Consider the following 98,289-nt stretch of genomic DNA (forward strand, 5'->3'; position numbering starts at 1 on the left):
TTTCGCTCGAAACGGCCCGATCGTTTGAAAATTTTGGTCTTTGACGGAACGGGCATGTGGCTCATGACGAAATGGCTCGAACTTGAGGGCGGACGTTTCGCCTGGCCGCCGATCCGCGAGGGCAAAATGATGTTGTCGGCGACGCAACTGGCCATGCTTCTGGACGGGCTGAGCGAGTGGCTCAAGATCGCGCCGCGGCCGGCGGCGCGGCCGATCAAAACCGCTTGAAACACCCTGTTTTGCTAGCGTTTCGAGGCGATTGGCGTTAGCTTGTCCTTATGGCGCTTCGACCGGAAACACTTCCCCGCGATCCTGATCGACTGATCGAGATGCTGCTCGCCAGCGAAGGGAAAAACGAAGCCTTGCAGGCGACGATCCGCACCCTGAAGGAAATGATTTTCGGGTCGCGGTCGGAAAAGCTCACGGTCGTCGTCCCCGAACAAATGGCGCTCAGTCTCGGCGAGGCGCAGGCTGCGCCTCCGGAGCCGGCGAATGACGAGCGCCTGAACGAGGCGGGCGCGCCCGCCGGGGCGCAAAAGAGGCGCAAGCGCAACATTGGCGCCTTGCCGCCGCACCTGCCGCGCCATGTGGTGGTGATCGAGCCGGACTCGATGGACTGCCCGTGCTGCGCCGGGAAGTTGCATCGCATCGGCGAGGCGGTCAGCGAAGCGCTCGACCGGATTGCGCCGGTGGTCCGGGTGGTGCGCACGATCCGCCCGAAATACGCCTGCCGGGCCTGCGAGGAGGTCATCGTTCAGGCCAAGGCGCCGGCGCGTCTCATCGAGGGCGGCATGGTCACGACCGCCTTCGTCAGCCATATCGCCGTGGCGAAATACGGCTGGTATTCGACGCTCTATCGCCAGATGCAGATCCTCGCCGGCTACGGCGTCGAGGTTGACCGGCAAACGCTGTCGCGCTGGCTCAAGGAAGCGGCGCGGATGCTGAAGAGCCTTTACGAACGCCAGTTGGCCGCCATGCATCTGCATGCGCATCTGTTCTGCGACGAGACGCGGATGCCGGTGCTCGATCCGGGAAAGGGCCGCGCCAAGACCTGCCAGCTGTGGGCGCATGCGACTGACGACCGGCCCTGGCGGGGGCCGGCCCCGCCGGCGGTCGCCTATGTGTTCGCCGACGGGCGCGGCAAGAAAGAAATTGCGGCGCAGCTCGCGACCTTCTCGGGAACGCTTCAGGTCGATGGCTATAGCGCCTACAAGGCGCTCCTCAAGGACGAGCGGGCGGCGGGCGCGATCCAGCTGGCGTTTTGCCTGACCCACGCGCGACGCAAATTTGTCGCCGTGTTCAAGTCGACAAAATCGCCGTTCGCGCAGGAAGTGGTCGAGCGCATCGCGGCGATTTACGCGATCGAGAAGACGATCCGCGGCCTCGACGCCGAACAGCGCCGCGCCGTGCGGCAGGCCGAAACCAAGCCTTTGATGGCGGCTTTGAAAGCTCGGCTGGATGAGACGCGGGATGGGCTTTCGATCCAGTCGACGCTGACGGAGGCGATCAATTACACGCTCAACCATTGGGCTGGCTTGATCCTGTTCCTCGACGACGGCCGCCTTGAGCCCGACACCAATATCGTCGAGCGTTCGATCAGACCGATTGGCATCGGGCGCCGCAACTCATTATTCTGCGGCGACGAAGGCGGGGGTGAAACCTGGGCCATTCTTTCGTCGCTCATTAACACGGCGAAACTCAACGAGATTGATCCGGAAACCTATCTGACCGACGTGCTTGAGCGCATTGTCTCGGGTCGAACGAAAAACAATCAGTTGGACGAATTGCTGGTCTGGAATTGGAAAGCGGCGCGCAGGGCTGAAACCATGAAGGCGGCGGCGTGAGCGAGACGCTTTTCACCTATGACGAAGCAGACGTGATCCTGCGTGGCGACGGTCACAGCGATTTTGTCGGCATCAACGCCATCGACGGCCTGATCGCCGCAGTCGCGGCTGGGCCGGCCTTTATTCCAACCCATGAATGGCTGCCGCAAGTCTTTGGCAAACGAATGCCGATGAAAGAGCCGGGGACGCCCGAGCATCGCCTCGTTCAGACCATCCTGCATCGTCACGACGAGGTTGTTGAAATCCTCGCCCATCGGCCTGAGGCCTATCTTCCACTGCTCATGAACGCCGAGGGCTGCGCCGTCATGACTGACTGGTCGATCGGCTTCTTGCTCGGCGTCGGCATGCGCTCCAACGCATGGCGGTCGCTGATGATCTCTGACTTCGGGATGACCCTGGCTCCAATCCTGTCCGTCAATCCAATGGGACGCGACCTGCTACTCGGCGTCTCGGAGGCGGAAATCGAACGGATTGCAGCGACGGCTCACGAAACCATCGCCGGCGCCGTCGTCGCCTTATGCCGACATTGCGCAGGCGGACGATCCGCCAGCCGACGCCTTGCCAAACTGCGAGGTGGCCGTCGGCGCTGACGGTCTGAAAATGGGTGACCGGTCGAGCCGCACCGCTAACGGAACTTCGACACCAGGATCATTGCGAGCAGGCCGGGGCCGGCAAAGCCGCGCGCGATCGGATGCGAGGGCGCCGGCGGTTCAGTGATCGCCTCGCAATCCCGGCAGGTGAACTTTTCGCGCACATGCTCGATGATTCTCCAGCGCCGCGGCTCGCTTTCCAGCGTCCGGGTCACGATCTCGCCCAGCTTGCGCAGCCGGGGGCCGCCGCATTTGCCGCACGCGCAGGGCGCCGCCTCGACAATCCGTTCGACTGGCAGATCGTCCGGCAGTTTGCGCGGTCCGCGCGGCGCCCGCCTGTGCTTGTCCTTCGTCGTTTCCGGCGCGACGATTTCCGCCTTGGTTTGTTCGGCGCCTTGGGTCTCCTCCAAATCCTCGATCGCCAGTTCGAGCTGTTCGATCAACTGCTTGCCGCGCTCCGAGGATTGTCCGAACTGTTCGCGCCGGGCCTTGGCGAGCAAAAACTTCAGGCGCTCGATCTCCAGCCTGGTGATCTTGGCTTCGCTCTGCGCGGCGAGATTTTCCGCCTCCTTCTGCGCCAGCTGTTCGCGCTGCGCGAGGATCATCGCGTGGGCGGCGGCGAGGTCGGAAGGAAGCGGATCGGAGGCGTCTTTCACGCTCGGAATTGAACCATATCTGTCCGCCGAAATCGTCCCAAAACAGCGGGCCGAGTCTGCCCGAGTCAATCGGCCGCAGATCACCCCGCCGCCTCCGGACGCCAGGTTTTCTGTGGCATGCGCCAGTCAATTCCAGAAAGAAGATAGGACAGTTGCGCCGCCGAGATCGTCACGACGCCATCGGCCATGGACGGCCACAGGAAACGCCCGCGTTCAAGCCTTTTTGTGAACAGGCATGCGCCCTGGCCATCGTGCCAGATCACCTTCAAAAGATCGCCGCGGCGACCGCGAAAACAGAATAAATTGCCGTTATGAGGATTGCGCTTCAGCGTTTCCTGCACCTGCAAAGCCAGAGAGTTGAAGCCTTTGCGCATGTCGGTGTGGCCGGTCGCCAGCCAGACGCGGACGTCGCTCGACAGCCCGATCATCTCGTTTCCATGACGTTCACGATCCGCCTCAGGGCGGCGGGATCAATGTCGGGCGCGACAACGAGCCGAACGCCACTCGGAAGAATGATCTCGACCGTTCTCGGCGACCCGCTCGACTTGGGGGCATCCTCAACGCAGACGCGAACCATCTGCGGCGGCTCAATGGCGGGCCGTGGCGGCTGGACGCCCAACTCGCGCCGCCAGGTGAACAATTGCCCGGGCGAAATCCCGTGGCGTCGCGCCGTGGCCGAAACCAGGCGAGGACCCGCCTGGCTTTCGGTGACGATCCGCAGTTTCTCCTCGTCCGACCAACGGCGCCGACGCCCCGTCTCCACGATCTCCAGCTTTTCGACACTGTGCGTATGACTATGCATACGTATAGTGTCTTACCGAGCCGCTCGCGAAATCACAGGCGGTCCAACCCGGACGCGTACTCCATGGTCAAGAGCGCGCCCTGTCGTTCGGCGCCTATCCGACCCGTACGCGCGGTGGCGTGGCGGGGCGGCAGCCGCGAGGCTGCCTGCGCTGCCTGCGCTCCCGATTGGCGCGGAATGGGCGCGCAAAAAAGCCGGCGGGTTGCGCCGGCCTCGCCATGTCTCGGGCCTCTTCAGCCTTCGAGCTCGGAATCCCAATACAAAAAATCGTGCCAGGTCTTGTGCAGCTCGCTGTTGGCCTGGGGCAGGCGGCGGGCGATCATGTCGAGCTGGAACGGGCTCGGCTCGAACGGGGCCCTCCGCAGCTTCAAACCCGCCTGGCGCGCCGTCATGTCGGCCTTGAGCAGATTGTCCCGCTGGCAGCAGGTGACGATGTTGGTCCAGCTCGTCTGCCCGCCTTTTGAGCGCGGAGTCACGTGATCGAACGTCAGGTCCTTCGCCAGCCCCTTCTGTCCGCAATATTGGCAGGTGAATTCGTCGCGCAGGAACACGTGGTAGCGGGTGAAGGCGATGCTCTTGCGCCGATGATAGTTCTTCAGCGCCACCACCGAGGGCACTTCATAGGACTTGTCGGCGGAATGCACGCGAACGTCGTCGTAATGGGCGATCGGGTAAACCCGGCCCTTGAGCAGCGCGACCAGCGCGTCCTGCCAGCTCCAGATCGACAGCGGCGCCCAGCTCACCGGCTGCATGTCGGCGTTGAGGACCAGCGTGCGGAGATTGGCTACGTTCATCGCGCCCTCCCAATCCCGGAAAGCGCGGACAGCTCGGCTGTTGGCGGCGTTTCCGCATCGATCCCAGGGGAAGAATGCAGAAACCCGATGCTCATTCCGCCCTCGGAGTCCGATGAGGGAGCGTGTGCGGAGTCAGCGGCGCGAGGGACGGGGCGACGGGGGTCGCGTCCCTAAAACTTTCGCACATGGGCATGTCATTAAACATGATGCGCCGCCTCAGTATACCGAACCGGGACAAGAGTCCACCGGCCGATTCCCTGCGGCAATAGTCTACAAGGCCGATGACGCCTTTGTGAAGACCAGGTTAAGATTTTGTTGATTTAGCGCATTGCGACTGATCCGCGCACGGCCCGATCCCCAAAACCGGGGCCATGCGTCTGCGCGCGTCAGCGCGTCGGGATCGGCGCCCCGCTGCGGTAGTCGTAGAAACCGCGTTGCGTCTTGCGGCCGAGCCAGCCGGCCTCGACATATTTGACCAGCAAAGGGCAGGGGCGGTATTTGGAATCCGCCAGCCCCTCATGCAGCACCTGCATGATCGACAGGCAGGTGTCCAGGCCGATGAAATCGGCCAGTTGCAGCGGTCCCATCGGGTGGTTGGCGCCGAGCCGCATGGCGGTGTCGATGGCGTCCACCGAGCCAACGCCCTCGTAAAGCGTGTAGATCGCCTCGTTGATCATCGGCAGCAGGATGCGGTTGACGATGAAGGCCGGGAAATCCTCCGAGACCGTGACGGTCTTGTGCAGCTTCTCGATGAAAACCTTGGCCGCCGCAAAGGTCTCGTCGTCGGTCGCTATGCCCCGGATCAGCTCGACCAGCTGCATGCGCGGCACCGGATTCATGAAGTGAATGCCGATGAACCGACCGGGACGGTCGGTGCTCGCCGCGAGGCGGGTGATGGAAATCGACGAGGTGTTGGTGGCGACCACGGCTTCGGGCTTCAGATGACCGCGAAGGTTGGTGAAAACGGCGCGCTTGACCTCCTCGTTCTCGGAGGCCGCCTCCATGACGAGGTCGGCGTCGCCAAGGGCGGCGAAATCGGCCGCCGGCTTGATCAGCGCCAGCGCCGCGTCCTTTTCCGCCACGGTCATGCCGCCGCGCTCGACCGCGCGGCCCAGATTGGCGCCGATCCGGGCGATCCCGGCTTCGATGCGCTCGGGGGATATGTCGTTGAGGAGAACTTCAAAACCTGCGGAGGCGCTGACCTGGGCGATGCCGCAGCCCATCTGTCCCGCGCCGACGACGCCGATCTTGCGAATTTCGAAGCTCATTGTTCATTCCCGAGGGGTGAAACCGGCGGCGATCATAGGGCTTAATCGTCGCCAGTCCATAGGTCTAGAGCATGATCCCAGAAAGTCGAATGGTCATGATCCCGCCAGCCGGCCGCCTCAGCGGCCGATCTTGGTCAGTTCGTCCTTGAGCTCGGGCAGGGCCGTGTAAAGGTCCGCCACAAGGCCGTAATCCGCCACCTGGAAGATCGGGGCTTCCTCGTCCTTGTTGATCGCCACGATCACCTTGGAATCCTTCATGCCCGCCAGATGCTGGATGGCGCCGGAAATGCCGCAGGCGATGTAAAGCTCGGGCGCGACCACCTTGCCGGTCTGACCGACCTGCCAGTCGTTGGGCGCATAGCCCGCGTCCACCGCGGCGCGCGAGGCGCCCATGGCCGCGCCGAGCTTGTCGGCGACCGGCTCGATGTAGGTCTTGAAGTTTTCCGCATTGGCCATGGCGCGGCCGCCGGAAATGATGATTTTTGCGGACGTCAGCTCCGGACGGTCGGACACGGCCAGCGCCTCGCTCTTGAAGCTCGACAAGCCGGAATCCGCCGGCGGCGTCACCGCCTCGATCGGCGCCGAACCGCCTTCGCCGGTCGCGGCGAAAGTGGAGGTGCGCACAGTGATCACCTTTTTCGCGTCGGTCGCCTGAACGGTCTGGATGGCGTTGCCGGCGTAGATCGGACGCTCGAACGTGTCGGGCGAGACGACTTTCGAGATTTCCGACACCTGCGCCACGTCGAGCAGCGCGGCGACGCGCGGCAGGACGTTCTTGCCGTTGGAGCTGGCCGGGGCGACGATGGCGTCATAGCCGCCGGCGAGCGACACGATCAAATCGGCCGTGACTTCGGCGATCTGGTGCTTGAACGCGTCGCCGGACGCCGTGAGCACCTTTTCCACGCCCGCGAGTTTTGAGGCCGCCTGCGCGGCCGCGTCCGAGCCGCAGGCGACGAGGATGTGGACCGGGCCGCCGAGGGCGGCGGCGGCGGTCAGAGCCTTGGCGGTGGCGTCGTTCAGCTTGCCGCCATGCACTTCAGCAAGGAGAAGAGTCGTCATCAGATCACCCCGGCTTCGTCTTTGAGTTTGCTCACCAGTTCGGCCACCGAGGCCACTTTCACGCCCGCCTTGCGGGTCGGCGGTTCGGTGGTCTTCAACACCTTCAGGCGCGGCGTCGTGTCCACGCCATAGTCGGCGGGGGTCTTTTCGGCGATGGGTTTTTTCTTCGCCTTCATGATGTTGGGCAGCGAGGCGTAGCGCGGCTCGTTGAGGCGCAGGTCGGTGGTCACCACCGCCGGGGTCTTCAGCGTCACGGTTTGCAGGCCGCCGTCGACTTCGCGGGTCACGTCAACCGTGCCGTCCGCGACTTCCACCTTGGAGGCGAAGGTGCCCTGGCCCCAGCCGAGCAGCGCGGCGAGCATCTGTCCGGTCTGGTTCGAGTCGTCGTCTATCGCCTGCTTTCCCAAAATGATCAGGCCGGGCTGTTCTTCCTGCGCCACGGCTTTCAGAATTTTGGCGACGGCGAGCGGCTCCACCGTCTCGTCGGTCTTGACCAGAATGCCGCGATCCGCGCCCATGGCGAGGCCGGTGCGCAGGGTTTCGGTGGCCTGTTGCGGGCCGATGGAGACGACCACGACTTCCGTCGCCTTGCCGGCTTCCTTCAGGCGCAGCGCTTCTTCCACGGCGATTTCGTCGAAGGGATTCATCGACATCTTCACATTGGCGAGCTCGACGCCCGAGCCGTCCGCCTTGACGCGGATCTTCACGTTGTAATCGACGACCCGCTTCACGGGCACGAGAAGTTTCATCGCTTTCAGCCTCCCAATGGGAATTGGTTTAGGTATGATCTAATTGTCCGTCATGTTCTGTTAGTCGGGCGGGAAAACTTAGTCAATTGCGGCGCGGGGTGGAAAAAAGTCCGGATCCGCCGGTTCCGGCGTCCGCGCGGAAATCGACTGACAAATCGGGGCCTTCGCAGCCCCTCGCGCCCTCTCGGCAAAATCGCGCAGCCGTCTTGCGGAAAAACCGGATCACGTGTTGGTGCCGGGGCGCCAGAGCGGATCGGTGCGGCGTGGATGGCCGGGACGACGCCCGGACATGACGACACGGAGTTGCATGGCCGGCGAGATGCTCTCGTAGCTGTAGAATGTTTCAATTGGGGCGAATCAGTCGCTCCAGATAGTCCAGCTCTTCCTGGGCGCGGCTGGGGTCCGAGAGCCGCTTGCGCAACTCGTCGAGAATCCTGCGGGCTTTTTGAGCGGCCGTGGCCTTGACGCCGTCGCTGCGCTGGGCGTTGTCGAACGGACCTTCGCCGTTCTTGTCGCGGCCGCCGCGCTTCTCGCCGCCGGCCTCCTGGCCCTCGCCGTCCTTGCCCTTGGCCATTTCGCCGGCGCTCTTGCCCATCTGGTCGAGCGCGCTCTGCTGGTCGGCCATGGCCTGCCCCTCGTCGCCCTGCTTTAACGCGTTTTCCGCGCCCTTCATCGACTCCTCGGCCTGTTTCAGGCCTTCCGCCGCCTTCTCGTCCATGGCGGGCGCGTTTTTTCTGAGCGCGTCGAGTTTTTCGCGCAGCTTGCCCTGGCGCTGCTCCAGCGAGCCCTCGCCGGGCTTGTCGCCTTTCCCCTTGCCGGCTTTCTGGCCCTCGCCCTGCTGCTGCTCGCGGCCCTGCATCCCCGGCGCGCCTTTGCCGCGCTCCTGTTCGGCGGTTTCGTCGCGCAATTGCTGCTGCTCGCGCATCATCTTGTCGAGCTCGCGCCGCGACTGGCGGTCGCGCGATTTTTGCGACGGTCCCCCCTGCGCGTTCTGCAGGTTTTCCAGCATGGATTGCATCTGGTCGAGCAGGGCCTGGGCGGTCTCCATGTCGCCGTCCTCCATGGCCTTTTTCATCTGCTCCAATAGCTTTTGAAAATCCTCGGGCGAGACGGCCTTGCCCTCGCCGGTCTGGCTCTCGCCCTGCCGTTGCTGGCCCTTTTTCGCCATTTCCTGGAGAAAATTCTCCATGGCCTTCTGCATGTCCTTGGTCAGGCGGTCGATGTCCTCTTTCGAGGCGCCGGTCTTCAGCGCCTCGCGCAGCGCCTTTTCCGCCGCGCGCAGGTCGCGCTCGGCCTGGGACATGTCGCCTTCCTCGATCTGCAGCGCCATGGCCCAGAGATAGTCGGCGACCCCGCGCAGATCGTCGTCGTTCTGGGCGTGGCGCAGGGCGAGAATGGCGTGGCGCAGGCCGAGATGGACGGAAAATTTCGGCGTGAACAGCTCGGGCGCGATGTCCAGCGCCTCCAATGCGGAGTTCACCTGGCCCCGGCGCTCCGCGTCGAGCGCGAGAATGCGCCGCTGCTCCACCAGCGCCAGCGCCAGCGGGTCCTTGAAAATTTTCTGCGGCAGGGCAAAAGGCCCGATGCGCGCCTCGCCCTCTTGCCCGGCCTCGTCGCGGACGCTCAGGCTCAACTGCACGGGACGGCCGGCGTAGGGGCTGTCGCTCCAGTCCAGCGTGGCGCGGGCCTCGCCGAGCCCGCCCGGCGCGGCGGGCAGGTCCAGCGGCGCCTCGGGCGGCGCGAACAGCGCGTGGCCGCTGTCCTCGACCGATTTTGCCGCGATTTTCGCGTCGCGGGCGCCGTAATCGTCCTCGATGCGATAGGAGAGCGTGAACGAGCCGCGCGCATTGGTTTTTGGCTCACCGACCAGCGCGATTTTCGGAGGCTGGTCGGGCTCGGCGTGGAGGGCAAAATTTCCGCGGGCTGCGCCGGAAAGGCCCAAGCGGGCGTCGCCGCGCAGGACAAAATGCTTTTCGCCGCCTTTTTCCTTTTCGGGCGCGGGCGCCAGGCCTTCGGAGACGTTGAGGCCGAGCGCGGCGATATTGCCGGCCCGCGCCACGACGAGCGAGCCGACCGGCGCGGAGATGCTCTGTTCCTCGTTCTGGTTGAGGGTGAGGACGAGGGGCGGCTTGCCGGTGTAGCGCGGCGGGTCGATCCAGACATCGACGCGGGTCGAATCCCCGGGCGCGAGGGCGCGCCAATCAAAAGCGGCGGCGAGGCGGATGTATTTTTCGGGGCCGGCGACAAAAGCGGTCGCGCACAGGGCCAGGATCGCCAGCGCGCCCCAGGCGCGCGGGTCCTGTGCGGCGAGGCGGGGCGATGGCAGGGGCGCGCGCAGTTTTTTGACGTTTTTGCGCATGCGCCGCAGATGCGCGGCCCACAGCAGGCTTGTGGGTTCCTGATCCGGATTGGCGAGCGCGTCGGCGAGCGCGGCGGCGGGATTGTCCTCGCGGCCCTGGTCGAGTTTGCCGCGCGCCTGCGCCCGGCCGGTCCAGCGCAAGCGGCGCAGGCGCGACAGCGCCAGCAGCAGCAGGACGCCCAGCGCGACGCCGCCGGCGATCCGCCCGGCCGGCGGCGCGGCGAGCCAAATCCCTGTCCAGGACAGGGCGGCGAAACCGATCAGCAGCGCCAGCGCCGGCGCGAGGAGCAGGATGAGCTGTTCGAGGAACAGGGCGAATTGCGTGAGGAGGGTGAGCAGGCCAAGCCGCGTTCTTGCGGCGCGCAACTCTTCCATTCTGTCTCCGTTGCTGGCCCGGTCGACCGCAAAAACCTTGGACCGCCCTTGTCCCTGGAGACGCGCCTTTCAGGCGCTTCTCGGGATGAGGGCTAACTCCAGCGGGCTTTTGGCGGGCTGCTGGCTTGGATCATAGCAACCAGTTGGGAACGCGGTCGAGTCCGATCAAGTCCTCGTAGCGCAGGCGCGGGCGGATCACGGCGTGTTGGTCGCCATCGACCAAAACTTCCGGGATCAGCAGCCGGCTGTTGTAGGTGCAGGCCTGCGCCGCGCCATAGGCGCCCGCCGACATGACCGCGAGGAGGTCGCCCGGCTTCGGCTCGGGCAGCGTGCGGTCCTTGGCGAGGTAATCGCCGGTCTCGCAGACCGGGCCGACCAGATCAGCCTTGATGTTCGTCGCTTCGGGCGCGGGCTGCGCCACCGGGAAAATGTCGTGATGCGCCTCGTAGAGCGTGGGGCGCACCAGATCGTTCATCGCCGCGTCGACAATGATGAAATTTTTCCCCGCGCCGCGCTTTACATAAATCACCTTGGTGACCAGCACCCCGGCGTTGCCGACGATCAGCCGCCCCGGCTCGAACACGGTTTTGACGCCCAGCGGTTTGATGTGGCGGCGCACGATCGCCGCGTAACGCTCGGGATGATAGGTTTGCGCGCTCGCCTCTTCCTGCTCGGAATAGGGGATGCCGAGGCCGCCGCCGAGATCGACGTGATGGATCGCGTGGCCGCGCCGGCGCAATTCGCCGACAAACCCGGCCAGCAGGGCAAAGGCGTTGTCGAACGGGGTCAAATCCGTGATCTGCGAGCCGATGTGCATGTCCACGCCGGCGATTTTCACGCCGGGGAGTTTCGCGGCCCGGTCGTAAACGTCGGCGGCGACCGATATCGGCACGCCGAACTTGTTTTCCGATTTTCCCGTCGAAATTTTCGCGTGGGTTTTGGCGTCCACGTCGGGATTGACGCGGATGGAAATGGGCGCGGTTTGCCCGCGCGAACAAGCGATCTGGGAAATGCGCTCCAGTTCCGGCTCGGATTCGACGTTGAAGCAGAAAATGCCCAGGTCGAGAGCCAGCGCGATCTCGCGGTCGGTCTTGCCCACGCCGGAAAAGGTGATTCTTTCGCCCGCGACGCCAGCCGCGCGGGCGCGTAAAAGTTCGCCTTCGGAGACGACGTCCATCCCTGAGCCCATTCCCGCCAGCAGTTTTAAAATCGCCTGGTTGGAATTGGCCTTCATCGCATAGCAGACGAGGGCGTCGAGGTCGGCCACGGCCTTGGAAAAAACGCTAAAATGCCGACGGATGGTGGCGGCGCTGTAGAGATAGAACGGGGTTTCGACCTCCCGCGCCAGATCGGGCAGGGCATGGCCTTCGGCGTGCAGCACGCCGTTCTCGTAAGCGAAATGACGCATGGTTTTACAGCAGGAAGTCGAAAGGCGTGGGTTGCTTGCTCGCGCCGGCTTTCAGCGCGGGATCGCTGACGCCGTGCGGCAGTTTCTGCGGCGAATTCGCCGGCAGGGCGGCGGTGGAGGGCGCCTCGGGATAGCCTTTTCGCCCGCAGCCTTCGAGCGCGAGCGCGCCAGCGAGCAGGGAAGCGGCTGTGAGCAGGCGAAGCAGTCGAGCCAAGGTCCAAACCTTTCCAATTGCGCGAACTATAGGCGCGATAAAGTCGCGCCTCCAAACTATTTCTTGGCGAGCTTCTGTTTCCAGCCGCGCGCCTGCTCCAGCACGTTTTGCGGCGCCGTGCCGCCATAGGACAGGCGGCTGCGCACCGATTTCTCTACACCAAGCACGTCAAAAATCTCTGACGTTATGGCGGGCTCGACGCCCTGCATTTCGCTGAGCGTCAGCTCTTCCAGCTCCTTGCCCGTGTCGCTGGCCAGCGCCACGATGCGGCCGGTGACGTGATGGGCTTGGCGGAACGGCAGATTGAGCGCGCGCACCAGCCAGTCCGCCAAATCCGTTGCGGTGGAATAGCCGGAGCCCGCCGCCGCCTTCATTTTTTCAAGCTTTGGCGTCAGGTCGCGGACCATGCCGGCCATGGCGGCGATGCACAGCGACAGGCTTTGGAGGGAGTCGAAACAGCCTTCCTTGTCCTCCTGCATGTCCTTGGAATAGGCGAGCGGCAGGCCCTTCATCACGATGAGAAGGCCGGCGAGGTCGCCGATGACGCGGCCCGATTTGCCGCGCACCAGTTCGGCGGCGTCGGGATTGCGCTTTTGCGGCATGATCGACGAGCCCGTCGTGAACTTGTCGGACAGCGCGATGAAACCGAACTGCGGCGTGGTCCACAGCACGATTTCCTCGGCGAAACGGGACAGGTGCGTGGCGGCGATGGCGGCGGCCGACAGGGTTTCCAGGACGAAATCGCGGTCGGAGACGCTGTCGAGCGAATTGGCGGTGGGGCGGTCGAAGCCCAGCGTTTTTGCCGTGGCGAAACGGTCGATGGGGAAGCTGGTGCCGGCGAGCGCCGCCGCGCCGAGCGGGCATTCGTTCAGCCGTTTCCGCGCGTCGTTGAAGCGACCCCGGTCGCGGGAAATCATCTCGACATAGGCGAGCAGGTGATGGCCGAACGTCACGGGTTGCGCGGATTGCAGGTGGGTGAAACCGGGCATGACCGCTTCGGCGTAGGTTTCCGCCTTGTCGGCCAGCGCCGCTTGCAGGTCGGCGAGCTGGGCGTCGAGGTCGTCGATGGTGTCGCGCACCCAGAGCTTGAAGTCGACGGCGACCTGATCGTTGCGCGAGCGCGCCGTGTGCAGGCGACCGGCGGCGGGACCGATCTTTTCGGCGAGCCGCGATTCGACATTCATGTGAATGTCTTCGAGGGCGCGGGAGAAGGTGAAATTTCCGCTCTCGATTTCGGCGGCGACCTCGTCTAGACCCTTGGAAATCGCTTCGGCGTCGGCGGCGCTGACGATGCCCTGTTTCGCCAGCATGGCGACATGGGCCTTCGAGCCGGCGATGTCCTGTTTCGCCAAGCGATAGTCGAAACCGATGGAGGCGTTGATCTCTTCCATGATGGCGTCGGGACCGCTGGCGAACCGGCCGCCCCACATCTGATTGCTCATGACTTTCTCCAGAAGACCGTAGCCGAGGCCCTCATGACTGACCCTGACGAACCGCAAGAGCCGGTGCGCGCCACGCCCGAACAGATGCGCCAGATCGCGCGAAAACTGATCCTGCCGCACGCGATCTTCGTCCCCGCGGCCCTGGCCGCGTGTGTTTGGTTCGTCCTATACGTGTTGGGCGGGGAGGGCAAGAAAGCGGCGGCGGCGCAATGCGAGGCGTCGCGGGCCGTGGCCGAGCGGATCGCGCCATTTGCTAAGGGGGATTTTGCGGCTCTGGCGGTGCGGTCCGATCCCAAGCCGATGCCGGAGCTGTCGTTTGCCGGGCCGCAGGGGCCGACCACGCTGGCAAGTTTTCGCGGCAAGCCGATTCTGCTGAACGCTTGGGCGACGTGGTGCGTGCCGTGTCGCGAGGAAATGCCGGCGCTGGATCGCCTGCAGGGGGCGGTTGAGGGCGTGACCGTGGTGGCGCTCAATGTCGATACGGCGAAGAAGGAGCGGGCCAGGGCGTTTTTCGGCGAGATCGGCGTGAAGAATTTGGGATTTTATCAGGACGCGGATGGCGCGAGTTTCGAGGCGCTGCGCCGGGCGGGCAAGGTTTTGGGGCTGCCGACCACGTTTGTTGTTGGACCCGATGGGTGCGAGATCGCCGCGCTGGCGGGGCCGGCGAAATGGGATGGGGATGAGGCGAAGGCGCTGGTGGGCGTGCTGAAATAAGTGTAGCCCGAGGTTGAAATCGTAGCGCCCCGCGTCAAAATCGTCATTGCGAGCGAAGCGAAGCAATCCAGAAATCTATCCGTCTGACGATCCGTGGACATGATCTGCGCCGGGGCCTTCATCGGCGCCTGGATTGCTTCGCTTCGCTCGCAATGACGGTGGAAAGGCCAGAGGCCCTCATGCTCATCGCTCGCCCGACATGGCAAGGCGGGCTGGCGCAAGTGGGAGGCGCCCACGCGGAGTTCAGACGGGCGCGACCATATATTTTGCTGTCGAGCCATAGGACGCGAGTTTTTCCGCGAGATCGGGGTTTTGGACGGCGGAAAAACCGAATCGGGACCATAGGCGGTCCGTCCCGTAGACCGAGATCAGCGCCAGGTTTTTCAGGTTTTCTTGCGTCGCAATGGTCCGGAGTTGTGCGGCGAGCGTCGCGCTCGCCGACTGGCCTCTGCCGCTTGGCCGTATCGCGGCGTCGTGGAGATAGAGGCAATTCGCCGCCGCGGGAAGGGCGTTCAGAAACGCATCCAACGGCGGAACCGAATTCAGCAGCCAGGGATGCGAGATCGCGTAGCCGGCCGCGCCGCCGTCGCTGTGAAGGATGAGGCAGCCTTTTGGGAAAAGGCTGAATTTTTCGCGAAAAACTTCCGGGCGCTCCGGCAGTGAGGTGTGAATTTCCGTCGCGATTTCATGGACTGTTTGAAGGTCCTCGGCGGCCATGGGCCGCCAAAAAGCTTTGTTTTGATGCACGATCATCAGAAAATTTGAGACAAGTTCAGCCGCTCCACGTCAAAACGCACGGACGCGGAGCCTCGAAAAACAAGGGAAAAATCGCGCCGATCGCGGGGCCCCTCATCCGTCTCGCGCTCCGCGCGAGCCACCTTCTCCCGCAAGGGGAGAAGGGGAGCGCGTGACCATTGTCGGCGCAACTGCAACGCTTTTTTCGCCGCGTCGCCTCGATTTACGCCTGCGCGGCGTCCTTCACCGGCACGCCGGCCGTCTTGAAGGCGCTGACCAGCTCGCCCGACTGGAACATTTCGCGAACGATGTCGCAGCCGCCGATGAACTCGCCCTTGATGTAGAGCTGCGGAATGGTCGGCCAATTGGAGAACGCCTTGACGCCCTCGCGGATTTCCCCGTCCTCAAGCACGTTCACGCCCTTGTAGGGCACTTCGAGGTGACCGAGAATCTTGGCGACCTGACCGGAAAAACCGCATTGCGGGAAGTTGGGCGTGCCCTTCATGAACAGCACGACATCGTTGGATTCGATGTCCTGCTTGATGCGGTCGAGAGTCTGTTGGTTCGACATGTCAAAATCCTTTCAACGGAGGTCAAGGCTCCGTCAACTCCAAAAGTAAGGTGGGCCGGCGAACCGTTCAAGCCGTTTCGGGCGGCGCGGTTTCCAGCGCCAGCGCGTGCAGCGCGCCGCCGACATTGCCTTTCAGCGCGGCATAAACCAGCTGATGCTGCTTGACGCGGCTCAGGCCGCGAAACGCTTCCGAAACCACCTGGGCGCGGTAGTGGTCGCCGTCGTTGACCAGCGCCGTAATATAGACTTCGGCGTCGGGCAGGGCTTCCTTGATCATCTGCTCGATGACGTGGGGTTCCATAGGCATGGGCGTTCCTCAGGCTTTGCCGCCGGACATATAGGCCGGCATCCAGGATTCATGGGCTTCAAGCAAGTCCCGCACCAGAACGGGTTTTTCCGCGCCGAGTTTTAGAACATCGCCGCCGGTTTCGCCAATCAGCGCCGCCGGGACGCCTGCCAGCTTGGCTTCCACGAGCACGGCATCCGCCTTGGCGGTGTGGACCGCCAGGAGATAACGGCCCTGGTCCTCGCCGAACCAATTTTTTGGCGCGTCGCCGCCGAGGGCGGAAACCGTCGCGCCGATTTTGCCGGCCATGGCGCTTTCCGCCACCGCGACCGCGAGGCCGCCATCCGAAAGATCGTGGACCGAGGACACGTCGCCGCGCGAAATGAGGTCGCGAACAAAATCGCCGTTGCGCTTTTCAGCCGAAAGGTCGACCGGCGGCGGCGCGCCCTCTTCGCGGCCCAGAATTTCGCGCAGGTAGAGGGATTGGCCGAGCCAGCCCTCGCCTTCGCCGATCAGGATCAGCTTTTCGCCGGGATTTCGAAACGCGATGCCGACCGCCTTGGTCACGTCGGCGACCAAGCCGACGCCGCCGATCGCCGGGGTCGGCAAAATCCCCTTGCCCTGCGTTTCATTGTAAAGCGACACGTTGCCGGAGACGATGGGATAGTCCAGAGCGCGACACGCTTCGCCGATGCCCTGGAGACAGCCGACGAACTGGCCCATGATTTCGGGCTTTTCCGGATTGCCGAAATTGAGATTGTCGGTGAGGGCGAGCGGCTTGCCGCCGACCGCCGTAATGTTGCGCCAGCTTTCGGCCACCGCCTGCTTGCCGCCCTCGACCGGGTCCGCGTAGCAATAGCGCGCGGTGACGTCTGTGCTGAGGGCGAGGCCCTTGGGGCCGTCGTCGATGCGCACGACCGCGGAATCGCCGCCGGGGCCGACGATGGTGTTGCCAAGAATCAAATGGTCGTATTGCTCCCAGACCCAGCGTTTTGACGCCATGTCGGGGCAGGACACCAGTTTTTTCAGCGCCTCGCCCGTGGTGAGCGGCGCGGGCAGGGCGGTGGAGTCGAGTTTTTGCGGCTTCGGCGTGGGCACGTGGGGGCGGTCGTAGAGCGGGGCCTGATCGCCGAGTTCCTTGATCGGCAGGTCGACCTTGATCTCGCCGCCATGCTTGATGACAAAGCGCAATGTGTCCGTGGTTTTGCCGATGACGGCGAAATCCAGGCCCCACTTGCGGAAAATGGCTTCCGCCTCTTCTTCCTTGTCGGGGTCGAGCACCATGAGCATGCGCTCCTGGCTTTCCGACAGCATCATTTCGTAGGCGGTCATGCCGCGCTCGCGGCAGGGGACCTTGTCGAGGTCGAGTTCGACGCCGAGATTACCCTTCGCGCCCATTTCGACCGCCGAGGAGGTCAGGCCGGCGGCGCCCATGTCCTGAATGGCGACGACGCAACCTTTGCGCATGATTTCGAGGCAAGCTTCCAGCAGCAGCTTTTCCGAGAAGGGGTCGCCGACCTGCACGGTGGGGCGCTTTTCGTCGCTGTCCGCGTCGAATTCGGCCGAGGCCATGGTGGCGCCGTGGATGCCGTCGCGTCCGGTTTTCGAGCCGAGATAGACGATGGGGCGGCCGACGCCGGTCGCGGCGGCGTAGAAAATCTCGTCGGTCTTGACGAGGCCGACCGCCATGGCGTTGACGAGGATGTTGCCGTCATAGGACGGGTGGAACTCGGTGGAGCCGCCGACGGTGGGCACGCCGAAGGAATTGCCGTAGCCGCCGATGCCGGCGACGACGCCGGACACCAGATGTCTTGTGCGCGGGTGGTCGACCGAGCCGAACCGCAACAGGTTCAGGCAGGCGATGGGGCGGGCGCCCATCGTGAACACGTCGCGTAAAATGCCGCCGACGCCCGTCGTCGCGCCCTGGTAGGGCTCGATATAGGAGGGGTGGTTGTGGCTTTCCATTTTAAAGGCCACCGCCTGGCCGTCGCCAATGTCGATGATGCCGGCGTTCTCGCCGGGGCCCTGGATCACCCAGGGCGCGCTGGTCGGCAGTTTCTTCAGGTGCAGGCGCGAGCTCTTGTAGGAGCAATGCTCGTTCCACATGGCGGAAAAGATGCCCAGCTCCGTGAAGGTGGGCTCGCGGCCGATGAGGTCGAGGATGCGCTGGTATTCGTCAGGTTTTAAGCCGTGCTGGGCGATCAGGTCCGGGGTGATGGCCGGTTCTTTAGAAGTCTGGGCGGTCAAGGGATCGGCCTCTGCATGGCGCCGGGCGCGCGAAGGGAGTTGCGCGTTTCGATAGAGCCTCGCGTCCGGATTGGCAAGAATTGAGCGCTGGGAGGACAAGGAGACGGAAGCGAATTGCGCAAGAGCATCCTGGCGGCATGGGCGACGGCTGACGGGCGCGATGGGTTCCTTTGCCCGCCTGCGAGACGGGGGGCGGGGACAGGAACGCATTGCCCATGGCTCCGTGGCAAGGACAGGACTGGGAAGCGCAATGCGATCCACTCCCCTTTGGCGATCAGCGAAAAACTTCGAAAAAACTTTGAACCCTTTTTGCGGATGCCGCGACCCATGGATGCAAGGGCCGCAAGGGGCCTTGAACCCAGGGAGCAGAACGATGACCAACACTTTTCGCGCCAGCCTGACCGCCCTCGCCGTCGCCGCCGCGCTCGCCGCCGTCCCCGCCGCGCAAGCCAAGCCCTGGCCGCCGCATCCGCATCATCACTGGGGCCCCGGCATCGGCATTGGTCTGGGTTTGGGCCTGATCGGCGCCGCCGCCGCTTCCGCCGCCTACGCCAATGACGGCTACTGCCACTTCGAGCGCCGCTACGACGAATATGGCGAGTATATCGGCCGGGTGCGTGTCTGCGAATGACCGGTTTGGGCGGCGGCGGGGCCTTGACCTTTGGCCTCCGCCGCCCGATCCTCGGAAGGGCTCAATTCCTCCAGGGGGTCATGGGCAAGCAGACGACGGAGTCAGACGATCCGCAGCTTCTGGCGCGGATCGCCCGCGGCGACAGGCTGGCGATGCAGGTTCTGTTCGCACGCCACCGCCTGCGCGTGTTCCGCTTCATCCTGCGCTTTCTGCGCGACGAAGGCCGCGCCGAGGACGCCCTCGCCGAAACTTTTGTTGACGTCTGGCGCCAGGCTGGCGCCTTCGAGGGCCGGTCCAGCGTCAGCACCTGGATTTTGTCCATCGCCCGGTTCAAGGCTTTGTCCATCGCGCGGATGCGCAAGGATGCGCCGCTGGACGACGACTTCGCCGCCGGCCTCGCCGATGAGGCCGACGACCCCGAAGTGCGGATGGCCAAGGGCGACAAGGCGGCGGTGTTGCGCGCCTGTATTCAAAAACTGTCGCCGGAGCACCGCGAGATCGTCGATCTCGTTTACTACCAGGAGCAATCCGTGGAGGAGGCCGCCGCGATCATCGGCATTCCCCCGGCCACGGTCAAAACCCGTCTCTTTTATGCGCGCCAAAAGCTCTCGGAGATTTGCAAGCGCGCCGGCGTCGATCGAGGTTGGCCATGAACGCGCAGGACAGGCAAAGGCTGGCGGAACTCGCGCCTTTTTTCGTCGCGGGGCGGCTTGACCCGCAGGAGCGCGCCGCGTTCGAGCGCGCGCTCGCCGACGATCCCGAGCTTGCCCGCAATGTCGAGGCGGCGCGGGCCGAACGCGACGAAATCGTCGCGCTCAACGAGGCGCTGCCGGCCCCGAGCGCGCGGGCCGTGCAAAAACTTTTCGAGGCGCTCGACGCCGAACCGGCGCGGACCTCGCTTTGGGCGCGGTTGGACCTTGGCGCGCGGCTCGGCGATTTCTTCAGCCCTCGCGCGCTTGGTTGGGTCGCGGCGGCCGCCTGCCTGCTGGTCGCGGTGGAGGCGGGTTTCTTGGCGCAACCCGCGCCGGGGCCGGGCGGCTATAGCACGGCTTCGCGCGAGGAAGCGGGGCTGGAGGGGCGTTTCGCCCTGGTCGCCTTCGCGCCCGAGGCGACGATGGAAAAAATCGCCGCGTTTCTGGCGCGCAACGGGGCGCAAATCGTCGGCGGGCCGCGCGCGGGGTTCTTTCAGGTCAAGCTTGGCGGCAGCGACATGAGCGAGGACGACGCCGCCAAAAAGCTGGAGGCCTTGCGCGCCTCGGGGCTGGTCACATTCGCCCAGAAAAAGGGGTGAGCCATGAAGATGTGGCGCTGGCTGCTGATTGCGCCGCTGGTTTTTGCGCTGGCGGTTCCGTCCTTCGCGCAGGAGCGGTTTTTTTCGCGTGGCGGCGGGTTTCATGGCGGCGGCGGGTTTCACCCCGGCGGCGGTTTTCACCCCGGCGGCGTCTATCGGCCCGGCGGGCGCTTTCATCCGGCCTATCCCGGGCAGGGGGCTCGCCGGCCGGGGCCGCGCTATGGCGACGGCGCGCCGCCACGCTACTGGCCGCCGCGCCCTTGGCAGCCGGGCCCTTGGCCGCCGCGTGTCTATGATCCGCCGCCGCCGCGCTATTTTCCGCCTCCGCCCCCGGCGATGGTGGAGGGCGATTTGCCGCCGCCCCGTCCTCATTTGCGCCGGCCCGTGGCGGCGCGCGAGGCGCCGCCGCCGCCTCCCAGGCTGAAAAAGCCCGTCGTCGCCGCGCCTGTGGCCAACCGCGCGCTGTTGCCGGTCGTTTCGGAGAAAAGGCTGGCGCCCGACGAAATTCTCGTCGCGTTCCAGAAGGAAGCGCCCGGGCAAGCGGAAAGATTCGCGCGCGCGGAAAAACTCGATCTTGTGGAGACGCGGTCTCTGAAATTGATCGGCGTCACCGTGTATCGTTTAAAACTGCCGCGCGGGGCGGACCTGCGCAAAACCCTGCGCCGCGCCGGACAGGACGCTCGGGTCGCCTGGGCGCAGCCGAATTATTATTATCAGTTGCAGCAGGCGGCGCCGGTCGCCGCGCCGGTCCCGGCCCAGGCCCAGGAGAAGGCGGCAGCGCCGGAAGGCTATGCCGGCGCCGCGCTGAACCTTACGGAAGCCCATAAGCTTGCGCGTGGAAAAGGCGTGGCCGTCGCGGTGATCGATTCACAGGTCGACGCCGCGCATCCCGAAATTTTTGGGGTGGCGGCGGAGAATTTCGATCCGATTGGCGGCGCGAGCGAGGCGCATGCGCATGGCACGGCCATGGCCGGGGCCATTTCCGGCCACGTCAAACTTTTGGGCGCCGCGCCGGATGCGCGGCTGCTCGCGGTGCGGGCTTTTGATCCGGTCGGCGGTTTTGCGCGCGGCGCGACCCTGCCGATTGTTGCGGGTCTCGACTGGGCGGCGGACAAGGGGGCGCGCGTGGTGAGCATGAGTTTCGCCGGGCCCGCCGATCCGCTGATGGAGCGCATGGTGGTCGCGGCGGCCGGAAAAAACATGGCGCTGATCGCGGCGGCTGGCAACGAGGGGCCGGGGGCGCCGCCGCAATATCCGGGCGCCTATGCGCCGGTGATCGCGGTCGCCGCCGTGGACGAGACCGGTAAGGTTTATCGGCAGGGCAACCGGGGGGATTACATCAAACTGGCGGCGCCGGGCGTGGACGTGCTCGCGGCGGCGCCGCACGGGGGCTACGATCTTTCCACCGGCACGTCGATCGCCTGCGCCGAGGTCAGCGGGGTGGCTGCGCTGCTGCTGGAGCGGAATCCGGGGCTTGATCTCAAGGGGTTGCGGCGGATTTTGGCCGAGAGCGCGCGGAAAGTCGCGGGCGAAAATTTCGGCGCCGCCGATGCGGCGGCGGCGCTTCAGGCGAAGTGAAGGGGCAAGTGAAGAAGGACGAACCCCTCATCCGGCGCCCTTCGGGCGCCACCTTCTCCCGCCGCAGGGCGTTCGTCAGAACGCCCGTCTAAAGACGGGCGATGGGGAGAAGGGAGGCTGCGGCTTGACCTTATTCTGTAAAGACGATGGTTTTTCGGCCGTTGATCACCACGCGGTTTTCCACGTGCAGGCGCACGGCGCGGGCGAGAACGCGGCGCTCGATGTCGCGGCCCTTGCTCACCAAATCTTCGGGGCGGTGGTGGTGCGAAATACGCTCCACGTCCTGCTCGATGATCGGGCCTTCGTCGAGTTCGGAGGTCACGTAATGCGCGCTGGCGCCGATGACCTTCACACCGCGCGCGTGCGCCTGGTGGTACGGCTTGGCGCCCTTGAAGCCGGGCAAAAAGCTGTGGTGGATGTTGATGCATTTCCCCGAGAGCTTGGCGGCGAGGCCGTCCGAGAGGATTTGCATATAGCGGGCGAGCACCACCAGTTCGGCGCCGGACTGCTGCGTGAGCGCCCAGATCTGCGCCTCCTGCTCCATCTTGGTTTCGCGCGTCACCGGCAGGTAGTGGAACGGCGCGCCGGTGAAATCGAGATGGGGAAACGTTTCGCGCGGATAGTTGCTGGCGATGCCGACGAGGTCGATCGGCAATTCGCCGATGCGCCAGCGATAGAGCAGGTCGGCGAGGCAATGGTCGAATTTCGAGACGAGAATCAGGACTTTGGCGCGCTGCGACTGGCCGCGCACCTTCCAGGTCATGTCATATTCTTCGGCGAGTTCACAGAAACTGGCCTTCCACGCCTCAATGTCGGCGTCCTCGCGCACCGGATTGAACTCGACGCGCATGAAGAACTGGTCGGTGTCTTCCTCGTCGAACTGACGGGAATCCGCGATATTAAAACCGGATTCGAAAATATGGCTGGCGACGCGGGCGATAATGCCGGGACGGTTCGGGCAGCTCAGCAGCAGATGATAAATTTCGGCGGGGGCGGCGGCGGACTTGTTCGCGAGCTTGGGTTTGGCCATGAGACAGCACGGGCGAGAGTGAAGCGTTCAAGCTCATGCTCTAGCGCCCGACAACTGTAAAGTCGAGAAAATCAGCCCCGCGTGCGACGAATTCGCGCGAAGGCGTAGGCTGGCAGCAGGATGGGCGCGCGGGTCCCGCCGCCGCGTTCCTGCTCGTCGGTCGGCAGCAGCATGATGGCGGTCGCCGCGACCACGCCGCCAAAAGTCAGGCCAAAGCTGCCGAACAGCAGCACCATGAAGAGGCCCATGGAGTCCGACTTCGAAACCATGTCCCAGATATGGCCGACATTGGAGGCGAGCACGCCGGCCGCGCAGATAAATCCGACGGCCCAGCCGAACGCCCAGTTCAAGATCATCATGCGGACCAGATGGTTCGGCTTTGTCCTGGACTGCTGCATGGCTGCGCCCTCGAAAAGGTTTGATCTAGATCAAGTCTAATCGCAAACGGGGCGGCGCGCCAGTTTTTTCGTCAGGCCTGCAAACGCAGCACCTGCGCCTGCGCGCCCAGCGCCCGGGCGGCGATCTCGACCACATGATCGTGGTGCGTGAACAGGATGGGCTGCAGGGCCGGGCTTAGATCCGCCAGGGTTTTCAAGCCGGCGGCGACGCGCGCGTCGTCGAAACTGGCGAACAGATCGTCGCCGATGAACGGCGGCGCCTCGGATTTTTTCGCGTAATCCTCCAGAAAGGCGAGGCGCAGCGCCAGATAGAGCTGGTCGCGGGCGCCCTCGCTCAGCGCGCTCAGCGGCAGGGCGGCGCCGTCGCGCCGCACCGCCAGCAGATGCAGCTTTTCGTCTTCCGCAAAATCCTGCTTGAGGTTTTCGTAGCGCCCGGAGGTCAGATGTCCAAAAATCTCGCCGGCGCGGGCGAGGAGGGGGTCCTGGCGGCTCTGGCGGTGGCGTTCGAGGCCGGCGGCGACCATCAGCGAGGCGATTTTGAGCACCGCCCAGCGCCGGGCCTCCACCGCCATCTCGGCCTTGGCGGCCTCGCGGTCGAACGCCGCCTGCTCGGCGCCCGTGCTGTCTTCGAGCGCCGCGAGGCTGGTCTGCGCCGCGCGTTTCGCCGCGAAGATTTCCTGGCCCTGAAGTTTTCGGGCTTCAAGCGCGCGGACGATGTCGCCGAGCCGGTCGTGCGCGGCTTGTGCGTTGAAATCGCGCGCCTCCTGCGCCAGTTGCGCCTCGTCGGCGCCATCGGCGACCAGCGCGAGGCGCTCGCTTTCCGACTGAATGCGCGCATGGAGCGCGCGCCGCTCGCGCAGTCGCGCGCACAAAATTTCCGCGTCGCCGGAAAGCCCAAGTCCGGCGGTATGGTCGGCGAGGCGGCTTTCCGCCTTCGCGGCCAGATCTTGCGCGGCGGCGGCGGCTTTTTCCGCCTTGGCGAGGCGCGTTTCGGCATTGGCGCGCGTCGTCGCTTTCTGCCGTTCGGCCGTCAGCCGCCGCTGCAAGGCGCCCGCCCCATCGAGCGCGGGCAGGCCGGCGAGGTCGGGCGCGCATTGCGCCAGCAGCTGGCTCACCCGTTGCGTGAAGGCGACGTGTTGCTCATGGATCGAGGTCACGCGCCGCTCGCTCTGGCTGTGATTGTCCAGCTCGCCGGGCAAGGCGCGCCACAGGGCGATGCGCGCCTGGGCTTCGTCGAACGAGGCGTCGGCGTCGACCCGCAGCCCGGCGAGGGCGGTGGAAAATTCGGCGCGCCAGACCAGTTCGTCCTGTTCAAGCCTGGCGAGGTCCTGTTCCAGCGCGGCGATCCGCGGCGGCGCGAGTTGTATTCTGGTGGCGATGGCGCGCGCCTCCTCGCTGGCGCGCGCCAGCTGTTGCACCTGCGCGGCGATGCGGCGCGCCTGCTTGCCGGGCGGCAGCGCCAGCGGCGTAAGTCCCGCTTCGGCGGACAGCGTTTTCAGCCCGGCTTCGACGCTCGTGAGCCGCGCGGCCAGCGCCTCGCGCCTGCTGGTTTGCGCCGCAAGTTTTTCGCGCGCGTCGAGCAATTGCAGCGCTTCGTCACGCCAGCGCTCCATGGCGCGCGGCGCGCCTGGCGTGACGCCGCACCCGGCCCAGGCCCTGGCCCAGGCGGCGCGCAACGCGCGCTCGTCGTCTTCGATCGTCGCCAGACGGTCCTGAGCCTGCCGCGCGGCGTCGCGCGCGGCGACGATCGTCTGGCGCTCCGTTTCCGCTTCGGCCACGCGCGCGGCGTCGCCGATCAGCGCGTCCGCCAGGGAGTCCGCCTGGCGCTGCGTCGCCGCGAACAGGGCGGCGCGCGCGCGAAAAAGCTGCTCGTCGCCGCGCGCCTGCGCCAACTCCTCCCAAAAGGTGTCGCGTTGCGCGCGCAAAGCGCGCAGATCGTCACGGCTGGCCACGGCGCCGGAGGTCTCCAGGGCGCGCAGCCGCGCCTGCGCCTGCGCTTCGGTCCTGAGCGCCTCGTCCGCCTGACGGCGGGCCTCGTCGCGCCGCCGCGCCACGGCCTCGAAATCCTGCTCCGCCTGCGCGATGGCGGCCTCGTCGGGCGCGGGGGCGCGCGCAAACAAATCGAGATCGGGCAGGGGCGGCGTCAGCCGGGCGCGGCGCTCGTCGAGCCCGCGCGCTTCGCGCGCGCAGGCTTCGTTCAGCTCCGCCAGCGCGGTTTCCTCGGCCTCCACCGCGCCAAAGGCGGCGAATTTTTCCTGCAAGGCGGCGACGTCAGGCAGATCGCCGCCCATCCGCGCCTTGAGATGCGCGAGGTCGTCCTTTTCGCGGGCGAGGTCGGCTTGCGGCTTTTGTTTCAGCGCCGCCAGTTCGCGCCCCCTGGCGACCAGTTTTTCCGCGCGCGACAGGCTTGCGGCGTCCGGCGTGGCGGCGCGCAGGGTGGTGATGTCGTCGAAGCCACAGGCGAAGGCGCGCGCCCGCAACTTGTCGGCGCTGGCGCGCAGGGCGTCTTCGCGGCGCGGCAATTGCTCCAGCCGATCCCGCTCGGCGCCGGCTTCGCCGGCCAAAGCCTCGATGTCCTCCGCGCGCGCCAGCAGGGCCGCGTCGCATTGCGCCTGCTCCAGCTCCTCGGCCGCGAGGTCGCGCGCCTCCAGCGCCGCCTCGGCCTGCGCCCGGGCGGCGTCGCGCGCGGCAAGCAGCGTCTCGAGCGTCGCCGCCCAGCTGTCGGAATAGGCGGCGAGATCGGCGAAAAGCGGGCTCTCGCTCCGCAATTGCGCGAGATTTGCCAGCAGCGGCGTGGTCTTCAGCAGGCGTTGCAGCCGGCGCTGCTCGGCGGCCTCCTCTGCGTCGCCTTGCTTGATCGCCGCCAGTTGCGCATCCGCCTCCTCGATCTGGCGGCGCAGGGTTTTGAGCGCGGTTTCGGTGAGGCGTGTCTCCTTTTCCGCCTTGCTGGCGTCGTCGAAACGCGCGAGCGCCTGGTAAAAGGAGCGGTGGCTCGCCTTGCGCTCGCCAAAAATGTCGTCGGCCTCGGCTTCAATGCCTTTTCGAAGATCGATCAGGCCGCGCAAGCCGGAGGCGGCGGCGAACAGGCTGGCGCCGATCTCGCCTTCCGCGCGCAGCATTTCGTCGCCGCCTTTGCGCAGACTTTCGGCGTCGAGGCCGAAGGCGCGATGGAAAATGTCGCGGCTGGCGGCGCCAAGGAAGGGGATGAGGCAATCGTCGGCGAGCGCGGCGCCGCCGGCGTCGAGCAGGGTGGCCTTCACCCCGCGCCGGCGAAAAAATTGCAGCATCTGGCCGTTGCGCGCCTCGACCAGCGCGCCGAGCCTGAGGTCGCCGGGGCGCAGAAACGATTTTTCCGAGCGCGGCACGCCGTAGAACAGGTCGCCGATGGCGGTGAGCGCGCTGGATTTGCCGGCCTCGTTGGGGCCATGCACAATGTGTAGGCGCGCGGCGCGGTCAAAATGCAGTTTTTCGCCGGCGAAGGGACCGTAGGCGTCGAGCGCCAGTTCCAAAATTCTCATGCGGACCGCTCCGCGCGCGCCAGCGCCAGATCGCGCGCCTCGGCGAGCACGCTGTCGAAGTCTTCGCTGGGAATTTCGCTCTTTGACGGCATTTTCTGTTCGATCGCGGCAATCGCCTCCCGCGCCTGCGCGGCGAAGGCCGGATCGGCCAAGACCTCGTCGAGCAGGGCGGCGAAATCGAGTTCGCTGTCGCGCTTCGCCCCGGCTTTCGGCGCATGGGTCTCGATCAGCAGCTTTTCCAGCGCTATGGTCTCGCCCGCATGAGCCAGGGCGTTTTCGAACTGGTCGCGCCAGCCCGAGGGATCCGCGGCAAACAGCGGGTGCAGCGCGCTCGCGCCGTGAATCCGCAGCCGCGCGGCCAGGAAACGGCCGGCGGCTCTCTCGATTTCGCCTTCCGCGCGTCGGGTGATCTCCCGCCGCAGGTCTTCCGGCGTCTCCAACGCCGAGGCGTCGACGAAAATTTCGGTGAAACGGGCGCGATCGACGAGCAACCGGCGCACCCCCTTGATCGCGCCGTCCTCGACATCGACCAGAACGGCCCCCTTTTCTCCGCATTCGCGAATGGAGCGCCCCTGAAGATTGCCGGGATAGACGACGTAAGGGTCTTCGCACACCACCTCATGGGCGTGGACGTGGCCGAGCGCCCAATAATCGTAATTTCTTGCGCGCAGGTCGTCCAAAGCGCAGGGCGCGTAAGGATCGTGGTTCGGCCGCCCGTCGAGCGAGCTGTGCAGGACGCCGATGTTGAGCCAGCCCGCCTTGGGATCGGGATAGCCCAAAACGAAATTGTCGATCTCGGCGCGCTCGCCAAAACCGCGCCCATGCAGCGCCACGCGCAGATCCTCGATCAGGAACGTTTCCGCCTTCCGGGACGGGAACTCATGCGCCAGTTCGGGCGGCGGCAGCTTTCGTGTCACCACATTGTCGGCGTCGTGGTTGCCCTTGAGCAGATAGACGCGCACTTTTTCGCGCGTCAGGCGGGCGATCTGGCGGTTGAAGAACAAGGCGGCGGTGGCGTCCTTCCCCTCGCCGTCGAAAATGTCTCCGGCAAAAATGGCGAAGGCGATCTTTTCTTCAAGCGCGCGGGTGATCAAGGTTTCGAACGCTTCGCGCGTCGCTGCGCCGAATCGCTCCGCCAGTTCACGGTCGCGCAAGCTCAAGCCTCTTAACGGGCTGCCCAGATGCAGGTCGGCGGCGTGGAGAAAGGTGAACATGAAAATCCGCGCGTGATTCGTCACCTGATCTTAAGAGCTTGGGCCTCGTGACAGAAGCTTGGGCTTGTTCTGCGGCGCGAAAATTGCAATTCAGCTTACATATTGAGGAGGCCCCATGAAGGTCGCGCTGATCCAGATGAATTCCGTCGCCGACAAGGCGGCCAATCTCGCCCAGGCGCGCGCGCTGGTCGAAGAGGCCTGCGCGCAGGAAAAACCCGATTGGGTCGGCTTGCCCGAAGTGTTCGATTTCCTCGGCGGGACGCGCGAGGAAAAACTCTCCGCCGCCGAAATTTTGCGCGATGGCCCGGCCTATGCGCTCGCCGCCGAGCTTGCCGCCAAACATGGCGTGTTCATCCACGCCGGCTCTTTCCTTGAACGGAACGGCGACAGCCTGTCGAACACGACCGTCGTGTTCGATCGGAAAGGTCGGGAGATCGCACTTTATCGAAAAATCCACATGTTCGACGTGGTGACGCCCGACGGCGCCGCCTACCGGGAGAGCGCGCTGTTCACGCCGGGGACGGACCTTGCGACCTATGACGCCGAGGGTTTGAGATTCGGTTGCGCCATCTGCTACGACCTGCGCTTCCCCGCTCTGTTCCAGGCCCTTTCCGCGCGCGGCGTCGATGTCATCGCGCTGCCCGCCGCCTTCACCTTGCTCACTGGCAAGGACCATTGGGAGGTGCTGTGCCGGGCGCGCGCGATCGAAACCCAAACCTATTTTGTCGCCCCCGCGCAGATCGGTCCGCACCGGATCAAGGACGAGATTCGCCAGACCTATGGGCATTCGCTGGTCTGCGATCCCTGGGGCCACGTGGTCGCCAAAGCCTCGGACAATCCCGGTTACGTCACCGCCCGGCTCGACCGCGCGCTGATTTCGAAAACCCGCGCCGCCAATCCGGTGGCCTCGCAGAGAAGGCCGTTCGCCTGATGGACTTTTTGCCGACCCTGACGCCCGAACAGCTCACGGCGATCAATCTGAGCCTGCGCATCGGCTTTACCGCCACTTTGTGCAGCCTGCCCTTCGCCGTTCTGGTCGCGTTCGTGCTGGCGCGGGGAAATTTCCCGGGCAAAACCCTGCTCGACGCCGTGGTGCATCTGCCGCTCGTGCTGCCGCCGGTGGTGACCGGCTTGCTCCTGTTGCTGCTGTTCGGGCGGCGCGGCCCGATCGGCGCCTTCCTCTACGAGCATTTCAACATCACCTTCGCCTTCCGCTGGACCGGGGCCGCGCTGGCCGCGGGCGTGATGGGCTTCCCGCTGATGGTGCGCGCGATCCGGCTGTCGATCGAGGCGGTCGATCCGAGGCTGGAGCAGGCCGCCGCGACCCTTGGGGCGCCGCCGCTGGCCGTATTCTTCCTCGTCACCGCGCCGCTGGCGGCGCCCGGGCTTTTGGCGGGGGCGGTGCTGGGCTTTGCCAAGGCGCTGGGCGAATTCGGCGCGACCATCACCTTCGTCTCCAACATTCCCGGGGAAACCCGCACCATTCCCGCCGAAATCTACCTGCTGACGCAAACGCCCGGCGGGGATCAGGACGCCATCGTCATGTCGGCCGTCGCCGCGGCGCTGGCCATCGGCGCGCTGGTGGTTTCCGAATTTTTGGCCAAGCGCATGAAGATCGAGACGCGGGGGCTGTCGTCATGATTTCGGTCGACGTCAAACTTTCGCGCGGCGAGTTTTCGCTGCAAACCGCCTTCGCCAGCGATTCGAAAATCACCGCTCTGTTCGGCCATTCCGGCTCCGGCAAGACCACGCTGATCGAGCTGATCTCGGGTCTGGCGCGGCCCGACGTCGGCCGTATCGAAATCGCCGGCCGCGTGCTGGTCGACACCGAAAAACGAATCTTCATTCCGGCGCGCAAGCGCGGCGTCGGCCTGGTGTTTCAGGACGCGCAGCTGTTTCCGCATCTGAGCGTCGCGCAAAACCTGCGCTTCGCCGAATTCTTCGCGCCGAAGGAGGGGCGCCGGCTGCCTTTTGCGCGCGTGGTCGAGACTTTGGGCATCGGTCATTTGATGACGCGGCGGCCGGGGCAGCTTTCCGGCGGCGAACGCCAGCGCGTCGGCGTCGCCCGCGCGCTGATGGCGGCGCCGCGCCTGCTGCTGATGGACGAGCCCTTCGCCTCCATCGACGTGGCCCGCCGCACCAAGGCGATGGAGCTGGTCGAACTGGCGCGCGACGAATTCGACACGCCGGTGGTGCTGGTGTCGCACCAGATCGAGGAGGTGATGCGCCTCGCGGGACAGGTGGTGATGATCGAGCGCGGCCGGATCGTGGAAGTCGGCGCGCCCGAGGACATTTTTGCTTCGGCGCGCGAGGAAACGCCCTCGGACCGTTTCGGCGTCGGCGTCAGCCTCGCCTGCGGCGAAGCCAGTTTTGACGCGCATTACCGATTGACCAAACTGCATCATCCCGCCGGCGACATTTTTCTGCCCGACCGCGTGCCGCCGGCGCAGCAAACCCGCGTGTTCGTCAAGGCCATCGACGTGTCGCTGGCGCACCGCCCGCCGCCGGACACCTCGATCCGCACCCTGTTGCGCGGAAAAGTCGTGAGCGTCGCCGCGACCAAGGGGCCGTTGGCCATGGTGAGCCTCGAGCTCAAAGGCGGCGAAAAGCTTTTCGCTTCGCTCACCCGCATGGCGGTGGATGAGTTGCGCATCGCGCCCGGCGGCGAGGTTTATTGTCTCGTCAAGGCGGTGGCGCTCGACGAGCGGCAGGTGGAGAGCGTTTGACTTTTGCTCGGGCCGGGGCCTAGACCCGGCCATGGCCGCGAAAAATGTTTTGGCCCGGTCCGGCGCGAAACCGCTGATCATGGGCATTGTCAACGTCACGCCGGATTCCTTTTCCGACGGCGGGCTGTTCGCCGGCGCGGATGCGGCGCTGTTGCGCGCGAAAAAAATGGTGGAGGAGGGCGCCGACCTCATCGACATCGGCGCGGAATCGACCCGCCCCGGCTTCACCCCCATTTCGGCCGAGGCGGAATGGGCGCGCCTTGAAGCGCCGCTTGCCGCCATTTTGCGCGAAAACATCGCGCCGGTTTCGGTGGACACCACCAAGGCGGAGATCGCGCGCCGCGCCGTGGCCCTGGGCGCGGCCATCATCAACGATGTCTCCGGCCTGCACGGCGATCCCGCTCTGGCGGAGGTGTCGGCTGAGAGCGGCGCCGCGCTTGTTGTCATGCACCATTGCGCCGAAGCCGATCCCGCCCGCGATATTCTGGAGGATATGCGCGCGTTTTTTGCCCGCGCGCTCGCGCGGGCTGAGCAGGCCGGGGTGAGGCGTGAAAACATCATCCTCGACCCCGGCGTCGGCTTCGGCAAAACCTTTGAACAAAACCTTGTCGCCGCGACCAGCGCGGGCGCTTTGAAGAAAATTTTTGGGCTGCCGGTGCTGGTCGGCCTCTCGCGAAAACGCTTCATTGGCGCGATCACCGGCGCGCCCGTGGAGCGCAGGCTCGCCGGCACGCTGGCCGCCGACCTCGCCGCGCTGCACGCGGGGGCCGATATTTTGCGCGTCCACGACGTCGCCGAACATGCGGATGCGATCAAGGTGTGGAGCGCCCTTGTCCGCGCGTGAATATCTCGTCGCGCTGGGGTTCGGCGCCAATCTCGGCGACTCCGCAGGCAATATTCGCCGCGCCGTGGCGTTTTTGGGCGCGCGCGGGGTGGTCTTCGAAAAGATTTCTTCACTCTATTCGACAAAACCCTGGGGGGTCGAGGATCAGCCTGATTTCGTCAACGCCTGCGCCGTGGCGCGCACGGATCTCGCGCCGCGCGCGCTGCTGGCGCTGACGCAGGAGGCGGAGCGCGCGCTTGGCCGCACGCCCGGTTTGCGCTGGGGGCCGCGCGTGATCGACATCGACATTCTTCTTTACGAAGGCATTGATTTTTCTGATGAAAAACTGGTCCTGCCGCATCCCGAAATGAGCCGCCGCGCCTTCGTCCTGCACCCTCTGGCTGAAATCGCGCCGGACCTTCGCGTAAAGGGATCGACGATTTACCAGCTTTGCCAAAAGTGTCGTTCCGAGGAAGTAAAACGGCTGACGTCTTTTTAACCGTCTTCTCAACCTGAGGTTTTAGTTCACGTTTCGTACTCTCAAGTAAAATCCATCGGATACAAGCTCTTAATTTCTTTGCTCGACATTGACTGCCGTAACGTAGGTTGCAGTCTGAAAACAAACAGCCAGGTAAGGCAATGTCGAACATCGTTATTGTCGACGACCGGAGCATCAACCGGACGATCTACGCCAAGCTCGCACAGTCGATCGGACCCGAAATCGAGGTCCGCGACTTTGGCAATCCCACCGACGCGCTCGCGTGGCTGGCGCTCAACCGCGCCGATCTGATCATCACCGACCACGATATGCCGCAGCTCGACGGCGACGAATTCATCACCCGCTTTCGCGCCATGCCGCGCGCCGAAACGGTGCCCGTGATGATGATCACGGTGAACGACCAGCGCGTGCTGCGGCTGCGCGCGCTGGAAAGCGGCGCCAATGATTTCCTCCACTCGCCGGTCGACCATTGCGAATTCGTGATGCGCGCCCGCAATCTTCTCAAACTGGCGCATGCGGTGGAGGCGCGGGCCGAGAGCGCGGAGCCGCCTCCGGAAGCGGCGCCGGTCGCGCGCCTCGACGCGCATCGGGCCAAAAGGCCCGCCGCGGCGAACTGGCGGTTCGCGCCCCGGCTGGACCTGATGACCGGACGGGTGGCGGGCGCTCAGCTGTTGCGCGACGGCCTTGCCGCCGAACTCGCCGACGCCGACGCCCTGCGCTTGCTTCTCGCTTCGGCCGCGCCCTTGCAGGCGGGGCGGCGCGGGACGATCCGGCTTTCGCTCGCCGCCCGGCTCGACGGCGACGCGCAAGAGTCCGCCGCGGTGGCGCTGGCGAAAAGGCTGGCCGAGACCGGCGTCGCGCCGCACTGGCTCGATCTGCGCTTCGACGCGGCGGAAATTTTTGTCGCCCCGCAGCGGGCGGAAGAGGAGGCGCGGGCGCTGAAAACGCTCGGCGTGGGGCTGACGCTGAACCTCGGCGCGGTCAATCTCGGCATTCTGGGACACGACATCGGCAAGACCGGCAGGCTGGCCGCGCCGATCGAGCAGTTCATCGACGCCTTGCGCCCGACCGTCGCCTTCTCCTGTCCGGTGTCGCCGTCGGAGGCGCTGAAAATCACCCGCCTGCTCGGGCGCGGCGCGCGCTTTCCTCTTGTCGCCGGCGAGGTCGCCAATGCGGCGACGCTCACGCTGCTGCGGCGGGCGGGGGTGTGCGAAGCCCAGGGCGCCTGTTTTGGCGCGCCCTTCGCAGCCCGCGATCTGTCAAACCTGTTTCCGCCGCTGGAAACCGCCGCGCTCAAACGGCTGGCCTGAGACGCGGCGATGGACATATCAAAGCCGTTCGCGCCCGCGCTGGCGCGCTTCCAGGCCCGCCCGAGCGAAGAGCGCGAGGTGATGCGCAACCGTGTGGGCCTGTCGTTCATCGCCCTTGTCGTCGCGGTCGTGGCGCAGGCCGAGGGCGAGGAGGCGCGCGCCTTCCTGCGCGCGAGCCTGCCGATCCTGCTGGCCTATCTGCTCGGCGCCGCGGCGCTCATGGCCCACATGTCCTGGCGTCCCAAGGTCAGCGCCGTGCGACTGGGTCTTGCTTTGACCATGGACGGACTGATGATCACCGCCGCCATGGTTTTGGGCGGCGGCGCGGCGGCCTGGCTGCTTCCGCTCTATTTTTGGATGATCCTCGGCGCCGGCGCGCGGCTCGGCGCGGGCTTTTTAGCCTATACGGTCGCGCTCGCCTTGTCTGGCTTCGGGGTGGTGGTGGCGACCACGCCATTCTGGCGCGACCATGCGGCGCTTTCCATGAGCCTGCTGCTGTCGCTGGTGGTCCTGCCGCTTTATGGCGCGATCCTGCTGCGCCACATCGCGGAGGCGCGGGCGCAGGCCGAGCAGGCCAATCGCGCCAAAACCCTTTTTCTGGCGAGCGTCAGCCATGAATTGCGCACGCCGCTGACCGCGATCATCGGCCTGACCGGGCTGCTCCAGCACAGCCGCCTCGACACCGAGCAGCGCGACATGACCCGCACGCTGCAAGAATCCGCGCAAACGCTGCTGCGCCAGATCGAGCATCTGCTTTCCGGCGCGCGCGAGGAAATCGGGCAGGAGGAGGGGGGCGACGAAGAGATCGTCGATTTCGTCGCGCTGCTTGTGTCGTTGCGCGCCATGCTCGCGGTGGAGGCTGAGGCCAAGGGCGTGCGGCTCGGCCTGATGATCGAGGCGGACACGCCAAGCCACATTCTCTGCGACCGCCGCCGCGTGCAGGAAATCTTTCAAAATGTGGTCGGCAACGCCGTTAAATTCACCCGCGAAGGCGCGGTGGCGGTTCGCGTCGGCGCGACGCGGCGGGAGGACGGCGTTTGGGTGAATGTCGAGGTGCGCGACACCGGCCCCGGCATTGCCGCCGAGGCGCAACAGCGGATTTTTGAACCGTTTCGCCAGGGAGACGCGTCGATCGGCGCGAAATTCGGCGGCGCCGGGCTCGGCCTTTCCATCGTCAAGCGGCGGCTCGACGCCATGGGCGGCGACATCGCGGTCGAAAGTCCCGCCGCTGGCGCGCTGTTCCGCCTGGGCTGGCCGGTGACGCCGGTCGACCCGGCCGAGGACGTCGCCGAGGCGTCGGACGCCGAGCCGGTTTGCCTCGATGTCACCGACGATTTCGACAGTCTGGCCGTTGCGGCGCGCCATGACCTCGCGGTTCTGGTCTTTCCCTTCGCCGAGGCGCGCGCCAGGACAATGGCGCGGCGGCTCGCGGCCTTGCGCCGGGCGCCGGGACAACCCATGAAAATCCTGCTGGCGGAGGACAATGCCGTCAACGGCCGGGTATTGGAGAAAATCCTCACCGAGGCGGGCCATGAGGTTCAGGTTGTGGCTGACGGCGAAGCGGCGCTGCTCGCCATGCTGCGCGAAACCTTTGAGGTCGTCGTCCTCGACGTGAACATGCCCCGGCTCGGAGGGATCGAGACGGCGCGCATCTACGCCGCCGCCCGGCCGCGCGGTCGCGCGCCTGTGCTGGCGCTGACCGCCGACGACAGCGCCGAAAGCCGAAAACTCTGCCGCGCCGCCGGCATGGTCGACTGTCTGCGCAAGCCGATCGCGCCCGAAGTTTTACGCGCGGCCATTGAGGCCGTTGCGGCGGCCAAGCCCGGCGCGCCGCGGGAAACCGCGCGCTGCGAAAAACTCGACCCCGCGACGTTGTCGGCGCTCGACCGGCTGGGCGGCGCCGATTTTGTTCGTGAATTGCTGATCCAGTTCGCCGCCGACGCCGCGCATCTGGTCGAGGACATCCACGCGAGTTTTTCGCGCGGCGACGTCGCTTCGCTCGGCCGCCAGGCCCATGCGCTGGAAAGCATGGCGGGCAACATGGGCGCCGCCGCGCTCGCCCGTCTGTGTCGCGGCTGGCGCGCCATGACCGAAAAGCGCCTCGCTTTGTCGTCGGCGCGCGAAAGCGAGCGGTTGCGGCGCAGGTGGCGCCTGACCCAGGACGCGCTGGGCCGCGCCCTGGCGCGGATGTAATGGAACCGAATCTCCCCGCCCGCGCTTTTTCGGAGGCTCAGGCAAGGGGTTCGAAAAGTGTTTCAGGCCATTCCCTATTACTGCGTGCTGGCGATCGAATCCGCGCTCAACGTGATCGGCGTGCGGCTCTACGAGGAGCCGCGCCACACCGTCATCGACCATGTGCAGGACGTGGAAATCCGCCGCTACGCCCCCCGCACCGCCGCCATGGTCGAATTTTCCTCGGGCGTGGTCGACCGCAACGACGCGTTCAGGCTGCTGTTCGGCTATATCGCCGGCGCGAACGCTGGGAGCGATCGCATCGCCATGACCGCGCCCGTCGAGCTTCAGGGCGAACGGGTCGCCATGACCGCGCCGGTGCAAATGTCGAAGGGACGGATGATGTTTTTCCTGCCCGCCGAATATGGCGTGTCCACGGCGCCGCGCCCGCGCGATCCCCGCGTGCAAATCGTCGCGGTTCCCTCGGAGGAGATCGCGGTCCTGCGCTTCACCGGGCTCGGCGGCGTTTCGCCGCTGCGCCAGAAACAGTTGCTGTCCGGGCTGATCCGGTCGCGGTGGCAGGCCGTCGGCGAGCCCTTCATGTATTATTACGATGCGCCCTTCGCCCTGCCGTTCCTGCGCAGGAACGAGGCGGCGGTGGTCGTCGAGGAGAGGAACTGACAGGATTTCCGAACGATCCGTTCGGAAATCCTGTTCCGCGCGCCCGGAGGATTTTCGCGCCTCAAGCGGCCCTGTGCATCTGCATGATCGAGATCTTCGCCGCGATCTTGCCGCGCTGCGTCGACAACAGATCGACGACATGCTCCGGGAGCGTCGCGGTCTCCAGCGCCTCGTCGTATTTGGCGAGGTTGCGCTCCTCGCCGTCGATCAGGCCGGGCAGGAGGCCTTCGCCCAGGCCGTCGAACAGCGCGCGGACGTTCGTGATCGCGTGATTCACCACGCTCATGAACGAGCGTTCCGTATCGGACGGTTCGCCCAGGCGGATCAGCACCTGGTCGATTTCCCCGGCGTTGACGTCATGCAGGGCGACCATGTCGAGAAAGAGCGGCGACAGGCCCTTGCCTTCGGCATCCACCAGCGCCTCCTCATAACCGTTGCGCGCGTCGATTTCGCTGGTGTGAAGCGATTTCAGCACTTCGAGAGTTTCCTTGTCCATGAACGCCTCGCTTGACAATGGCCGCGCGAAAAATTCGGCGCCGCTTTCTGGCGAGGAAACGGCGGCGTGCGGGATTGGTTCCACCGTCTTGCCTGCGCTTCGCGTGAGGACCGCGCCGCAACCGGCGCGTGACCCGCGAGGTTCTGGGCGCGGCGGAGCGAAAGCGATGCGCGCGTTTGCGCAAACGTAAGATCGCGGCGCGTCAGGCCGAGGGGCAGAAGGTCTCGTAAAGCACGCCGATCAGCCGCTCGACGCGCGCGTCGGCCAGGGCGTAGCGGATGCTCTGGCCCTCGCGCGTGGGCCGCACCAGCCCGTCCTTGCGCAACAGCGCGAGGTGCTGCGACACTAGGCTTTGACGGGCGTCAAGCTTTTCCGTGATTTCGCCGACCGAGGCTTCGCCGTCGGCGAGCAGACACAGGATGCGCAACCGCACGGGATTGGCCAGCGATTTCAAGAATTCGCTCGCCTGTTCGGCAGCGTCGCTCAAAGCGGCGGGATCGCTCATCGCGCCTTTTGCTTCGTTTTTCTGTGTGCGGGCCATTTTGGCACGTTCCGCCAGCGCAAAAGTCTTGTCAATCGCGTCGGTCGGCATGGCGGGCGCGGAACCGCCTTTTCCACAGCGCCGGCTTTGACCCGAAGCCCCCCGAGGGGTAAAAGCGCGGCCCGCCCGGACCAACGATCGAGACCTCGCCATGAACGCCATCAATCGCCGAATCGCTCAGGAATTGCAGGTCGCCGAGGGGCAGGTGACGGCGGCCGTCGACCTGCTCGACGCCGGCTCGACCGTGCCCTTCATCGCCCGCTACCGCAAGGAGGCGACCGGCGCGCTCGACGACACGCAATTGCGCACGCTGGAGGAGCGCCTGCGCTACCTGCGCGAGCTGGAAGACCGGCGCAAGGCGGTGCTCGACTCGATCCGCTCGCAGGACAAGCTGTCGCCCGAGCTGGAAAAACAGGTTTTGGCGGCGGACACCAAGGCGCAGCTTGAAGATATTTATCTGCCCTACAAGCCCAAGCGCCGCACCAAGGCGACCATCGCCCGCGAGGCCGGACTGAGCCCCCTCGCCGAGGGACTTTTGACCACCCCGACGCTCGATCCCCGCGCGGAAGCCGCTCGATTTGTGGACGAGGCCAAGGGCGTCAAGACGGTTGAAGAGGCTTTGGAAGGCGCCCGCGCCATTCTGGTGGAAAAATTTTCGGAAAAGGCCGAACTGGTCGGCGCGCTTCGCGAGGCGTTTTGGACGCGCGGGCGGCTGGTCTCAAAAGTGCGCGACGGCAAGACCCAGGATGGGGCCAAATATTCGGATTATTTCGACTTTTTCGAGCCGCTTTCCAAATTGCCGTCGCATCGCATCCTCGCGCTGTTTCGCGGCGAAAAGGAAGAGATTTTGGACCTCGTGCTGGAGCCGGAAGGCGCCGCCGAGATGGAGGCCAATGGCGAAAGAGCCTATGAACAGGCGATCGCCGCCAGTTTTGCCGTGGCCGAGCGCGGCCGTCCCGCCGATAAATGGCTCATGGACGCGGTGCGCTGGGCCTGGCGCACGCGGCTGAAAATCTCGCTATCGGTCGATCTGCGCGGAAAACTCTGGCAGAACGCCGAGGATCAGGCGGTCAAAGTGTTCGCCGGCAATTTGCGCGACCTGCTGCTGGCGGCGCCGGCGGGACCGCGCGCCACCATGGGCCTCGATCCCGGTTTTCGAACCGGCGTCAAGGTGGCCGTGGTCGACGCCACCGGCAAGGTGGTGGACACCGGCGTCATTTATCCGCATGAGCCGCAGCGGCGCTGGGACGATGCGCTGGCCGCGCTCGGCGCTTTGTGCATCAAGCACAAGGTGGAGCTGATCGCCATCGGCAACGGCACGGCGTCGCGCGAGACCGACAAGCTGGCGAGCGAGCTGGTAACAAAACTGCCGGCGGCAAAAATCACCAAAATCGTGGTGTCGGAGGCGGGGGCGTCGGTTTATTCGGCTTCCGCCTATGCGGCCAGCGAATTGCCGGGGCTCGACGTCACCCTGCGCGGCGCCGTCTCCATCGCGCGGCGCTTGCAGGACCCGCTCGCCGAACTGGTCAAGATCGACCCGAAGAGCATCGGCGTCGGCCAGTACCAGCACGATCTCGCCGAATTCAAACTGTCGCGGTCGCTCGACGCCGTCGTGGAAGACTGCGTCAACGGCGTCGGCGTCGATCTCAACACCGCCTCGGCGCCGCTTTTGGCGCGCGTCTCCGGGTTGGGCGAGTCGCTTGCCGGCAACATCGTCGCCCACCGCGACGCCAATGGCGCGTTCAAGACCCGGGCTGAGCTGAAAAAAGTGCCGCGCTTGGGCGCCAAGGCTTTCGAACAATGCGCCGGCTTTTTGCGCATCCGGGGAGGGGACGATCCGCTCGACGCCTCAGGCGTGCATCCCGAAGCCTATCCGTTGGTGCGAAAAATTCTGGCGGCGACCAAGGCCGACATCCATGTGCTGATCGGCGATTCCAAGATTTTACGCGGGTTGTCGCCCAAAAATTTCGCCGATGAGCAGTTCGGCGTTCCGACCGTCAGCGACGTTTTGAAGGAACTGGAAAAACCCGGCCGCGACCCGCGTCCCGAGTTCAAGACGGCGACGTTCCAGGAGGGCGTCGAAAAAATCTCCGACCTGAAGCCCGGCATGGTGCTGGAGGGGGTTGTGACCAATGTCGCCGCCTTCGGCGCCTTTGTCGACATCGGCGTGCATCAGGACGGGCTGGTGCATATTTCCGCCATGTCGAAAAACTTCATCAAGGACCCGCGCGAGGCCGCCAAGCCCGGCGATGTGGTCAAGGTGAAGGTTCTGGAGGTCGATGTTCCGCGCAAGCGAATCGCCCTGACCATGCGCCTGGACGACGCCGTCGACGCCCGCGCCGGGCGGGGGGAGGGTGGCCGTCCGCAGCAGCAGCAGCAGCCGTTCCGGCAGCCCCCGCCGCAACGCTCGACCTCGGGCAACGCCTTTGCCGAGGCTTTTGCCCGCGCCAACGCCACACCGCCGAAAAAAGGCCGGTGAGGCGCGGTTTTGAACGCGCGTCGCGACTTTTTTGCATCGCGGGGCGTTTTTTCCGGCGCTCTGGGGTGTTCAGGGCTGACTTGGCAAGGGTTTTTCGGTAAGGCGAGGCGATGAAAAAAGCCGCAGCGCTGGGACTCGTTCTCGGTCTCCTCCTGTTCGCCGCCCTCACGTTCTATGAAGGCGTGGGCGAAGTGGCGCACGCTTTTGGGCGCATTGGCCTGGTCGGGGCCCTGCTGATCGCCGTCATCCGCTTTGCCCAGACGTTCGGCGCCGCCTTCGCCTGGCGCTTCATGATCCCGAAACCGCGCCCCGCGCCCTGGATCTTCTGCCAGCTGCGCTGGGTGCGCGAATCCATCAACAATCTGCTGCCCGTGGCTTCGGTCGGCGGCGACGTCTTTGGCGCCCGTCTGTTGAAAAAACGCCGGGTCGACGGCGGCGTGGCCGCCGCCAGCGTCGTCGTCGATCTGCTGGCGCAGACGGCGACACAAGCCGTTTTCACCATGATCGGCGTCGTCCTGCTGCTGCGCGCCGGCGTCGAGGCCGATTTGACCCTGGCCGCGGCGGTGGGCGCTATCATCATGGTCCCCGCCATCGCCGGGTTCTGGCTGGCGCCGCGCCTGCTGTCGATGGGATGGATCGATCGGCTCGCGCAAAAGATCGAGGCGCAGACCGGCTGGCCGTCCGTGGTCGGTCTGCCGGCGCTTCGACAAGGGCTCGACGTCATCCTGCGCAACCGCGCCGGTCTCGCCCGCGCCCTGGCCATCCACATGACCATCTGGTTCGTCGGCGCGCTGGAGATTTATTTCGCGCTGCAGTTCCTGGGCGATCAGCGCTCCTTCGCCACGGCCATCACCATCGAGAGCCTCGGCCATGCGGTCAAGGCGGCGGGCTTCCTCATTCCCGGCGCCTGGGGCGTGCAGGAGGGCGGATTCATCGCTTTGTGCGCCGCGTTCGGCATCGGTTCGCCCAACGCCATCGCGCTGTCGCTGATCAAGCGCATTCCCGATCTCATCTGCGGCGCGCCCGGCCTCGCCCTGTGGCGCCGCCTGGAGGGCGAAAGCCTGTTTGCGACGGTTTTGCGCGCGAAACGGCCGGCGGAGGAAGCCGGACGTGCTTGATCGCCGGATCTTTTTGGGGCTGCTGGCGGGATTGCCGGCTTTTGCCGCCCATGCGTCCGACGCGGACGCCGCCGTCGCTGTCGTGCAGAAACTGCAGGACAGCCAGACCGACCTGCTGAGCCGGGCGTCGAAAATGACCTTGCAGCAGCGTTTCGACGCGCTGCGCCCGGCGCTGGGCGCCGCCTTCGATCTGGACGGCATGGCGAAGCTTGCGTATGGGCCGGGTTTTGACGGCCTGCCCGACCGCGCCGACTGGACGCAAAGTTTTGGCGATTACGTCGCCGCCACTTACGCGCAAAGGTTCGAGTTCGTCGAGGCCAAGGGCTTTGAGCGCGACGCCAAGGTGGAACCGCGCGACGGCGCGCTGGTGGTCAGCACCCGGATGATCCCCCTCAAGGGGGAGCCGATGCCGATCGATTATGTGGTGAAGGCTACGCCACAAGGTTGGCGCATTGCCGATATATTGGCCAACGGCTCGATATCGGAGCTCACCCAATGGCGCCGCGCGTTAAAAGGTCTGGCGCTGAAGGATCTGCGCCAACGCGTCGCCAGCCTGCTGGGGCGCTAGGGCAGGATCCCCAAGAGTGGGCGCGGGTTCACGCGCTCCACTTTGAAAGGAATCAGCATGCTGACCGGACTGGAGGCAGGCGATCTGTTCGACGCCTCGCTGCCGCTCTCTGCCCTGTATCTTTTGGCGTTTGCGTCCTGCCTCTACACGGTGCTGGCGGTTTTCGCGGTGCGGCGATTTTTTCCGCGCGCCCATCGCGCCGCCGCGCCGAACATCGCGCCGAGCGTCACCGTCCTGAAACCGCTTTACGGCGCCGAGCCGGGTTTGCGGGAGCATCTGCTGACCTTTTGCCGGCAGGATTTTGCTGGTCCTGTGCATATCCTGTTCGGGGTCCACAGCGCGGCCGATCCGGCGGCGGCGGTCGCGCGGCGCATTGTCGAGGCCGTGCGCGCCGGCGAGATCGAGGGCGCGCCCGCCGGGCTCACGGCGGAGCTGGTGATTGACCCGGCGCGCCATGGCGGCAATGGCAAGGTCGACAGTCTCATCAACATGTCCGGCGCCATCGCCGGCGAGGTGGTGGTGCTGGCCGACAGCGACATCATCGTCGCCCCGGATTACCTCAACCGTCTGACGGCGGCGCTGGAGGGGGAGGGCGTGGGCGCCGTCACCTGTCTTTACCGCGGCGTTCCCATGACCGGCTTCTGGGCGCGGCTGTGCGCCATGGGCGTGGATTACGCCTTTCTGCCCAATGTCGCCACGGGGCTGGCGCTCAAGCTGGCGAAACCCTGCATCGGCGCCACCATCGCCCTGCGCCGCGAGGTTTTGGAGGGGATCGGCGGGTTTGCGCCTCTCAAGGACCAGTTGGCTGACGATTTCGTGCTCGGCGCCTTGGTGCGCGGGCTCGGGTTGAACGTGGTGGTGGCGGATTTCGCCGTGCTCCACGCCCATGGCGAGCGCGGCTTTTCGGATCTGTGGCGCCAGGAAATCCGCTGGGCGCGCACCATCCGCTCGCTCGATCCCGCCGGCTATTTCGGCACGCTTGTCACCCATCCCGTCGGCTGGGGTGTGTTGGCCTTCGCCTTCCATCCGTTCGGCGCCGGCGCGACCGCGCTGCTGCTCGCCGGACTGCTGTGCCGCCGCATGCTGCAGGACGCGGTCGACACAAGGTTTTCCGGAGAAGCCCACCCGCGCGGGCTGCTTCCGTTTCGCGATCTGTTGGGCTTCTGCGTGTTCTGGGCGAGTTTTTGGCCGGGTCATCTGCGCTGGCGCGGCCATGATTTCGACTTGCGCGACGACGGCGTGATGACCCCGGTCGAGGACGAGCGCGCTGAAGTGGCGGGGTGAGCGCGCCCGGGGTTTTGGCGTGGGCTTTGCGCGGACTTGCGTTTAGGGGCGCGTGAGGTTTTGGACGTCTGATACGATTTCCGAAGGATCAGTTCGGAAATCGTATTCCGCTCGCGCGGCAATCCGCCCTTTGCCTGGAGGATTTCCGCGCGATTTCGTTTTCGCGGATCGCGAAGCGATCTTGCGGAAACCGTATGATTCGATTTCCGAAGGATCAGTTCGGAAATCGTATTCCGCTCGCGCGGCAATCCGCCCACTGCGCCGCCCGCAAAAAAAAACCCCCCGCGGCATCGGCCAACAGGCTCCCGCGGCCAAAAGAACTCGCGTTTCCTGGCGGTGTCGCGCAGAATGAAAAAATCGCGCCGTGAGCCGCGCTGACCCATTGATGAAATCCTGGTCTCCTCCAGGGGACTCCAGGATCGGGGGATCGCAAACGGATCGCCCATCGGCGGGGGGCGTGCGGCGGTGTTGAAACGGCCCTCGCCATCGAACACGGCAACAGGCTGAAAACCATATTTTTCGTAATGCGCGTTGAACAATCGCAATGTCTGGCCATCCGCCACCTTGGGTTGAATAATGCCGGACAGAATTCCGTCCGATATCGTCCCCGCGACAAGCCGCTCAGGAGAGTGCCATGTGCCGTGCCTGCGTCAGTCATCTGATCACCAATGCTTTGAATTTCGGATTGCAGGCCGCGACGCCCAGCCGGCGCCAGTTCATGGCCTATGGCGCGGGCGCGGCGGCGCTCACGATGGCTGCGAGCCGCGCCGCCTTTGCGGCCGACAGCGGCGCCGACACGATCTTCAGGAATGGAACGATCCTCCCGATGGCCGGGCCCCATCATGCGGTCGAGGCGATCGCCGTCGGCGGCGGCGGCAAGATTCTCGCGGTCGGGTCTGACGCCGAGATCGCCGGCCTCAAGACCAGCGCGACCAAGATCGTCGATCTGCAAGGGCGCACGCTGCTGCCGGGATTCGTCGATCCGCATCATCACACCTGCGGCGCGGCGCTGTTCGCGGAACTGCTCACGGATGTCGGCTACACCAAATATCCGACGCGCGCGGCGCTGACCGAGGCGCTGCGGGCGATGGCGGCGAAGACCCCGCCCGGCCAATGGATCATCGGCTGCAATTTCGACAATCTGCTGCAGGGCGGCGATTTCTCGATGACGGAGCTGGACGCGATCTCCACGGATCATCCGATCTTCATCTGGTATGTGAACATGCACGACGCCGCAGCGAATGCGGCGGCGTTCCGGCTCGCCAAGATTCCCGACGACGTCGGCGTTCTGCCCGGCGGCGGGCATTTCGGCCGCGGTCCCGACGGCAAGTTCAACGGCCTCGTTTACGAGGAGCCGGCGATGCTGAAATTCGTCATGCTCGCCGTGCCGCCGATCACGCCGCAACTCGTCGGCAAGGCGCTGGTCGACTATACCAGGCAGGTCGCTGCGGCCGGCAACACGACCTTGCACGAGCCGGGCACGATCATGCCGGAATGGGTCGAGTCGCTCGCAAAGCTGTCGAATTCCCTGTCGATCCGCATGAGCGCGAGCCTGATGGCCGACGCGATCGAGGCGAGCAAGGCGTTCGCGGCGCTGGGCGTGGGCGCAAGGGCGACGCATTTCCCCAACAGCCGCTTCTCGCTCTACGGCATCAAAATCGTCGGCGACGGGTCGAACCAGACCGAAACAGGCGCGCAGACCAGGCCCTATCTCAAAAGCGCGTCGAAGGGCGCGACCAATTTCTCAGCCGCCGAATTCAAGCAGATGTGCGCGGCGGCGAAGGCGGTCGGCTGGCCCATTCAAATCCATTGCAACGGCGACGCCACGATCGACGATGCGCTGAATGCGATCGAAGCGGTTTATGGCGCGCATTCGTCGCATGGCGTCAACCGGATCGAGCATTCGACCATGGCGCGTCCTGACCAGATCGCGCGCATGAAGGCGCTCGGCGTCCAGCCGAGTTTTCTCATGAACCACGTCTTCCTCTATGGCGCGGCCTATCGCGATCAGTTGTTCGGGCCGGAACGCGCCGCGTTCATGGATCCGGCGGCCGCTTGCGTTCACGAAGGCGTGCCGTTCACGCTGCACACCGACGCGCCCTGTTCGCCCGTGGGTCCGCTGCGCCTGATCCAGGCGGCGGTGACCCGCCGGTGCGAGATCGACAAGTCGATCGTCGGCCACGCGCAGGCGATTTCGGTCGCGCACGCCCTCAAGGCGACGACCATCGACGCCGCCCGTCAGATCGGACTGGGCGACACGATCGGCTCGCTCGAAAAGGGCAAGGAAGGCGATCTCGTCATCCTCGAAAGCGATCCGTTCAAGGTCGATCCCGACACAATCATGGCGATCAAGGTCAGCGAGACCTGGGTCGGCGGCGCGAAGATGTTTGGGTGACCGGCCCGCTGGCGAGTTGCGGGCCGCTTTGGCGAACGTCCGCTGTCCGCCGGTTCCTGATGAAGCCGCTCGAACGGGATGGTCTTGTTTTGATCTTGTCTTGAAGGCTGGTGAGAGCGGGTTTTTGGGAAATTTCCCGCTCTGGTTGAAATTCAGTCGCGCAAAATCGCGCAAAACCGACGAATTTGTGCAAAAAACACGCGATTTCTCGCGAAAAATGCGCGATTTTCGCGTCTGCACGTTGCGGGTTGTGGACGGGGCGCTGGGCGTGAACAGTGTTCGGCGCGCGGCCTTCCGGGCGGCGGACGGTGACTTATCGTTTTAATACATAGACTTGCGGGGGAGTCGTGATTTCGGTCGATGTTTCACGTGAAAACAAAACATGAACATTGTCTTGACATATTGAGGGTTCTGACGCGTTTCGCGGTTTTCACTTTTCGCAAAAATGCCGCCGGGAGCAGTCCCGTTTCAGGGCGCGCGCGCCAAGCGGGGGCGCGTCTGCATATCATCTGGAAGGCGACGTCTCGCGGCCCGGCGTGGATGCCCGGGACAAGCCCGGGCATGACGTTCGTGGATAGGCCCGGGCCGTCAGGTCACCGCCATTTGCGGAACCACGGTGATCTTCCAGGAGGCGCCGTCGGCCGATTCCTCAATGGACTGAACAAAACCCTTGACCACGACATCGCCGAAATATTCGTAGATCGCCTCCTGCTCTTCCTGGGCCTCCTTGCAGCGCGTGACCTGCCGCCCGTCCGAAGTCTCATAAGTCGCCATGGCCCTCACTCCGATGAAGATGGACGCAATTTAAAACAGAGCTCGTTTCGTCACAATGGCATGATGCGGGAGCGAAACCTCGCTTGCGCGCCGGCCAGGCCGGACCCATCTATGACGAGCAAGGAGACCGCCCATGGCCGACGATTTCAAGGTGACCCGAACCGACGCCGAATGGCGGGCGATGCTCACGCCGGAGCAATATGACGTGCTGCGCGGCCATGGCACCGAGCGGCCGAGCTCCTGCGCGCTGAACCACGAGGAACGCGCCGGGACGTTCCATTGCGTCGGCTGCGGCCAGCCGCTGTTCCGGTCGCTGGAAAAATTTGAGAGCGGCACGGGCTGGCCGAGTTTTAATGACCCGATAGAGGGCGCGGTGGAAACCAGCCGCGACGCCTCCTGGGGTATGGTGCGCACCGAAGTGCATTGCAGCGCCTGCGGCGGCCATCTCGGCCATGTGTTCGAGGACGGCCCGCCGCCCACCAATCTGCGCTATTGCATCAATGGCGTCGCGCTTGATTTCAAGCCCAGGGATTAGCCGAATCGCAAGGCTGGCGATTTCGCTCAAAAAAAGCTATGGGAACCGCCAAAGCTTCGGGGGCGGCTGGCCTCCAGACTGGCAGGACAGGTCAATGCGCAAGGTTGTCGGCGCCAAACTTCACGGAATCCACGTGACGGACGCCAATATCGACTATCACGGCTCGATCACGCTCGATCCCGATCATTGCGAGGAGGCGGGAATCCTGCCGCTGGAGTTCGTCGAGATCTGGAACAAGAATTCCGGCGCGCGGATCTCGACCTATGTGATCCTGGGCGAGCGCGGCTCGCGCTGCTGCATCCTCAACGGCGCGGCGGCGCGCACCTGCCAGCCAGGCGATAGCCTGATCATCTGCTCATCCATCTATGTGGACGCCGACGAAATTCCGAGTCTCAACCCGAAAGTGCTGGCCTTCGACCGCGACAACCGCATCATCGACCGGTTGTCCTACAGGGTGGATTTCGACGACCAGGGCCGCTACCGCTTCGCCATCCACGACGAAACCGGCGCGAAACAACCCATTCCCCTTAAATCCAAAGTCTGATAGACCGCACCGCAAAGACCGGCCTGGCCCGTCGCGCGAAAGCAATCGCTTTCGCGCTTTTCCTTTTTGCGACGGGCCGCGACGCATCAGGAGAAAAAAGTGAACGCACGTCTGTCGCTGTCCAAGGACAAGATCAAAGTCCTGCTGCTCGAAGGCATCCACCAGAGCGCGGCCGATCTGTTCCACAACGCCGGCTACACCAATGTCACCCGCCTGACCAAGGCGCTCGACGGCGACGCGTTGCGCGAGGCGATGCAGGGCGTGCATATCGTCGGCATCCGCTCACGGACAAAACTCACGGAACAGGTGTTCGCCGACGCCGACCGCCTGATGACGGTCGGCTGCTTCTCGGTCGGCACCAACCAGGTCAAACTGCCGGCGGCTTCCGCGCGCGGAATCCCGGTCTTCAACGCGCCCTTCTCCAACACCCGCTCGGTGGCCGAACTGACCATCGGCGAGATCGCCATGCTGCTGCGCCGCATCCCCTCGCGCTCGCACGATTGCCACAACGGCGGCTGGGACAAGAGCGCCACCAACAGTTTTGAGGTGCGCGGCAAGACCTTGGGGATCGTCGGCTACGGCAATATCGGCAGCCAGCTGTCCTATCTGGCGGAAGCCATGGGCATGCGGGTCATCTTCTTCGACATCACCGACAAGCTGCGCCACGGCAACACCGAGCCGACCAATACGCTGAACGAGCTGCTCGCCCAGTCCGACGTGGTCAGCCTACACGTGCCGGAAACGCCCTCGACCAAGAACATGATGGGCGCCGAGCAATTCGCGGCGATGAAGACGGGATCCTACTTCATCAACAACGCGCGCGGCACCTGCGTCGACGTCGACGCGCTCGCTGAGGCGCTGAAGAGCGGCCATCTGCTTGGCGCGGCCGTGGACGTGTTCCCCAAGGAGCCCGCGGCCAATGGCGAAAAATTCGTGTCGCCGCTGCAAGGGCTTGAAAACGTCATCATCACCCCGCATATCGGCGGCTCGACCGAAGAGGCGCAGGAGCGCATCGGAGCGGAAGTGGCGCGAAAGCTGGTGGATTATTCCGACATCGGCTCGACGGTGGGGGCGGTGAATTTCCCGCAGGTGCAGCTGCCGCCGCGTCCGAATGGCACGCGCTTCATGCATGTCCACCGCAACGTGCCGGGCGTGCTGCGCAAGCTGAACGACGCCTTCTCCAGCCGCGATCTGAACATCGCCTCGGAATTCCTGCAGACCGACGGCGACGTCGGCTATGTGGTGATCGAGGCCGACGGCGCGCTGGAAGTGGCGGAACAGGTGCTGGAGGACATCCGGGGCATCGAGGGCACGCTGCGCGCGCGCATCATCTACGAGCGCTGAGACGGCTTGGGGGAGGCGCGCCTCCCCCCGCCCTTTTTAAAATGACGTTGGTTATCAGAACAAAAAGTTGCGCGGCGTGCTTGCGGGCGGGCGCAACGCCAATTATGGTCCGCGGCGACTCGCGAGAGTAGTGGGGCGTCGCCAAGTGGTAAGGCAGCGGATTTTGATTCCGCCATCCGTAGGTTCGAATCCTGCCGCCCCAGCCAGCATTTTTCAGATGGAAACGCGGCGGCAAAGTCCTTGAAACTCGCGCAGTCTTGCGGAATGCGGGAACAGGGATGGCGACAGTCCTGTGAACAGTGCTTTGTGTCGCTAGCGCGCCACCAAGCCAGCCTATTGGCCGGTTTGAAACGCACAACAAAATCGACGTCGCTGAGTCGCGAGATCGACTTGCATACGGCTGCATGCGACGCCGTCGAGAACGACCTCAACAAGCCGGACACCGCCGGCGGACTGTCACTTCGACAAAAACCGGCCCTTCGAGCCTCATGGTGACGTCGGATCAGACGCGCCATAGGGCGAGTCTGCATCGTCCGCCGCGTCAAGCAGCTTCGACCGCCACGCCGAGCAATTCCTGCAGTCTGACGACGCCGACAGGCTCCTCTTTCAGCAATGGCGCGACTGCGTAACGCGAGGCGTAACGGGTCGCCACGGCCTCGACCTCGCGCAATTCATTGCGCGCGCGCTGTCGTAGCAAAGGGGATTGCGGTTGCGCCGCCGCCACGCTGTTGTTGACGATCCAGGCCCAGGGCTCGATTTCCGCCCGGCGGAGGTCGTCTTGCAAACTGGCGGCCTCCAGCACCGGCGTCGTTTCCGCCAATGTGACAAGCAACACCTTGGTCTGCCTGGGGTCCTGCAATTGCATCATCGGCGTGATGGTGTGGCCGCCCTTGGCGCCGACATGGCGGACGACTTCGCGGTGATAGGCGCCGGTGGCGTCGAGCAGCAGCAGGGTGTGGCCGGTCGGAGCGGTGTCCATCACCACGAACTTCTGGCCCGCCTCGCGAATAACGCGGGCAAAGGCCTGAAACACAGCGATTTCCTCGGTGCAGGGCGAGCGCAGATCCTCTTCGAGCAGCGCCCGGCCCTCGGCGTCCAGCGCCGCGCCCTTGGTTTCCATCACCTCGCGACGATAGCGCTCGATTTCCGCGTGGGGATCGATGCGGCTGACCGTCAGATGTTCGAGAGAGCCGTGCAGCGTTTCCGCGAGATGGGCCGCCGGGTCGGAGGTGGTGAGATGCACAGGGAAGCCGCGCCGCGCCAGTTCGACGGCGATGGCCGCCGCCAAGGTGGTCTTGCCGACGCCGCCCTTGCCCATCAGCATCACCAACCCGTGGCAGTCCGCGGCTATGCCGTCGACCAGGGTGGAAAGGCCGGGCGCATCAAGCGTGATCGGTTCGCCGTCATCGGCGGCGACGGGCGAGGTCGTCCCGGCCAGCAACTGGCGCAAGGCCGGGATGCCGACAAGATTGAAAGGAAGCAGGGCGATCACATCGCGCGGCAGGTCGGCCAGCTCGCGAGGAATGGCCGCCAGCGCCGCCTGCTCGCGCTGACAAATGGCGGCGGCCAGCGGGTCCAACGCCGCCTCGGCGCGCGGCAGCAAACCGTTAACGACCAGATATTGCCGGCCAAGTCCAACCGCCGCCAGCTCCATCTGGGTGCGGGCGACCTCGCGCAAGGTCGATTGCTGGGCGCGCGCGACCAATATGAGGCGGGTGCGGTTTTCGTCGGCCAGGGCCTCCACCGCCGCCTTGTACTGGGCGCGCTGTTTTTCCAGACCGGCCAGCGGACCGAGACAGGATGCATCGCCCTTGCCTTCCTCAAGAAAGCCGGTCCAGGCGCCGGGCAATTGCAGCATCCGGATCGTATGCCCGGTCGGGGCGGTGTCGAAAACAATATGGTCGAAACTGGCGGTCAGGCTCGACTCGACCAGCAGCCCCGTGAATTCGTCGAAGGCGGCGATTTCCGTGGTGCAGCCACCGGAAAGCTGTTCCTCGATGCCTTTGACCACGGCCTCGGGAAGGATCCCGCGCACGGGGCCGACGATGCGGTCGCGATAGGCCTGCGCCGCAGCCTGCGGGTCGATTTCCAGCGCCGACAGGCGCGGGACGGCGGGAAGGACCGTGATACGATTGCCGATCTCAACGCCGAACACCTGGCCGACATTGGAGGCCGGATCGGTGCTGACGAGCAGGACGTTCTTGCCGCCATAGGCGAGCTGGATCGCGGTCGCGCAGGCGATCGACGTCTTGCCGACGCCGCCCTTGCCTGTGAAGAAAAGGAAGCGCGGCGGCTGTTCGAGAAATTTCATGACGACCTTTCGGGAGTTCAGCAGCTCATCTTGCGTTCAGCAGCTCTTGCCGCCGCAGCATCCGCCTTGCTTCACTTCGACCGGCGTTTCCGCGACTCCGGTCCAGCGCGCCAGTTCGGCGCGATTGGGATAGCGGCCAGCCAGCGCGACCTCGCCATCAATGAGGATTAGCGGCAGAGCCTCAGCTCCGGAGCGCTCCAGAAAACCCTTTACGATCGCGTTTTCGGCGAAGGCCATCGGCTGCTGGGCCAGATTGAAACGCTCAATCCTGGCGCCGTTCTGCTTCGCCCAGTCCACATCGGCCGAAAAGGCGACGAGAACCTGATCGACATCGACGCCGCAAACGCCGGTGCTGCAACAGAGAGCGGGGTCAAAAACCTGAATCGTCTTCACTTGACGCCTCCTTCGGCCAGATGGGTGGCGCCTTCGGTTTCGCCGATCTCGCGCAACTTCGTCAATAATGCCAGTTTGTCGAGTTGGTTCAACCGCAAGGCAAGCAGCAGCGCAATGCGGTTCCTGAGATAACGAAACGTCAGATTGAACGCCCGCTGTTTCTCGATGTCCGCGCCGTCGACGGCGGCGGGGTCTTCAATGCCCCAGTGGGCCGTGAACGGCTGTCCCGGCCAGATCGGGCAGGCTTCGCCAGCGGCGTTGTCGCAAACCGTGAAGACAAAATCCAAATGTGGAGAGCCGGGAGATGCGAACTCCTGCCAATTCTTGGACCGCAAACCATCGTCCGGATAGCCATAGGCGGCAAGGGTTTTGAAAGCGTAGGGGTTGACCTCGCCCTTGGGCTGACTTCCCGCCGAAAAGGCGTTGAACCGGCCTGCGCCGTCCTTGCGGAGGATGCTTTCCGCCAGGATGGATCGGGCGCTGTTTCCCGTGCACAGGAACAAGACATTGTAGATGCGGTCGGACATGACGTGAGCCCTCTTGGACAGCAGCGATGGAATGCCTTCGGACATTGACGCAAAAACCTCGCGACGATGCGCGATCGAATGGATGGCTGGAAGCTGAGCGCCGGGGTGTTGTTGTCCCGACGCGGAATCTTAATCTAATCCATTAATCCAGAATATCAGATATTAAGAGCACGGCAAGGAGGTTTTCGAAGAGAAGACTTCCAGACCCAGAGCCTCAGCCGACGCGCTTGCCCTCGGCATCGATCAGCAACTGGCCGTCTTCCTTGGCCAGCGGTCCCGGCGGCAGGCGATCGAGCAGGTCGAGCACAAGCTCGCTCGGGCGGCACAGGCGCACGCCCTTCGCCGTGCAGACGATGGGCCGGTTGACGAGGACGGGATGAGCGACCATCGCGTCGAGCAGCGCGTCATTGGTGACGGCGGGATCGAGCAGCCCAAGCTGTTCCGCCGGCGATTTCGATGTCCGCAGCGCCGCGCGCGGGGTCAGGCCGGCGCTCGCGAACAGGCCTTCGAGCTGTGGCCGGGTCCAGCCAACTTTCAGATATTCGATCACCGTCGGGCGGTAGCCGGCGGCTTCGATGATGGCGAGGACGTTGCGCGATGTGCCGCAATCCGGATTGTGGTGGATCACCACCTGCATGTCCTCAGCCAATGGCTTTCTCCTTGAGATTTTCGGCGGCGACGCGACGCACGGCGGAGCCGGACTCGTACCAGCCGCGCGTCCGGTTGACGATGGCCACGACCGACAGCATCACCGGCACTTCGATCAGCACGCCGACGACCGTGGCCAAAGCCGCGCCGGAGTGGAAGCCGAACAGGCTGATGGCGGCGGCGACGGCCAGTTCGAAAAAATTGCTGGCGCCGATCAGGGCGGACGGCCCTGCGACGCAATGGGCTTCGCCGCTCGCCCGATTGAGCAGATAGGCCAGCCCGGCGTTGAAATAGACCTGGATCAGGATCGGCACGGCGAGCAGAACGATGATCAGGGGCTGCGCCAGAATCTGTTCGCCCTGGAAACCAAATAGCAGAACCAGCGTCGCCAGCAGGGCGACGAGCGACGAAGGCTGAAGCGTGTTCAGCAAATTCGTCAGCGCCGCCTCGCCGCCGTTGGCGATCAGGCTTTTGCGAACGACCTGCGCGATGATCACCGGCGCGACGATGTAGAGCGCGACCGAGAGCAGCAGCGTCTCCCAGGGAACCGTGATCGACGACAGTCCGAGCAGCAGGCCGACAATGGGCGCGAAGGCGACGACCATGATGACGTCGTTGAGCGCAACCTGGCTCAAGGTGAAATGGGGTTCGCCCTTGCACAGGTTGCTCCAGACGAACACCATGGCCGTGCAGGGCGCGGCCGCCAACAGGATCAGCCCGGCGATATAGCTGTCGATCTGGTCTGCCGGCAGATAGGTCCTGAACAGGCCGCCGACGAACAGCCAGCCGAGCAAGGCCATCGAAAAAGGTTTGACCGCCCAATTGATGAACAAGGTCACGCCAATTCCGCGCCAATGCGCCGCGACCTGCGACAGCGCCGAAAAATCGATCTTGACCAGCATGGGGATGATCATCAGCCAGATCAGCCCCGCCACGGGAAGGTTGACCTTGGCGACCTCGGCGGCGCCGATGATTTGGAACACGCCGGGGAGGAAATGACCGAGGGCGATGCCCACGACAATGCAGAGCAAGACCCAGAGGGTCAGATAGCGTTCGAATTTCGACATGGATTTGGTCGCCTGCTGTTGCATGTGAATGTCGGCGGGGTGCGGTCCGGCGAAAGCCGGCCGCACGATCATTGATGATCGGGAGCGTCCTCATGAGCGCCGGGCGGACAACAGGGCATGAGATCCGCCAGAACCGGCGCGCAAACGTCCGGGCGACCGCCGCAACAATCCTTCAGCAGGAACAGCACGACCTCCCGAAACAAGGCGAGATCGGCGCGATAGACAATGGAGCGGCTTTGCCGCTCGCCGCCGACCAGCCCGGCATTGGCCAGGATCGACAGATGCGCCGACATGGTGTTCTGCGGCACGCCAATCAGACGCGCCAGCTCGCCGGCGGGAACGCCTTCGGGTTCACGTGCGACGAGGAGCCGAAACGTTCGCAGACGCGTCGCCTGCGATAAGGCCGCAAGCGCGGCGAGAGCGGATGTTTCCTTCATATATCCAGATTATCGGATTAATTTTGCCGGCGCAAGACGATGGCGCCAAACCTCGTCTCGGAGGGAGCGCAACCGGCTCCGATGACCCGACCTATGGGGTAGGCTTTCAAATTCCTGGATCGGCGTCGGCTTGCCAGAGCGCGTTGACATTCGGGATTGGGACTTTTCAATTTTGGCGGGCTGGACTTCTGTCCGCGGGAACCTTTTATTCCCTCGGCGTTCTCGGATTTCCATTCTTCCTTGCCGGTGGGGCGGTTCAACGGCCTCCTTATGTCTACCATCCCGTCGCCGGCGGCATTCTCCTGTTTTCGGGCGCGACGGGGACGAGCGGCGGCGTCTTCTTGTCGCCCATCATCGTTTCGATGACTGGGTCGGCACGCGTCGCATGGCGGCGGTCACCGCCGCCTATAATTTGTTGAACGCCATTGCGGCCTTGATCGGCGCTTCTCGAAGCTTCGATGCCGCGCCGACCTCATTGCCGGTATGGCTTGTCTCAGTTTCCGCGGGAGGCGCGATCGTCGCCTAATTCGGCAGTCGCCATCTTCCGGAACCCGTCATGCGCTCCATCGTCGCGTTCATTTTGTTCGCCGCTGGTGGAAATCTGCTGCTGATACGATTTCCGAAGGATCAGTTCGGAAATCGTATTCCACTCGCGCGGAAATCCGCCCTTCGCCTGGAGGATTTCCGTGCGATTTCGTTTTCGCGGATCGCGAAGCGATCTTCCGGAAACCGTATCATTCATGCGGTAGTCGACTCGCCCGTGAACGCCAGAGTCCATCATACTTTGCGGTTCGTGCGTGCGTCGTCGGCGTCCCGATCAAGAACATGGGCGGGAGAGCGAGGCCGCCCAGCGTAAACGCCGTCATTTCTCATAGGCCGCAAGCCCGGTGCGCTTTGTCTTGGCCTATGCTCGCCGTCGCTTGGCCCGATATCAATTCGCGGCGTTATTGAGAAGGATTTTGCGCCGCGATGGAGAGCGCTTTCATTCGCGTCACAGTCACGGCGAAGGCGCAAAGTGGTCAGTCGCGTCGACACGCAATGTGCGAAGCTCGCCTTCGAGTTGCTTGAAGACTTCCACGCATGCGGGGTCGAATTGGGAGCCGCTGCCCGCGACAGTCTGGGCGAATGCGGTCTCGAACGGCATGGCGGCTTTGTAAGGACGCGCCGTGCAAAGGGCGTCGAACACGTCGGCGACCGCGACAATGCGCGCTTCGATGGGGATGGCTTTTCCCGAGAGCCCGCTGGGATAGCCGGATCCGTTCCATCGCTCGTGATGACCGCCGATGATCGCCACCGCCACCTTGAGAAGTTCCGTCGCGCCATCGCGGAGGATCTTCACGCCATGCTCCACATGCCGGCGCATGATCATTTCTTCCTCCAGTGTCAGCGGTCCCGGCTTTGCGAGGATCGAGTCCGGAATTCCAATCTTGCCGACGTCGTGCAAGGGCGCCGCGAGATAGATCAGTTGGCTGTGCGCTTCGTTCAGCCCCAACCCAAGAGCGAGGCGATGGCTGATGCGGGCCACGCGCGAGACGTGCGCCCCGGTTCCCCCGTCGCGCGCATCGATCGCGAGCGCCAGCCGCCAGATCATCTCCTTTTCGCGCAAGGTGATTTCGCGCATCGCCTTTTCGACATCTTGGCCGAGGTAGGCAACCAGCCTGGCCTGCTGTCTTTGTGCGATCCGCAGCGCCAGCATGTTGGTGATGCGCGCCCGAAACTCAAAGGGATCGAAGGGTTTGTTGAGAAAGTCGTTGACGCCGGCCGCCAAGGCGTCCATTCGGATTTCGCGGTCGCTTTCCGAGGTCAGCATGATGATGGGGATCGAGCGGTAAGTGTCGAGCTGTCGCAAATGGCTCAGCAGGCGGACGCCGTTCATTTCAGGCATCAGATAATCGACAATCACGACATCATACTGGAAATTCTGGCATTTTTTGAGAGCTTCGAGCGGATCTCCGCATGTTTCGACAATTGTATTGTGAATTTTTCGCACAGTGGTTTCCAAGACCGCCCGCATGGACGCACTGTCGTCAACCGCAAGTATTTTAAGTTCCTTGTCGTCATTGTTGTTTAGGGTATGTCTGTGGGAGAGCATGGACGCAGGCCCCTAAGCTGATATGACGGGAGTTTATTCCATACGAATGTGCTGCATGGACGCGTTCTATTTCAAGATAAATGACCTTCGCTCGAAGCGCATATCTAGAGCATTTTCAAGCGAAGCAGATGCCGGTTCGCGTGAAGAAAATGCGTCAAAACAATAATCTAGAGCTTTTTCATGTTTCCATGAAACGTGAAAAAGCTCTAGGGCCGCGCCTGCGCCCACAGCACCTCGCGCGCGATGGCGTCGAGGCCGACGACGCGGTCGACCCCGCCGAGATTGATCGCCTCCTTCGGCATTCCGAACACGACGCAGGTCGCCTCATCCTGCGCGATGGTGAAGGCGCCCGCCTGCTTCATTTCGAGCAGACCGCGCGCGCCGTCGTCGCCCATGCCGGTCATGATCACCCCCACGGCGTTAGGCCCCGCGGCGCGCGCCGCCGAGCGGAACAGCACATCCACGGACGGGCGATGGCGCGAGACCAGCGGCCCTTCGCGGACGCTGACATGATAGCGGGCGCCCTTGCGCTCCAGCATGGTGTGGCGGCCGCCCGGCGCGATCAGAACATGACCGCGCAGCACGGGGTCGCCGTCCTCGGCCTCCTTTACGGAGACCTCGCACAGGCCGTCGAGCCTTTTGGCGAAGGCGGCCGTGAATTTTTCCGGCATGTGCTGGACAATGACCATGCCCGGCGCGTTCGCGGGCAGCCCCAGCAGGAAATCCTTGAGCGCCTCGGTGCCGCCAGTGGAGGCGCCGACGCAGACGACGATTTCCGTTGTCTTGGCCATGGCTCCGGCGCGCGCCGGCGGCAGCATGGCGTCGGCAGTCAGTTTGGGAGCGGGCTCGCCATAGCCTTGCCGCGCCTGCGGCTTGCGCGCGCCCCCGGCGCGCGGGCGCGCCCTGGCGGCGGCCTTGACGACGTCGCAGATCGTCACCGCGCTTTCGGCGAGCGCGTCGGCGGCGGCGATCTTCGGCTTGACGATAATGTCGACGGCGCCGGCTTCCAGCGCCTGTAACAGGGTTTCCGACCCGTCCGTGGTCAGCGATGAGCACATCACCACGGGGATCGGGTGTTGCGCCATAAGCTTCTTCAGGAAGGTGATGCCATCCATGTGCGGCATTTCCACGTCAAGCGTGATGACGTCAGGCGCCTCTTCCATGATGCGGCGCGCGGCGACATAAGGGTCGGACGCCGCGGCCATCACCTCGATGTCGGGGTCATGCGACAGAATCTGGGTCAGGGTCTGCCGCACGCTGGCGGAATCGTCGACGATCAGCACGCGAATCGGCTTGGCCATGGAGCCCTCAAGTCTTCTGGAAAATCGTGCCGCCGATGGAGCGGATCGGCAGGTCGAATCCGGTCACCGATTCGGAATGGCCGAGGAACAGATAGCCGCCGGGCTCGAGGCGCCGGCACAGGCGGTCGAGCACCTGGCGCTGGGTCGCTTTGTCGAAATAGATCAGAACGTTGCGGCAGAAAATGATGTGCATGGGATCGCCGACCGGATAAAGCTCGTCCATCAGGTTGAGCCGGGCGAAGCCGATATGGGCTCGCAATTCCGGGACCACCCGCACTTGCGAGCGGTCGCGCGCCGAGGTTTTCGTATAGCGCCGCCGCAGCGCCTGCGGAACCGGCGCCAGCATGTCCGCGGGATAGACGCCATGGCGGGCGGCGCGCAGCACATCGGTGCTCAGGTCGGTGGCGAGGATGAAGGTTTTCAGCGGGCCATGGGATTCGGCGAAATCGGCGCAGACCATGGCGATCGTATAGGGCTCGGCGCCAATCGAGCAGGCCGCGCTCCAGATGCGCAGGCTGTTGGCGCCGCGCCGCACGAACTCGGGCAGGATTGTTGCGGTCAGCGCGTCGAAATGGTTCGGCTCGCGAAAGAAATCCGTCTTGTTGGTGGTCACCGCATCGATGAGGAAAATGGCCTCGGTCTCCATCCCCTCGCCGTTGAACAGATGCTCGCAATAGTCGACGAAGCGTGAAAAACCGGTGGCGCGAAGCCGGCGCCGCAATCGCCCCTCGAGCATCAGCCGCTTGCTCTCCGGCATCTTTATGCCGCTGTAGGCGTTGATGAATTTGGCGAGACGACGGAAATCGCCCGGCGACAGCCGGTCGATTTCCGGGTCCGGAGCTTCGGCGGGCTCCGGGCTGAGCTTCGCTCCCTTCCGCATCAGGCGGCGCGCCATTCTTGCGGCGCTTCCGCCAGATCGGCGGCCTCGCCTTCCGAGAGCAGATGCGCGAGGTCGACGATGACGACAAAACTGTCGTCGCGGCGGACCACGCCCTCGATATATGCGCTCGCCCAGCGCGCGCCGATATCGGGCGCGGTGTCGACCTCGTCGCTGCGCGCCGCCGTCACCTCGAACACGCGATCCACCACAATGCCGAGGGTCAGCGCGCGGGCGCCGACCTTGATGTCGACCACAAGCACGCGGGTGTTGGCGGTCGGCTCGGTCGGGGTCAAACCGAGCCGCATGCGCAGGTCGATCACCGGAACCGCCTGCCCGCGCACATGGCACAGGCCGAGCAGGTGGCGCGGCCCGTTGGGAATGCGGAACGCGGGTTGGTGATCGAGGATTTCACGCACGACGCGGACCGGGAGCGCGAAGCGTTCCGCGTCGAGCGCGAAGGTCACGAGTTGCAGTTCGTCTGGCGCGCTCATGTTCAGGCGCTTTCACGGAAGTCATGGTCGTGCTCATCGCGCCCGCCCATGGACAGGTCGAGGGCGAAGCCTCGCGCGCGCTCCTGCTGGGCGTGCACCGGCGGCTTCTTTCCCGACGCGGCTTGCGGTTTGGGGGTGGCGGCGCGTTGCCCCGCGCGCGCTTGCGTCTTGCCCGCGGCCCGCCTGCGGTCGGAATCGGACTCGACCTTGAAGAACGCGATCGAGCCTTGCAATTCCTCGGCCTGGGAGGCCAGCTCCACCGAGGTCGCGGACATTTCCTCCGACGCCCCGGCGTTCTGCTGGGTGACCTGGTCGAGCTGCTGGATCGCCTGGTTGATCTGCGCCGCGCCAATGTCCTGCTCGCGGCAGGCGGCGGAGATTTCCGCGATCAGCTCGGCGGTCTTGCGAATGTCGGGCACCAGGCGGTTGAGCATTTCGCCGGCTTCCTGCGCCGATTTCACGGTGTCGCCGGACATTTGAGAAATTTCGCCGGCGGCGGCCTGCGAGCGCTCGGCGAGCTTGCGCACTTCCGAGGCGACGACAGCGAAGCCCTTGCCGTGCTCGCCGGCGCGGGCCGCCTCCACCGCCGCGTTGAGCGCCAGCAGGTCGGTCTGGCGGGCGATTTCCTGCACGATGGTGATCTTCTGCGCGATCGTGCTCATCGCCTGCACGGCGCGCGAAACCGCGTCGCCGGACAGTTCCGCGTCCCTGGACGACTGCCGCGCGATTTTTTCGGTCTGGGCGGCGTTGTCGGCGTTCTGCTTGATGTTGGCGGCCATTTCCTCCATGGCGGAGGAGGCTTCCTCGGCGGCCGAGGCCTGTTCGGTGGCGCCCTGGGCGATTTGCTCGGAGGCCGAGGACAGCTGTTCGGCGCCCGAGGACACATTGCCGGAGGCCAGCATGGCGTCGCTGACGACGGCGCGCAGCCGCTCCACCATCCGCGCCAGCGCCTGGCCGAGCGTGTCCTTGTCCGACAGCGGTTTGGGCGAAACCATCAGGTCGCCGTCGGCGATTTTCGCGGCGACGCCCGCCGTTTCGCGCAGATTGCCGGTCATGCGGCCGAGCGCGGTCATGAGGTCGCCGATCTCGTCATTGGCCTTGTAGCTGACATCCGCGTCCAGATCGCCGATGGCCACGGCCTCCGCGGTTTCGATGCCGCGCCGCAGGCCGCGCCCGATGCCGAGCGACATCCAGATGGCCACGGCGATGGCGAACAGCGTGGCGCCGGCGATGAAGGCCAGCAGCAGCGTGCGCGAGGTTTCATACTGGTGGTTGGTCGCCTCGGTGGTGGCGGCCATGTTGGCGATGATCTTGTCCGACAATTGCGCGATCAGGGCAGTGATCTTGGCGTTCGGCTCGGCGGCCGCGTGCAGGCTCAGGTCGGCGGCCTTGGCGTTGGATTCGGTGGTGTTCTCGGAGCCAAGCTCGACGATCTTGCGGCGAAGCGGTAGGAGCTGTTCGAGCGCTGCGTCGACTTCCCGCACATCCTTGACGACCTCGGGATTGCTGGAGGCTTTCAACTTGCCGGAATAGAAGATCGCCTCCTCAGTGGCCTTGGCCTCCTGTTTCTGGAACTTGGCGATGTCCTCGCGATCGGTGGCCAGAACGATGTTCTTCTCGTAACGCGCGCTGATGAGAAAAGCGGAGCCGAGACCGCGCACATTGTTGAGGTCGGCCGCCGGGCCTTGCACCAGATTGGTGATCGCGCCCTGCAATCCCGAGAGATTGGAGATCGCCAGCGCGCCCATCCCGCCGATCAGAGCGACGAGAAAGGCGAAGGCCAGTGCGAGTTTGAGTTTTATCGTCAGACGCATGATCGAGTCCTCGTGAAAATCATTAGTCGTGGGTTTGCTGGAATGGGCTCAGGTTTTCGGATAGCGGATGATTTCGGCGTCCGGCTTGCCTCGGCTGGCGTCGAACAGGGCCTGCAAGTCGGGGAAGATGATGACGGCGTCGCCGTGCTTGATGAGGCAGTCGACCAGTTCGGCCCTCCAGGTCATGCCGACGCGCGGCGGCGGCTCGGAGGCGTCCCTGGCGAGGGTGCGCACCTCGTTGACCTTGTCGGCCCGCAGGCCGACCAGACAGGGCGCGCCCGCGAACTCGATCTCGACGACAATGATGCGGCTGTCGATGGTCGGCTCCGTGCGCGCCATGCCGAAGGCGAAGCGCATGTCGGCGAGCGGAATGATCCGCCCGCGAAAATTGACCAGCGCGCCGACAAAGGGGCGGGCGCCGGGCACGATGGTCTCGGGGAGAAGATCGAGGATCTCGCGCACGATCGAGGCGTCGAGGGCGAAAGTCTCTCCGGAGACATCGAAGGTGAGCGCGTCGATCTCGCCGGTTTCCGACCACTGGGCTGATGTGCGAACGGCTGTCGTCATGCGATCGCGCGCAACCGCGCCTCCTGGTCCTGGCCGGCGGCCACGAGATTGACGATGTCGAGGATCAGCGCCACGCCGCCGTCGCCGAGAATGGTTGCGCCCGAAAACGTTTCGACGTCCTCATGCAGTTTCGACATGGACTTGATCACGGTCTGGTGGTCGCCGATGATCTGGTCGACCACGAGGCCGACCCGTTCCGCCCCGGTCGAGATCACCACGACCTTCTGGTGGGGATCGGGCGGCGACCCCGTCTGAAAGATTTCCCGCAGCCGGAGGAACGGGACCAGGCTGCCGCGCAGCGAGAGCAGGCTGCGACCGCGTGAGCGCGCCTCCTGCTCAGGCGCAAGTTCGAGGCATTCCTCGACCGCCGCCAGCGGAATGACGTAACGGCCGGCGCCGACCCGGACCAGCAGCCCGTCGATGATCGCCAGCGTCAGCGGAATGCGCAGCGCGATCTCCGCGCCCTCGCCCGGCCAGCTCTCCACGTCGATGGCGCCGCGCAGCGATTCAATGGTCTTCTTCACCACATCCATGCCGACGCCGCGCCCCGACAGGTTGGTGACCTGGGCGGCGGTGGAAAAACCCGGCTGGAAGATCATCTGCAAGGCCTCCTTTTCGGAGAGGACCTGTCCCGGCGCCACGAGGCCATTGGCTTCGGCCTTGGCGCGCACGCGCTCGCAATTGATGCCGCGCCCGTCGTCGCTGACGGAAATGATCACCTCGCCGCCGGACTGGCGGGCCGCCAGCGTGATGCGCCCGACCTCTGGCTTGCCGGCGGCCACACGCTCGTCCGGCGTTTCCAGGCCGTGATCGGCGGAGTTTCTGACGATGTGGACCAGGGGATCGGCGAGGCGCTCGATCACCGTCTTGTCCATTTCGGTGCTCTCGCCTTCGGTGACCAGCTCGATCTGCTTGCCGGTTTCGTGCTGAAGGTCGCGCGCCAGCCGACGGAACCGCTCGAACAGGGTGCCGACCGGAACCATGCGCAGCACCATCATGGTCGCGCGCAATTCGCTGGAGAGATTCTCGATCTCCTCGCTGACCGCGCGCAGCTCCTCGTTGGCGACAGCCGCCGCGATCTGCGACAGGCGGGACTGGGCGATCACCAGTTCGCCGACGCGATCCATCAATTCGTCGAGCCGGTCCGCGGGAACGCGCACGCTTTCGACGGCGCGGCGTGCGCGGACGCCATTGGCCTCCGTCGCGGACTTGGCTTCGGGAGTCGTCGCTTCCGTCGGCGTGACGAGGGCGGGAGGCGCATCCGTCGCCGACGGCGGTTCGGCGCTCGCCGGGCCGCGCATGTCGTCGATTTCGAGCGTCATGTCGTCCATGACGAACAGGAACACGTCCTCGATCTCGGAGCGGCAGACGTCGGCCTCAAGGAACACGGTCCAGCGCAGATGGAGCGCGGTGGGGTCCAACTGATCGAGCGGGGGAACGGCGCTGGCGTCGACCTGGATCTCGCACGCCCCCAGCTCGCGGAGATCGTCGAGAAAGGTCAAGGGATTGACCCCATTCAGCAGCGAATTTGGCGGCAAGGCGAAACGAATGCGCCAATGTCTTGCCGGAGCGCCGGCGTCTTCGAGCGGCGCGACGGTCTCCGTTTGGGCCGGGGGCGAAATCTGGCGCGCGCCGATATCGATGGCGGCGTGGAGTTGATCGAGCAATGCGACCTCTTGCCTGGCGTAATCGCCATTCGGGTGTTCCACCAGCGCCCGCATGTGGTCGCGCGCCGCCAGCACCGCCGCCACCAGTTCGAGCGTGGCGGGAACATGACCCTTGCGCACGTGGTCGAAGGCTGTTTCGCAATGATGGGTGAACGCCGCGAGCGCGTCGAAGCCGAACATCGCGCCCGAGCCTTTCAGCGTGTGCAAGCCGCGGAACACGGCGTCGATCTGTTCGCGATCGTCGAGCCGCTGTTCGAGATCGAGCAGCCCCTGCTCGACTTGTTCAAGCAATTCGCCGGCCTCGATCCGGAAAATGTCGATCGGATCGATTGTGCTCATTTGCCCACGACCTTGGAGACGAGTTTCAACAACTGCGCGGCGTCGAACGGTTTCGTCAGCCAGGCTGTCGCGCCCGCCGCCTTGGCGCGGGCCTTCATGTCGGCGTCGGATTCCGTCGTGAGGAACACGATGGGCACGCCAAGCTGAGTTGGCAGGCGCCGCAATTCCTCGATCATCCGCAGCCCGTCCATGCGCGGCATGTTGATGTCGGTGATGATCGCGTCGAAGCGGTGGGTCTTGGCCTTTTCCAGGCCGTCGAGGCCATCGACGGCTTCGGTGACGGCGTAGCCCGCGCCCGAAAGGGCGAGGCGCGTCGTCATGCGCATGGAAGCGGAATCGTCAACGGTCAGGATATTCGCGGTCATCGCGCTTGCTCCTCGTGAAGCCAGAAACGAACGGTGTCGGATGGCGAATCCGTCAGAAAGCCGGCGCGTTCGAGGACACGCCGAAGCGTCCCTGCCGCCGGGCGCGCAAGACTGATGGTCTTGCCATGGTCTTTTGCGTATTGGCGCGCCGAAGTGATCAGCTGGACAAAGCTCAGATCGACGAATGAATCGTCGTCGATGACTAGATTAAGCGCGTCAGTGGCGGCGAAGCGGTCAAGCAAATCGCGCCAGATATCCTTAATAGAGCGAATCGTAATATCTTCGCTAAAACAAACACTTGAACTCGATAGCTCCAATGACGGACCTTGCATGCGAATTCACTCCATATTTGCCTCTCTTATGAAGGATAACGCATGAACCATTCATTAAAAATGCAATATGAGGCAGCAGAATTTAAACAAGACGTCAAATCAGATGCTTAAGCATGACAATAAATACGAACCAATACGTCATATTAATTACGTACGTCATGTGAAATTGTGCATAGAGACTAGGATTTGCGCCAAGCGCGAGACGCGCGTCTTTCGGCGCCGGCAGCCGCGCTGATCTTTCGACGCCATGCTTTCGCGCTGATTCCGAACGGCGCGGGGCTAAAGGAAGAAGTCCTCGATCTCGTCTTCGGAAGCGCCGGTCGGACGCGCACACCGGTCCCCGATCTGGACCCGCGCCCGCATATCCGGAAACACGGTCAAATGAAGCTCCCGCTCGCTATCCATTGTGTAGAGCGCATAGACCTCATCGGAAAATGTCGTCACCGCGTCGGACGGGATCTGCGTCTGGACGGGGGCGGCGCTGGCCAATGCCTGGCGTAATGCGGCTGAGCACGTCGCCAGTTGTTCGCCCAATCCCCCGCTGAAATCGAGATCTCGGACGACCGTTTCAATGCGCCTGGCGATCGCTTCGCCCTCTGTCGCGATCAATTGCACGCTGCCGCCGGATTCCCTGTCCATTTCCTGAAGGGCGATCCCGACATCATCGAGGTCAGCGACCAAATCGCGATCGGCTTTGGCGCAGCCGGGATCGTCGCCACCCGAGCCAAGATCCGCCAAGGCTCGAAGCACGGCGGTCGCGCTTCGGCCCAGCTTGTCGCCTTCGAGATTGATCTCGGTGGCGATCGCGCCGATTGTCCGCCCGAGGTCGCCCATGCGGGAGCAATGCAGATAGGCGTTGATGGCCAGAAGGCGAATGTCGCCCTGAACACTCCGCAAATTGCCGATGTCGCTCCTGTTGTTGAGCAATTCGATGGCGAGGCGTCTTATGGTCGCATCGACGCTGGCCGATCGCCGTCCCGCCTCCTCGATCTCCACGACCAGTTGACGCATGGAGCCAAGCCGATCCTTGACCGACGGGTTGGTCGAATCGGCGCGGCTTTCGGACTGTGCGGCGAAATCTCGAACCAGATTGTGAATGTTCCGTGCGTCGCTGGCGACGCCTTGAAGCGTCGCGACGACGTTGCGCGCGTCCTTGTCGAACTCGGAGGATAGCGAAGCGGTCAGGACATCGAGGAGTTGCAATGCGGGACCATGAATTCCCGGAAATTCCGGCTCCAGCTGCATATGTTCGCGCATCGCCCGGATGATCTCCTGAACGTGCTCGATCCGTTGACGGGTCATATCGCCGATTTGCAGGGCCGACAGGGTGTCGGCGAACTTTTTCCCCGCCGCGCGCATGACCGGCGCCGCCCGCGCCGCCAGTCCTTCGAGATCGACGCGGCGGCGATCGATCGCTTTCGCCGCATCCATGAGTTGCGGCGCGGCGGCGCCGACGGCGCTTCCCACAACAGCGACGACATGTTGGTGCTCTTCGCCGATGCGCCCAAGCTCGGAGCCCATCTGAGTGACCTTGCGCAAGAAGCCCGCCACTTCCTGTTCCGCGCTCTGGACATATCGGGCGATTTCGTCGGCGAAGGACATGAACTTGTCGTTTCCGGCGGCGGCGACCCGCGTCGACACCGCGCAGGCGGCGAGATACCGGAGAATGGCGCAGATCTTGGAGATTTCATTCTGGATCTCCGTCAAACTTTGCGCCATCGCGCCAAGCTTTCCGTCTCGGGCGGTTTCGCTTCCGAGCCGGCCTTGCAATTCTGAAATCGCATTTTGCATTGCGCCGATCGTCTGATCGGCGCGCCGCTCGTCGAACGCTCCGGCGATCCGGTCAAGAGCCTGGATCAAGACCTGAATATGCTCGTGAACCTCGACAAGGACGTCGCCGGCGCCCAGGAAACGCTGTTCGATCGCTCGGCGAGCCTGTTCGAGTTGGTCATGGACGGCCAGAAAAAAGGCCGGGTCAAGCGCGGCCTTGCTCTCGGTCATGGAGGCTTCCATCGAAAATCTGAATACGCCGCGTACCGGGGCGCAATCTCGACATAGTCTTAGATGAAGCTTGCCAGAACCTTGTTTGCGATCAACAGGGATTTGTTGGCTCCGTCCTCGCGATGGAAGGTCTCTTCAGAGCGGAGCCGGGAAACGTCACGCTCACCGAACCGCGAATTGCCGCTTATGGCGCATTCTTCCCATCCAGCCATCGACCGGTGTTTTCTCGACTGGACCCGCATCTCGACCTCGGCGGCCTTCGCAACGCGCTGAAGCCGTTTTACAGCAACATCGGTCGGCCCTCGGTCGATCCGGAACTGATGATCCGCATGTTGCTGGTGGGTGATTGGGTCGGCATCCGCTCGGATGCGCCGTCGGTGCGAGGAAGTCCACCTCAACCTGGCGTACCGCTGGTTCTGTCGCCTCGGACTGGACGGCAAGGTTCCCGATCATTCAACCTATTCGAAGAACCGGCCAGGCCGCTTTCGCGAGAGCGACATCCTGCGTCATTTGTTCGGGAACATCGTCGAACGGTGTCTGGCGGTCAGTGGGTGGATACAGGAAAAAAACGTCGCACCTGCGTCTCCGTCAGCCGCTCGGCGATCACGACGACACGTGAGCGGCGCTCTTCGTCGGGCCACGTCGCCAGCGGTTCGGGAGGATGCAGGAAGTGCTGCACGCCATGGACGGCCGTTGGATGTCCCTCGATGTTCAGCACGCCTTTCATGCGAAGGATCGCCTCGCCATGAGCCTCCGTCAGGCGCGTGACGGCGTTAACAAACAAGTCCCAGGTGAAAGGCTTGTCGAGCCAAAGGCAGAACGCGCCAATGCCATGGGCGTGATCGTGGTCATGACCCCCGTTGCCGTTTCGCAGGTCGGAATACGGGATTGTGGGCGCGGGAGCCGGATCGAACAGCCAGGCGCTCTCCACGGCGCCATGATTGGCGGCGCGCAGGGGCGCCCATGGATTGATCTCCGCAATACGCTGCTTCAGCCGGGCGACCGCCAGCGAGGCGGCGATGTCGCTCTTGCTCAGAATGATGCGATCGGCGAGGGCGACCTGCTTGACGCTAACCTTGTGACGTTCGAGTTCGCGCAGCCCCTGCAAGGCGTCCACCACCGCCACCACGCCATCGACGCGGAAAAGTCCGGTCAGCTCCGGGGCCTGGACCAGCGGCGCCAGCAGCGGCCCGGGATCGGCGAGGCCGCTGGTTTCGACAACAACCCGCTCGAAGGGCAGGGCGGCGCGACGCGCGTGCAGATCAAGCAGGGTGGTCGCAAGGTCGCCGCCAATGCCGCAGCACAGGCAGCCGCCGCTCAGCACGACGAGCTGACCTTCGACCCGCCCGATCAGCGCCTGGTCCAGCGCAACCTCGCCGAATTCATTGATGACGACCGCGAACGGTCCCAGTTCGGGCCGGCGCAGCAAGGCGGAGAGCAAGGAGGTCTTGCCGCTGCCGAGAAAGCCGGTGACCAGTGTGACGGGAATACGAGTGTCCATGCCGGTCACGCCACCTCTTCGAGAGCGGGCCGCAACGGAGGGGGAAAAGCCATGGCGGCGACGAACACCTTGGTGAAGGCGTCGTCATTGGCCAGTTCCACGGCTTCGACCGAGCGCACCAGGCGTGCTAGGGCTTCACGGCTTGGCGCATGGGTCAGCAAGGCCTCCGCGCCTGTGCGCGAGGTATTGCCGACATAGGTCACCTTGCCGTCGAATTCGGGTGGGAACAGACCGATGTCGATCAGGCTGCGCACCGTCAGGTGATAGCCGAACGATCCGGCGATCAGCGCCCGGTCCACTTGCGCCGCGGTCAGCCCGTTGCGCCGCAGCAGCACGTCGATGCCCGCCCGCACGGCGCCCTTGGCGAGCTGCACCTGGCGGATGTCGCCCTGGGACAAATAGATGTCTGGGGTGAGATGGAATGCCGGCTTGCCGTCGCGCTCGCCGAAGCACGCCTGCAATCCCGACGGCAGGGCGCCGCGATTTTTTGTAAAGCGCCCCGACGGTTCGATCACGCCATGAACGGCCAGTTCGGCGACCGCATCGAGGAGTCCGCTGCCGCACAGGCCGGCCGGCGGCGCGTCGTCGATGGTTTTCACCGTCACCTCGCCGCCTTCAAGACTGACCCGTTCGATGGCGCCTCGGGCCGCCCTGATGCCGCAGGCGATGTTCATGCCTTCGAACGCGGGGCCAGCCGCCGTCGATGTCGCCTGCAGGCGTCCGTCGCGCGCTAAAACCATTTCGCCGTTGGTGCCGATATCGACGAACAGCGTCACTCCCTTTTCGTCGGCGAGGCTCGCCGCCAGCATGCCGGCGGTGATGTCGGCGCCGACGAAGCCTGACACAACGGGCGGGAAATAGACGAGGCCGAACGGTGAGATGATCAGGCCCAGCGCCTTCGCGGAATAATGCACGTCGCCGTTCAGCGTCGGCGTATAGGGATAGCGGCCCAGCGGTTCGGGATCGACTCGGGCGGCAAGGTGCAGCATGCAGGTGTTTCCCGCCAGAACCGCTTCGTAGATGCGCCGGCGCGGAATACCGGCCTCCACGGCGAGCGTGGTGATCAGCCGGTTGATTTCCGCGATCACCTCCGCGTTCAGCAACGCGAGGCCTTGCGCGTCGGACCCGAGCTTGATGCGCGACAGGACGTCCTGCGCATGGCGCGCCTGCGGGTTGAGCGCGGAAGCCGCCCCCACATGCGAGCCCGTGCCGAGGTCGATCAGCGACGCGACAAGGGTGGTGCTGCCGATGTCCACCGCCACCCCATAGGCGCGCGTGGTGGTGTCGCCGGGCTCTTCCGCCAGCGCGTCCCCGCCGGACAATATGTCCGTGACATTGCGCTCGGGACGGAAACGTTTGCCGATCCACGGCTCCAGCGGCAGGTCGATCTGCTTGCCGTGCTCCAGAATGCGCAGACCATGTTCGGCGCCCGCCGGCAGATCGAGCGCGATATCGGCTTCGACAAGCGTGGTGCACAGCAAGGCCCAGCCGTCGCGCCGGTCGTCGTCGCTCAATTTGCGGCTGTCGACGACGTGGGCGGCGCGGCGGGCTTCCTCGTCCAGACGCACCTTGCATTTTCCGCAGGTGCCGGCGCCGTTGCAGGGGGCTTCCAGGCGGACGCGGCCACGCCGCGCGGCGTCGAGCAGTGAGGTTCCCACCTCCACTTCGATGTGAATGTCGTGGGAGCGGAAATGCACCTGCGGCATCAGGCGTGTCCCTTCACGGTTTCGGTGAGCGCGCGGATGTTGTGGAGGCCCGTGGAGGTGCTCAATCCGCAGGCGGGAGAGATGATGTCGACGCCATCGCGGATCAGCCGCGCGGTGTTGCGCGAAACTTTTTCGGCTTCGCCGAATTCGAGCAGGGCGGTGCTGACATTCCCCATGGTGTTGATCCGCGGAAAATCCTCTTTCAGGCGCTTGAGATTGACCAGCGCGTCGACGCTGATGGCGTCGGCGTGAATGTTGGCGAGCTGGTTGCGGCTTTTGGACATGTCGCCGCAGATGTGGACGATCACCTGCTTGCCGCTGGTATGCACGGCGTCGCACAATTGGTTGAGGTAGCGCACGGCGAAATCCTCGAAAATGCGCGGTCCCAGGATTTCGCCCGTCGCCGTGGGGTCGCCGATGGCGATGACGTCGGCGCCGCTGTCGATGACCTCGCGGGCATATTCCACCAGCAGTCGCGTCACGTAATCGAGGACGCGATGGGCGTCCTGCGGCCGGGTGCGCAGCTCCTTCAGGAAGGCTAGCGGCGTGACCACGGAGGCGGCGGTGCTGACCGGCCCGGACAGGCTGGCGATCACCGGCGCATCGGGATTGCGCTTGCGCAGATGATGCGCGGCCTGCACCACGGTGGCGATGCGGCCCTCGCGGATGATCTTTTTCACGTCGCGGATTTCGACTTCGCCGCATGAAGCAAAGGCTTCCTCGGCGATTTTTGGCTCGCACGAAAGCGTGCCGGGATCGATGCGGCTTCCCAAAATTTCCGGCTCGACGGTCATGCAGAAGGGCACGCCGAGATTTTCGAAACCGGTGGCGGCATGGACGCGCTGGGCCAGCTCCGCCATGCCTTCGGCGTCGAAATGCGCCTCGGGCAGGGTTGGACTGTTCTCGTCCATCACCTGAACCACGGCGGCGTTCATCATGCCCCCCGTACAAATCACGGGGGCGCGATCCACCGGCTGGTTGGCGAGCACGCGGCTCAGACGTTCGCGCGGCGCCATGTCAGACATTTGAAGACTCCTGTGCGAGAAATGCGTGTGTTGCGCTGGTCATGGCGCGGATATTTTCAAGCGGCGTGATGCTCGACATCCCGCAGGTCGGCGAAAGCGCGTCAAACCCGCCTTCACCGGCAAGACGCGCCGCCAGTTTGGCGATTCCCCTCGGCTCGCCCTGGTGCAGCAGAAAGGTGCTGATATTGCCGATCAGGGCGGTCCCGGGCAGGGCCTCGCGCAGTTCGGCGACGCTGAGCGAGGCGTCTGGAATGTAGGCGTCGACGCCCAGCCGCGCGACGGAGTCCGCCGACCGGCCGAGCGCGCCGCACATGTGCAGCAGCGCGCGCCCACCGGCCTCATGGATTGCCGCCACCAGCCTTTGCAGATGCGGGACAACCGCCTGCTCAAACGTGCGCGGGCCGACGAGCGCGGGAGTCGTCGTGTCCTCGTGGATGGCGATGGCGTCGGCGCCGGCCGCGATCAACTGGCGCGCCCAGGCGATGAGGAAATCCGTGGCGTGGGCCGAAAGCGCCGCCGTCTCGCTCGGCTTCGTGCGCAATTCGCGCAGGAAGGCGGTCGGCTCGACCACGGCGGCGGCGATGCTGACGGGGCCGATCAGATTGGCGATGATCGGCAAGTCGCCGGCGTTTTGCGCCAGCAGCCGCACCGCCTCGACCGACACCTGGACACGTCCGCGCCGCAACAAATCCTCGACGGGGATCAGCGCGACCTCGGCGATGGATTTATGGGGCTCGCGAACGATCCGGGCTTCGGTGCGGGCGTCGCCCATGTCGATCTCGGCGCCGAAAACCTCGGCCTCGACGGTGACGCACAGGGGCACGCCGACGGATTCGAAACCGGTGATGCGAGCCGCCGCCAGGGCCAGTCCGGCCATGGCGGCGGCGTCGTCATGCGCCTCCGGGAGGGCGTATCCGGAGAGCGCCACGACCTCTTCGGGCGTCGCGGTCATGCTGCCGCCCGTGCAAATCACCGGCGCGCGGTCCACTTCCCGCCGCGCCAGCGCGCGGAAAAACCTCTCGCGGCGGTCCATGGTCAATACCGGCCGTAGAGACGCGCCGCCTGCACCATGGTGCGGGCGGACAGAAGATTGCCGTTGGGCGGGAATTCGCAGCCGCTGGAGAGAATGAAGCCGCCTTCGGCGATGCCAAACGTCTCGATCTGCTGGCGGCAGTCTTCCAGCACTTGCGCCTGCGAGAACTCATGACCGACTTTCGCCGGATCGGCGACGCCGATGCTGACCACTTTTTTCGCCCAGTTGGCGGCGTGCTCCTCCCAATTGGCCGCGCCATGCGCGGGATAGGCGTGGGAGATGGCGATGGGGTTGATGTGCTCCAGCACCGCGTCGAAATAGACGCCGCCGCCGCAATTGTGCACGATCACGGGCACGCCGGCGTCGCGGATGGCGTCGGCCACCGACTTGAAAATTTCGGCCTCGAATTTCACCCAGGTCGATTTCTTCAAAATGCTGGCCGAGGAATAGAGCGGATCGAGCACGATGGCGTGCGCGCCGGCCTCGATCTGGGCCTTGGCGTATTCGACGAGCACGTTGTTGATGGTGTGCACCGCCTCCAGCACGCGGTCGGGATGCCGGATGATGTCTTTAAAAAGTTCGGCATGGCCGCGAATCTGCGAGAGCACGCCGAGCGGGCCATAGACAAACCCCATGGTCGGCACGCGGTCGCCGCGCGCTTCGACCAGCCCGCGCACGATCTCGATCACCGTGGACATGCGCCGCGATTTGCGCGGATCGACGGCCTTGACCTTTGAATAATCGTCGGCCGTCTTGATGAAGGGATTGTCGAAATTGGGCGCCGCCGTGCTGCGTTCGGGAAAGATCACCTCCTGGCCAAAATCCTCGGCCTCGACGGAGAGATCGACCAGCGTCAAAAATCCGTCGAATTCGATCAGCTCCTGCGCCGCCAGCAGGCTGGCGACCGCGACCTTCGGGTCTTGCGACCAGCGGTCGTAGGAATAGCCCAGCACCCGGCATGAGGCGCCGCAGACCAGCGGCGCGGCGGGGACCCGATCCGGCTTCTTGTACTGCAAGGCGAGCACCACGCGCTCAAGCGGCGTGAGTTCCTCGCGGGTTTGGGTGCGAATGGAAATGGTCATGCGGCGTTGCTCAATCCGACGAGACGTTTGGCCAATTCCACCGCCTGCGCGGCCTTGGGGGCGTAGCCGTCGGCGCCGATGCGATCTGAAAATTGCTGAGACAGCGGGGAGCCGCCGACGATCACCTTGAAGCGGTTGCGCACCTTTTCCGCTTCGAGAATCGAAACCACTTCGCCCATGCGCTCCATGGTGGTGGTCATCAGGGTGGAGAGGGCGATCAGGTCGGCCTTCACCGCAATGGCGGTGTCGACGAATTTCTGCGGCGGCACGTCGCGGCCGAGGTCGTGGACCTCGAACCCGGCGACCTCCAGCATGATGCGCACCAGATTCTTGCCGATGTCGTGGGTGTCGCCCTGGACGACGCCAATGACGACGCGGCGGTTGAAGCCGGTGTGATGCGTCTTGATGTGCGGGCGCAGGATGGCGAGGCCGGCATACATGGCGTCGGCGGCGATCAGCAGTTCGGGGACAAAATATTCCTCCTCATCGAACAGCTTTCCGGCGCGGTTGACGCCCTCCAGCAGGCCGCGCTCGACGGCCTGCCAGGCGTCGTAGCCACGGTCGAGGACTTCCTGCGCCAGCAGTTTGGCCAGCTGCTCGTCCAGTTCGAAAACGGCGGTCGCAAGTTGCTCGTACAGTCTCTTCTGTTCTTCGGCGGGCATGAATTCACTCCACTGTGGGGGACGAGGGCGGCCGAACGCGCTCGGGCGCGCGGTTTTGAGGCGTCTGGGGCCGATGATTGGGCGGAACGATCTGCGCGACGCCGGACTGCAAGCGGATAAGACCGAACGCGCAGGCGGGGATGCAGGCGCCGCATCCCGCGCAATCGTCGGCCTGTATTCGAACGCCGCCCTCGGGCGCCGGCGCGATGGCGTTATTGAAGCAAGCCTCCAGACAGTCGGAGGGGCAGTCCGCGCATTGGGATGCGCTGGCGAAAGGCGGGGAGCCGATCATGAGCGGCGGAGCGTCCTGTTTTGCGCGCGCCGCGCATCATCGCGAGACGGCCAGAAGCACTATTAGTATACTAAATCTATCAATAAAATGATCTAAATCAATCGGGCGCCAGGGCCCCTGTTTTCATAAGAGAAAGCCGGCGATCGGGCGACGCCGCGCCGGCTCAAGATCGTGGGTCTCATACGGTTTCCGAACGATCCGTTCGGAAATCCTATTCCCCTCGCGTGGACATCCGCCCTTCGCCTGGAGGATTTCCGCGTATCATTCGATGCGCGCCAGCGCCGCGTCGAGATCGGCGACGAGATCGTTCGCGTCTTCAATGCCGACCGAAAGCCGCGCCAGGGAATCGCTGATCCCCGCCTTGGCGCGCCGCTCCGGGGGGATCGACGCGTGGGTCATCAGAGCGGGATGCTCGATCAGGCTCTCGACGCCGCCGAGGCTCTCGGCGAGCGTGAACAGGCGGCAGGACTCGAGGAAGCGACGGGCGCCCGCGAGATCGGTGGCGAGTTCGACCGAAATCATTCCGCCGCCGCCGCGCATCTGCCGGGTGGCGAGTTCGTGCTGAGGATGTGAGGCTAGACCCGGATAGATCACGCGCCGCACTTTTGAATGGCGCTCCAGCCAGGACGCCACGGCAAGAGCGTTGTCGCAGTGCCGACGCATGCGCACGTCGAGCGTCTTCACGCCACGCAATGTGAGGAAGGCGTCGAACGGCCCGGCGATGGCTCCGACGGCGTTTTGCAGGAAACCAACACGCTCCGCGAGATCGGCATTGTGGCCGACGATGGCCGCGCCGCCGATCACGTCCGAATGGCCATTCAGGTATTTGGTGGTGGAGTGGACGACGATGTCAAAGCCAAGCTCCAACGGTCTTTGCGCCCAAGGGGTCGCAAACGTGTTGTCGGCGACGGCGATGACCCCGTTTTCCCGGCAGATTTCGGCGACGGCCGCGAGATCGACGAGACGCAGCAGCGGATTGGTCGGCGTTTCCGCCAGCACCATGCGCGTTTCAGGCCGCAGCGCCGCGCGCAAAACGTCGGGGGAGGTCAGATCGACATAGCTCACGGTCAGGCCGGCGCTGCGCGCGCGCACGCGCTCCAGCAGGCGATAGGTTCCGCCATAGAGATCGTCGCCGGCGATCAGATGGTCGCCCGGCTGCAACAGCTCCAGCACCGCAGCGATCGCCGCCAGCCCCGAGGCGAAGGCGAATCCCTTGGCGCCGCCCTCCAGATCGGCGAGGCAGCGCTCCAGCGCCCAGCGGGTGGGATTGTGCGATCGGCCGTAGTCCAGCCCCTTGTGGACGCCCGGACTTTGCTGCGCAAAGGTGGAGTTGGCGTAAATCGGCGGCATGATCGCGCCGGTGGAAGGGTCGGGCGACTGTCCCGCGTGAATCGCGCGCGTTCCAAAGCCCTGCTTGATCCTGGAATTCATGTTCATGGTCAGGCCGCCTTCCGGCGCAGATGGTTGAGCAGGTCGAAGCGGGTGATCAGCCCGTAGAAGATGTCGTTCTCGGCGACGATGGCGACGAGGTCGCGGTCCAGCACATCTTGCAAGGCGCCGATGCCGGCGTGGGGCGGCAGGATTTCGAGATCGCCCGTCATCGCCTCCGCGGCGCGCGTGGCGAAATTGCCGGGGTTGGCGCGCACGCGCGACAGAATGTCGGACTCGTCGAGAAGTCCGACAATCCGGCCCTGATCAATCACCGGCAGCTGCGAGACCTCCGCATAGCGCATGCGCACGAAGGCGGTTTGCAGCGGATCGGATGGCGTGACGCAGACGACGCCGCCGTCGTCGAAACGCCGGGCGATCAGGTCGCGCAGGTCGCCGAAGATTTTTCGCGGCAGCAGGCCCTGCTCGACCATCCAGTTATCGTTGTAAACTTTCGAGAGGTACCGCGTGCCGGTGTCGCACACCAGCGTGACCACACGCTTCGGCGCGGTCTGCTCGCGGCAATAGCGCAGGGCGGCGGCGAGCAATGTGCCGGTGGAGGAGCCGCCATGAACCCCTTCGGCGCGCAAGAGCTCGCGCGCGGCGGCAAAGCTCTCGGAGTCGGGAATTTCATAGGCTGTCTTGACGCCGCTGAGATCGGCGATGGGCGGCACGAAATCCTCGCCGATGCCCTCCACCATCCAGGAGCCGGCGACCCCGATCTTTCCCGTCCGCACATAGTCGGCAAGGATCGACCCCTTCGGATCGGCCAGCACGAATTCGGTTTTCGGGCTGGCGCGACGGAAAAAACGGGTCAGGCCGGTGAGGGTGCCGCCGGAGCCGACGCCACACACAATGGCGTCGACGTCGTGGCCCATCTGGCCAAAAATCTCCGGGCCGGTCGATTGCTCGTGCGCGGCGGGGTTGGCGGGATTGCTGAACTGATTGACGTAGAAGGCGCCGGTCTCGGCGGCGATTCGCTCGGCGAAATCCTGGTAATAATCGGGGTGGCCCTTGCCGACGTCCGAGCGGACCACATGCACGACGGCGCCCAGCGCCTTCAGCTGCAACACTTTTTCGGCGGCCATCTTGTCCGGCACGACCAGGACGAGACGATAGCCCTTGGCGCGGGCGATCAGCGCCAGCCCCAAGCCGGTGTTGCCCGCCGTCGCCTCGACGATGGTCGCGCCCGGTTTGAGCAGGCCGTCGCGCTCCGCCGCCTCGACCATCCATAATCCGATGCGATCCTTGATCGAACCGCCGGGATTTTGCGACTCCAGCTTCAGGAACAGCTTGCACGGCCCCGTATCGAGGCGGGTGGCTTCGATCAATGGTGTATTGCCGATCAGTCCGAGTACGGCTGGGCGGGAATCTTTGCTCATGATAAATCCTGTTGGGCGTGGAAGCGAAAGCGCGCGACCAGAGCGGCCAGACCTCGTCGCGACGCCTTCGCAAACGAACGGCGCGGTTGCTAGATATACACTAATTCTACAAATTTAATAGACTAAATAGGCCTGAGGCGCTCGCATTCCCCCGCCGCCGGCGATGAAAGTCGCGGCCTATTGCGGCAGATACTGCCGATGACGGCCGCGCGCGCGCATGGTGGCGATGGACGTCCGGTCCAGGATCAGCGCCATGGCGTCGCGGACATCGAGCATGACGTCGCGGATCGCGCAGGCTTCGACGTCGCCGCAATCGGTGCAGGGCCGGTAGGCGGTGCGGCTCGCGCAAGCGATCGGCGCCAGCGGTCCGTCGAGGATGCGGATGATCTGGCCGGCGGTGATGGCGTCGGCCGGGCGCGCCAGCTGGTAGCCGCCGCCCTTGCCCTTCTTGCTGGTCAGCAAGCCCGCCTTGGTCAGCTCCAGCAGGATGGCGTCGAGAAATTTTCGTGGGATGTTGTTGTCTTGCGCGATATTGGCCGCGAGAACGATCCCGTCGCTTCCGGCGAGATGGATCATCGCCTTCAGTCCGTATTTCGCCTTGTTGGACAGCATGCTGTTTCCGTTCGGTCTGCCGAGGCGCCGTCCTCAGTTGCGCGGGCCATAGGCCAGCACCAGATGCGCGACCACGTCCTCCGCGCCCAGGGCGCGATAGGCGTGCGGCACGTCGGCGTCGAAATGAATGGCGTCGCCGGGTCCAAGCCGATAGGCGGGCTCGCGACCGGTGACGATTTCGAGTTCGCCTTTCACCACCAGGATGTTTTCCGACGTGCCCGGCGCGTGCGCCTGCGATTGCTCGCAATGGCCGGCGGCCACGGTCAGTTCGTAGATTTCCACGCGCGGCGTTTCGCCAAACGCCGTCAGGGCGCGGGATCGAAACGCGCCGCCGCTGGAGACAAGGACGTTGGCGTCGCAGTTGCGGATCACGGCCGCGCCGCCGCGCCGGTTGGCGGCGATCAAGCTGCCGAAAGGCACGTCGAGCGCATTGGCGATTTTCCACAGGACGTCGATGCTCGGCGCGCGCTGGCCGTTGACGATGCTTTCGAGCCGTTCGATGTCGACGCCAGCGAAATCAGCGAGTTTTTGCAGGGCGCCGTTTTCCTGTCGCAGGCGCGCGCGCATTCGGGCGGCGATCACCAGGGTCAAATCCTGTTCCGTAACCGGCGGCCCTTCGACATGTTTGGCGTTCACGAGGCAACTCCAAATCCAAGAAACCTTATGGAATAAGCGTTTTGTCAGCGGGGTCAAGCCGCAAAGCCGATCACGCCTGGGCATGGCTGTCGCCCGGCGCGAAGAAAAATAATCTCTTCTGCGCCTGCCAGGATGAACGGGCCGCGTCCGGACCTTCAAAGCTTTGGAAGGACGATCCATTGACCATCAATGGCTTATCATCCTACTTTTTTAATATGTTTCAGCGCGCCAGCAAGCACTGAAGGTCACCATGATCGCTTCGCTTCGATGTCGGCCCGGCGTTTCGTCGAGCACGTCTCCGCCTCCTGCGCGACCCCTGTCGCGCGACCGTCAATCTCCTACTCACGGGCGCATCATGTCCCACGCCTATGTCATCGAATGCGGCGAATTGGCCGCCGGCATCGTCACGCGCGAAGAACGCGGATTTCTCTTTCACGCCGCGGCGGACGCTTTTCGTCTGCTCAACGGACAGACGTTTCGAACGCCGCAGGAGGCGCAACGCGCCGCCGAGAAACTGCGCCGCAAGAAGAGGTCAGCGCAAGATCGCCATTGAGTTTGACGCCATCCTTCCGGCGTCAGGCATCCGGGCGGTTTCCGGATTTAGGAAACCGCCCGGAAGGGCCCGAACGGACCCCAGCCGTTCGGGCCCTCTCTCATGCCGGGGGGCGCGGCCATGAGGAGCTTCCTCCTGAAGGATGTGGCGGTGCGCGCCTGTGCTTGCCGGCGGGTCGCGCTGCGCAAGGCGGAATAAGGCGTCCGCGTCGGGCGCGGCGTAGAAATGATCCTCACGCATGTCTTTATTAAGCCATTGATATAAAATATAGTTTAATGACTCCAGCCTGACGCGTCGCCTGGTGTGCTAATAAAAATATCTTGTCTATAAAAATAATAGACTATAGTCTGTGTTCAGTTCATGCGCTTCGGCTCGCGCTAGAAGCCGCCGTGAAAGGAACAGGGCCACACATGAGCACCAACGACAGTTTCGGATCGCGCCGCGCTTTTCTGGTGGGCGCCGCGACAGTGGGGGCGACCGTCCCTCTGGCTATGGTCAGCCAAAAAGTCTTCGCGACTCCCAAAATTCTTCCCGCGCCGTTCGAGGGCGCGCCGATCTGCACGACCGGCGCCGCCGATGGCGCCGCGGCCGCCGCCGGCGCGCTGAAGAAAATCTCCTTCGCCTGGAACGCGGGCGCGCCCTGCCTGCTCGGCGTCACCGTCGCGAAGGAAAAAGGGTTTTTCGCCAAGCATGGGCTCGACGTCGATCTGGTCAATTATTCCGGCTCGACCGACCAGTTGCTCGAAACCCTGGCGACCGGCAAGGCCGACGCCGCCGGCGGCATGGCTCTGCGCTGGCTCAAGCCGATGGAGCAGGGGTTTGACGTGAAGATCATCGCCAGCACGCACGGAGGCTGCCTGCGCCTGCTCGCGCCCACCGCATCCGACATCAAGAGCCTCAAGGACCTCAAAGGCAAGGTTATCGCCGTCAGCGACCAGAACTCGCCGGGAAAGAATTTCTTCGCGATCCGCCTGAAAAAGGCCGGCCTCGATCCCGAAAAGGACGTCGAGTTCAAGCAATTCCCCGGCCCGCTGCTGCGCGTGTCCGTGGAAAAGGGCGAGGCCCATGCGCTGGCCGACAATGACCCCATAACCTTCCTGTTCCAGAAGGACGGCGCCTTCCGCGAGGTGTCTTCAAATCTCGACGGCGAATATGCGCACCGCGTCTGCTGCATCGTCGGCGTGCGCGGCAGCCTGATCCGAGACGACAAGCCGACGGCGACGGCGCTCGCGCGCGCGCTGATCGAGGCGGCCGATTACGCCGCGCATCATCCCGAGGAGGCCGCCGCGACCTACGCGCCCTATGGACCGGGCAAGGTGGCGCCGGCCGATCTCGTCACGCTCTCCAAATACCACACGCACGCGCATCACCCGGTTGGCGGCGACCTGAAGAAGGAGTTGGCGCTCTACGCCGAAGAACTGAAGCTTGTCTCGATCTTCAAGCCCTCCACCGATCCCAAAAAATTCGCCGAACGCATTTATGCCGACGTGCTGAGCTGAGGAGGTTTCATGTCGCTGGTTTCGATCGAGGCCGCGTCCTCCGGTGGCGCGCCCGCCCTGCCGTCAAGGGAGACGCTCGCGCGCGCCGCGCTGGCGATTGCGGCCGGGGCGGCCTGGCTCTTTTTCGCCTTCGTCACGGAGAATTGGCCTGACGTCGGCGAATGGGGGCGGGGACCGGAATTGGCCTTGGCCGCTGGCGGCTTCGGCGGCGCGCTGGTCTTCGCCGGCCTGCTCGGCGGCTTTTTCCCGCGCGGCGCGGAAAGACTGCGCCGCTACACCCCCTGGCTGCTGGCGCTCGGGCTGTTCTTCACCCTGTGGCAGGCGACCACCGCCAAATTCGCGCTGCTGCCGCAGCCGTTTTTTCCGCCGCCGCACGCGCTGGTCGAAGTGTTCGCCGACGACTGGCCAAAACTCTGGGAGAGCGTGGTCGCCTCGATCAGGCTGGAGCTGCTCGGCTTCGTCGCCGGCGCGCTCGCTGGCTTCGTCGTGGGCGTGTCGCTCGGCTGGTCGCGCGCCTTCGGCTATTGGGTGCATCCGGTAATGCGGCTGATCGGTCCGATGCCGTCGATCGCCTGGCTGCCCATCGCCTTTTTCGCCTTTCCCTCGAGTTTTTCGGCGTCGATCTTCCTGATTGGCCTGACCACCGGCTTCCCGGTCGCCGTGCTGACCTGGTCGGGCGTCGCCAGCGTCAATGCCGCCTATTACGACGTGGCGCGCACGCTCGGCGCCAGCCGCGCCTTCCTGATCTTCAAGGTCGCGATTCCCGCGGCGCTGCCGCATGTGTTTGTCGGCCTGTTCATGGGGCTCGGCGCCTCCTTCGCGGTGCTGGTCACCGCCGAAATGATGGGCGTTAAGGCGGGCCTCGGCTTCTACCTGCAATGGGCGCAGGGCTGGGCCTCCTATGCCAACATGTATGCGGCGCTGCTGGTGATGTCGCTGATGTGCTCCGGCCTGATCACGCTGCTGTTCCGGCTGCGCGACCGGTTGTTGTCCTGGCAGAAGGCGGAGGTGCAGTGGTGAGTCTCGCCCATGATATTTCCACGGTTCCTGGCGTCGAAATCGCCGTCAAGGACGTCAGCCATCGCTTCGATCTCGAAGGCGCGCCGCTGCCGGTGCTCGACCGCGTCAATTTTACGGCGCAACGCGGCGAGTTCGTCGCGCTGCTCGGTCCCTCCGGCTGCGGAAAATCGACGCTGCTGCGCCTGGTCGCGGGGCTCGAACCTCCGACGCAAGGCGGGATCACGGCTAATGGCGAACCCATCGCCGGCCCCGATCCGTCGCGCGTGGTCGTCTTCCAGGACCCCACCCTGTTCCCGTGGCGCAACGTGCGCGACAATGTCGCGCTCGGGCTGGAGGCGCAGGGCCTGTTGAAATTGCGCGGCGCGCGCGTCGAAGAAACCCTTCTTCTGGTCGGCCTGGAGGATTTTGCGAAAGCCTTTCCGCATCAATTGTCGGGCGGCATGGCGCAGCGCGTGGCGCTGGCGCGCGCGCTCGTCAACGATCCCGACCTGCTCATCCTCGACGAACCGCTCGGCAAGCTGGATTCGCTGACGCGGCTGTCGATGCAGGGCGAGATCGTGAACCTGTGGCGGCGCGCCGGTTTTACCGTCTTGCTGGTCACTCACGACATCGAGGAGGCGCTTCTCATGGCGACGCGTGTGATCGTGTTCAGCGAGCGCCCGGCCTCGATCAAGGCCGACATCGCCATCGACAAGCCCTATCCGCGCCATCGCGACGATCCCGACCTCGTCGCGCGCCGCCGCGAAATTTTGGGTCTGCTCGGCCTCGACGCCTCCTGGTGAGATTTCGAAATGTCAAACAAGTTGATTTCCCTGGCTGAAGCGGTGCGCCGCTTCAGCTGGGATGGCATGCAATACGCCAGCGGCGCCGCATTGCCGATCGGTTCGGACGCCATCATCTTCGGCCGCGAACTCCTGCGCCAGAAGCGCAAGGACTTGCACGCCATTTTTCATTGCTCCGGCCAGCAGCTCAACCTGCTGGCGGCGGCGGGCGCCGCGACCAAGGCCGAATGCGGTTTTGCAGCGCTGGAAGTCGTCGGCTTCGCCAACGGCCTGCGCCGCGCGGTCGAAAGCGGCCGGCTGGCGCTGGAGGATTTTTCGAATCTCGCCATGACCCTGCGCCTGCTCGGCGGCGCGCTGAACTGGCCCTTCGTTCCTGCAACCGTCAATATCGGCTCCGACTTGCAGGACCGCAGCGCCTTTTCGCCCGACGACTATCCGGCGCGCTCCAAAATCCCTGCGGTGATCGATCCGTTCAGCGGCAAGACCATCGGCGCGTTCTGCCCGCTCAAACCCGATGTCGCGGCGATCCACGTCACGCTCGCCGACGCGAATGGCAACGCCATCCTGATCGGCACGGAGTGGAGCCGATATGAACTGTCGAGGGCGGCGAAAAAGGTCGTGCTGATCGCCGACGCCATCGTCGATCCCGCCTGCATACGCCAGTTCCCGAACCTGGTCCGAATTCCCGACATCATCGTCGATGCGGTGGTTTACTGGCCCTTCGGCGCCTGGCCGCATTCCTCGCCGGGCGTCTACGACATGGACGAGGAGCACATGTTCTTCATGAACAAGGCGCTGGCCAGCGAACAGGGAACGGCGGACTACATCCGCGATTTCGTGCAAAACTATTCCGACATCGAGAGCTACCTCGACATGATCGGCCGCGACAAAATCAAAACCTTATCGGCGAGCAATTCCAGCTTTCTGCTCGATCCCTACCGCCGATGGATTCTCACGCCCCAGGATGTTGCCAGCCTGACCGCGAGGGATTTGGCGGCATGAGCGCGGCCCTCGACTACACCCGTCAGGAAATGATGGCCATCGCCACGGGGCGCGAAATCCGCGACGGCGAACTGGCGATCTTTGGCGTCGGCCTGTCGATGCTCGCCGGCTTCTTCGCCCAAGCGAACCATGCGCCCAATCTGCGCAGCATGACCGAAGGCGGGGTCTACGGCGCGACGCCGGTCGGCGGCCTGCCCTGGGGGATCGAGTGCAACCGCCTCGCCGTCAACGCCACCAGTTTCACCTCCGCCCTCGATGCCCTCGGCTTTCTGGTCGCGTCCGGGCGCTGCGATGTCGGCGTGATCGGCGCGGCGCAAGTGGACAAGTTCGGCAACGTCAACACGACCGGCGTCTGGGACGGTGAGATCGGGCCGCACTATCGCGCGCCGAAAACGCGATTGCCCGGCGCGGGCGGCGCGAATGACATCGCCTGCGGCGCCAAGCGTTTCATTGTCATGGTGACGCACGAGCCGAAACGGTTTGCCGAAAAGGCGACCTACATCAGTTCGCCCGGCTATCTCGACGGCGGTCTTTCCCGCGCGAAACAAGGCTTCGTCGGGGGCGGGCCCTCTGCGATCATCACCACGCTCGGCATCTTGCGGCCGGAGCCGGACACGAACGAATTCGTGCTCGACGGCTGGTTCCCGTTTTCGAGCGTCGAGGAGATCAAGGCCAACACCGGCTGGGCGCTGCGCGTCGCCCCCGACGCGCGCGAGATCGCCGCGCCGAGCGAGACCGAACTCGCCAATTTGCGAAAAGTCGATGAGACCGGCGCCTTGCGGAAAAAATAATCCCCCCAGATAGTGATTCGACACTGGAGACAGCCATGAACGAGGCTCCCTTGCTGCTGCGTGCCGACGACGCCGGCGTGGTCACGCTGACCCTGAACCGGCCGCAGGCGCGCAACGGCCTGTCGCTCGGCCTTTTGCAGGTTTTGCGCGACACGTTGTTCGAACTCGAAGCGGATGCGAGCGCCCGCGTCGTCATCATCGCCGGCGCCGGCCCGGCTTTTTGCGCGGGACACGACCTCAAGGAGCTGCGCGGCAAAAATTATGACCCCGCCTATGTGGACGAGCTCTTCGAACTCTGCGCCGAGGTGATGCAGGCGATCGTCAATCTGTCAAAACCGGTGATCGCCCGCGTGCATGGCGTCGCCACGGCGGCCGGCGCGCAGCTCGTCGCCAGCGCGGACCTCGCCTTCGCCGCTGAGGACGCGCGCTTCGCCACGCCGGGCGTAAACATCGGCCTGTTCTGTTCAACGCCCATGGTGGCGCTGTCGCGCAATGTCTCGAAAAAGCAGGCGATGCAGATGCTGCTCTCCGGCGACCTGATCGACGCGGAAACGGCGCTGCGTTTCGGCCTGATCAACGAAATCGTTCCGGCGGCGGACCTGGAATCGCACACGCTCGCTTTCGCGCGCAAAATCGCGTCGAAATCGCCGCTGACCCTCGCCATCGGCAAAAAGGCGTTCTATCGACAAGCGGAACTGCCGCTTGCCGAGGCCTACGCCTATACGCGCGAGGTCATGGCGGACAATCTGAAGGCGCAGGACGCGCGCGAAGGCATCGGCGCCTTTCTCGACAAGCGTCCGCCTGTTTGGACGGGGACATGAGCGACCTGCATTATCCCGACGCGCTGATCGCGCGCGTCCTGCGTTCCGTCAACACCATCGCCCTCGTGGGCGCGAGCGCCAACTGGAACCGGCCCGCCTATTTCGTGATGAAATATATGCAGGGCAAGGGTTATAGGGTCATCCCCGTCAATCCCGGCGCGGCGGGCCAGACCCTGCTCGGCGAAACGGTGCGCGCCAGCCTTCTCGACGTTCCCGAACCCGTCGACATGGTGCAGGTGTTTCGCCGCTCCGAAGCCGCGCCGCCGATTGTCGATGACGCCATCAAAATCGGCGCCAAGGTGGTTTGGATGCAACTGGGCGTGCGCCACGACGCCGCCGCCGCCAAGGCGCGGGACGCCGGCCTCACGGTGATCATGGACCGCTGCCCGAAAATCGAGTTCGGCCGTTTCGGCGGCGAACTGTCCTGGTCGGGCGTCGATTCCGGCATCATTTCCGCCAAGCGCCGCGAGCCGCCCAAACCCCCGGTCAAGCCCGCGCGAGAGCAGACCAAACCGGATCGCGCCTTCGGCTTCGAGACCCGCTCGATCCACGCCGGCGCCGCGCCCGATCCGACCACGGGCGCGCGCATTACGCCGATCTACCAGACGGCGTCCTATGTGTTCGAGGATGCGGACCAGGCGGCGTCGCTGTTCAACATGCACAGTTTCGGGCATGTGTATTCGCGCCTGTCCAATCCGACCGTCGCCGTGCTGGAGGAGCGCGTCGCCAGCCTCGAAGGCGGCCGCGCCGCGGTCGCCGCGGCCAGCGGCCACGCCGCGCAATTCCTCACCTTCTTCACCCTGCTGGAGCCCGGCGACGCATTCATCGCCTCGCGCAATCTCTACGGCGGCTCGCTCATCCAATTCGGCCTGAGTTTTCGAAAGCTCGGCTGGACCTGCGCCTTCGTCGACCCCACCGATCCCGAAAATTTCCGCAAGGCGCTCACCGAGCGCACCAAGGCGATTTTTGTTGAAAGCCTCGCCAATCCCGGCGGCATCGTCGTCGATCTGGAGGCGGTGGCGAAGATCGCGCACGAGGCCGGCATCCCGCTGGTGGTCGACAACACCTTGGCCACCCCGTTCCTGTGCCGCCCCTTTGATTGGGGCGCCGACATCGTCTGCCATTCCACGACCAAATTTTTGGGCGGGCACGGCAATGCGCTCGGCGGCGTGGTGGTGGAATCGGGAAAGTTCGACTGGGCGAAATCCGGAAAATTCCCGTCCATGGCCGGGCCGGAGCCGGCGTACCATGGCCTGAATTTTTACGAGACGTTTGGAGACTTCGGCTTCACCACCAAGGCCCGCGCCGTCGCCCTGCGCGATTTCGGCCCGGCGCTGGCGCCGATGAACGCCTTTCTCACCCTGAACGGCATCGAGACCCTGCCGCTGCGCATGGAGCGCCATGTCGCCAACGCGCGCGCGGTCGCTGAATTCCTGGCGAGCCACCCCAAGGTCGCCTGGGTGTCTTACGCGGGCCTGCCCACAAGCCCATTTCACCAGTTGTCGCGGAAGTATCTGCCGAAGGGGTCGGGCGCGGTTTTCACCTTCGGCGCCAAGGGCGGTTATGAGGCGGGGATTGCGCTGGTCGAGCGCGTAAACCTGTTCTCGCATCTCGCCAATATCGGCGACACCCGCAGTCTGATCCTGCATCCCGCCAGCACCACGCACCGGCAATTGACGGACGCGCAGCGCCTCGCCGCAGGCGCCGGACCGGACGTGATCCGCCTTTCGGTTGGCCTCGAAACCGTCGAGGATCTCATCGCCGATCTGGACCAGGCCCTCGCATGAGCGACGCCCACGTCGCCTGACCCGGCGCGCTCCAAGGCCGCGAGAAAATCGCTCTCGCGATTGACAGTCTATTAAAAACATATTCTAAATAAACTAATCTTGCCATTCACGGGAGAAGTGCGATGGATCGCATCGACCTGCAAATTTTGAAAATTCTCCAGGAAGACGCCACGGTCACGGTGGCCGACATTTCCGCCAGGGTCGCGCTTTCCCCGACGCCCTGCTGGAAGCGCATCCAGAAGATGGAGACGCTCGGAATCCTGCAAAAGCGCGTGGCGCTGGTCGCTGCGCCCCTCGTCGGTCTCGGCCTCACGGTGCACATTTCGATCCAGGCCGGGGACCACTCCGCCGACAAGCTTGAAAGTTTCGTGCGCGTGGTTTCCGCCATGCCGGAAGTGGTCGAATTCAGTCGTCTCGCGGGCGACGTCGATTATGCGCTCAAGGTCGTCACCACTGACATTTCCGCCTACGATGCGTTTTACAAGCGTCTGACGGCCGTCGTGCCGCTGCGCAGCGTAACCTCACGGTTCGAATTGCAGAAGATCAAGTCGACGACGTCTCTGCCGCTCAACATCATCCATGACGCGGAAATCGGGCGCGCCGCCGCCGTTGCGGTTTCGTCGCAGCGAGTCGTGGCCCTGAGGCCGGTTTGAACCGGCAAGGGCTGGCTCTGGCTTGCATCGAGACAATCCGGTAATTCCATCTTTATTTTCATGGTTCCGGGAACAGAAATTCCTTCTAGTTGAAATGAATATCTATAATGCCAATTATTTTCGCACTCCGCGCTGAGTGAAGATTTATCAAGTGAATGAATTCACTGACAAAATGTGTCGTGGATGCTTGAATGAGTCTATGTGAATTCGGCCATGTCATTAAATTGACACGTGCGCACCGTGACCATAACTATAATCCCCAACACTATGAATTTGCTGGAAAGACCTGACATTCCTGCCTCCGCGGCCGGCGTGAAAGGGGTGTCGCGTCCCGATGGAGAGTGGCTCGCGAATACGACAGGAATTTTGCTCATGACGCTTCCCACCGAGCAGAGCGCGCACGTCATCCCTGGCGCAACGTCGGGGCTCAAGGCGCAATGCCTCAGCTATATCGAAGTCCTGGCGCAGTCGGTCTCGGTCATCGCGCCCTCGACGGTGCCTGCCGCCGTTCTCGGCCTGATTTACGCGTCTTCGGGAAACGGAACCTGGCTGAGCTTCCTGATCGGCATGATCGGGCTGGTGCTGGTCAGCGTCAACATCAACCTGTTCGCGCGCAGGTCCGCGTCGGCGGGATCGCTCTACAGCTACATCGTCCAGGGCCTCGGCCCCACCGCCGGCGTGCTCGGCGGCTGGGCGCTGCTGTTCGGCTATCTGTTTACCGGCATGTCGACGCTGTGCGGTTTCGTCGCGACCTCCAAGGGCCTGTTCGGCTCGGTCGGCCTGGCGCCGCCTTCGTGGCTGATCTTCCTGGTCACCACGGCGCTGGCCGGCGCTGTCGCCTGCCGCGATGTGAAAATGTCGGCCAAGTCCATGCTCGCCTTCGAAGGCGCGGCCGTCGCCGCCGTCCTCGCCTTGGGGATCGTGATCTGGCGCGCCCACGGCTTCGCGCTCGACTCCGATCAGTTGACGCTTCAAGGGGCCTCGCCAGGCGGCGTGATGGCGGGCGTGGCGCTGGTGGTGTTCGCCTTTTCCGGTTTCGAGAGTTCGACAGCGCTGGGCGAGGAGGCGCGCGACCCCCTGCGCGCCATCCCGAGATCGGTGGTGCAGAGCGTGATCATTTCGGGCGCCATTTTCATCTTCATGGCCTATGTGGTCATCCTCGGCTTCCGCGGTCTGCCCGACGACCTCGCCAAGTCTGAAGCGCCGCTGCTGTTGCTGTCCAACGTGCTCGGCGTGGGCTGGCTGGGCGTGTTCATCACCATCGGAATCCTGCTCAGCTTCTTCTCCTGCACGCTGGCCTCGATCAACGCCACGGCGCGCATCGTCTTCGCCATGGCGCGCAACGGCGTCGCGCCGCGCTGGCTCGGCGCCGTCCACAAGACCAATCGCACGCCTTGGCTGGCCATCGGCTTCGTCACGCTGGCGACCTTTGTCGTCGCCTTCGCCCCCACCCAGTTCGGCGTCGGCGAATTCGAGGCCCAGGGCTATTTCGGCACGCTCTGCGCCTTCGGTTTCCTCTCGACCTATGTGCTGGTTTCGCTGGCGGCGCCCGCCTATCTGCGCAAGCAGGGCAAGCTCACCCGCCGCGCGATCGTGCTCGGCGAACTCGCCGCCGGCTTCATGATCATCCCCTTTCTCGGCGCGGTGGGCCTTCCCGGCAGCGAGCTGTTCCCGCCGCCGGCCTTCCCCAACAACATTCTGGTGTGGGTGTTCGTCGCCTACATGACCGTCGGCGCGGTCTGGCTGTTCCGCCTGCGTCGGCTCAAGGCGGCGCCGCTCGACCAGATTTTTGAAGAAAACTCGGTCTCCCAGGGAAAGTGACCGGGCGATCCGACGGAATCGGGGAGAAAAGGTTCCACAGTCCCGGAACCGCAGATCAGGAGAAGACCATGGGTTCGCACAAGAAATCCGAACATCACGATGAAGCCGCCGAGGCCGCTCACGACCCGGCCGTTCACGCCGAGGCACCCGCCGAAACGGTCGCCGCAGAAACCTTGGCCGGCGAGAGCAAGTCGGCGCTGAGCGACGCTCTTCACGGCGCCGCAGGAACGGTGCGCAATGCGGCGACCCAGGTCGGCGCCACGGCGAAGACGGCGGCCCACAAGGTCGGCGGCGCCGCCAACACCGGCGCCTATCGCCTCGCCTACGGTCTCGCCTATGGCGTCGTCTTCACCGGCGTCTTCCTCGTCGAACTACTGCCGCAGAACAATGTGTTCCGCCGCGGTTTTGAAGACGGCGCCGAGGAAGGTTTCGACGCCGCCATCGCCAAGGCCGAAGCGCGCAAGACGCGCGCGAGCAACGGCGACGAAGAGGAGCTGGTCTTCGACGACGCGGTTCCGGCCGCCGTCTGAGGGGAGTAGGCGGCGCAGCAGAGGCCTGCGCCGCCCTTGGCGTCGCAATCCCGCTGGGGCGCCGCTTTCGCCGCCAAGGGTGACATCGCCATGAAGAGAATTCTGCTTTCCGCTCTCATCCTCGGCCTGACGGCGCAGCCCGGGCGCGCCGAGGACGCGGCCCCCGCGCCCGACAAGAGCGGCTACACTTTGTTCAATCCGACGCCGCCCGACGCCATGCGTCCGTTCACGCCGGAAATGCCAACAAAAATCCTGAACCCTTTTACGGTCGACGCCGGCCATGTCCAGATCGACGGCGATCTCGTCAATTATGCCCACACCAATATGGGCGACCTGCGCGCGCAGGGGTTTCAGATCACGGACGCGGTCTACAAGCTCGGCCTGACCAGCTCGCTCGATTTCGAGATTTCGCCAAACGGCTATCAGACGTTTGAGGCGCGCGACCGGCGCGCCGGCGCCTTGAGCGACCGCGCCTACGGCTTCGGCGACCTGGTGCTCAAAGCCAAGCTCAATCTGGTCGGCAATGAAGGCGGCGATTTCGCGCTGGCGCTCGTCCCCTATGTCAAGCTGCCCACCGCCGCGCGCGGGCTGGGCAACGGGGCGACCGAAGCAGCCTTGGCCGTCCCCGCGCAATTCAACCTGCCCTCGGATTTCACCCTCGCCGTGCAGACCGAGATCGACGCCCTGAAGCGGACGGAGGCGCCCGGCTATTTCACGAGTTTCGTCAATCTCGTGAACCTCGGCCATCCCTTGCCGTTCATCAGCAAGGATTTGAGCGCGGCGATCGAGCTTTATTCGGCCGTGGGAACCGACCGGGCCGCGCCGCCGGTCTACACGTTCGACGTCGGCCTCGCCTATCTGCTGGCGGCGAATGTGCAGCTCGACGCGGGCGCGAATTTCGGCCTCAATAAATACGCGCCCAATCTCAATGTCTACGCGGGCGGCACTGTGCGCTACTGAGGGCCAACCCGAAGCCCGTCGGGGCTTTTTCCCTTTCAGACGGATCAAGGCCCCGAGGGTGACGGAGGGGGCGAAGCTCGAACCACAATTTTCTGTTCGGCGACGCCCGTTGGCCCAACGCGCGCTTGCTTGCTCGTCTTGACGCCTCTTAAGCTCGGGCGCAAAAGCCCCCGGAGAGGCCGGTATTGCTTCTCCAGGGGAGGGCGCGCTCACACCAGATCGTAATTCGCGATCACCGCGATCGCCGCGCCGCTGGCGACGATCGCGCCGAGATTGAGCCAGGGAATGCGCATGCAAAACTCCGTGTCAGGCGAGACGCGTCGCCGGGGGGAGGGCGGGAAGCGCGCGGCGGGCGGCGGCGGCGCGCGCGGCATTCTCGCCGGCCGCGCCAAGCCCGCGCAGCCGCGCCAGGAACACAAGTCCCGAGCCGACGTTCGAGGTCAGCCCGGCGCGCAGACTGCCGAAGCCAGCCAAAAAGCCGCCGGCCAGCGCCAGCAGGTTGGCGGCATAGATGACGCGGTAATCGGCGCGCAGCCGCGCCTCATGCGCGCGCGCCGCCTGCCGCGCCGCGGCGAGCGCCTCCAGTTCGCCGCGCAGCGCGACGATGTCAGCGCGATCCGCGCCGAGCCGGTCGAGCCCGCCGAGCGACAGGCTGACAAAGGCGGCGTCGCGCGCCAACGCGTTTTCCGGATCAGCGCCGTCGCCGATCCAGACCGCGCGCGGGCTGAGCGACCTGATCGCATCGATTTTGGCGGCGCAATCGAGATCGCCGAACACGGCGTCGAGCCGCAGTTCGTTCGCGCGCGCTTCGGCGCGGTCCTGTGGCAGCGAGGAGACATGGACGAAGCGCGCCTCGGGGTCGGCCGCGCGCAGCTGCGCCAAAGCCGCGGCCAAGCGCGATCCGCCATCGGCGGCGAAACGGATGACGCCGACGATCTTTCCGTCGCGCGCCACCACCAGCGGTCGCTCGCTCGGGTCGCGCCTTGCCTTGGCGAGCGCCGCCACCGCCTTGCCGAGCGCCGCTGTCGCGCCAAAATTTTCGCGGGCCGCATAGGCCGGCGCGGCGACGATGACGCCCGCGCCGTCATCGTCCCAAAAGCTGACGGCGCCGGCGTGATGGCGGCGACCATGAGCGCGCCGCGCCGCGAAAGGCTGCGCGAAAACCTCAAGCGCCTCGAGGCGGGGGTCGCGCAGGCCGGCGAGCGCGGCCGTCGCCAAAGCCGCCGCCTCCTGGCCGGCGGCGCGGGTGGGCGCGATCACCTCCGCCACGCGCGGGGTTTGCGCGGAAAAATTCAGGCTGTCGTCGAGCACGTAGAGATCGGCGCAGAGCAGACGCTCCAGCGCCGCCGGACGACGCGCCAACACGCCCTGCGACAGCGCCTCCGAGAGGGCGGTCAGGGCCGAGAGATGCGCCGAAAGCCTGGGCCCGCTGGCGAAATCGGGGCGCAGCGCCACTTGCGCGAGGCGCGGCGTCCGCGTCAGCACAAGCAGCGCGGCTGACAGCAGCAGCGCCGGCTTGGCGTTGCGGTTGGCGACGCGTTCAGCCTCGCGGCTTGAAGGCAAATTGTTGAGCGCGCCATGCGGCAGCGCGTCGGCGAGCGCAGCGGCGGCGGTGGAGCGTCCCACGCGCGTCGCTCGAAACGTCAACGCGCCCTCGCGCACAAAAGTCCCGGCGAAGACTTTTTCTCCGGGCAGCTTGTCCACGGCGCCGCGAAATCCGGTGAGCATGTCCTCGTCGATGAGGGCCAGACCTTCAACCACCACGCCGTCCGCGGGAATGAAATCGCCACGCCTCACATGAACGAGATGCGTTTCCCCGAGTTCGGCGACGTCGACCAAGGCGACGCCGCCCTTGGCGTCGGCGCGCCGCGCCCAGGCGAGACGCCGGCGATGTTCGGCGAACAGCTTTCGCTCGCTGCGGGCGGCCAGCGCAGTGGAGAGCGCCGGCCAGCTCTGCCGCAGCACCGCCATCACGCCCGAAGCGAAGGGCAGGCCGGTGAAGAGCAGGAAACCCAGTCCCGCGCTGTAGAGCGCCGCCAAGCCGACGCGCCCGTGCGAAAGATCCTTTACCGCTGCGATCAGGTTCGGCGCGGAATAGACGAGCACGGCGGCGACGGCGAAAGGCAGGGCGGCCGGGTTGAAGAATTGCGCATAGAAGGAAAAGGCCAGCAGCCCGCCAGCCGCGATCAGTCTTTTGGGCTTCTCCGGCGGATGGGGGCCGAACAGCACCAAATCCCAGGACGACTCCAGCAGGCGCAGCACCTGTTCCGGCGCGATCGTCTCGGGGTCGTAGGTGATCACGGCGCTGGCCGCGATCCCGGCGAGCTTCACGCGCTCCACGCCGTGGATCGACTCCAGCAGCAGGCCGAAGCGATACAGAAAATCGCGCCGCCGAAGCAAGGGATGGCCGATGCGCAGTCGTTCGCGCGACAATTTTCGCACGCGGAAGGTCGTGAGGGCGTCGCCGGCGCGGCTGACGCGCACGCTCAAACCCGGCGCGGGTCCGGCGAGATTGAGCTTCTCCGCCCGGCGGCGCTCTGGCGCGCCCTCGCGCAGCAGGCGTCCGACGCGCGGCCAGACTGCCGTGGGATCGGCGAGGGGCGACAACTCGATGCGAACTTGCGCGCGGTCGCGCCACAAGGCCACCGCGCGCACTTCCACCGCCGAAAACACGCGATCGACCAGATCCCGCACGGCCTCATCGCTTTGGGCGAACAGGGTCTTGTCGCGCAGCACGAGGCGGTTGCCGTCAATGCGCAGGGTCGGCGTCGAAAGATCGGGGGCGCCTTGCCGCGCTTGCGGCGGCGAGGTTTTGGCGCGTTGGTGAAGGGCCATGCCAATCCTTGAAGCGAAATTCTAAACTTCTATAAACATACTTGACTAATGTACGGCTGTCATTAGCCTGTCACACGAAACGTCGCCTTTATCGAGGGCTAGCGGGACATGACGCAAAAGCATTTTTCCGATCATGCGCGGGGAGAAAAAGCCTCTCCAGCCGCATCGGTCATTCACTCCGCCGCGGCGGGTCTTGAAGGCGTCGGCGCCGGCTTGGGCGCGTTCTACGCCGCGCTCGCCCGACTCACGCTTTCAGGCCTGGAAGACATTTCAGACCGCCGCGCGGAAAACCGCGCCGCGCATTTGAGCCGCCGCGCCAAGGCCGTGCGCGCCGCGGCCGCAAAGGAAAAGTGATGACGACCCTGCAAGCCCGTCTTGACGCGCGCCGCCTTGCTCCGCTCGCGCCGAATCCGCCCCATCTTTCGGCGCGGCGCGCCGATCTTCGTGTGGCGCCGCTCGGGCCGCGCGTCGATGCGAGCGAACCGGGCCGTCTGCGCATCACCGGCGCCGATTTCATCGAAAAGCCGAAAGGCGAAACGTCGCGCCGCTTCTTCGAGCGCGCTTTCGCCGCGCCGCATGTCGAGAGCGTGCTAGTCGACGCCGTGCGCCGCGAGGCGGTGATCCGGTTCGCGGTCAGCGCCCGCGATCCGCAGGGCCAGATCGTCGCGCTGTCGCGGCTGATCGCCGGGGCCGCGCCGCCCAAAAGCGCGGTGGCGCTTCCCGTCACATTCGGGCGCGGCGCCGGCGCCCGCGTGCGCCTGCAACGGTTCGACGAGCATCTGTCGAGCTGGTCGGTGAAGCACGAAATCCCCGGCCGCATCCGTTTGGAGAATCCGGTGCTGCTGCGCCGCCGCGCCCTGCGCCAGGCGCTCGAATCCGAACTGATGAACGCGTTCGGCATCGATAAATATACGGTGCAGGAACTCACCGGCACGGTGCTGGTGCATTACAATCCCAAGCAGATTCAAAAGCGCCAGATCGTTGATCTGCTCGACGCCGCTCTGGAGAAGACCGAGGATTTCGCGGTTTCCCCCATCGATTGGGACCTGCCCGTGAATGTCGGCTCGGTCGCGCTCGCCGTGGCCGCCCGCTTCGCGCCGGCGCTGACCCCGCTCAGCGCGGCGCTGTTCCTCTATTCGGTGATTCCCAGTTTCAAGGGCGCCTATGATGTCGTGGTCAAGGAGAAGCGGCTTGGCGTCGATCTGCTCGACGCCATCGTGGTCGCCGCCTGTCTCGCCACCGGCCAGATTCTCGCGGGCACGGTCTTGGGTCTTACCCTCAGCGTTGCGCGAAAACTGGTGGAGCGCACCGAAAGCGATTCCAAGCGCATGCTCCTAAATGTGTTTGGCAAGCAGCCGCGTTTCGTCTGGCTCGACGTCGACGGCGTGGCGGTGGAGACTCCGCTCGAGAAGATCAAGACCGGCGACATCATCTTCGTCCACACCGGCGAATCCGCGCCCGTCGACGGCGAGGTTGTCGACGGCATGGCGATGATCGACCAGCACGCGCTCACCGGCGAATCCGCGCCGGTGGAGAAGATCAAGGGCGACAAGGTTTTTGCGGCGACCACGGTGATCGCGGGAAAGGTGCGCGTCGCCGTCACCAGCGCCGGAACCGAAACCACCGCCGCCAAGCTGGCGCAAATCCTGTCCGAAACTTCGGGCCACACGCTGCAAGCCCAATCCAACGGTCAAAACCTCGCCGACAAGGCGGTGGCCCCGACGCTGGCGCTGGGCGCCTTATCGCTCGCCGTGCGCGGCGCCAACAGCGCCGTCGCCGTGGTGAACTGCGACCTTGGCACCGGCATACGCATGGCCGCGCCCATCGCCATGCTGTCGTCGCTGACGCTTGCCGCGCAGCAGGGCGTTCTGGTGAAGTCGGGACGCGCGCTCGAAGCCATGGCGGACGTCGACACGTTCCTGTTCGACAAGACCGGCACGCTCACCCGCGAGCGCCCGGAGGTCGGCCGCATCCTCACCTTTGGCGATCACGACGGCGACCGCATCTTGAGTTGGGCGGCGGCGGCGGAAAACAAGTTCAGCCACCCCATCGCCAAGGCGATTATCGACCGATTCGAGGGTTTGGGCGTCTCCATGCCCCAGACCGACGAAAGTAAATATGCCGTCGGATATGGCGTGACCGTCGGCGTCGACGGCCATGTGGTGCGCGTCGGCAGCGCGCGCTTCATGGCGCATGAGGGCATAAAGCTGCCGTCCGAACTGGAGCGCGAGAGCGAGCGCGTCCATGATGAGGGACATTCGCTGATCCTCGTTGGCGTCGACGATGCGCTCGGCGGCGCGTTGGAGCTCAAGGCCGCCGAGCGCAGCGAGGCGCAGGAGGTGATCGACGGCTTGCGCCGGCGCGGCGCCAAACACCTTGCGATCATTTCCGGCGACCACCAGCGCCCCACGAAAAACCTCGCCAAGAAGCTCGGCATGGACCGCTATTTCGCGGAGGTGCTGCCGCAGGATAAGGCGCGTTACGTCGAGACCTTGCAGAAGGAAGGCCGCCGCGTCTGTTTCATCGGCGACGGCGTCAACGATTCCATCGCGCTGAAGCAGGCGGACGTGTCGATCTCCCTGCGCGGCGCCTCCAGCATCGCGACGGACACCGCGCAAATCGTGTTCATGGAGGATTCCCTCGAAAAGCTGCTGGCGATCCATGACGTCGCGACCGAGCTGCAAGGCAACATCAAGCGCAGTTGGCGCATGATCGTCGGCGCCAACGCCATCTGCATCGCCGGCGCGCTGTTCGGCAATTTCGGCGTCATGCATTCCATGGTGTTCAACCAGATCGGCGGTCTGGCGGCGGTCGCCAACGGGCTGCTGCCGCTGCGCAGGGCGTCAAAACTTCAGGCGGAAAAGGAGCGGCTCGCGCAATTCCTGGCGGCCCACAGCGACACGCATCTGGGGGGATGACTTTGGAGCGCTGCGGACGCGCGCGGTTCAAGCAGGACGCCGCCTGGTTCGGCCTGTCTCTGGACGAGGCGAAGTCGACGATCGTGCTGCGCCGCCGGCGGGACGAACTGATCAGCCAGCACCACCCCGACCGGGGCGGCGATGTCGAGAAGGCCGCGCGGATTAATGCGATCTATGCGCGTATGGCGCGCTATCTCAACGCGCGAAAGGCGCGCCGCCGCCCGGCCGTCCCAGGAGATCGCGGCGTTCTCGGCGAGACGCTCAAAGCCAGTCTTCACGCCGGCGCGGCCCAACTCTCGGCGCTGGCGGTCGCGGCGGCGGCGGGTTTTGCATTGTTGCAAAAATTTCGGAAAAGATAGTCTGGAAGCCCTCAAGCTCCACGGCTGTTTCAGCGCTGCGGATCAGCCGGCGCCGCAGCCAGGAATCCCGCCGCGACCAGTGCGCTCTCGAATCGCGCGGCGAATTCGGCCTTGCGCGCATTGGTCATCAGCAACCGCGCCCAGGCCGGCGCCGCGCCGTAAAGCTCGACGCGATCGTCAAAGAACACGACTTCGACCGTGATCGGATCGACGAAAACGCGCAAGAATTTCTCTTCGCCGCGCTTAAGCCACTTGTAGGTGACTTTCTTTTCGAACTCGACGCCGGCGCGGTCCATCTCCGCTTCGAGCACCTTGCGCTTCAAATTGTCCAGCGGCGCGTCGATCACATAGACGGAGAATTTTTCCAGATCCATTATCTCATTCCATTCGCAAGCAGGCTGCGCGCCGCGGCCATGCGAGCGCGCCGGGCGCGCAGCCGCAAGGCCGGCTGCGCGGCGCCGGAGGCGAACCGTTCCCGCGCTGGCGCGGTATCCGGCGACATCAGCAACAACAACACCTCTGTCCATTTCATCTGGGCGAGGGCGCCGAGCCCCTCGCAGCACCGGTCGAGCAGGGCATGAAGCGCTTTCAGCTTCAGCCGGCGCGCACAGCGGATCAGCCAGTCCTTGATCCTCATCCACAGCTTGCGGCCGGTCGAGACGCTCAGGGCCGCGACTGCGAGCGAAGCCAGGCCGGCGACGGCCCCGATCATCACGGTGAGACCGTCGCGCTCGGCCTGTCCGAGCGCGACCAGAAAGGCCGAGGCCGCATGCTGCGCGCCGCCGCCGATAATGGGCGCCATGGCGGCGAGGCCAAGCAGGAATACGGTGAGGCCAAGCGCTACGCTCATGGCGGGATGAAACACCCAGGACCAGCGTTCGCGAATGAGCCCGTCGGCCTTGTCGAGCAGGGTGGCGACGCCATGGATCAACAGCGCCAGAGAATTGCGCGGGATTCGCCGACGCAGCAGCGAACGCGGCAGCACGACGGCGCGCTGACCCGTGGCGAGCCCGGCGCCGACCGCGCTCGTGACATGCGCGGCCATCAATCTGATATCGGGCGCCTCGAACAGGCCGGCGGCGCTGAACAGGGCCAGGGACGCGCCATCGTCGTCCAGGGCCTTGACGATCCGGTCGACGGTGAAGTGGCGTGCGTTCGGATGCGCGCTCAATACGCGGCGCAGCCGAGCCGACAGGCGCACGCGCGGCTGACACGCGCCTGCGCCTTGCAGGATCGCGGCGCTCGGCGCCGCGATTTTCTTGGAGCGAACGAAGCGCGCGTCGCTCTGGTCGAGGTGCAAGGGCGCAGTCATTGAATTGACACAACCTATTATAGTAGATAATTTCTATAAACATAGGATCATACGTTTGCGAATTGATGTCAATCGTCCGATCCATGACAACCGGCTGAATAGCCGAATTGCGGTCTTCACGAACGGCGCGGTCGTTCGCTGTGGCCTGCGGAAACAGGAGGTTGACGGTAATGACAACGCAATCCGCATCGGCGAAGGTCGACCCGCTGGCTGGTCTCGGCGACGCCATCGAATCAGCAGCCGGCGCGCTCGGGGACGCGGGCGCGGACGCTCGGCAGGCGGCCAAGGTTGCCGCGCGCAAGGTGAAGACCGCCGCGCATACGGGCGCCTATCGCGCCGCCTATGGCGCGTCCTTCGGCGTGGTGTTCGGCGCGGTGTTCCTTGTTGAACTGCTTCCCGAGAACAATGTGTTTCGGCGCGGTCTTGAGGATGGGGCGGAGGCGGGCTTTGACGCGGCCATCGCCAAATCGGCCGCCCGCCGCGCCGGGAAGCGCGGAACGGGCGCGGGCGAGGAGGACCTCGACTTCGAGGAAGACGCTCCCGAGCCCGCCGGGCGCAAGGACGACGCCAAAGCGTGAGCGCCGCGAGGCAAAGGAAATCGCCAGGGGTGCGCGACGGCTAATTCGGGCGTTGCGCGCCTGTTTCGGCAACGGGCGCGCGCGCGACGGTGTCGCAGGCCCAGATCAACGCCGCCAGCGCCGCGAGCGACAGAACGATCACCGCGGCTCGGCGCGCCGGCGAAAGGTTGGAAAACGGGGGCGGCGGATCAAGAATCTCGAAGGCCATGGGGGTCCTCAACTGTCTTCCGCCAGCCGGGCCGGCGTTGCGGGAATTTCCGAAATTTTTACGCGCGGGACTTGGGCGGGTTCGAAATGCGCGAGCAGGACATTGGCGGCGCGCATGCCCGAGGCCATGGCCAGCACGAACACCGCCGCCCGCACGTCGAGAAAACCCAAATTCGCAAGTGCGGGGCCGGGGCAGAAGCCAACAAGCCCCCAACCGATTCCGAAAATCGCCGCCCCGGCGTAAAGGCGCCCGTCAATCTGTTTCAACAGCGCGGGCGCCGGCGCAAAGGGCGCCCGCCCGGCGAAGCGAAAGGCGATGAAGGCCGCAGCCGACGCGGCGCCCATCACCAGCGCCAGCGAGGGATCCCATGGGCCGGCGAGGTCAAGAAACGCTTGCACTTTCCGCGGATCGGTCATGCCGGCGAGGCAGAGGCCGAGACCGAACAGCAGACCGGACAGGAAAGGGCTGAACACTTTCATCGCCTCATCCCAGCAGATGGCGGAACACGAAAACAGTTGCGACGCCCGTCGCCATGAAGGTCAGGCTCGCCGCGAGCGAGCGTTTCGACAGCCGCGCCAAGCCGCAAACACCGTGGCCGCTGGTGCAGCCGTTGCCGAGACGGGCGCCGAGCCCGACGAGAAAGCCGCCGACGATCAGCAGGTTGGGCGAGGCGGCGATCTGCGGCGCGGTGACGCCCCACAGCAGCGCGGCCAGCGCCGGCGACACCATGAGCCCGCCAACAAAGGCCAACCGCCAGGCGAAATCGCCGGTCTTCGGCTGCGCCAATCCGGCGAAGATGCCGGCTGCGCCGAGAATGCGCCCATCGCGCAGCAACAGCAGGGTTGCCGCCAGACCAATCAGCGCCCCGCCGCCCAACGCGGAAGCGGGTGTGAAATGCGCCCAGTCGACCTGCACGGGTCCGCCTCCCATCAGATCGCGAAATTCGGCGTGTATTCCTGCTGCTTTCGGAGCGCGAACCAGACTTTATCACCGCGCTTCAGATCGAGATCGTGAAAGACCGTCGTGGTCACCTCCACATCGACATGATCCTTGCCTTCGGTTTGCAACTCCACCTTCACCACGGGGCCGCCGAAGCCGATATGGGACACGAGACCCGGCTCCGCGTCGCGGCCGGCCTTATCTGGGTCGCGATGGATGACGATGTCGTGGGGGCGCACCAGCGCCTCGTCTCCGCCGTGTTCACGTC

General features: G+C 64.9%; 98 protein-coding genes, 1 tRNA gene and 3 pseudogenes. 45 read left to right on the forward strand and 57 right to left on the reverse strand.

Annotation, left to right across the window (positions count from 1 at the left end; all coding sequences use genetic code 11):
- The 3 genes from tnpB (GJ654_RS15265) to GJ654_RS15275 form a co-directional block, all read left to right on the forward strand.
- Nucleotides 1-228, forward strand: a 228-nt coding sequence (gene tnpB, locus GJ654_RS15265; RefSeq protein WP_155447042.1) for an IS66 family insertion sequence element accessory protein TnpB, incomplete at its 5' end; no start/stop codon positions are given.
- A 50-nt stretch (nt 229-278) separates the two neighbouring features.
- Nucleotides 279-1,844 carry an IS66 family transposase gene (gene tnpC / locus GJ654_RS15270; RefSeq protein WP_155447043.1) on the forward strand — a complete coding sequence of 522 codons (1,566 nt, stop codon included), beginning with the start codon at nt 279-281 and terminating at the stop codon, nt 1,842-1,844.
- Nucleotides 1,841-2,434 carry a UPF0149 family protein gene (locus GJ654_RS15275; protein ID WP_155447044.1) on the forward strand — a complete coding sequence of 198 codons (594 nt, stop codon included), beginning with the start codon at nt 1,841-1,843 and terminating at the stop codon, nt 2,432-2,434. Before tnpC ends, GJ654_RS15275 begins: the two co-directional genes overlap by 4 nt.
- 35 nt (nt 2,435-2,469) lie before the next feature.
- On the opposite strand, the gene GJ654_RS15280 is transcribed toward GJ654_RS15275, so the two are convergent.
- The 11 genes from GJ654_RS15280 to argH form a co-directional block, all read right to left on the reverse strand.
- Nucleotides 2,470-3,090: an IS66 family transposase zinc-finger binding domain-containing protein gene (locus tag GJ654_RS15280; protein WP_264586271.1), complete on the reverse strand. Its 621-nt coding sequence runs from the start codon at nt 3,088-3,090 to the stop codon at nt 2,470-2,472.
- 80 nt (nt 3,091-3,170) lie between these two features.
- The gene (gene tnpB, locus GJ654_RS15285) at nt 3,171-3,518 is read right to left on the reverse strand and encodes an IS66 family insertion sequence element accessory protein TnpB (protein WP_155447045.1); all 348 of its coding nucleotides are present in this window, start codon (nt 3,516-3,518) and stop codon (nt 3,171-3,173) included.
- Nucleotides 3,515-3,892: an IS66-like element accessory protein TnpA gene (tnpA, locus tag GJ654_RS15290; RefSeq protein WP_155447046.1), complete on the reverse strand. Its 378-nt coding sequence runs from the start codon at nt 3,890-3,892 to the stop codon at nt 3,515-3,517. Before tnpA ends, tnpB (GJ654_RS15285) begins: the two co-directional genes overlap by 4 nt.
- A 233-nt stretch (nt 3,893-4,125) precedes the next feature.
- Nucleotides 4,126-4,686, reverse strand: a complete 561-nt coding sequence (locus tag GJ654_RS15295) for an HNH endonuclease (RefSeq protein WP_155447047.1) — start codon at nt 4,684-4,686, stop codon at nt 4,126-4,128.
- 386 nt (nt 4,687-5,072) lie between these two features.
- Nucleotides 5,073-5,954: a 3-hydroxybutyryl-CoA dehydrogenase gene (locus GJ654_RS15300; RefSeq protein ID WP_155447048.1), complete on the reverse strand. Its 882-nt coding sequence runs from the start codon at nt 5,952-5,954 to the stop codon at nt 5,073-5,075.
- A gap of 117 nt (nt 5,955-6,071) precedes the next feature.
- Entirely contained in the window at nt 6,072-7,013 is a 942-nt protein-coding gene (locus tag GJ654_RS15305) for an electron transfer flavoprotein subunit alpha/FixB family protein (protein ID WP_155447049.1), read from the reverse strand.
- A complete protein-coding gene (locus tag GJ654_RS15310) occupies nt 7,013-7,762 on the reverse strand; it encodes an electron transfer flavoprotein subunit beta/FixA family protein (protein WP_155447050.1) in 750 nt (249 codons plus the stop codon). Before GJ654_RS15310 ends, GJ654_RS15305 begins: the two co-directional genes overlap by 1 nt.
- Nucleotides 7,763-8,105: 343 nt before the next feature.
- Entirely contained in the window at nt 8,106-10,496 is a 2,391-nt protein-coding gene (locus GJ654_RS15315; protein ID WP_155447051.1) for a TIGR02302 family protein, read from the reverse strand.
- Between the two features lie 130 nt (nt 10,497-10,626).
- Nucleotides 10,627-11,904: a diaminopimelate decarboxylase gene (gene lysA / locus GJ654_RS15320; RefSeq protein WP_155447052.1), complete on the reverse strand. Its 1,278-nt coding sequence runs from the start codon at nt 11,902-11,904 to the stop codon at nt 10,627-10,629.
- A 4-nt stretch (nt 11,905-11,908) separates the two neighbouring features.
- Entirely contained in the window at nt 11,909-12,118 is a 210-nt protein-coding gene (locus GJ654_RS15325) for a hypothetical protein (protein WP_155447053.1), read from the reverse strand.
- Between the two features lie 56 nt (nt 12,119-12,174).
- A complete protein-coding gene (gene argH, locus GJ654_RS15330) occupies nt 12,175-13,560 on the reverse strand; it encodes an argininosuccinate lyase (protein ID WP_155447054.1) in 1,386 nt (461 codons plus the stop codon).
- 33 nt (nt 13,561-13,593) lie between these two features.
- On the opposite strand from argH, the gene GJ654_RS15335 reads away from it, so the two are divergent.
- Nucleotides 13,594-14,274, forward strand: coding sequence for a TlpA family protein disulfide reductase (locus tag GJ654_RS15335; RefSeq protein WP_155447055.1), 681 nt, complete (start codon nt 13,594-13,596; stop codon nt 14,272-14,274).
- Between the two features lie 243 nt (nt 14,275-14,517).
- Here the strand turns inward: GJ654_RS15335 and GJ654_RS15340 are convergent, their stop codons facing one another.
- The 4 genes from GJ654_RS15340 to purL form a co-directional block, all read right to left on the reverse strand.
- Nucleotides 14,518-14,991, reverse strand: coding sequence for a GNAT family N-acetyltransferase (locus GJ654_RS15340; RefSeq protein ID WP_246664776.1), 474 nt, complete (start codon nt 14,989-14,991; stop codon nt 14,518-14,520).
- Between the two features lie 241 nt (nt 14,992-15,232).
- Complete coding sequence (grxD, locus tag GJ654_RS15345; RefSeq protein ID WP_155447057.1) at nt 15,233-15,580, reverse strand: Grx4 family monothiol glutaredoxin; 348 nt, start codon at nt 15,578-15,580, stop codon at nt 15,233-15,235.
- Between the two features lie 67 nt (nt 15,581-15,647).
- Entirely contained in the window at nt 15,648-15,887 is a 240-nt protein-coding gene (locus GJ654_RS15350) for a BolA family protein (RefSeq protein WP_155447058.1), read from the reverse strand.
- Between the two features lie 9 nt (nt 15,888-15,896).
- Nucleotides 15,897-18,113 carry a phosphoribosylformylglycinamidine synthase subunit PurL gene (purL, locus tag GJ654_RS15355; protein WP_246664777.1) on the reverse strand — a complete coding sequence of 739 codons (2,217 nt, stop codon included), beginning with the start codon at nt 18,111-18,113 and terminating at the stop codon, nt 15,897-15,899.
- Between the two features lie 373 nt (nt 18,114-18,486).
- On the opposite strand from purL, the gene GJ654_RS15360 reads away from it, so the two are divergent.
- The 4 genes from GJ654_RS15360 (at nt 18,487) to GJ654_RS15375 (ending at nt 21,613) form a co-directional block, all read left to right on the forward strand.
- Nucleotides 18,487-18,744: a hypothetical protein gene (locus tag GJ654_RS15360; RefSeq protein WP_155447060.1), complete on the forward strand. Its 258-nt coding sequence runs from the start codon at nt 18,487-18,489 to the stop codon at nt 18,742-18,744.
- An 80-nt stretch (nt 18,745-18,824) separates the two neighbouring features.
- On the forward strand, nt 18,825-19,397 hold the full coding sequence (locus GJ654_RS15365; RefSeq protein WP_155447131.1) for a sigma-70 family RNA polymerase sigma factor: 573 nt from the start codon (nt 18,825-18,827) through the stop codon (nt 19,395-19,397).
- Nucleotides 19,394-20,035 carry a hypothetical protein gene (locus tag GJ654_RS15370; protein WP_155447061.1) on the forward strand — a complete coding sequence of 214 codons (642 nt, stop codon included), beginning with the start codon at nt 19,394-19,396 and terminating at the stop codon, nt 20,033-20,035. The genes GJ654_RS15365 and GJ654_RS15370 overlap by 4 nt, the downstream gene beginning before the upstream one ends.
- A 3-nt stretch (nt 20,036-20,038) precedes the next feature.
- The gene (locus tag GJ654_RS15375) at nt 20,039-21,613 is read left to right on the forward strand and encodes a S8 family serine peptidase (RefSeq protein ID WP_155447062.1); all 1,575 of its coding nucleotides are present in this window, start codon (nt 20,039-20,041) and stop codon (nt 21,611-21,613) included.
- A gap of 130 nt (nt 21,614-21,743) precedes the next feature.
- Here GJ654_RS15375 and purU read toward each other — a convergent pair whose 3' ends face one another.
- The 4 genes from purU to GJ654_RS15395 form a co-directional block, all read right to left on the reverse strand.
- Nucleotides 21,744-22,643, reverse strand: a complete 900-nt coding sequence (purU, locus tag GJ654_RS15380; RefSeq protein WP_155447063.1) for a formyltetrahydrofolate deformylase — start codon at nt 22,641-22,643, stop codon at nt 21,744-21,746.
- 71 nt (nt 22,644-22,714) lie between these two features.
- Nucleotides 22,715-23,041, reverse strand: a complete 327-nt coding sequence (locus GJ654_RS15385; RefSeq protein ID WP_155447064.1) for a hypothetical protein — start codon at nt 23,039-23,041, stop codon at nt 22,715-22,717.
- A 71-nt stretch (nt 23,042-23,112) separates the two neighbouring features.
- Nucleotides 23,113-26,559 carry an ATP-binding protein gene (locus GJ654_RS15390; RefSeq protein ID WP_155447065.1) on the reverse strand — a complete coding sequence of 1,149 codons (3,447 nt, stop codon included), beginning with the start codon at nt 26,557-26,559 and terminating at the stop codon, nt 23,113-23,115.
- Nucleotides 26,556-27,773, reverse strand: a complete 1,218-nt coding sequence (locus GJ654_RS15395; protein ID WP_155447066.1) for a metallophosphoesterase family protein — start codon at nt 27,771-27,773, stop codon at nt 26,556-26,558. Before GJ654_RS15395 ends, GJ654_RS15390 begins: the two co-directional genes overlap by 4 nt.
- Nucleotides 27,774-27,888: 115 nt before the next feature.
- On the opposite strand from GJ654_RS15395, the gene GJ654_RS15400 reads away from it, so the two are divergent.
- The 8 genes from GJ654_RS15400 to GJ654_RS15435 all read left to right on the forward strand — a co-directional run bounded on the left by GJ654_RS15400 (nt 27,889) and on the right by GJ654_RS15435 (nt 35,984).
- Nucleotides 27,889-28,704, forward strand: coding sequence for a carbon-nitrogen hydrolase family protein (locus GJ654_RS15400; RefSeq protein ID WP_155447067.1), 816 nt, complete (start codon nt 27,889-27,891; stop codon nt 28,702-28,704).
- Nucleotides 28,704-29,414 carry a molybdate ABC transporter permease subunit gene (gene modB / locus GJ654_RS15405; protein ID WP_155447068.1) on the forward strand — a complete coding sequence of 237 codons (711 nt, stop codon included), beginning with the start codon at nt 28,704-28,706 and terminating at the stop codon, nt 29,412-29,414. The genes GJ654_RS15400 and modB overlap by 1 nt, the downstream gene beginning before the upstream one ends.
- Complete coding sequence (gene modC / locus GJ654_RS15410; RefSeq protein WP_155447069.1) at nt 29,411-30,499, forward strand: molybdenum ABC transporter ATP-binding protein; 1,089 nt, start codon at nt 29,411-29,413, stop codon at nt 30,497-30,499. The genes modB and modC overlap by 4 nt, the downstream gene beginning before the upstream one ends.
- A 31-nt stretch (nt 30,500-30,530) precedes the next feature.
- Nucleotides 30,531-31,343, forward strand: a complete 813-nt coding sequence (folP, locus tag GJ654_RS15415) for a dihydropteroate synthase (RefSeq protein WP_155447070.1) — start codon at nt 30,531-30,533, stop codon at nt 31,341-31,343.
- Nucleotides 31,330-31,821, forward strand: a complete 492-nt coding sequence (gene folK / locus GJ654_RS15420) for a 2-amino-4-hydroxy-6-hydroxymethyldihydropteridine diphosphokinase (RefSeq protein WP_246664778.1) — start codon at nt 31,330-31,332, stop codon at nt 31,819-31,821. The genes folP and folK overlap by 14 nt, the downstream gene beginning before the upstream one ends.
- A gap of 140 nt (nt 31,822-31,961) precedes the next feature.
- A complete protein-coding gene (locus GJ654_RS15425) occupies nt 31,962-33,131 on the forward strand; it encodes a response regulator (RefSeq protein ID WP_155447072.1) in 1,170 nt (389 codons plus the stop codon).
- Between the two features lie 9 nt (nt 33,132-33,140).
- Entirely contained in the window at nt 33,141-35,324 is a 2,184-nt protein-coding gene (locus tag GJ654_RS15430; protein ID WP_155447073.1) for a sensor histidine kinase, read from the forward strand.
- A gap of 57 nt (nt 35,325-35,381) precedes the next feature.
- The gene (locus tag GJ654_RS15435; protein WP_264586272.1) at nt 35,382-35,984 is read left to right on the forward strand and encodes an SOUL family heme-binding protein; all 603 of its coding nucleotides are present in this window, start codon (nt 35,382-35,384) and stop codon (nt 35,982-35,984) included.
- A gap of 61 nt (nt 35,985-36,045) precedes the next feature.
- On the opposite strand, the gene GJ654_RS15440 is transcribed toward GJ654_RS15435, so the two are convergent.
- Both GJ654_RS15440 and GJ654_RS15445 read right to left on the reverse strand, forming a co-directional pair.
- Nucleotides 36,046-36,480, reverse strand: a complete 435-nt coding sequence (locus GJ654_RS15440) for a DUF2383 domain-containing protein (protein WP_155447074.1) — start codon at nt 36,478-36,480, stop codon at nt 36,046-36,048.
- Nucleotides 36,481-36,682: 202 nt separating this feature from the next.
- On the reverse strand, nt 36,683-36,985 hold the full coding sequence (locus GJ654_RS15445; protein ID WP_155447075.1) for an ArsR/SmtB family transcription factor: 303 nt from the start codon (nt 36,983-36,985) through the stop codon (nt 36,683-36,685).
- 187 nt (nt 36,986-37,172) lie between these two features.
- Here GJ654_RS15445 and GJ654_RS15450 point away from each other — a divergent pair, with 187 nt between their 5' ends.
- The 6 genes from GJ654_RS15450 to GJ654_RS15480 all read left to right on the forward strand — a co-directional run bounded on the left by GJ654_RS15450 (nt 37,173) and on the right by GJ654_RS15480 (nt 45,190).
- A complete protein-coding gene (locus tag GJ654_RS15450; RefSeq protein WP_155447076.1) occupies nt 37,173-39,500 on the forward strand; it encodes a Tex family protein in 2,328 nt (775 codons plus the stop codon).
- A 110-nt stretch (nt 39,501-39,610) separates the two neighbouring features.
- Complete coding sequence (locus tag GJ654_RS15455; RefSeq protein WP_155447077.1) at nt 39,611-40,618, forward strand: flippase-like domain-containing protein; 1,008 nt, start codon at nt 39,611-39,613, stop codon at nt 40,616-40,618.
- Nucleotides 40,611-41,186, forward strand: a complete 576-nt coding sequence (locus GJ654_RS15460; RefSeq protein WP_155447078.1) for an ABC transporter substrate-binding protein — start codon at nt 40,611-40,613, stop codon at nt 41,184-41,186. The genes GJ654_RS15455 and GJ654_RS15460 overlap by 8 nt, the downstream gene beginning before the upstream one ends.
- 57 nt (nt 41,187-41,243) lie before the next feature.
- Nucleotides 41,244-42,470 (forward strand): bacteriohopanetetrol glucosamine biosynthesis glycosyltransferase HpnI, encoded by a 1,227-nt coding sequence (gene hpnI, locus GJ654_RS15465; protein WP_155447079.1) that lies wholly within the window; start codon nt 41,244-41,246, stop codon nt 42,468-42,470.
- Nucleotides 42,471-43,104: 634 nt separating this feature from the next.
- Nucleotides 43,105-44,865 (forward strand): amidohydrolase, encoded by a 1,761-nt coding sequence (locus GJ654_RS15475; RefSeq protein WP_155447081.1) that lies wholly within the window; start codon nt 43,105-43,107, stop codon nt 44,863-44,865.
- The gene (locus GJ654_RS15480) at nt 44,858-45,190 is read left to right on the forward strand and encodes a hypothetical protein (RefSeq protein ID WP_155447082.1); all 333 of its coding nucleotides are present in this window, start codon (nt 44,858-44,860) and stop codon (nt 45,188-45,190) included. The genes GJ654_RS15475 and GJ654_RS15480 overlap by 8 nt, the downstream gene beginning before the upstream one ends.
- Nucleotides 45,191-45,453: 263 nt before the next feature.
- Here the strand turns inward: GJ654_RS15480 and GJ654_RS15485 are convergent, their stop codons facing one another.
- Nucleotides 45,454-45,639 carry a hypothetical protein gene (locus tag GJ654_RS15485; RefSeq protein WP_155447083.1) on the reverse strand — a complete coding sequence of 62 codons (186 nt, stop codon included), beginning with the start codon at nt 45,637-45,639 and terminating at the stop codon, nt 45,454-45,456.
- Nucleotides 45,640-45,772: 133 nt separating this feature from the next.
- On the opposite strand from GJ654_RS15485, the gene msrB reads away from it, so the two are divergent.
- The 4 genes from msrB to GJ654_RS15505 all read left to right on the forward strand — a co-directional run bounded on the left by msrB (nt 45,773) and on the right by GJ654_RS15505 (nt 48,268).
- Entirely contained in the window at nt 45,773-46,174 is a 402-nt protein-coding gene (msrB, locus tag GJ654_RS15490; RefSeq protein ID WP_155447084.1) for a peptide-methionine (R)-S-oxide reductase MsrB, read from the forward strand.
- Between the two features lie 94 nt (nt 46,175-46,268).
- Nucleotides 46,269-46,718: an aspartate 1-decarboxylase gene (gene panD, locus GJ654_RS15495; protein ID WP_155447085.1), complete on the forward strand. Its 450-nt coding sequence runs from the start codon at nt 46,269-46,271 to the stop codon at nt 46,716-46,718.
- Nucleotides 46,719-46,817: 99 nt separating this feature from the next.
- Nucleotides 46,818-48,062, forward strand: coding sequence for a phosphoglycerate dehydrogenase (gene serA, locus GJ654_RS15500; protein ID WP_264586273.1), 1,245 nt, complete (start codon nt 46,818-46,820; stop codon nt 48,060-48,062).
- 131 nt (nt 48,063-48,193) lie between these two features.
- Nucleotides 48,194-48,268, forward strand: a tRNA-Gln gene (locus GJ654_RS15505).
- 335 nt (nt 48,269-48,603) lie between these two features.
- Here GJ654_RS15505 and arsA read toward each other — a convergent pair.
- The 17 genes from arsA to GJ654_RS15590 all read right to left on the reverse strand — a co-directional run bounded on the left by arsA (nt 48,604) and on the right by GJ654_RS15590 (nt 65,012).
- Nucleotides 48,604-50,373, reverse strand: a complete 1,770-nt coding sequence (arsA, locus tag GJ654_RS15510) for an arsenical pump-driving ATPase (RefSeq protein ID WP_155447087.1) — start codon at nt 50,371-50,373, stop codon at nt 48,604-48,606.
- Between the two features lie 36 nt (nt 50,374-50,409).
- The gene (gene arsD / locus GJ654_RS15515; RefSeq protein ID WP_264586274.1) at nt 50,410-50,766 is read right to left on the reverse strand and encodes an arsenite efflux transporter metallochaperone ArsD; all 357 of its coding nucleotides are present in this window, start codon (nt 50,764-50,766) and stop codon (nt 50,410-50,412) included.
- The gene (locus GJ654_RS15520; RefSeq protein WP_155447088.1) at nt 50,763-51,293 is read right to left on the reverse strand and encodes an arsenate reductase ArsC; all 531 of its coding nucleotides are present in this window, start codon (nt 51,291-51,293) and stop codon (nt 50,763-50,765) included. The genes arsD and GJ654_RS15520 overlap by 4 nt, the downstream gene beginning before the upstream one ends.
- A gap of 214 nt (nt 51,294-51,507) precedes the next feature.
- Nucleotides 51,508-51,930, reverse strand: a complete 423-nt coding sequence (arsC, locus tag GJ654_RS15525) for an arsenate reductase (glutaredoxin) (protein WP_155447133.1) — start codon at nt 51,928-51,930, stop codon at nt 51,508-51,510.
- A 4-nt stretch (nt 51,931-51,934) separates the two neighbouring features.
- Nucleotides 51,935-53,008 (reverse strand): ACR3 family arsenite efflux transporter, encoded by a 1,074-nt coding sequence (arsB, locus tag GJ654_RS15530; RefSeq protein WP_155447134.1) that lies wholly within the window; start codon nt 53,006-53,008, stop codon nt 51,935-51,937.
- A gap of 68 nt (nt 53,009-53,076) precedes the next feature.
- Complete coding sequence (locus GJ654_RS15535; RefSeq protein WP_155447089.1) at nt 53,077-53,445, reverse strand: ArsR/SmtB family transcription factor; 369 nt, start codon at nt 53,443-53,445, stop codon at nt 53,077-53,079.
- Nucleotides 53,446-53,938: 493 nt separating this feature from the next.
- Complete coding sequence (locus GJ654_RS15540) at nt 53,939-54,187, reverse strand: hypothetical protein (RefSeq protein WP_155447090.1); 249 nt, start codon at nt 54,185-54,187, stop codon at nt 53,939-53,941.
- 255 nt (nt 54,188-54,442) lie between these two features.
- Nucleotides 54,443-55,537 carry an HD-GYP domain-containing protein gene (locus GJ654_RS15545; protein WP_155447091.1) on the reverse strand — a complete coding sequence of 365 codons (1,095 nt, stop codon included), beginning with the start codon at nt 55,535-55,537 and terminating at the stop codon, nt 54,443-54,445.
- 206 nt (nt 55,538-55,743) lie between these two features.
- The gene (locus GJ654_RS15550; RefSeq protein WP_155447092.1) at nt 55,744-56,838 is read right to left on the reverse strand and encodes a protein-glutamate methylesterase/protein-glutamine glutaminase; all 1,095 of its coding nucleotides are present in this window, start codon (nt 56,836-56,838) and stop codon (nt 55,744-55,746) included.
- A 7-nt stretch (nt 56,839-56,845) separates the two neighbouring features.
- Nucleotides 56,846-57,718, reverse strand: a complete 873-nt coding sequence (locus GJ654_RS15555; protein WP_155447093.1) for a CheR family methyltransferase — start codon at nt 57,716-57,718, stop codon at nt 56,846-56,848.
- On the reverse strand, nt 57,718-58,209 hold the full coding sequence (locus GJ654_RS15560; RefSeq protein ID WP_155447094.1) for a chemotaxis protein CheW: 492 nt from the start codon (nt 58,207-58,209) through the stop codon (nt 57,718-57,720). The genes GJ654_RS15555 and GJ654_RS15560 overlap by 1 nt, the downstream gene beginning before the upstream one ends.
- 2 nt (nt 58,210-58,211) lie before the next feature.
- Complete coding sequence (locus tag GJ654_RS15565; RefSeq protein WP_155447095.1) at nt 58,212-60,023, reverse strand: methyl-accepting chemotaxis protein; 1,812 nt, start codon at nt 60,021-60,023, stop codon at nt 58,212-58,214.
- Between the two features lie 48 nt (nt 60,024-60,071).
- On the reverse strand, nt 60,072-60,590 hold the full coding sequence (locus GJ654_RS15570; protein ID WP_155447096.1) for a chemotaxis protein CheW: 519 nt from the start codon (nt 60,588-60,590) through the stop codon (nt 60,072-60,074).
- A complete protein-coding gene (locus GJ654_RS15575) occupies nt 60,587-62,596 on the reverse strand; it encodes a chemotaxis protein CheA (protein ID WP_155447097.1) in 2,010 nt (669 codons plus the stop codon). Before GJ654_RS15575 ends, GJ654_RS15570 begins: the two co-directional genes overlap by 4 nt.
- Nucleotides 62,593-62,961, reverse strand: a complete 369-nt coding sequence (locus GJ654_RS15580) for a response regulator (RefSeq protein ID WP_155447098.1) — start codon at nt 62,959-62,961, stop codon at nt 62,593-62,595. Before GJ654_RS15580 ends, GJ654_RS15575 begins: the two co-directional genes overlap by 4 nt.
- Nucleotides 62,958-63,293 (reverse strand): STAS domain-containing protein, encoded by a 336-nt coding sequence (locus GJ654_RS15585; protein WP_155447099.1) that lies wholly within the window; start codon nt 63,291-63,293, stop codon nt 62,958-62,960. Before GJ654_RS15585 ends, GJ654_RS15580 begins: the two co-directional genes overlap by 4 nt.
- Nucleotides 63,294-63,572: 279 nt before the next feature.
- Nucleotides 63,573-65,012 carry a hypothetical protein gene (locus GJ654_RS15590; RefSeq protein ID WP_196305577.1) on the reverse strand — a complete coding sequence of 480 codons (1,440 nt, stop codon included), beginning with the start codon at nt 65,010-65,012 and terminating at the stop codon, nt 63,573-63,575.
- Nucleotides 65,013-65,078: 66 nt separating this feature from the next.
- On the opposite strand from GJ654_RS15590, the gene GJ654_RS20845 reads away from it, so the two are divergent.
- Together GJ654_RS20845 and GJ654_RS15595 are read left to right on the forward strand one after the other, a co-directional pair.
- Nucleotides 65,079-65,351 carry a hypothetical protein gene (locus GJ654_RS20845; protein WP_196305578.1) on the forward strand — a complete coding sequence of 91 codons (273 nt, stop codon included), beginning with the start codon at nt 65,079-65,081 and terminating at the stop codon, nt 65,349-65,351.
- Nucleotides 65,352-65,416: 65 nt separating this feature from the next.
- Nucleotides 65,417-65,834 (forward strand): annotated as a pseudogene (locus GJ654_RS15595) (transposase); the annotation flags it as partial.
- Nucleotides 65,835-65,838: 4 nt separating this feature from the next.
- Here the strand turns inward: GJ654_RS15595 and GJ654_RS15600 are convergent.
- The 11 genes from GJ654_RS15600 to GJ654_RS15645 form a co-directional block, all read right to left on the reverse strand.
- Complete coding sequence (locus tag GJ654_RS15600) at nt 65,839-66,795, reverse strand: CobW family GTP-binding protein (RefSeq protein ID WP_155447101.1); 957 nt, start codon at nt 66,793-66,795, stop codon at nt 65,839-65,841.
- Nucleotides 66,796-66,800: 5 nt separating this feature from the next.
- Nucleotides 66,801-68,501, reverse strand: coding sequence for an ASKHA domain-containing protein (locus GJ654_RS15605; RefSeq protein ID WP_155447102.1), 1,701 nt, complete (start codon nt 68,499-68,501; stop codon nt 66,801-66,803).
- Nucleotides 68,501-69,526 carry a uroporphyrinogen decarboxylase family protein gene (locus GJ654_RS15610; protein ID WP_155447103.1) on the reverse strand — a complete coding sequence of 342 codons (1,026 nt, stop codon included), beginning with the start codon at nt 69,524-69,526 and terminating at the stop codon, nt 68,501-68,503. Before GJ654_RS15610 ends, GJ654_RS15605 begins: the two co-directional genes overlap by 1 nt.
- On the reverse strand, nt 69,519-70,559 hold the full coding sequence (locus GJ654_RS15615; protein ID WP_155447104.1) for a uroporphyrinogen decarboxylase family protein: 1,041 nt from the start codon (nt 70,557-70,559) through the stop codon (nt 69,519-69,521). Before GJ654_RS15615 ends, GJ654_RS15610 begins: the two co-directional genes overlap by 8 nt.
- A 2-nt stretch (nt 70,560-70,561) precedes the next feature.
- Complete coding sequence (locus GJ654_RS15620) at nt 70,562-71,641, reverse strand: uroporphyrinogen decarboxylase family protein (protein ID WP_155447105.1); 1,080 nt, start codon at nt 71,639-71,641, stop codon at nt 70,562-70,564.
- Entirely contained in the window at nt 71,638-72,303 is a 666-nt protein-coding gene (locus GJ654_RS15625; RefSeq protein WP_155447106.1) for a corrinoid protein, read from the reverse strand. The genes GJ654_RS15620 and GJ654_RS15625 overlap by 4 nt, the downstream gene beginning before the upstream one ends.
- Before the next feature lie 4 nt (nt 72,304-72,307).
- The gene (locus tag GJ654_RS21695; protein WP_425540396.1) at nt 72,308-72,595 is read right to left on the reverse strand and encodes a 4Fe-4S dicluster domain-containing protein; all 288 of its coding nucleotides are present in this window, start codon (nt 72,593-72,595) and stop codon (nt 72,308-72,310) included.
- A gap of 261 nt (nt 72,596-72,856) precedes the next feature.
- The gene (locus GJ654_RS15630; protein WP_155447107.1) at nt 72,857-74,032 is read right to left on the reverse strand and encodes a trans-sulfuration enzyme family protein; all 1,176 of its coding nucleotides are present in this window, start codon (nt 74,030-74,032) and stop codon (nt 72,857-72,859) included.
- 2 nt (nt 74,033-74,034) lie between these two features.
- The gene (locus GJ654_RS15635) at nt 74,035-75,405 is read right to left on the reverse strand and encodes a pyridoxal-phosphate dependent enzyme (RefSeq protein WP_155447108.1); all 1,371 of its coding nucleotides are present in this window, start codon (nt 75,403-75,405) and stop codon (nt 74,035-74,037) included.
- Nucleotides 75,406-75,582: 177 nt separating this feature from the next.
- Nucleotides 75,583-76,017 (reverse strand): RrF2 family transcriptional regulator, encoded by a 435-nt coding sequence (locus tag GJ654_RS15640; RefSeq protein ID WP_155447109.1) that lies wholly within the window; start codon nt 76,015-76,017, stop codon nt 75,583-75,585.
- A 33-nt stretch (nt 76,018-76,050) separates the two neighbouring features.
- Nucleotides 76,051-76,653 (reverse strand): helix-turn-helix domain-containing protein, encoded by a 603-nt coding sequence (locus GJ654_RS15645; protein ID WP_196305579.1) that lies wholly within the window; start codon nt 76,651-76,653, stop codon nt 76,051-76,053.
- Between the two features lie 355 nt (nt 76,654-77,008).
- Between GJ654_RS15645 and GJ654_RS15650 the strand changes: the two genes are divergently transcribed.
- From GJ654_RS15650 to GJ654_RS15705, 13 genes and pseudogenes are all read left to right on the forward strand, one after another.
- Entirely contained in the window at nt 77,009-77,206 is a 198-nt protein-coding gene (locus tag GJ654_RS15650) for a hypothetical protein (RefSeq protein ID WP_155447111.1), read from the forward strand.
- 410 nt (nt 77,207-77,616) lie between these two features.
- A complete protein-coding gene (locus GJ654_RS15655; RefSeq protein ID WP_155447112.1) occupies nt 77,617-78,705 on the forward strand; it encodes an ABC transporter substrate-binding protein in 1,089 nt (362 codons plus the stop codon).
- 9 nt (nt 78,706-78,714) lie between these two features.
- Complete coding sequence (locus tag GJ654_RS15660) at nt 78,715-79,725, forward strand: ABC transporter permease (RefSeq protein ID WP_155447113.1); 1,011 nt, start codon at nt 78,715-78,717, stop codon at nt 79,723-79,725.
- Complete coding sequence (locus tag GJ654_RS15665) at nt 79,722-80,507, forward strand: ABC transporter ATP-binding protein (RefSeq protein ID WP_425540397.1); 786 nt, start codon at nt 79,722-79,724, stop codon at nt 80,505-80,507. Before GJ654_RS15660 ends, GJ654_RS15665 begins: the two co-directional genes overlap by 4 nt.
- 9 nt (nt 80,508-80,516) lie before the next feature.
- Nucleotides 80,517-81,509 carry a CoA transferase subunit A gene (locus tag GJ654_RS15670; protein ID WP_155447114.1) on the forward strand — a complete coding sequence of 331 codons (993 nt, stop codon included), beginning with the start codon at nt 80,517-80,519 and terminating at the stop codon, nt 81,507-81,509.
- On the forward strand, nt 81,506-82,300 hold the full coding sequence (locus tag GJ654_RS15675) for a CoA-transferase subunit beta (RefSeq protein WP_155447115.1): 795 nt from the start codon (nt 81,506-81,508) through the stop codon (nt 82,298-82,300). The genes GJ654_RS15670 and GJ654_RS15675 overlap by 4 nt, the downstream gene beginning before the upstream one ends.
- Before the next feature lie 35 nt (nt 82,301-82,335).
- On the forward strand, nt 82,336-83,121 hold the full coding sequence (locus GJ654_RS15680) for an enoyl-CoA hydratase (protein WP_155447116.1): 786 nt from the start codon (nt 82,336-82,338) through the stop codon (nt 83,119-83,121).
- Nucleotides 83,118-83,507: pseudogene (locus tag GJ654_RS21510) on the forward strand (CoA-binding protein); the annotation flags it as partial. The gene GJ654_RS15680 and the pseudogene GJ654_RS21510, both read left to right, overlap by 4 nt.
- 129 nt (nt 83,508-83,636) lie before the next feature.
- Nucleotides 83,637-84,908: pseudogene (locus GJ654_RS15685) on the forward strand (O-acetylhomoserine aminocarboxypropyltransferase); the annotation flags it as partial.
- A 122-nt stretch (nt 84,909-85,030) separates the two neighbouring features.
- Nucleotides 85,031-85,561: an Lrp/AsnC family transcriptional regulator gene (locus tag GJ654_RS15690; protein ID WP_155447118.1), complete on the forward strand. Its 531-nt coding sequence runs from the start codon at nt 85,031-85,033 to the stop codon at nt 85,559-85,561.
- Nucleotides 85,562-85,933: 372 nt separating this feature from the next.
- Complete coding sequence (locus GJ654_RS15695; protein ID WP_155447119.1) at nt 85,934-87,382, forward strand: APC family permease; 1,449 nt, start codon at nt 85,934-85,936, stop codon at nt 87,380-87,382.
- Between the two features lie 68 nt (nt 87,383-87,450).
- Nucleotides 87,451-87,912 (forward strand): hypothetical protein, encoded by a 462-nt coding sequence (locus GJ654_RS20850; RefSeq protein ID WP_196305580.1) that lies wholly within the window; start codon nt 87,451-87,453, stop codon nt 87,910-87,912.
- A 90-nt stretch (nt 87,913-88,002) separates the two neighbouring features.
- On the forward strand, nt 88,003-88,872 hold the full coding sequence (locus GJ654_RS15705; protein ID WP_155447120.1) for a transporter: 870 nt from the start codon (nt 88,003-88,005) through the stop codon (nt 88,870-88,872).
- A 306-nt stretch (nt 88,873-89,178) separates the two neighbouring features.
- Here GJ654_RS15705 and GJ654_RS15710 read toward each other — a convergent pair whose 3' ends face one another.
- Entirely contained in the window at nt 89,179-91,707 is a 2,529-nt protein-coding gene (locus tag GJ654_RS15710; protein WP_155447121.1) for an ATPase, read from the reverse strand.
- 108 nt (nt 91,708-91,815) lie between these two features.
- Between GJ654_RS15710 and GJ654_RS15715 the strand changes: the two genes are divergently transcribed.
- From GJ654_RS15715 to GJ654_RS15725, 3 genes are read left to right on the forward strand one after another with little or no spacing between them, the layout of a single operon-like run.
- Nucleotides 91,816-92,061 (forward strand): hypothetical protein, encoded by a 246-nt coding sequence (locus GJ654_RS15715; RefSeq protein ID WP_155447122.1) that lies wholly within the window; start codon nt 91,816-91,818, stop codon nt 92,059-92,061.
- Complete coding sequence (locus tag GJ654_RS15720) at nt 92,061-94,625, forward strand: heavy metal translocating P-type ATPase (RefSeq protein WP_155447123.1); 2,565 nt, start codon at nt 92,061-92,063, stop codon at nt 94,623-94,625. The genes GJ654_RS15715 and GJ654_RS15720 overlap by 1 nt, the downstream gene beginning before the upstream one ends.
- Nucleotides 94,622-94,984, forward strand: a complete 363-nt coding sequence (locus tag GJ654_RS15725) for a hypothetical protein (RefSeq protein ID WP_155447124.1) — start codon at nt 94,622-94,624, stop codon at nt 94,982-94,984. Before GJ654_RS15720 ends, GJ654_RS15725 begins: the two co-directional genes overlap by 4 nt.
- A 29-nt stretch (nt 94,985-95,013) precedes the next feature.
- Here the strand turns inward: GJ654_RS15725 and GJ654_RS15730 are convergent, their stop codons facing one another.
- The gene (locus GJ654_RS15730; RefSeq protein WP_155447125.1) at nt 95,014-95,358 is read right to left on the reverse strand and encodes a hypothetical protein; all 345 of its coding nucleotides are present in this window, start codon (nt 95,356-95,358) and stop codon (nt 95,014-95,016) included.
- Nucleotides 95,358-96,296 (reverse strand): exopolysaccharide biosynthesis protein, encoded by a 939-nt coding sequence (locus GJ654_RS15735; protein ID WP_155447126.1) that lies wholly within the window; start codon nt 96,294-96,296, stop codon nt 95,358-95,360. Before GJ654_RS15735 ends, GJ654_RS15730 begins: the two co-directional genes overlap by 1 nt.
- Before the next feature lie 170 nt (nt 96,297-96,466).
- On the opposite strand from GJ654_RS15735, the gene GJ654_RS15740 reads away from it, so the two are divergent.
- A complete protein-coding gene (locus GJ654_RS15740) occupies nt 96,467-96,874 on the forward strand; it encodes a hypothetical protein (protein ID WP_196305581.1) in 408 nt (135 codons plus the stop codon).
- Between the two features lie 40 nt (nt 96,875-96,914).
- Here the strand turns inward: GJ654_RS15740 and GJ654_RS15745 are convergent, their stop codons facing one another.
- The 4 genes from GJ654_RS15745 to GJ654_RS15760 form a co-directional block, all read right to left on the reverse strand.
- Nucleotides 96,915-97,082: a hypothetical protein gene (locus GJ654_RS15745; RefSeq protein WP_155447127.1), complete on the reverse strand. Its 168-nt coding sequence runs from the start codon at nt 97,080-97,082 to the stop codon at nt 96,915-96,917.
- 8 nt (nt 97,083-97,090) lie between these two features.
- On the reverse strand, nt 97,091-97,561 hold the full coding sequence (locus tag GJ654_RS15750; protein WP_155447128.1) for a DUF6691 family protein: 471 nt from the start codon (nt 97,559-97,561) through the stop codon (nt 97,091-97,093).
- A gap of 4 nt (nt 97,562-97,565) precedes the next feature.
- Nucleotides 97,566-97,997, reverse strand: a complete 432-nt coding sequence (locus GJ654_RS15755; protein WP_264586277.1) for a YeeE/YedE family protein — start codon at nt 97,995-97,997, stop codon at nt 97,566-97,568.
- A gap of 14 nt (nt 97,998-98,011) precedes the next feature.
- A partial coding sequence (locus GJ654_RS15760; RefSeq protein WP_155447130.1) for a TOBE-like domain-containing protein occupies nt 98,012-98,289 on the reverse strand: 278 nt, incomplete at its 5' end.

Source organism: Rhodoblastus acidophilus (assembly GCF_009720655.1).
GTDB lineage: Bacteria > Pseudomonadota > Alphaproteobacteria > Rhizobiales > Beijerinckiaceae > Rhodoblastus > Rhodoblastus acidophilus_A.

What these genes read in the sequence shown, in the direction of transcription:
- GJ654_RS15340 (WP_246664776.1), bottom strand. Translation starts at nt 14,991, where the DNA reads ATGGCCGCCGAGGACCTTCAAACAGTCCATGAAATCGCGACGGAAATT.
- GJ654_RS15545 (WP_155447091.1), bottom strand. Translation starts at nt 55,537, where the DNA reads ATGCTCTCCCACAGACATACCCTAAACAACAATGACGACAAGGAACTT.
- GJ654_RS15560 (WP_155447094.1), bottom strand. Translation starts at nt 58,209, where the DNA reads ATGAGCGCGCCAGACGAACTGCAACTCGTGACCTTCGCGCTCGACGCG.
- GJ654_RS15535 (WP_155447089.1), bottom strand. Translation starts at nt 53,445, where the DNA reads ATGAAGGAAACATCCGCTCTCGCCGCGCTTGCGGCCTTATCGCAGGCG.
- GJ654_RS15425 (WP_155447072.1), top strand. Translation starts at nt 31,962, where the DNA reads ATGTCGAACATCGTTATTGTCGACGACCGGAGCATCAACCGGACGATC.
- GJ654_RS15440 (WP_155447074.1), bottom strand. Translation starts at nt 36,480, where the DNA reads ATGGACAAGGAAACTCTCGAAGTGCTGAAATCGCTTCACACCAGCGAA.
- GJ654_RS15295 (WP_155447047.1), bottom strand. Translation starts at nt 4,686, where the DNA reads ATGAACGTAGCCAATCTCCGCACGCTGGTCCTCAACGCCGACATGCAG.
- panD (WP_155447085.1), top strand. Translation starts at nt 46,269, where the DNA reads ATGCGCAAGGTTGTCGGCGCCAAACTTCACGGAATCCACGTGACGGAC.
- GJ654_RS15430 (WP_155447073.1), top strand. Translation starts at nt 33,141, where the DNA reads ATGGACATATCAAAGCCGTTCGCGCCCGCGCTGGCGCGCTTCCAGGCC.
- GJ654_RS15750 (WP_155447128.1), bottom strand. Translation starts at nt 97,561, where the DNA reads ATGAAAGTGTTCAGCCCTTTCCTGTCCGGTCTGCTGTTCGGTCTCGGC.
- GJ654_RS15575 (WP_155447097.1), bottom strand. Translation starts at nt 62,596, where the DNA reads ATGAGCACAATCGATCCGATCGACATTTTCCGGATCGAGGCCGGCGAA.
- GJ654_RS15730 (WP_155447125.1), bottom strand. Translation starts at nt 95,358, where the DNA reads ATGGATCTGGAAAAATTCTCCGTCTATGTGATCGACGCGCCGCTGGAC.
- argH (WP_155447054.1), bottom strand. Translation starts at nt 13,560, where the DNA reads ATGAGCAATCAGATGTGGGGCGGCCGGTTCGCCAGCGGTCCCGACGCC.
- GJ654_RS15390 (WP_155447065.1), bottom strand. Translation starts at nt 26,559, where the DNA reads ATGAGAATTTTGGAACTGGCGCTCGACGCCTACGGTCCCTTCGCCGGC.
- arsA (WP_155447087.1), bottom strand. Translation starts at nt 50,373, where the DNA reads ATGAAATTTCTCGAACAGCCGCCGCGCTTCCTTTTCTTCACAGGCAAG.
- GJ654_RS15600 (WP_155447101.1), bottom strand. Translation starts at nt 66,795, where the DNA reads ATGGACACTCGTATTCCCGTCACACTGGTCACCGGCTTTCTCGGCAGC.
- GJ654_RS15550 (WP_155447092.1), bottom strand. Translation starts at nt 56,838, where the DNA reads ATGGCCAAGCCGATTCGCGTGCTGATCGTCGACGATTCCGCCAGCGTG.
- GJ654_RS15400 (WP_155447067.1), top strand. Translation starts at nt 27,889, where the DNA reads ATGAAGGTCGCGCTGATCCAGATGAATTCCGTCGCCGACAAGGCGGCC.
- GJ654_RS15610 (WP_155447103.1), bottom strand. Translation starts at nt 69,526, where the DNA reads ATGTCTGACATGGCGCCGCGCGAACGTCTGAGCCGCGTGCTCGCCAAC.
- GJ654_RS15715 (WP_155447122.1), top strand. Translation starts at nt 91,816, where the DNA reads ATGACGCAAAAGCATTTTTCCGATCATGCGCGGGGAGAAAAAGCCTCT.
- GJ654_RS15725 (WP_155447124.1), top strand. Translation starts at nt 94,622, where the DNA reads ATGACTTTGGAGCGCTGCGGACGCGCGCGGTTCAAGCAGGACGCCGCC.
- msrB (WP_155447084.1), top strand. Translation starts at nt 45,773, where the DNA reads ATGGCCGACGATTTCAAGGTGACCCGAACCGACGCCGAATGGCGGGCG.
- GJ654_RS15310 (WP_155447050.1), bottom strand. Translation starts at nt 7,762, where the DNA reads ATGAAACTTCTCGTGCCCGTGAAGCGGGTCGTCGATTACAACGTGAAG.
- GJ654_RS20850 (WP_196305580.1), top strand. Translation starts at nt 87,451, where the DNA reads ATGGGTTCGCACAAGAAATCCGAACATCACGATGAAGCCGCCGAGGCC.
- GJ654_RS15720 (WP_155447123.1), top strand. Translation starts at nt 92,061, where the DNA reads ATGACGACCCTGCAAGCCCGTCTTGACGCGCGCCGCCTTGCTCCGCTC.
- purU (WP_155447063.1), bottom strand. Translation starts at nt 22,643, where the DNA reads ATGGCCAAACCCAAGCTCGCGAACAAGTCCGCCGCCGCCCCCGCCGAA.
- GJ654_RS15695 (WP_155447119.1), top strand. Translation starts at nt 85,934, where the DNA reads ATGACGCTTCCCACCGAGCAGAGCGCGCACGTCATCCCTGGCGCAACG.
- arsB (WP_155447134.1), bottom strand. Translation starts at nt 53,008, where the DNA reads ATGTCGAAATTCGAACGCTATCTGACCCTCTGGGTCTTGCTCTGCATT.
- GJ654_RS15315 (WP_155447051.1), bottom strand. Translation starts at nt 10,496, where the DNA reads ATGGAAGAGTTGCGCGCCGCAAGAACGCGGCTTGGCCTGCTCACCCTC.
- GJ654_RS15360 (WP_155447060.1), top strand. Translation starts at nt 18,487, where the DNA reads ATGACCAACACTTTTCGCGCCAGCCTGACCGCCCTCGCCGTCGCCGCC.
- GJ654_RS15690 (WP_155447118.1), top strand. Translation starts at nt 85,031, where the DNA reads ATGGATCGCATCGACCTGCAAATTTTGAAAATTCTCCAGGAAGACGCC.
- GJ654_RS15395 (WP_155447066.1), bottom strand. Translation starts at nt 27,773, where the DNA reads ATGTTCACCTTTCTCCACGCCGCCGACCTGCATCTGGGCAGCCCGTTA.
- GJ654_RS15450 (WP_155447076.1), top strand. Translation starts at nt 37,173, where the DNA reads ATGAACGCCATCAATCGCCGAATCGCTCAGGAATTGCAGGTCGCCGAG.
- GJ654_RS15485 (WP_155447083.1), bottom strand. Translation starts at nt 45,639, where the DNA reads ATGGCGACTTATGAGACTTCGGACGGGCGGCAGGTCACGCGCTGCAAG.
- GJ654_RS15735 (WP_155447126.1), bottom strand. Translation starts at nt 96,296, where the DNA reads ATGACTGCGCCCTTGCACCTCGACCAGAGCGACGCGCGCTTCGTTCGC.
- GJ654_RS15745 (WP_155447127.1), bottom strand. Translation starts at nt 97,082, where the DNA reads ATGGCCTTCGAGATTCTTGATCCGCCGCCCCCGTTTTCCAACCTTTCG.
- GJ654_RS15585 (WP_155447099.1), bottom strand. Translation starts at nt 63,293, where the DNA reads ATGCAAGGTCCGTCATTGGAGCTATCGAGTTCAAGTGTTTGTTTTAGC.
- grxD (WP_155447057.1), bottom strand. Translation starts at nt 15,580, where the DNA reads ATGTCGAACCAACAGACTCTCGACCGCATCAAGCAGGACATCGAATCC.
- GJ654_RS15635 (WP_155447108.1), bottom strand. Translation starts at nt 75,405, where the DNA reads ATGAGCAAAGATTCCCGCCCAGCCGTACTCGGACTGATCGGCAATACA.
- GJ654_RS15455 (WP_155447077.1), top strand. Translation starts at nt 39,611, where the DNA reads ATGAAAAAAGCCGCAGCGCTGGGACTCGTTCTCGGTCTCCTCCTGTTC.
- GJ654_RS15300 (WP_155447048.1), bottom strand. Translation starts at nt 5,954, where the DNA reads ATGAGCTTCGAAATTCGCAAGATCGGCGTCGTCGGCGCGGGACAGATG.
- GJ654_RS15335 (WP_155447055.1), top strand. Translation starts at nt 13,594, where the DNA reads ATGACTGACCCTGACGAACCGCAAGAGCCGGTGCGCGCCACGCCCGAA.
- modB (WP_155447068.1), top strand. Translation starts at nt 28,704, where the DNA reads ATGGACTTTTTGCCGACCCTGACGCCCGAACAGCTCACGGCGATCAAT.
- GJ654_RS15680 (WP_155447116.1), top strand. Translation starts at nt 82,336, where the DNA reads ATGAACGAGGCTCCCTTGCTGCTGCGTGCCGACGACGCCGGCGTGGTC.
- GJ654_RS15655 (WP_155447112.1), top strand. Translation starts at nt 77,617, where the DNA reads ATGAGCACCAACGACAGTTTCGGATCGCGCCGCGCTTTTCTGGTGGGC.
- lysA (WP_155447052.1), bottom strand. Translation starts at nt 11,904, where the DNA reads ATGCGTCATTTCGCTTACGAGAACGGCGTGCTGCACGCCGAAGGCCAT.
- GJ654_RS15565 (WP_155447095.1), bottom strand. Translation starts at nt 60,023, where the DNA reads ATGCGTCTGACGATAAAACTCAAACTCGCACTGGCCTTCGCCTTTCTC.
- GJ654_RS15475 (WP_155447081.1), top strand. Translation starts at nt 43,105, where the DNA reads ATGTGCCGTGCCTGCGTCAGTCATCTGATCACCAATGCTTTGAATTTC.
- GJ654_RS15555 (WP_155447093.1), bottom strand. Translation starts at nt 57,718, where the DNA reads ATGCGGAAGGGAGCGAAGCTCAGCCCGGAGCCCGCCGAAGCTCCGGAC.
- GJ654_RS15640 (WP_155447109.1), bottom strand. Translation starts at nt 76,017, where the DNA reads ATGCTGTCCAACAAGGCGAAATACGGACTGAAGGCGATGATCCATCTC.
- GJ654_RS15660 (WP_155447113.1), top strand. Translation starts at nt 78,715, where the DNA reads ATGTCGCTGGTTTCGATCGAGGCCGCGTCCTCCGGTGGCGCGCCCGCC.
- GJ654_RS15375 (WP_155447062.1), top strand. Translation starts at nt 20,039, where the DNA reads ATGAAGATGTGGCGCTGGCTGCTGATTGCGCCGCTGGTTTTTGCGCTG.
- GJ654_RS15670 (WP_155447114.1), top strand. Translation starts at nt 80,517, where the DNA reads ATGTCAAACAAGTTGATTTCCCTGGCTGAAGCGGTGCGCCGCTTCAGC.
- GJ654_RS15675 (WP_155447115.1), top strand. Translation starts at nt 81,506, where the DNA reads ATGAGCGCGGCCCTCGACTACACCCGTCAGGAAATGATGGCCATCGCC.
- GJ654_RS15615 (WP_155447104.1), bottom strand. Translation starts at nt 70,559, where the DNA reads ATGGACCGCCGCGAGAGGTTTTTCCGCGCGCTGGCGCGGCGGGAAGTG.
- GJ654_RS15650 (WP_155447111.1), top strand. Translation starts at nt 77,009, where the DNA reads ATGTCCCACGCCTATGTCATCGAATGCGGCGAATTGGCCGCCGGCATC.
- arsC (WP_155447133.1), bottom strand. Translation starts at nt 51,930, where the DNA reads ATGCAGGTGGTGATCCACCACAATCCGGATTGCGGCACATCGCGCAAC.
- tnpA (WP_155447046.1), bottom strand. Translation starts at nt 3,892, where the DNA reads ATGCATAGTCATACGCACAGTGTCGAAAAGCTGGAGATCGTGGAGACG.
- GJ654_RS15625 (WP_155447106.1), bottom strand. Translation starts at nt 72,303, where the DNA reads ATGCCCGCCGAAGAACAGAAGAGACTGTACGAGCAACTTGCGACCGCC.
- GJ654_RS15590 (WP_196305577.1), bottom strand. Translation starts at nt 65,012, where the DNA reads ATGGCGCAAAGTTTGACGGAGATCCAGAATGAAATCTCCAAGATCTGC.
- GJ654_RS21695 (WP_425540396.1), bottom strand. Translation starts at nt 72,595, where the DNA reads ATGATCGGCTCCCCGCCTTTCGCCAGCGCATCCCAATGCGCGGACTGC.
- GJ654_RS15620 (WP_155447105.1), bottom strand. Translation starts at nt 71,641, where the DNA reads ATGACCATTTCCATTCGCACCCAAACCCGCGAGGAACTCACGCCGCTT.
- GJ654_RS15370 (WP_155447061.1), top strand. Translation starts at nt 19,394, where the DNA reads ATGAACGCGCAGGACAGGCAAAGGCTGGCGGAACTCGCGCCTTTTTTC.
- GJ654_RS15740 (WP_196305581.1), top strand. Translation starts at nt 96,467, where the DNA reads ATGACAACGCAATCCGCATCGGCGAAGGTCGACCCGCTGGCTGGTCTC.
- GJ654_RS15540 (WP_155447090.1), bottom strand. Translation starts at nt 54,187, where the DNA reads ATGAATGATACGGTTTCCGGAAGATCGCTTCGCGATCCGCGAAAACGA.
- GJ654_RS15630 (WP_155447107.1), bottom strand. Translation starts at nt 74,032, where the DNA reads ATGAACATGAATTCCAGGATCAAGCAGGGCTTTGGAACGCGCGCGATT.
- GJ654_RS15305 (WP_155447049.1), bottom strand. Translation starts at nt 7,013, where the DNA reads ATGACGACTCTTCTCCTTGCTGAAGTGCATGGCGGCAAGCTGAACGAC.
- hpnI (WP_155447079.1), top strand. Translation starts at nt 41,244, where the DNA reads ATGCTGACCGGACTGGAGGCAGGCGATCTGTTCGACGCCTCGCTGCCG.
- GJ654_RS15580 (WP_155447098.1), bottom strand. Translation starts at nt 62,961, where the DNA reads ATGACCGCGAATATCCTGACCGTTGACGATTCCGCTTCCATGCGCATG.
- GJ654_RS15605 (WP_155447102.1), bottom strand. Translation starts at nt 68,501, where the DNA reads ATGCCGCAGGTGCATTTCCGCTCCCACGACATTCACATCGAAGTGGAG.
- GJ654_RS15385 (WP_155447064.1), bottom strand. Translation starts at nt 23,041, where the DNA reads ATGCAGCAGTCCAGGACAAAGCCGAACCATCTGGTCCGCATGATGATC.
- GJ654_RS15365 (WP_155447131.1), top strand. Translation starts at nt 18,825, where the DNA reads ATGGGCAAGCAGACGACGGAGTCAGACGATCCGCAGCTTCTGGCGCGG.
- GJ654_RS15570 (WP_155447096.1), bottom strand. Translation starts at nt 60,590, where the DNA reads ATGACGACAGCCGTTCGCACATCAGCCCAGTGGTCGGAAACCGGCGAG.
- tnpC (WP_155447043.1), top strand. Translation starts at nt 279, where the DNA reads ATGGCGCTTCGACCGGAAACACTTCCCCGCGATCCTGATCGACTGATC.
- GJ654_RS15445 (WP_155447075.1), bottom strand. Translation starts at nt 36,985, where the DNA reads ATGAGCGATCCCGCCGCTTTGAGCGACGCTGCCGAACAGGCGAGCGAA.
- GJ654_RS15710 (WP_155447121.1), bottom strand. Translation starts at nt 91,707, where the DNA reads ATGGCCCTTCACCAACGCGCCAAAACCTCGCCGCCGCAAGCGCGGCAA.
- modC (WP_155447069.1), top strand. Translation starts at nt 29,411, where the DNA reads ATGATTTCGGTCGACGTCAAACTTTCGCGCGGCGAGTTTTCGCTGCAA.
- tnpB (WP_155447045.1), bottom strand. Translation starts at nt 3,518, where the DNA reads ATGATCGGGCTGTCGAGCGACGTCCGCGTCTGGCTGGCGACCGGCCAC.
- GJ654_RS15350 (WP_155447058.1), bottom strand. Translation starts at nt 15,887, where the DNA reads ATGCCTATGGAACCCCACGTCATCGAGCAGATGATCAAGGAAGCCCTG.
- GJ654_RS15705 (WP_155447120.1), top strand. Translation starts at nt 88,003, where the DNA reads ATGAAGAGAATTCTGCTTTCCGCTCTCATCCTCGGCCTGACGGCGCAG.
- GJ654_RS15520 (WP_155447088.1), bottom strand. Translation starts at nt 51,293, where the DNA reads ATGTCCGACCGCATCTACAATGTCTTGTTCCTGTGCACGGGAAACAGC.
- folP (WP_155447070.1), top strand. Translation starts at nt 30,531, where the DNA reads ATGGCCGCGAAAAATGTTTTGGCCCGGTCCGGCGCGAAACCGCTGATC.